Source organism: Paraburkholderia sp. RL17-383-BIF-A (genome assembly GCF_046028015.1).
GTDB lineage: Bacteria > Pseudomonadota > Gammaproteobacteria > Burkholderiales > Burkholderiaceae > Paraburkholderia.
This window is the reverse complement of sequence record NZ_JARESR010000018.1, coordinates 1-115,343: the sequence shown is the minus strand read 5'-3', so window position 1 is coordinate 115,343 and position 115,343 is coordinate 1. Positions and strand designations below refer to the sequence as shown.

General features: G+C 63.6%; 91 protein-coding genes (1 of these 91 running past the window's edge). 32 read left to right on the top strand and 59 right to left on the bottom strand.

The window, feature by feature from the left end; translation table 11 throughout:
• Both P0D71_RS21075 and P0D71_RS21070 read left to right on the top strand, forming a co-directional pair.
• On the top strand, nt 1-184 hold the end of the coding sequence (locus tag P0D71_RS21075) for a DUF445 domain-containing protein (RefSeq protein ID WP_408481921.1). It extends 1,097 nt beyond the left edge of the window; only the last 184 of its 1,281 coding nucleotides appear in the window; the start codon falls outside the window, past its left edge; the stop codon is at nt 182-184.
• Nucleotides 185-321: 137 nt separating this feature from the next.
• Nucleotides 322-2,280, top strand: a complete 1,959-nt coding sequence (locus tag P0D71_RS21070; protein ID WP_408297619.1) for an AI-2E family transporter — start codon at nt 322-324, stop codon at nt 2,278-2,280.
• A gap of 151 nt (nt 2,281-2,431) precedes the next feature.
• Here P0D71_RS21070 and P0D71_RS21065 read toward each other — a convergent pair whose 3' ends face one another.
• The 4 genes from P0D71_RS21065 to P0D71_RS21050 all read right to left on the bottom strand — a co-directional run bounded on the left by P0D71_RS21065 (nt 2,432) and on the right by P0D71_RS21050 (nt 9,785).
• Nucleotides 2,432-3,892 carry an efflux transporter outer membrane subunit gene (locus P0D71_RS21065; protein ID WP_408481919.1) on the bottom strand — a complete coding sequence of 487 codons (1,461 nt, stop codon included), beginning with the start codon at nt 3,890-3,892 and terminating at the stop codon, nt 2,432-2,434.
• A gap of 1 nt (nt 3,893) precedes the next feature.
• A complete protein-coding gene (locus P0D71_RS21060; protein ID WP_408481917.1) occupies nt 3,894-7,124 on the bottom strand; it encodes an efflux RND transporter permease subunit in 3,231 nt (1,076 codons plus the stop codon).
• Between the two features lie 60 nt (nt 7,125-7,184).
• Nucleotides 7,185-8,438 carry an efflux RND transporter periplasmic adaptor subunit gene (locus P0D71_RS21055; RefSeq protein ID WP_408481915.1) on the bottom strand — a complete coding sequence of 418 codons (1,254 nt, stop codon included), beginning with the start codon at nt 8,436-8,438 and terminating at the stop codon, nt 7,185-7,187.
• Between the two features lie 183 nt (nt 8,439-8,621).
• Nucleotides 8,622-9,785, bottom strand: a complete 1,164-nt coding sequence (locus P0D71_RS21050; RefSeq protein WP_408481913.1) for a porin — start codon at nt 9,783-9,785, stop codon at nt 8,622-8,624.
• 468 nt (nt 9,786-10,253) lie between these two features.
• Between P0D71_RS21050 and P0D71_RS21045 the strand changes: the two genes are divergently transcribed.
• From P0D71_RS21045 to P0D71_RS21035, 3 genes are all read left to right on the top strand, one after another.
• Entirely contained in the window at nt 10,254-11,189 is a 936-nt protein-coding gene (locus P0D71_RS21045; protein WP_408481911.1) for a LysR family transcriptional regulator, read from the top strand.
• A 187-nt stretch (nt 11,190-11,376) separates the two neighbouring features.
• Nucleotides 11,377-13,122, top strand: coding sequence for an FAD-dependent oxidoreductase (locus P0D71_RS21040; RefSeq protein ID WP_408481909.1), 1,746 nt, complete (start codon nt 11,377-11,379; stop codon nt 13,120-13,122).
• Between the two features lie 18 nt (nt 13,123-13,140).
• Entirely contained in the window at nt 13,141-13,332 is a 192-nt protein-coding gene (locus P0D71_RS21035; RefSeq protein ID WP_091808128.1) for a hypothetical protein, read from the top strand.
• Nucleotides 13,333-13,446: 114 nt separating this feature from the next.
• On the opposite strand, the gene P0D71_RS21030 is transcribed toward P0D71_RS21035, so the two are convergent.
• From P0D71_RS21030 to P0D71_RS21020, 3 genes are read right to left on the bottom strand one after another with little or no spacing between them, the layout of a single operon-like run.
• Nucleotides 13,447-14,430 (bottom strand): 2-dehydropantoate 2-reductase, encoded by a 984-nt coding sequence (locus P0D71_RS21030; RefSeq protein WP_408481907.1) that lies wholly within the window; start codon nt 14,428-14,430, stop codon nt 13,447-13,449.
• 4 nt (nt 14,431-14,434) lie between these two features.
• Nucleotides 14,435-15,226: a class II aldolase/adducin family protein gene (locus tag P0D71_RS21025; protein WP_408481905.1), complete on the bottom strand. Its 792-nt coding sequence runs from the start codon at nt 15,224-15,226 to the stop codon at nt 14,435-14,437.
• 44 nt (nt 15,227-15,270) lie between these two features.
• Nucleotides 15,271-16,470 carry an amino acid aminotransferase gene (locus P0D71_RS21020; protein WP_408481904.1) on the bottom strand — a complete coding sequence of 400 codons (1,200 nt, stop codon included), beginning with the start codon at nt 16,468-16,470 and terminating at the stop codon, nt 15,271-15,273.
• 256 nt (nt 16,471-16,726) lie between these two features.
• Here P0D71_RS21020 and P0D71_RS21015 point away from each other — a divergent pair, with 256 nt between their 5' ends.
• Nucleotides 16,727-17,668 carry a LysR family transcriptional regulator gene (locus tag P0D71_RS21015; RefSeq protein WP_408346148.1) on the top strand — a complete coding sequence of 314 codons (942 nt, stop codon included), beginning with the start codon at nt 16,727-16,729 and terminating at the stop codon, nt 17,666-17,668.
• A gap of 37 nt (nt 17,669-17,705) precedes the next feature.
• Here the strand turns inward: P0D71_RS21015 and P0D71_RS21010 are convergent, their stop codons facing one another.
• The 5 genes from P0D71_RS21010 to P0D71_RS20990 all read right to left on the bottom strand — a co-directional run bounded on the left by P0D71_RS21010 (nt 17,706) and on the right by P0D71_RS20990 (nt 24,874).
• Nucleotides 17,706-18,524, bottom strand: a complete 819-nt coding sequence (locus P0D71_RS21010) for a helix-turn-helix transcriptional regulator (protein ID WP_408481902.1) — start codon at nt 18,522-18,524, stop codon at nt 17,706-17,708.
• 102 nt (nt 18,525-18,626) lie between these two features.
• Entirely contained in the window at nt 18,627-19,754 is a 1,128-nt protein-coding gene (locus tag P0D71_RS21005; protein WP_091808113.1) for a hybrid sensor histidine kinase/response regulator, read from the bottom strand.
• Complete coding sequence (locus tag P0D71_RS21000; protein WP_408481900.1) at nt 19,751-20,389, bottom strand: chemotaxis protein CheB; 639 nt, start codon at nt 20,387-20,389, stop codon at nt 19,751-19,753. The genes P0D71_RS21005 and P0D71_RS21000 overlap by 4 nt, the downstream gene beginning before the upstream one ends.
• A 10-nt stretch (nt 20,390-20,399) precedes the next feature.
• On the bottom strand, nt 20,400-21,245 hold the full coding sequence (locus P0D71_RS20995) for a CheR family methyltransferase (RefSeq protein ID WP_091808107.1): 846 nt from the start codon (nt 21,243-21,245) through the stop codon (nt 20,400-20,402).
• Nucleotides 21,246-21,289: 44 nt separating this feature from the next.
• Nucleotides 21,290-24,874, bottom strand: a complete 3,585-nt coding sequence (locus P0D71_RS20990; RefSeq protein ID WP_408481899.1) for a response regulator — start codon at nt 24,872-24,874, stop codon at nt 21,290-21,292.
• Between the two features lie 264 nt (nt 24,875-25,138).
• On the opposite strand from P0D71_RS20990, the gene treF reads away from it, so the two are divergent.
• Nucleotides 25,139-26,953 carry an alpha,alpha-trehalase TreF gene (treF, locus tag P0D71_RS20985; RefSeq protein WP_408481898.1) on the top strand — a complete coding sequence of 605 codons (1,815 nt, stop codon included), beginning with the start codon at nt 25,139-25,141 and terminating at the stop codon, nt 26,951-26,953.
• Nucleotides 26,954-27,012: 59 nt separating this feature from the next.
• On the opposite strand, the gene katE is transcribed toward treF, so the two are convergent.
• From katE to P0D71_RS20970, 3 genes are all read right to left on the bottom strand, one after another.
• A complete protein-coding gene (gene katE / locus P0D71_RS20980) occupies nt 27,013-29,136 on the bottom strand; it encodes a catalase HPII (protein WP_408481896.1) in 2,124 nt (707 codons plus the stop codon).
• Between the two features lie 279 nt (nt 29,137-29,415).
• Nucleotides 29,416-30,312, bottom strand: a complete 897-nt coding sequence (locus P0D71_RS20975) for a MipA/OmpV family protein (RefSeq protein ID WP_091808097.1) — start codon at nt 30,310-30,312, stop codon at nt 29,416-29,418.
• Between the two features lie 332 nt (nt 30,313-30,644).
• Nucleotides 30,645-31,175 carry an Lrp/AsnC family transcriptional regulator gene (locus P0D71_RS20970; protein WP_408481894.1) on the bottom strand — a complete coding sequence of 177 codons (531 nt, stop codon included), beginning with the start codon at nt 31,173-31,175 and terminating at the stop codon, nt 30,645-30,647.
• Between the two features lie 162 nt (nt 31,176-31,337).
• Between P0D71_RS20970 and P0D71_RS20965 the strand changes: the two genes are divergently transcribed.
• Nucleotides 31,338-32,354, top strand: a complete 1,017-nt coding sequence (locus P0D71_RS20965) for a 1-aminocyclopropane-1-carboxylate deaminase (RefSeq protein ID WP_408481892.1) — start codon at nt 31,338-31,340, stop codon at nt 32,352-32,354.
• 123 nt (nt 32,355-32,477) lie between these two features.
• On the opposite strand, the gene P0D71_RS20960 is transcribed toward P0D71_RS20965, so the two are convergent.
• Nucleotides 32,478-33,368 carry a LysR family transcriptional regulator gene (locus P0D71_RS20960; protein WP_091808092.1) on the bottom strand — a complete coding sequence of 297 codons (891 nt, stop codon included), beginning with the start codon at nt 33,366-33,368 and terminating at the stop codon, nt 32,478-32,480.
• Between the two features lie 130 nt (nt 33,369-33,498).
• On the opposite strand from P0D71_RS20960, the gene P0D71_RS20955 reads away from it, so the two are divergent.
• Both P0D71_RS20955 and P0D71_RS20950 read left to right on the top strand, forming a co-directional pair.
• Nucleotides 33,499-34,224, top strand: coding sequence for a pirin family protein (locus P0D71_RS20955; protein WP_091808090.1), 726 nt, complete (start codon nt 33,499-33,501; stop codon nt 34,222-34,224).
• Between the two features lie 125 nt (nt 34,225-34,349).
• Complete coding sequence (locus P0D71_RS20950) at nt 34,350-34,763, top strand: DoxX family protein (protein WP_408186240.1); 414 nt, start codon at nt 34,350-34,352, stop codon at nt 34,761-34,763.
• An 84-nt stretch (nt 34,764-34,847) separates the two neighbouring features.
• Here the strand turns inward: P0D71_RS20950 and P0D71_RS20945 are convergent, their stop codons facing one another.
• From P0D71_RS20945 to prpR, 4 genes are all read right to left on the bottom strand, one after another.
• Nucleotides 34,848-36,002 carry an alkane 1-monooxygenase gene (locus P0D71_RS20945; protein WP_408481890.1) on the bottom strand — a complete coding sequence of 385 codons (1,155 nt, stop codon included), beginning with the start codon at nt 36,000-36,002 and terminating at the stop codon, nt 34,848-34,850.
• A gap of 365 nt (nt 36,003-36,367) precedes the next feature.
• Nucleotides 36,368-37,960 (bottom strand): alkyl hydroperoxide reductase subunit F, encoded by a 1,593-nt coding sequence (gene ahpF / locus P0D71_RS20940; RefSeq protein WP_408481888.1) that lies wholly within the window; start codon nt 37,958-37,960, stop codon nt 36,368-36,370.
• Between the two features lie 152 nt (nt 37,961-38,112).
• Entirely contained in the window at nt 38,113-38,676 is a 564-nt protein-coding gene (gene ahpC / locus P0D71_RS20935; RefSeq protein WP_408186236.1) for an alkyl hydroperoxide reductase subunit C, read from the bottom strand.
• A 126-nt stretch (nt 38,677-38,802) separates the two neighbouring features.
• Nucleotides 38,803-40,836 (bottom strand): propionate catabolism operon regulatory protein PrpR, encoded by a 2,034-nt coding sequence (gene prpR, locus P0D71_RS20930; RefSeq protein WP_408481886.1) that lies wholly within the window; start codon nt 40,834-40,836, stop codon nt 38,803-38,805.
• A gap of 159 nt (nt 40,837-40,995) precedes the next feature.
• Here prpR and P0D71_RS20925 point away from each other — a divergent pair, with 159 nt between their 5' ends.
• The 3 genes from P0D71_RS20925 (at nt 40,996) to P0D71_RS20915 (ending at nt 44,146) form a co-directional block, all read left to right on the top strand.
• Entirely contained in the window at nt 40,996-41,877 is an 882-nt protein-coding gene (locus tag P0D71_RS20925; protein WP_408297580.1) for an isocitrate lyase/PEP mutase family protein, read from the top strand.
• Between the two features lie 357 nt (nt 41,878-42,234).
• Nucleotides 42,235-43,674 (top strand): MFS transporter, encoded by a 1,440-nt coding sequence (locus P0D71_RS20920; protein WP_408481885.1) that lies wholly within the window; start codon nt 42,235-42,237, stop codon nt 43,672-43,674.
• 37 nt (nt 43,675-43,711) lie between these two features.
• Entirely contained in the window at nt 43,712-44,146 is a 435-nt protein-coding gene (locus P0D71_RS20915) for a GNAT family N-acetyltransferase (RefSeq protein ID WP_408186232.1), read from the top strand.
• A 90-nt stretch (nt 44,147-44,236) separates the two neighbouring features.
• Here the strand turns inward: P0D71_RS20915 and P0D71_RS20910 are convergent, their stop codons facing one another.
• The gene (locus tag P0D71_RS20910) at nt 44,237-45,115 is read right to left on the bottom strand and encodes a 2OG-Fe(II) oxygenase (protein WP_408481884.1); all 879 of its coding nucleotides are present in this window, start codon (nt 45,113-45,115) and stop codon (nt 44,237-44,239) included.
• Nucleotides 45,116-45,207: 92 nt separating this feature from the next.
• Nucleotides 45,208-45,687 carry a nuclear transport factor 2 family protein gene (locus P0D71_RS20905; protein ID WP_091809265.1) on the bottom strand — a complete coding sequence of 160 codons (480 nt, stop codon included), beginning with the start codon at nt 45,685-45,687 and terminating at the stop codon, nt 45,208-45,210.
• Between the two features lie 402 nt (nt 45,688-46,089).
• Here P0D71_RS20905 and P0D71_RS20900 point away from each other — a divergent pair, with 402 nt between their 5' ends.
• Both P0D71_RS20900 and P0D71_RS20895 read left to right on the top strand, forming a co-directional pair.
• Nucleotides 46,090-46,686: a hypothetical protein gene (locus tag P0D71_RS20900; RefSeq protein ID WP_408481882.1), complete on the top strand. Its 597-nt coding sequence runs from the start codon at nt 46,090-46,092 to the stop codon at nt 46,684-46,686.
• A 148-nt stretch (nt 46,687-46,834) separates the two neighbouring features.
• Nucleotides 46,835-48,178: a DUF2325 domain-containing protein gene (locus P0D71_RS20895; protein ID WP_408481880.1), complete on the top strand. Its 1,344-nt coding sequence runs from the start codon at nt 46,835-46,837 to the stop codon at nt 48,176-48,178.
• A gap of 23 nt (nt 48,179-48,201) precedes the next feature.
• On the opposite strand, the gene P0D71_RS20890 is transcribed toward P0D71_RS20895, so the two are convergent.
• A complete protein-coding gene (locus P0D71_RS20890; protein ID WP_286162198.1) occupies nt 48,202-48,603 on the bottom strand; it encodes a winged helix-turn-helix domain-containing protein in 402 nt (133 codons plus the stop codon).
• Nucleotides 48,604-48,808: 205 nt separating this feature from the next.
• Here P0D71_RS20890 and P0D71_RS20885 point away from each other — a divergent pair, with 205 nt between their 5' ends.
• Nucleotides 48,809-49,699, top strand: coding sequence for an extracellular solute-binding protein (locus tag P0D71_RS20885; protein WP_408481879.1), 891 nt, complete (start codon nt 48,809-48,811; stop codon nt 49,697-49,699).
• A gap of 5 nt (nt 49,700-49,704) precedes the next feature.
• Nucleotides 49,705-51,567 (top strand): ABC transporter ATP-binding protein/permease, encoded by a 1,863-nt coding sequence (locus P0D71_RS20880; RefSeq protein ID WP_408481877.1) that lies wholly within the window; start codon nt 49,705-49,707, stop codon nt 51,565-51,567.
• Here the strand turns inward: P0D71_RS20880 and P0D71_RS20875 are convergent.
• The 3 genes from P0D71_RS20875 to P0D71_RS20865 form a co-directional block, all read right to left on the bottom strand.
• On the bottom strand, nt 51,549-52,991 hold the full coding sequence (locus P0D71_RS20875; protein WP_408481962.1) for a nicotinate phosphoribosyltransferase: 1,443 nt from the start codon (nt 52,989-52,991) through the stop codon (nt 51,549-51,551). The genes P0D71_RS20880 and P0D71_RS20875 overlap by 19 nt on opposite strands.
• 153 nt (nt 52,992-53,144) lie before the next feature.
• The gene (locus tag P0D71_RS20870) at nt 53,145-54,347 is read right to left on the bottom strand and encodes a CpaE/TadZ family protein (protein ID WP_091808063.1); all 1,203 of its coding nucleotides are present in this window, start codon (nt 54,345-54,347) and stop codon (nt 53,145-53,147) included.
• Between the two features lie 67 nt (nt 54,348-54,414).
• Nucleotides 54,415-54,699, bottom strand: a complete 285-nt coding sequence (locus P0D71_RS20865; protein WP_408481875.1) for a hypothetical protein — start codon at nt 54,697-54,699, stop codon at nt 54,415-54,417.
• Nucleotides 54,700-56,049: 1,350 nt separating this feature from the next.
• Between P0D71_RS20865 and P0D71_RS20860 the strand changes: the two genes are divergently transcribed.
• The 4 genes from P0D71_RS20860 to P0D71_RS20845 all read left to right on the top strand — a co-directional run bounded on the left by P0D71_RS20860 (nt 56,050) and on the right by P0D71_RS20845 (nt 62,895).
• The gene (locus tag P0D71_RS20860; RefSeq protein WP_408481873.1) at nt 56,050-57,486 is read left to right on the top strand and encodes a sigma 54-interacting transcriptional regulator; all 1,437 of its coding nucleotides are present in this window, start codon (nt 56,050-56,052) and stop codon (nt 57,484-57,486) included.
• Nucleotides 57,487-57,669: 183 nt separating this feature from the next.
• Entirely contained in the window at nt 57,670-59,463 is a 1,794-nt protein-coding gene (locus tag P0D71_RS20855; protein WP_408481871.1) for an MFS transporter, read from the top strand.
• Nucleotides 59,464-59,625: 162 nt separating this feature from the next.
• On the top strand, nt 59,626-59,979 hold the full coding sequence (locus P0D71_RS20850; protein WP_408481870.1) for an NIPSNAP family protein: 354 nt from the start codon (nt 59,626-59,628) through the stop codon (nt 59,977-59,979).
• A gap of 261 nt (nt 59,980-60,240) precedes the next feature.
• Nucleotides 60,241-62,895, top strand: coding sequence for a mechanosensitive ion channel family protein (locus P0D71_RS20845; protein ID WP_408481868.1), 2,655 nt, complete (start codon nt 60,241-60,243; stop codon nt 62,893-62,895).
• A 291-nt stretch (nt 62,896-63,186) separates the two neighbouring features.
• Here the strand turns inward: P0D71_RS20845 and P0D71_RS20840 are convergent, their stop codons facing one another.
• The 13 genes from P0D71_RS20840 to P0D71_RS20780 all read right to left on the bottom strand — a co-directional run bounded on the left by P0D71_RS20840 (nt 63,187) and on the right by P0D71_RS20780 (nt 80,833).
• Complete coding sequence (locus tag P0D71_RS20840; protein WP_408481867.1) at nt 63,187-65,451, bottom strand: ATP-dependent DNA helicase; 2,265 nt, start codon at nt 65,449-65,451, stop codon at nt 63,187-63,189.
• Nucleotides 65,448-67,394 (bottom strand): VRR-NUC domain-containing protein, encoded by a 1,947-nt coding sequence (locus P0D71_RS20835; protein ID WP_408481866.1) that lies wholly within the window; start codon nt 67,392-67,394, stop codon nt 65,448-65,450. Before P0D71_RS20835 ends, P0D71_RS20840 begins: the two co-directional genes overlap by 4 nt.
• A gap of 83 nt (nt 67,395-67,477) precedes the next feature.
• A complete protein-coding gene (locus P0D71_RS20830; RefSeq protein ID WP_408481865.1) occupies nt 67,478-68,365 on the bottom strand; it encodes an MBL fold metallo-hydrolase in 888 nt (295 codons plus the stop codon).
• Nucleotides 68,366-68,551: 186 nt separating this feature from the next.
• Nucleotides 68,552-69,967, bottom strand: a complete 1,416-nt coding sequence (locus P0D71_RS20825) for an MFS transporter (protein WP_408481864.1) — start codon at nt 69,965-69,967, stop codon at nt 68,552-68,554.
• A 58-nt stretch (nt 69,968-70,025) separates the two neighbouring features.
• Complete coding sequence (locus P0D71_RS20820) at nt 70,026-71,039, bottom strand: succinylglutamate desuccinylase/aspartoacylase family protein (protein WP_408481862.1); 1,014 nt, start codon at nt 71,037-71,039, stop codon at nt 70,026-70,028.
• Nucleotides 71,040-71,194: 155 nt separating this feature from the next.
• On the bottom strand, nt 71,195-72,079 hold the full coding sequence (locus P0D71_RS20815; protein ID WP_408481861.1) for a LysR family transcriptional regulator: 885 nt from the start codon (nt 72,077-72,079) through the stop codon (nt 71,195-71,197).
• Nucleotides 72,080-72,153: 74 nt separating this feature from the next.
• Complete coding sequence (locus P0D71_RS20810) at nt 72,154-72,741, bottom strand: LutC/YkgG family protein (protein WP_408186397.1); 588 nt, start codon at nt 72,739-72,741, stop codon at nt 72,154-72,156.
• Nucleotides 72,728-74,122, bottom strand: a complete 1,395-nt coding sequence (locus P0D71_RS20805; RefSeq protein WP_408481859.1) for a lactate utilization protein B — start codon at nt 74,120-74,122, stop codon at nt 72,728-72,730. Before P0D71_RS20805 ends, P0D71_RS20810 begins: the two co-directional genes overlap by 14 nt.
• A complete protein-coding gene (locus P0D71_RS20800; RefSeq protein ID WP_408481857.1) occupies nt 74,119-74,862 on the bottom strand; it encodes a (Fe-S)-binding protein in 744 nt (247 codons plus the stop codon). Before P0D71_RS20800 ends, P0D71_RS20805 begins: the two co-directional genes overlap by 4 nt.
• Before the next feature lie 261 nt (nt 74,863-75,123).
• Entirely contained in the window at nt 75,124-75,870 is a 747-nt protein-coding gene (locus tag P0D71_RS20795; RefSeq protein ID WP_408481856.1) for a FadR/GntR family transcriptional regulator, read from the bottom strand.
• A 181-nt stretch (nt 75,871-76,051) separates the two neighbouring features.
• Nucleotides 76,052-77,851, bottom strand: a complete 1,800-nt coding sequence (locus P0D71_RS20790) for a S10 family peptidase (protein ID WP_408481855.1) — start codon at nt 77,849-77,851, stop codon at nt 76,052-76,054.
• 187 nt (nt 77,852-78,038) lie between these two features.
• On the bottom strand, nt 78,039-79,217 hold the full coding sequence (locus P0D71_RS20785) for a pyridoxal phosphate-dependent aminotransferase (protein WP_408481853.1): 1,179 nt from the start codon (nt 79,215-79,217) through the stop codon (nt 78,039-78,041).
• A 134-nt stretch (nt 79,218-79,351) separates the two neighbouring features.
• The gene (locus P0D71_RS20780) at nt 79,352-80,833 is read right to left on the bottom strand and encodes an RNA polymerase factor sigma-54 (RefSeq protein WP_408481851.1); all 1,482 of its coding nucleotides are present in this window, start codon (nt 80,831-80,833) and stop codon (nt 79,352-79,354) included.
• Between the two features lie 499 nt (nt 80,834-81,332).
• Here P0D71_RS20780 and P0D71_RS20775 point away from each other — a divergent pair, with 499 nt between their 5' ends.
• Nucleotides 81,333-81,671 carry a BON domain-containing protein gene (locus tag P0D71_RS20775; RefSeq protein ID WP_091808029.1) on the top strand — a complete coding sequence of 113 codons (339 nt, stop codon included), beginning with the start codon at nt 81,333-81,335 and terminating at the stop codon, nt 81,669-81,671.
• A 238-nt stretch (nt 81,672-81,909) separates the two neighbouring features.
• Here the strand turns inward: P0D71_RS20775 and P0D71_RS20770 are convergent, their stop codons facing one another.
• From P0D71_RS20770 to P0D71_RS20745, 6 genes are all read right to left on the bottom strand, one after another.
• Nucleotides 81,910-82,362 (bottom strand): PA2169 family four-helix-bundle protein, encoded by a 453-nt coding sequence (locus tag P0D71_RS20770; protein WP_091808027.1) that lies wholly within the window; start codon nt 82,360-82,362, stop codon nt 81,910-81,912.
• 790 nt (nt 82,363-83,152) lie between these two features.
• Nucleotides 83,153-83,734: a glycine zipper domain-containing protein gene (locus P0D71_RS20765; RefSeq protein WP_408481849.1), complete on the bottom strand. Its 582-nt coding sequence runs from the start codon at nt 83,732-83,734 to the stop codon at nt 83,153-83,155.
• Between the two features lie 94 nt (nt 83,735-83,828).
• Nucleotides 83,829-84,173, bottom strand: coding sequence for a DUF1488 family protein (locus P0D71_RS20760; RefSeq protein ID WP_091808019.1), 345 nt, complete (start codon nt 84,171-84,173; stop codon nt 83,829-83,831).
• Complete coding sequence (locus P0D71_RS20755; RefSeq protein ID WP_091808017.1) at nt 84,170-84,733, bottom strand: DUF4142 domain-containing protein; 564 nt, start codon at nt 84,731-84,733, stop codon at nt 84,170-84,172. The genes P0D71_RS20760 and P0D71_RS20755 overlap by 4 nt, the downstream gene beginning before the upstream one ends.
• A gap of 93 nt (nt 84,734-84,826) precedes the next feature.
• A complete protein-coding gene (locus P0D71_RS20750; RefSeq protein WP_408481847.1) occupies nt 84,827-85,378 on the bottom strand; it encodes a type 1 glutamine amidotransferase domain-containing protein in 552 nt (183 codons plus the stop codon).
• A 170-nt stretch (nt 85,379-85,548) separates the two neighbouring features.
• Nucleotides 85,549-85,890 carry a chemotaxis protein gene (locus tag P0D71_RS20745; RefSeq protein WP_408186405.1) on the bottom strand — a complete coding sequence of 114 codons (342 nt, stop codon included), beginning with the start codon at nt 85,888-85,890 and terminating at the stop codon, nt 85,549-85,551.
• 234 nt (nt 85,891-86,124) lie between these two features.
• Between P0D71_RS20745 and P0D71_RS20740 the strand changes: the two genes are divergently transcribed.
• The 5 genes from P0D71_RS20740 (at nt 86,125) to P0D71_RS20720 (ending at nt 90,767) form a co-directional block, all read left to right on the top strand.
• Nucleotides 86,125-87,327: a DNA topoisomerase IB gene (locus P0D71_RS20740; protein ID WP_408481845.1), complete on the top strand. Its 1,203-nt coding sequence runs from the start codon at nt 86,125-86,127 to the stop codon at nt 87,325-87,327.
• Between the two features lie 261 nt (nt 87,328-87,588).
• The gene (locus P0D71_RS20735) at nt 87,589-88,116 is read left to right on the top strand and encodes a PRC-barrel domain-containing protein (RefSeq protein ID WP_408481843.1); all 528 of its coding nucleotides are present in this window, start codon (nt 87,589-87,591) and stop codon (nt 88,114-88,116) included.
• Between the two features lie 164 nt (nt 88,117-88,280).
• On the top strand, nt 88,281-88,667 hold the full coding sequence (locus P0D71_RS20730) for a DUF3175 domain-containing protein (RefSeq protein ID WP_408297533.1): 387 nt from the start codon (nt 88,281-88,283) through the stop codon (nt 88,665-88,667).
• A gap of 78 nt (nt 88,668-88,745) precedes the next feature.
• Nucleotides 88,746-90,065, top strand: coding sequence for a cation:proton antiporter (locus P0D71_RS20725; protein ID WP_091809255.1), 1,320 nt, complete (start codon nt 88,746-88,748; stop codon nt 90,063-90,065).
• Between the two features lie 132 nt (nt 90,066-90,197).
• Entirely contained in the window at nt 90,198-90,767 is a 570-nt protein-coding gene (locus P0D71_RS20720) for an FUSC family protein (RefSeq protein ID WP_408186409.1), read from the top strand.
• On the opposite strand, the gene P0D71_RS20715 is transcribed toward P0D71_RS20720, so the two are convergent.
• Entirely contained in the window at nt 90,768-91,730 is a 963-nt protein-coding gene (locus P0D71_RS20715) for a cupin domain-containing protein (protein ID WP_408481842.1), read from the bottom strand. It lies immediately after the preceding gene.
• A 115-nt stretch (nt 91,731-91,845) separates the two neighbouring features.
• Between P0D71_RS20715 and P0D71_RS20710 the strand changes: the two genes are divergently transcribed.
• Complete coding sequence (locus P0D71_RS20710) at nt 91,846-92,202, top strand: carboxymuconolactone decarboxylase family protein (RefSeq protein ID WP_408481841.1); 357 nt, start codon at nt 91,846-91,848, stop codon at nt 92,200-92,202.
• A 234-nt stretch (nt 92,203-92,436) separates the two neighbouring features.
• Here P0D71_RS20710 and P0D71_RS20705 read toward each other — a convergent pair whose 3' ends face one another.
• Nucleotides 92,437-93,486: an aldo/keto reductase gene (locus P0D71_RS20705; RefSeq protein WP_408481839.1), complete on the bottom strand. Its 1,050-nt coding sequence runs from the start codon at nt 93,484-93,486 to the stop codon at nt 92,437-92,439.
• A 308-nt stretch (nt 93,487-93,794) separates the two neighbouring features.
• On the opposite strand from P0D71_RS20705, the gene P0D71_RS20700 reads away from it, so the two are divergent.
• The gene (locus tag P0D71_RS20700) at nt 93,795-98,372 is read left to right on the top strand and encodes a DEAD/DEAH box helicase (RefSeq protein ID WP_408481837.1); all 4,578 of its coding nucleotides are present in this window, start codon (nt 93,795-93,797) and stop codon (nt 98,370-98,372) included.
• A gap of 206 nt (nt 98,373-98,578) precedes the next feature.
• Complete coding sequence (gene pdeR, locus P0D71_RS20695; RefSeq protein ID WP_091808001.1) at nt 98,579-100,582, top strand: cyclic di-GMP phosphodiesterase; 2,004 nt, start codon at nt 98,579-98,581, stop codon at nt 100,580-100,582.
• 77 nt (nt 100,583-100,659) lie between these two features.
• Here the strand turns inward: pdeR and P0D71_RS20690 are convergent, their stop codons facing one another.
• Complete coding sequence (locus tag P0D71_RS20690; RefSeq protein ID WP_091807999.1) at nt 100,660-101,547, bottom strand: crotonase/enoyl-CoA hydratase family protein; 888 nt, start codon at nt 101,545-101,547, stop codon at nt 100,660-100,662.
• A gap of 514 nt (nt 101,548-102,061) precedes the next feature.
• On the bottom strand, nt 102,062-103,525 hold the full coding sequence (locus P0D71_RS20685) for a M20 family metallopeptidase (protein WP_408346292.1): 1,464 nt from the start codon (nt 103,523-103,525) through the stop codon (nt 102,062-102,064).
• A 217-nt stretch (nt 103,526-103,742) separates the two neighbouring features.
• On the opposite strand from P0D71_RS20685, the gene P0D71_RS20680 reads away from it, so the two are divergent.
• On the top strand, nt 103,743-104,051 hold the full coding sequence (locus tag P0D71_RS20680; protein ID WP_091807994.1) for a superinfection immunity protein: 309 nt from the start codon (nt 103,743-103,745) through the stop codon (nt 104,049-104,051).
• A gap of 99 nt (nt 104,052-104,150) precedes the next feature.
• On the opposite strand, the gene P0D71_RS20675 is transcribed toward P0D71_RS20680, so the two are convergent.
• The 4 genes from P0D71_RS20675 to P0D71_RS20660 all read right to left on the bottom strand — a co-directional run bounded on the left by P0D71_RS20675 (nt 104,151) and on the right by P0D71_RS20660 (nt 107,707).
• On the bottom strand, nt 104,151-104,423 hold the full coding sequence (locus P0D71_RS20675; protein ID WP_091807992.1) for a YodC family protein: 273 nt from the start codon (nt 104,421-104,423) through the stop codon (nt 104,151-104,153).
• A gap of 492 nt (nt 104,424-104,915) precedes the next feature.
• Nucleotides 104,916-106,451 carry an MFS transporter gene (locus tag P0D71_RS20670; protein ID WP_408481836.1) on the bottom strand — a complete coding sequence of 512 codons (1,536 nt, stop codon included), beginning with the start codon at nt 106,449-106,451 and terminating at the stop codon, nt 104,916-104,918.
• A gap of 31 nt (nt 106,452-106,482) precedes the next feature.
• Complete coding sequence (locus tag P0D71_RS20665; RefSeq protein ID WP_408481834.1) at nt 106,483-107,133, bottom strand: TetR/AcrR family transcriptional regulator; 651 nt, start codon at nt 107,131-107,133, stop codon at nt 106,483-106,485.
• Nucleotides 107,134-107,281: 148 nt separating this feature from the next.
• Complete coding sequence (locus tag P0D71_RS20660; RefSeq protein WP_011492126.1) at nt 107,282-107,707, bottom strand: OsmC family protein; 426 nt, start codon at nt 107,705-107,707, stop codon at nt 107,282-107,284.
• 349 nt (nt 107,708-108,056) lie between these two features.
• Between P0D71_RS20660 and P0D71_RS20655 the strand changes: the two genes are divergently transcribed.
• Complete coding sequence (locus P0D71_RS20655; protein ID WP_408481832.1) at nt 108,057-108,362, top strand: DUF4148 domain-containing protein; 306 nt, start codon at nt 108,057-108,059, stop codon at nt 108,360-108,362.
• Nucleotides 108,363-108,498: 136 nt separating this feature from the next.
• On the opposite strand, the gene P0D71_RS20650 is transcribed toward P0D71_RS20655, so the two are convergent.
• The 6 genes from P0D71_RS20650 to P0D71_RS20625 all read right to left on the bottom strand — a co-directional run.
• Nucleotides 108,499-109,053 (bottom strand): carboxymuconolactone decarboxylase family protein, encoded by a 555-nt coding sequence (locus P0D71_RS20650; RefSeq protein ID WP_408481960.1) that lies wholly within the window; start codon nt 109,051-109,053, stop codon nt 108,499-108,501.
• Nucleotides 109,054-109,087: 34 nt separating this feature from the next.
• Complete coding sequence (locus P0D71_RS20645; protein ID WP_408481831.1) at nt 109,088-110,416, bottom strand: aspartate aminotransferase family protein; 1,329 nt, start codon at nt 110,414-110,416, stop codon at nt 109,088-109,090.
• Between the two features lie 33 nt (nt 110,417-110,449).
• Nucleotides 110,450-111,517 (bottom strand): C45 family autoproteolytic acyltransferase/hydrolase, encoded by a 1,068-nt coding sequence (locus P0D71_RS20640; RefSeq protein ID WP_408481829.1) that lies wholly within the window; start codon nt 111,515-111,517, stop codon nt 110,450-110,452.
• Between the two features lie 123 nt (nt 111,518-111,640).
• Nucleotides 111,641-112,495, bottom strand: coding sequence for a MurR/RpiR family transcriptional regulator (locus P0D71_RS20635; RefSeq protein ID WP_091807979.1), 855 nt, complete (start codon nt 112,493-112,495; stop codon nt 111,641-111,643).
• A 128-nt stretch (nt 112,496-112,623) separates the two neighbouring features.
• Nucleotides 112,624-114,897, bottom strand: coding sequence for an amylo-alpha-1,6-glucosidase (locus P0D71_RS20630; RefSeq protein WP_408481828.1), 2,274 nt, complete (start codon nt 114,895-114,897; stop codon nt 112,624-112,626).
• Nucleotides 114,898-115,117: 220 nt separating this feature from the next.
• Nucleotides 115,118-115,343 (bottom strand): citrate/2-methylcitrate synthase (locus tag P0D71_RS20625; RefSeq protein WP_408481826.1); only part of this gene is annotated, 226 nt, incomplete at its 5' end.

The window sequence follows — 115,343 nt, the reverse complement described above, 5'->3', positions numbered from 1 at the left end:
GCGGCATATCAGCGATACGGTCAAGAACTGGGACTCGCGCGACATGTCACGGCAGATCGAACTGAACATCGGAAAGGATCTGCAATACATACGGATTAACGGGACGATTGTCGGCGGCTTTATCGGCCTGCTGCTGTATGGGAGCTCGCAACTGTTCGAGCTGCTGCGCCTGCACTTGCGATAGGCGATAGACCCGTGCGGCGTCAAAGCGCCTACAATCCAGGCATATGACTTGCTCCAGCGCATTGCCCGGACGCCATCAGTTTGTCCGCGAGCGATCAGCATAAGAACAACAGCGCTTCTGAATCGGAACGTGTGCTCATGAAAATCTCGTTACCGCCAAATGGGCGGCCGAACCGCGTTTACCCGCCGGGCACGCCCAGCCTGCATGGCCTCGCTTCGGTGATCACCGGCGTGGTGGTGGTGTGCGGGCTGTACTTCGGCCGCGCGGTGTTGATCCCGATTACGCTGTCTGTGCTGCTCAGCTTCCTGCTCGCGCCGCTCGTGCAAATGTTGCGGCGTCTGCACATGGGGCAATTGCCCTCCATTTTCATTGCCGTGCTATTCGCATTGGCGAGCCTGCTCGCGGTCGGCGCGCTGATCGGCGCGCAGCTGGTGCAACTCGCGGGCGACTTGCCGCAGTATCAGGTGGCGATCGAGCAGAAGATTGAAACGGTTCAGGAAAAGACCGTCGGCCGCGCCGATTCGCTGATGAGCCGCGCCGCCGTCGCACTGCAGCGTGTGGCACCTTCCAAACCGAACCCGCCGCGCCCCACCGGACGCGCGGCGCGCAACGCGCCCGCCGTGCCGCAGCCGGTGGAAGTGCATGAGCCTGCGCCCACGCCGATGCAGCTCGCGCAACGCGCGTTGTCGCCGGCCATCGCGCCGATCGAGACGACCTTCATCGTGCTGGTCGTGACGATATTTATCCTGCTGCAGCGCGAGGATCTGCGCGACCGTTTGATCAGCCTGTTCGGTTCGCGCGATCTTCACCGTACCACGACCGCGATCAACGACGCCGCCGTGCGCCTAAGCCGCTACTTCGTCGCGCAACTGGGCGTGAACCTCAGCGCGGGCGGGGTGATCGCCATTGGGCTCGCGATTATCGGCGTGCCGGGTGCGCTCCTGTTCGGTGTAATCGCAGCCTTGCTGCGCTTCGTGCCGTATATCGGCATCTGGATCGCCGCGATTCTCGCGGTCTTCCTTGCTGCCGCGATTCAGCCGCAATGGACCATGGCGGTCTATACGCTGATTCTGTTCATCGTGGTCGACCTGGTGGCCGGGCAGATCGCCGAGCCTCTGCTGTACGGCCACCGCTCCGGGCTGTCGCCGCTCGCGGTGGTGGTCGCGGCGATTTTCTGGAGCTGGCTGTGGGGGCCGATCGGCCTCGTCCTGTCGACCCCGCTCACGTTGTGCGTGGTCACGATGGGGCGCTACGCGGACCGGCTGAACTTCCTCACGGTGCTGCTCGGCGATCAGCCCGCGCTCACACCCGCGCAGAACTTCTATCAGCGACTGCTCGCGGACGATCCGCACGAGGCCATCGTGCAGGCGGAGCGGTTGCTGCGCGAGATGTCGCTGATCGACTACTACGACACAGTCGTGCTCGAAGGCCTCAAGCTCGCCCGCAATGATGCGATGCGCGGCGTGCTGATGCCGGACCAGTTGCAGCGCGTCAACGACGCGCTGGTGGACATCGTCGAAAACCTGGAGATCGCGGACGGCTTGCCGGACCGCCTCGCGCGCACCGAAGCCGCCGACGCCGCGAGCGCGCTGCACGCGTCGGCCTCGGCTTCGGCCGATCTTTCCGAGCGGCACGGCAGCCCTGTTTCGGCCCATCCGCCAATGCCCCGCGCAGCCGAAAAAACGTCCGTGCTATGCGTGCCCGGTCGCGGTTCATTCGACGAAGTGACAACCGCGATCGCCGTGCAATTGCTCGGCCGCCAGAATCTCGCGCCGATGATGGCCACGCACTCGGGCTACCGGAGCGCGCGCGCCGACGAGCCGAGTTTCAAGGATGCGTCGGTCATCTGCATCGTCTCGCTCGACGCGCCGGAATCGCCGCCGTACTTGCGCAATATGCTGCGACGCACGCGGGAATGGCGCCCTCGCGCGACGCTCGTGCTCGGCGTGGGCGGCGCACCGGAGGGCGGCCCCGAGTCGGGCGCGACCGGCGCTTCGCACGCGGCGCCCACCTTCCGCGCGATGATCGAGGAATGCCTCGCGGCGTCCACCTTGCAGCATGCGCGCCACCCTTTGCACGTGGGCGGAGCGGATTGATCGCACGCCGGCAACCACGCGCGCGACCAGCGCGGCCGCGCGGGTACGCGTGCGCGCAAGCCTTAGCTCGTGATCCGACCGCGGACCTGCCCGGCCAGTCTGCACGTTGTACCCCGCCACCTGCTAGCCACGAACCCGAATCGCTCGACGACTATCTTGTGTCGCCTTGTAGAGCCGCTCGGTCCCGCTCCAATCCGGCAAGCGTGTCAGCGCCCCAACCGCCGCCAAGCGCCTTGTAAAGCGTGACAAGAGAGGTGTACTCATTGCTGCGCGTCTGCGCATAAGCCAGTTGCGCGCTGAACAGACTTCGCTCGGCATCGAGAACTTCCATATAGCTCGTGTAGCCGCCTTCATAGCGTTGTCGCGCGAGTCTTGCATAGGCACTCAGCGCGTCCACCTGGCGAGATTGCGCGCTCAGCCTTTCACGTGACTTCTCGACGCCGAGAAGCGCGTCGCTGACCTCCTGGAATGCGGACTGAACAGCCTTCTGGTACGCATACAGCGCCTGTTGCTGACGCGCGTTGGCCTGCTCGACCTGCCCGGCAATGCTGCCGGCGGAGAAAATCGGCTGGGTCAGTGCGCCTGCAAACGCCCACGTGTTCGCCGGTCCGCTAAAGAGCCTGCTCAACTGCGTACTCGACGAGCCCAGCAGCCCCGTGAGCGAAATCTGCGGAAAATAAAGCGCGCGCGCGGCGCCGATCAACGCGTTGGCGGAAATCAGGTTTTGCTCGGCCTGCAACACGTCCGGACGGCGCTCGAGCAGCGCGGATGGCAAGCCTGCCGGCACGTTGGGAGACTGGAGTTCATCGAGCGTACGGCCGCGAAGAATCGGACCGGGGTTGCGGCCGAGCAATACCGAAAGCGCGTCTTCCTGTTGCCCGATCTGCGCCTCGATGGCGGGAATGTCCGCCAGCGACGCCTCGTATTCCGACTGACTCTGGGCCAGTTCGACCTGCGAAATCTGCCCACCGTTGAAGCGCAGTTCGAACACTTTCACCGAACTCTCGCGGCTCGCCGCGGTTGCCTTTGCAATCTCGAGTTGCTGATCCAGGCTGCGCAGATTGACGTAGGACGTGGCAACCGACGCCACCAGCGTGAGCATGGTGGCCCGTTGACCTTCCTCGCTAGCGAGCAGATTCGCGCGCGCGGCTTCGGTCTGACGCCGCACACGGCCGAAAACGTCGATCTCCCATGAGATGGGCAACGTGGCATTGAACGAGTTGTAGGCCGAGCCAAGGCCCGCCGGCAACGAGGCTTGCGCAAGCGGCGAGACATGCTGGCGACCGGCGTTGAAACCGGCGCTGATCTGCGGAAACAGTTGCGAGCGCGTGGTGACGAATTGACCGCGAAATTCGTCGACGCGGGCGGCTGCGATTTTCAGGTCCTTGTTCTGCGCGAGCGCCGTGGCAATGAGTTCGTTCAGCACTGGATCGTTGAACTGCACCCACCACGCCGTATCGACGATTTGCGCCTGCGCGCCATCCGAAAAGCGGAAGGTGGCCGGCGTGGCGATTGACGGCCGCGCATAGTCGGGGCCCATCACGCACCCGCTCAGAAACAGGCAAAGCCCGAGTGCCGACACCCAGGAAACATTTGAACCGGCTGGACGCATGTCAATGACCCCGCTTTGTGCCGGGGTCCATACCGGTCGATCCGTTAGCCAATGAGGGCGAATCGGCCAGGCTCCCTTCACCTTGCCTCTCCGGCACCGCGCCTGCGTTCTTTTTGCCGGCGCGCCGCTCGTTCACCGATTCGAGCAGGAAGAAGAACATTGGAATAAAGAACACGGCGACGCCGGTCGCCCCCAACATGCCGCCGATCACCCCGGTGCCGATGGAATGCCGGCTGTTTTGCGACGCGCCGGTCGCGATAGCAAGCGGAACGCAGCCGAGAATGAAGGCGAACGACGTCATGACGATCGGCCGCAGCCGATCGCGGGCGGCGGTCACCGCGGCATCGAACGCCGATGCGCCTTGGGCGCGATTCAGCACTGCAAATTCGAAAATGAGGATCGCATTTTTCGCCGCGAGTGCGACGAGCATGGTGAGACCGATCTGGAAGTAGACGTCGTTGTTCAAGCCTCTTATCAGGATGGCCAGCAAAGCGCCGAACAGAGCGAACGGCACCGCCATCAGAACGCCGACGGGCAAGCTCCAGCGTTCGTATTGCGCGGCCAGAATCAGGAACACCATCACCAGACCGAACACGAAAACGAGGCCCGACGTGCTGCCTGACTGGCGGGCCTCATAGGCTTCGCCGCTCCACCCCACGCCATATCCCGCGGGCATCGTTCGCGCAAGCTCCTCCAGCACGGCGATCACCTCGCCGGAGCTGTGGCCCGGTGCTGCATTGGCGGTGATCAGCACGGCGGGGAAATCGTTGAAGCGCGTCATCAGGGACGGTCCGGTCACGTACCGATACATCACGACCGATTTGAGCGGGACCATCGTGCCCGTGGCGCTGCGCACGAATACCTGCTCGAGATCCGCGGGCTTCAACCGGTATGAGGGCTCCGCCTGGAGAATGACCTGCCACAGACGGCTCGACTGATTGAACTGCGAAACGTACAGCGAGCCGAACAGGGTCTGCATCGTGCTGTACACCTCGTCGATCGGCACGCCGAGTGTGGCCGCCCTGTCGCGATCCACATCGACACGCAACTGCTGCGATGAGGCGTTGAAGGTCGACGTGACGCCCGCCAGTTCGGGGCGCGCCCTCGCCTTCGCGACAAAATCCTGCACGACCTGCGCGAGTTGCGCCGTAGTCCCGTCGCTTTTGCTCTGAATCCACATTTCGGTGCCGCCCGTCGTGCCGAGCCCGGGAATCGACGGCGGGTTGACCGGCACGACGATACCTTCCTTGATGCGCGACAGCGCCCGGTAAGCGCCGAGCAGCAACGCACGCGCATTCTGCGTGCGAATGTTCGCCCATGCATACCGCTCGTCGAAATCCTTCAGTCCGACAAAGAATGTCGAAGCGTTATTCATTGTCTGATTGTCGAGCAGGCTGTAACCATCGACCACGGTGACGCTGCCCACCCCGGGTTGCTTCGCAAAGTAGTCGGTCACGCGCGACGACACCCGCCCGGTGCGATCGAGACTCGCCGAATCGGGCATGATGACCGCGCCGAGCAGGTAGCCCTGATCTTCAGGCGGCAGGAAAGCGTGCGGAATGGAGCGCATCATCGTGACGGCGAGCAGGAGCATGCCGGCGAATAGCAGCAGCGCAACGCCAAAGCGTCTGATGGTGAGCGACACGGCGCGGCCATAGCCCGCCGTGACCTGAGCGAATGCGTTATCGAACCACCTGAAAAAACGATGTTTTGCATGCGCTTGCGGTTTCAGCAGCACCGCCGCGAGCGCTGGCGACAATGTCAGGGCCACGACGCCGGAAAGGACCACGGAAATCGCAATGGTGATGGCAAACTGCTTGTACATCTGCCCGGTAATGCCGCCCAGAAATGCAACCGGCACGAATACCGCGCACATGACCAGCACGATCGTGACGACCGGGCCCGATACTTCATCCATGGCTCGCTTGGCCGCCGCGTTCGGCGAGAGGCCGGACTCGCGCATGTTGCGCTCGACGTTCTCGATCACGACGATCGCATCGTCCACCACGATGCCGATTGCCAGCACCATGCCGAACATGGTCAGCATGTTGATCGAGAAACCCAGAGCGGCCATGCCCATGAACGTCCCAAGGATCGAGACCGGCACCGCCAGCACCGGAATCAGCGTGGCGCGAAAGCTCTGCAAGAACATGAATACGACGATCACCACCAGCACGACGGCTTCAAAGAAAGTCTTCACCACGTCCGCAATCGAGGCACGCGTGAAGTCGGTGGTATCCATTGCGATGTTGTAGTCGATACCCTCCGGGAACGACCGTTTCATCTCAGCCAGCGTTGCGCGCACCTGCTTCGATACATCCAGCGCATTGGCGCCAGGCTGTTGATAGATCGCGATCACCGTAGCGGGCTTGCCCTGGAACCGGCTGCGTATCGAATAGTCTTTCTGCCCGAGTTCGGCCCGGCCGACGTCTTTCAAACGGACGATCGCCGCGCCGTTGCTCGACGCGCGAATAATGATGTTGTCGAATTCGGCGGGGTTGGCGAGGCGCCCGCTCGTCGTCACCGCGAACGACTGTTCCACCGGCAGGCCCGTCGGCGCCTGGCCGAGACGCCCGACTGCGAACTGCTGATTCTGGTTCGCCACCGCGTTTTGCACGTCGGTAGCCGTAATACCGAGCTGCGCCATGCGATCCGGGCGCAACCAGATACGCATCGCGTAGTCGGGTGTGCCGAAGATGCTGGCCTGGTTCGCGCCCGGAATGCGCTTGAGCGCATCGAGCACATACACGTTCGCGTAGTTGGCGACGTAAGTCGAATCGAAGCGGTGATCGGGCGAGTACACCGCGATGACCATCATGAACGCGGACGATTTCTTCTGCACCTGCACGCCCTGCGATTGCACGGACTGCGGCAATTGCGGCAACGCGAGGTTGACGCGGTTCTGCACGTCCACCTGAGCCAGATCCGGATTGGTGCCGTTGCGGAAGAACGCGTTGATCGTCAAACTGCCGGTCGACGAACTCGACGAGGTCATGTAGATCATGTTGTCCGCACCGTTGACCTGCTGCTCGATAGGCGCGGCAACGTTGTTCGCCACCACGTCGGCACTGGCGCCCGGGTAGCTGGCGGTAATCGTGATTTGCGGCGGCGTGATGTCCGGGTACTGGGCGACGGGCAAGGCAAACATGGCCAACAGGCCGCCAAGCGCGATGACGATGGAGATGACCGACGCAAAGATCGGCCTGTCGATACAGTAATGGGAGAGCTTCATCCGGTTTGCCGCCTGGAGCGCGGAGTTAGTCCGCAGAGTTAACGCGGAGTTAACGCGGGATTAACGCGCGGAGTTTTGTTCGGATTGCTGTTGCGCAACGGGCGGCATGACTTTGGCGCGATGCTCCACGGAAGAAGCATTCCCCGTTATGCTGATCGCCGCATTGGGTGACAACCGTAGCGCCCCGTCCACAACGACTCTGTCGCCAGCGCGCAAGCCGTCGTTGATAAAGCAGTCATCGCCCTGCCATTCGCCCATCTCGACGAACCGTTGGCGGGGTTTGTTGTCTTTGTCGACCGTCCATACGAAATGGCTTTTTACGCCCTGCTGCACGGCCCGCTGGGGAAGCAGAACGGCATTCGGCCGCACGGCGCCGGACACCCTCGCGCGCACGAACTGGCCGGGACGCAACGCACCTTTTTCATTGGCGAATACGGCTCGTACGAGGAACGTGCCTGTTTGCGCACTGAACACGGGATTGGCAAAGTCGATACGCCCGCGCGCGGGAAACGTCGAACCGTCAGCCAGCAACAGCGTGATCTCGAACTGGTCGTTAGCGGGAAAGCGCAACTGGCCTTTTGAAATCTGGTCGCGATACCGCAGCATCTCGTTCTCCGAGATGCTGAATTCGACCCACATCGGATCCATCTGGTAGACGTACGTCAACAGGCCAGACTGGGCCGGCGTGACATAGCTGCCTTCCTGCTGTCTTGCATAACTCGACAAGCCGGCGAGCGGCGACTTGATCGTGGTGTAGCCGAGGTTCAATCGCGCGGTCTCAACCTGCCCTTTCGCGGCGATGACCGCGGCCGCGGCCTCGCGCTCGCTGCCGGTCGCATCATCGAGATCCTTCTTGCTCAAGGCGTTCTGCGCGGCGAGAGGCACGACGCGCGCGAGATTCGCCTTCGCGACACCGAGCCGTGCCTGCTGCTGGGCCAGCGCGCCCTGTGCCGATTGCAACGCGGCCTCGAATGGCTTGGGATCCATCAGAAAGAGCGTCTGCCCCTGACGGACCATCTCGCCTTCGGTGTAGGCTCGCTTGTCGAGAAAACCATCCACGCGGGCGCGAATTTCCACGGCGCGCGAGCTTTGGGTCTGGGCAACAAACTCGAAGTCCACCGGCGTATCGCGTGGCGCCACGGTCGTGACCGTTACGTCGACCGGCTGGGAGGCTTCGGGAGCGGCGGGCTTGCCGCAGGCGGTGAGTAAAGCGAACAGACCCAACATAAGCGCCGGCCGTCCCCGCGTCTCACCGAGCAGGCGTTTCGGTGCGTTCAACGAGCGAATCAGGCAGCGCAACAGCAAAACTGGCATGAACGGTCCGTGAAAAATAGTTCAACAGCCGGGCATGCGCGCCAAAGCAATTGATTGCGTGTGACCGCGCCGCAAGGCGCGGCCGTTAGTTGTGCGCGAATCAATTGCGCTGCCTGGAAACCGCTCACACCCCGAAAGACATGGTCGGTCGCATCAGCCCGGCAAACGGAAACAGCAGTCAGATCAGAACCGGTGACGGATGCCCGTGGTCACGAGAAACTGATTGCTCGCCGTGGACGGCGCCGAGGTGCCGTTGATCTGCACGGTGTTCAGGCCGCGACCGTTGTTCGCGCCAAGCTGCGTGACCGCTTCCGCATAGACGTCAGTACGCCTGGACAGCGAGTAGTCAGCCTGCAGTCCGAACTGATTCCAGTGGGCCGCGCCGGTTTTCGTGTCGCTAGTGCCCGGCGCCGCGCGCAATGCCTGCGTGTAGGTGTAGGCGGCGCCCAGACCCAGTTCCGGCGTCAGGTTGTAGCGTGCATTGACCTCGTAGTTGTTATAGCGAACCGAGATATCCGAAAACTTGTCCTGGAAGCGGCTTTGCGTAAATACGGTGCCGAGAATGACCGGACCGAATGCGTAGCTTCCGCCGAGACCCCAGGTGCGTTGATTCTGAACGCCGCTGATGGCGGACGCCGCGAAGGTGCCGCCACTGACCGCGCCATTGCTCTGGTTCAGGTCCATGCCCTGGTACTGGAGATAGGCCGCACCCAGTTGCAAGCCACCGTTGCGGTAACCCGCGCCGACGCTGTACGCCCGGTTGTCGGCGAAGCCCGCATTGTTCGAGAAGCCGTACAGGCCACTCATTGAGAAGCCGCCGTAGTTCGCGCTCTGGAACTTGACCGAGTTGTTGACGCTAATCGAGGAGTTGGCGTTGTCGTTGTCGCCCGGATGCGCGAAATACGTGCCGCCCCAGCTGCCGGCCGCCGTGAGCGGTGCAAGATAATCGACTACGGAGTCGTACTGGCGGCCAAACGAAACCGTGCCGTAATCGTTGGACAGGCCGACGTACGCCTGACGGTTGAACAGCTTGTTGGACACCGCCTGGTTGCCGTTGGCAATGTTGAAGCCGCTTTCCAGGTTGAAGACCGTTTTCAGTCCGCCACCCAGATCTTCGACACCGCGCAGGCCCCAGCGGCTCGGCTGGATGTTGCCGCCGGTCATGCCGAACATGGCCTTGCCATTCGTGACGCGCCCGTCGGACGTGACGGTGGAATCCTTGCTGACTTCGTTGCTCACGTACGTCAGACCGGCATCGACAATGCCGTAAAGCGTAACGCTGCTCTGGGCGTGCGCCGCGCACGCAAAAGTGGCGGATACGGCGGTCGCAGTAATGATTTTTTTCATTTGGAATACCTTGGCTTTTTATCTTAAAACTAAGTTGCCGACATAAGAACAAACCTGCCGCAACCAGGATGCACCCATCTCCAATTCATTTGAATTCGCATTGAAGACAGATTCTGCGTGCGATTTGAATTTTAGACGCCCGCCTTTGACGCAACCGCGCAAAACTATGCAAAAGTATTTTCAACTTATATTTGAGATATTCTTGCGAAGGACGGGCGAGGCCCACGCAGCGCAGGATGCGCATCGCTCATGCCCATTGCCGCTCGATACGACGCCAGGATTGACCGTTGCTGAAGCCCAACAAAACAAAACCCCGTCTTTTTTTGAGAACGAAATACCGATACCGTAAATCAAAATTAATTCACATTTAACCCGCCTATAAATCGCAGGCCGGGAGACCATTGATTATCTGTTAAAAACTAATATCTCAATTTTTCCGCACCTATCCGTTACAGCGTTGGTGATATCATGAATCAGCTTCAGGCAATGCGCGTATTTATCAACATCGCAGAAACCATGTCATTCGGACAGGCCGCGGCCAATCTCGGCATTTCGAATGCCATGGCCACGCGTTACCTCGAGCAACTCGAAGCTCACCTCAACACACGACTCGTCAATCGCAATACCCGCAGCCTCTCCCTGACCGAAGAGGGAGAGATCTACTCGAAGGGCTGCCGCAACGTTCTCGATGAAATCGAGGAGATCGAAACGGTTGCGATACGCGGCACGATCGAGCCGTCCGGCACCTTGCGAATCGCTGCCGGCGCGTCGTTCTCACTGTCCAGCCTGACACCCCTGCTACAGGAGTATCTATTGCAGTATCCGAACGTCAGACTCTCGGTCACGCTGCTGCATCAGCACGTCGATTTTGTGAAGGAGGGCTTCGACGTCGGCATCGTGCTGCCCAAGCAGATCAGCGGCACCACGTTGATTAAACGCTCGTTGCTGAGTGTCCGTCCCATTGCCGTCGCGTCCCCCAGCTATCTCGCCGTGAAAGGCGTGCCGTCGCGGCCGGCGGATCTGACCTCCCACACCTTTCTCGCCCTCAGCGCCGCCTCGCATGACGGCAACTGGATCTTCGTTTCGCCGGATCGGCGCGAGAAACGCGTCACGCTCGACGCCGCGCTCGTGGTGAACAACGCCTTGATGCTGCGGCAAGCCGCGCTTGCGGGCATGGGGATCGCGGTCTTGCCTGAGAACCATGTGCTGACCGATTTGCGCAACGGCACACTCATGCAGGTGCTGACAGACTTCCGTATCACGAATGCCGACAAGGAGTTAGCGCTGGTGTATGCGGATCGCCGTCACATTTCCGCAAAAACCCGCTCATTCGTCGACTTTTCGGTCGAGTGGTTTCGTACCAACGCGGACCGTTTGACCTCCATGCCGACCGCTACCAAGTAGTGCGGCGCGCCGCCCTTCGTCCGGCCTTTCCGAGCAGGCGGCGCGGCCGCGCCATCCATGTCCGTACCCAAAATGAGGACAGCGCCGCATGCGCCCTCCTTCATACTTCGTTATCGATTCGCACCGCCTGTGAAGAGCTAACCGGCCCCGGCGGGCAATCCCGGCAGCGAAGATTCAGGAGACGCCCATGAACCGCCCCTTCAAACCCTATCCGTTTTCGCCCCGTCGTCACGAGGGCGTAGTGCCGCCGCTGGTCGACGGGCGCGACCCGCTCAGGCGGCCCGTGGCAATCGTCGGCGGCGGCCCGGTCGGCATGACGCTGGCGCTCGCGCTGGCTCGCCAGGGCGTGCGCTCGGTACTGATCGAAGCCGACGACAGCGTGTGCACCGGCAGCCGCGCGATCTGCATTTCGCGGCGCAGTCTGGAAATTTTCAAGCGCCTCGGCGTCGTACAAGGCTTCCTGCAAAAAGGCTTGCCGTGGGCCGGCGGCCGCAGCTTCTATCGCGACACCGAAGTGTTTCGCTTCGCCATGCATCATGACGACGAACAATCGCTGCCGCCCATGATCAATATCGCGCAATACCAGATCGAACAGTTGTTGCTCGACGAGGTGGAGCGGCATGCCGACCTGATCGATATGCGTTGGCAGACTCGCGTGACCGGGATCGAGCAGGACCCGGCGCAAGACGGCCGCGGCGAGCCGGACCGTACGGCGGGCGCGACGCTCACGCTGCGCACCGGCGACACCGCGTGGCAGATGCACGCCGACTGGGTGGCCGCCTGCGACGGCGGCCGCAGCACGATTCGCGAGGCACTCGGCCTCAAGCTCACCGGCACCACGTACGAAGGCCGCTATGTGATCGTGGATATCGAGCTAAACAGCAAGCGCGCTACCGAGCGCCTCGCCTATTTCGATCCGCCGTCCAACCCCGGTTCGACGGTGCTGGTCCATAAGCAGCCTGACAACGTCTGGCGTATCGATTACCAGCTCCGCGACGACGAAGACCCAGAAGCCGCCGTCCTGCCCGAGAACGTCTTGCCGCGCGTGCAGAGCGTGCTCGACGCGATGAGCGAGACGGGCGAGTGGTCGCCGATCTGGATCACCGTCTACAAAGCGAACGCGTTGACGCTCGAACGCTACCGGCACGGCTCGGTGCTGTTCGCGGGCGATGCCGCCCATCTCGTACCGATTTTCGGCGTGCGCGGCGCCAATTCCGGTATCGACGACGCGGACAACCTCGGCTGGAAGCTGGCCTGCGTGGTGAACGGCGTGGCTTCGCCGCGGCTCCTCGACAGCTACAGCGTGGAGCGCGTCTTCGCGGCGCGTGAAAACCTGAGCTACGGCATGAAGAGTACGGAGTTCATGGCGCCGCCGTCATTCGCCTTCAATCTGATGCGCGAGGCCGTGCTCGGACTCGCCGAGCGGCACGCCGCCGTGCGTCCGCTGATCAATCCGCGGCAGACGCATGCCATCGCTTATACACAGTCGCCGCTCAACGAGGCCGCCGCGGACGCCGCCGGCTCGTTCAGCCGAGGCCCGGCGCCCGGCACCGTGTTGCCGGAATGCCGGCTCAAACGACTGGACGGCGGCGCGAGCGTCGATATCCATCTCACGGATCTGCTCGAGCCTTGCTTCACCGCGCTGCGCTTCGGCGCGAATGCCGATTCTGTGCAAGAGCATGCGTGGCAGGAATTGCAAGGCACGCTGGCCGAAAAAGGGATTCCGTTCAAAGCCATCACGCTGGCTAAGGACGAAACCGCACAGGCCGCCAACCCGACGATGCTCGATCACACCGGCCGCCTGCACGACATGCTCGACGCCACGCCCGGCACGGTCTATCTGATCCGGCCCGACGGCCATGTACTCGCCCGCTGGCGCAACGGCAGCGCGGCGGCCACGCAGCGCGCCATCAGCGCAGCGCTGACGATCTGATTCACGGAGACTCACATCATGACGGACAGCGACCTCGACCTGGTCTACACGACGCTGTGCAAAACCCTCACTAACGAAGGCGAAGCTCAAGCGCCGTTATATCTGGCGCGCCTCGCGATGCTGTGCCTCACCGAACTCGACGACCCGCAGCGGGCGTTGTCGTTGATCGAAGCGGCACGGCTGCCGGCTTCGACCGCGGTGACCGCATAAAGCGAGAAAAAAGCCGCCGCGCCCGGTATGGGCGCGGCGGCTTTCCTTCTGCCTTTCCGTCAGGCAGATATCACCGTGCGGCACAGCGCGTGCGGCTCATCCTTCATGCGGGTGTCACTGCTTCGGATACAACCCCAGCGTGCTCGCATGCAGACGCGCGAGGCCGAGCAACGCATCCGTGTTCGGCGTGGCAACGCCTGTCAGTTGCCCCAGTTCACGCACCGCCGCCACAAGCGCGTCGAGTTCGACCGCTTTACCCGCCTGCACGTCCTGCAGCATCGAGGTTTTCATCGCGCCGAGTTTGAGCGTGACCTCGTGACGGTCCGCCGGCTCCTGTTCGATCGGAATACCGAAGCGCGCGCCGATCTCCTTGGCCTCCAGCATGATGCTCGTCACGAAGTTGCGCGCCAGTTCGTCGCTGAGAATCCGGTCGGTGGTCGCGCCGGTGATGGCGCTGATCGGATTCATCGTCATGTTGCCCCACAGCTTGTACCAGACGTCGCGCTGAATCTGCGCCGACATCGTCGCCTTGAAGCCGGCCGCCGCGAGCGTAGCCGTGAGCGACGCGACGCGCTCGCTCGCCTGCCCTGACGCCTCGCCAATAATCAACCCGTTGCCCTGATGATGACGGATCACGCCCGGCGCTTCGACGAGGCAACTGGCATGCACCACGCAGCCCACCGTTTGTGCGGTCGGAATCGCGGCCGCGATCGCACCGTCGGGATCGATCGACTTCAGGCGCTTGCCGGCGAAGTCGCGCCCGAGCCCGTCGCAGAACCACCACGGCACCCCGTTCATCGCGGTCAGCACGATGGTCTGCGCGCCGAGCAGCGGCGCAATCTGCCCGGCCACAGACGCCATGGCCGGCCCCTTGACGGCGACCACGACGAGGTCCTGCACACCGAGATCCGCGGGATTGTCGCTCGCCTTCACCTTCACAGCATGCGTCACGCCGCCTTCGATCAGACGCAGGCCGTGCTCGCGCAGCGCGGCCAGCGTCTCGCCGCGCGCCACCACGCTCACGTCATGGCCGGGCTGCGCGAGCTTCACTCCCATCCAGCCGCCGATCGCGCCTGCGCCGTAGATAGCTACTTTCATCGTTTCAATCCTTGTAACTGGCGTCGATGCGGTCCACTCGCCGCACCAGCGCATCGAACACATCCTGCCCCGCGCCGTGACGCGGATCGAACTGCAGCGCGTCGCGCGAACAGCGAATCGCGACGTCCTCCGGCACCGGCCGCGCCCGGCCCATCGCAAACGTCGCCATCTGGATTTCGCAGGCGCGGTTCAGCGTCCACAGAATCGCGAAAGTCTGCGGCAACGTGTGGCCCCACGCAAGCAGGCCATGATTGCGCAGGATCACCGCCTGCCGGTTGCCGATATGTTCGAGCAGCCGCGGGCCTTCTTCCGCATGCACGGTGATGCCCTCGAAGTCGTGATACGCAATGCGGTCGTGCAATTGTGCGCTGTAGAAATTGGTTTGCTGCAAACCGTCTTCCAGACAGGCCACGGCGACGCCCGCCGTGGTGTGCGTATGCATGACGCAGTGCGCATCCGGCAAGCCTTCGTGAATCGCCGCATGCACGACGAACCCGGCCGGATTCACCGGATATGGCGAGTGGTCGAGCACGCGTCCGCGTGCATCGATCTTCACGAGGTTGCTCGCCGTCACTTCGCTATAGTGCAGCCCGAACGGATTGATCAGGAACTGGCGTTCGCCACCGCTCACACTGGCGGGAACGCGCAACGTGATGTGGTTGTAGATCATCTCGGTCCAGCCGAGCAGGTCAAAAATGCGATAGCACGCCGCGAGCTGCACGCGCGCCTGCCATTCGTCCGGATGCATCGCGTGGGCCTTCGGCGCGCTCGGCGCCCGGATGTCGAGAGTGGTCATGTGCAGCTCCATTGTTATCGTTCTATTGATCGAAAGTATTGCGCTTATGCGCCCGACACCACGGCCGCGATCGACGACGCCACATAATCCACGTTGCGTGCGTTCAGTCCGGCCACGCACATGCGCCCGGAGCGCAGCACGTACACCGCGTATTCGCTGCGCAGGCGCTCCACCTGGCTTTCGCTCAAGCCGGTGTAGGTGAACATGCCGCGCTGCGCGAGGTAGCGCGCGCGCATGACTTCATCCACACGGCCGGCGAGGCCGGCGTGGATCGTGCCGCGCATGGCGAGAATCCGCTCGCGCATGGCGGCGAGTTCCGCTTCCCATGAAGCACGCAACGACGCATCGGCCAGCACGTTGGCGACGAGCCGCGCGCCGTGCGTGGGCGGATTGCTGTAGTTCGCGCGCACCGTCGACATCAATTGACCGAGCACGCGGCCAGCCTCTTCCGCGCTCTTGCAGACTACGCTCAACGCGCCGACGCGCTCGCCATACAGCGAAAAGTTCTTCGAGAACGAATTCGCGGCGATCAGCGCAACGCCCGCGTCGGCCAGCAGGCGCACGCAGGCGGCGTCTTCTTCCAGACCCGCGCCGAAACCCTGGTAAGCCATATCCACGAAGGCGATCAGCTTGCGGCGCTGCAGAACCGGCACCAGTTCCGCCCATTGCGCCGGACTCAGATCGACACCGGTCGGGTTATGGCAGCAGGCGTGCAGCAGCACCACGCTCTGTTCCGGCAAGCGGCTGATCGTGTCGATCATGTCGGCGAAACGCAATCCGCCGGTGAGTTCGTCGTAGTACGGATAGGTGTTGACCGTCAGCCCCGCGCCTTCGAATACCACGCGATGGTTTTCCCAGCTCGGGTCGCTGATCCAGATCTGCGAGCCCGGGAAATAGCGCTTCAGGAAATCGGCGCCGACCTTCAATGCGCCCGATCCGCCGATGGTTTGCAACGTGGCGATCCGCCCCGCCGCGCGCGCCTCGCTGTTCGTGCCGAATACCAGCGCCTGGGCCGCATCGCGATAGAGCGGCAGGCCGGCCATCGGCAGATACGAGCGCGGGCCGATCGAGTCGAGCAGCGCGGTTTCGGCCCGGCGCACGGCGTCCATGACCGGCAGCTTGCCGGCGTCGTCGAAATAGATGCCGATGCTCAGATTGACCTTGTTCGACCGGGGGTCGAGTTGAAAGTCTTCATTCAGGCTCAGGATCGGATCGCCTGGATAAGCGGGAATATGGTCGAACATGGTGATTCCTTGAATAGGGCCTCGTGGCGGCCTCGGTTTGGCGCAGTGGCGTACCGCACTGCACTGCACGGCGCATCCCGGTTTGTGCAGCGGCTTGCGTCCCGACTTGCGCGGCGGCTTTGCTCACGACACGGCGAGACGGAAGTCTAAGCGGGTTTGGCTGAGTGCGTCGATTGGGACAAGTCTCCGCGAACCGCACGCGGTACACAATCAATCGATTTTTCACGATTCGTTAGTTTTTCTTTAGAATCGCCTGATGCCACTCACGCGCGTCACCATCCGCCAGTTCGAAGCCTTTCTCGCCATCGTCGATTTGCATAGCATCGGCGCGGCGGCGGAACGGCTCGGGCTGACTTCTTCGGCGGTCAGCCAGTTGCTGGGCGACCTCGAAACGGAACTCGGCTTCCGGCTCTTCGACCGGACCACACGGCGCGTGAATCTGTCGAGCGCGGGCCAGGATTTTCTGTCGTCGGCGGAATCGGTGTTGCGCCATGTGCGCGCCGCCGCGCAATCCGCCGACGATATCCGCAACCGCGCCGCCGGCATCGTGCGGATCGGTGCGCCCCTGGTGCTGGCGGCGACCGCGCTGCCCGCCGCCATCGCCGACTACGCACGCGACAAACCGAAGGTCGTGGTCCGCATTTGCGACACCGTGGTCGAGCAACTGGTAGAGCGCGTGGAAAGCGGCGACGTGGACCTCGCAATCGGCCCCGACCGTCAAAGCGGCGCGCGCGTGCGTTGCGATCCGGCGTTCGCGAGCCCCTGGGTGATGTGGTGCGCGCCGAGCCATCCGTTGAGCGCGCGCCGCCGCGTGCAGTGGCCGCATTTGCGCGGCGTGCCGATCATCGCCACCGGCCGCGACCACGAACGCGCAGTCGGGCAGATGCTGGCCAACCTGCCGGTGGAGGCGCGCATCATTCCCGTAGATGTCGTAGACAATGTGACCACGGCGTTCGGCCTTGCCGCGCAGGGGCTGGCCGTCACGCTCGCGCCCGCCTACGTTGCGCCATTGGCGCGCAGCTTCGGGCTGGTCATGAAGCGCATTGTCGATCCGGAAACGATCCGCGAAGTGTGCGTGTATCGTTCCACCGAGCGCGCGCTGTCGCCGCCCGCCGACGGCTTCGCGGATTTCATCATGCCGTGGTTGAAACGCTGGGATCGCGAGACACAGGCCGACGCGCGATCAAGGCGCGTATGACGCGCAGCAGCAGCGGCAGCAGCGACAGCCCGTCGGCTCAGGCCCGCTCGGGCACCATGCACAACGCGAACAGCTGGCGTTGGCTCGATATCCCGAGGGGCGCGTAGGCGCGCTTCTGGTAGGTGATCACACTGGCAGGCTTGACGCCCATACGTTGTGCGATTTCAACGGCGCTCGCGCCTTCGAGCGTGCCGCGCAGCACGTCGAGTTCGCGCGGCGTGAGTGCGGGGCAAGCGCGCCTGACACGCGCCAGCATCGCCGCGGCCGAACCCTGCTGATGCTGCCCATTCAACGCGTAATGGCTCTTGGCCGCGTGCGCGAACAGAGGCGCGAGACTCTCCACGCGCTCCAGTTCACCTGGCTGAAACACGCCATAGGCACGGTCGCGGTACAGGTTGATCGACAGCCAGACGCTTTCCATGGGCTGCACGAGCAACGATAACCGGTCGGACACATTCGGCTGCGCGTAGCAGGCGGCGCGATAGGCCTCGTTTTCGATCTCGTCGCTATGCTGCTGGTGCAACACCAGTGCGTCGCGAGCCTGTTTTTCATGCGACCGGCCGATGATCGCGCGGTTACCGTCGAGTGCATAGAAATGCGTGGCATAGCGATCCGCGATGTCGCGCAGAAAACGGCCGCCGCGATGATCGGCCGCGGAAACCGTGCGCGGCCGCGCGTCGAATTCGTAAGCGAAGATGGTGCACTGCGAAACCGGCAGCGTATCGCCGACCGTTTTCAGTATGCTGGCGGCCAACGCGTCGGCATCCGCATGCGAAATCGACATGACGAGTTCAGTCGCACGCGAGGTGCTGATCTGTTCGCTGCGGTGCGGTGGAGAAATGCGCCAGGAACGCATGATGGATACGGGTTGCCGTGCTGGGTTCGGTCCTGCAAGCGTAGCACAGCGCCACGCGCGAGCCATCTTTCACTGCCGGTTCAGCACCCCTGATGAGCGCGCTCACTTGCGCGTAAACGACCCGCGTTGGAACGTGACCATTCTCGGCAACTCGATCGTGAAGACCGTGCCCGTGGCTTCGTCTGAATGCACACTGACGTTGCCGCCGTGCATGCGGGCGATCTCCTGCACGATATGAAGGCCGAGCCCCAGCCCTTCACGCGAACGTGCGCCGCTATTGTTCGGCCCGAACGCCTTGAACAGGTGCGGAAACACCTCGGGCGGAATGGTCCCGCGATTGGCGACCTTCAGGCGCACTGAATCGACCGCTTCGCCATCCACTTCGACACCGATATCGCCGCCCGGCACGCCGTGATGCAGCGCATTGCTCACCAGATTCGACACGGCCTGCCAGACGAGGTCGGTGTCCCACGCGCCCGCGGTATTGCCGCGGCTCGCGAACACGATCCGCTTGCCGTTCTCCCGCGACGCGAACTCGTCGATCACCGAGCGGCACAGCGTCGCCAACTCGATCGAGCGCGGCTGCAACGGCAGGCGCCCGCCCTGCAAACGGGCCAGATTGAGCAACTGGTCGACCATGCGCGCCATGCGCAGCGAACTGTTCTTCACGCGCGCGGCGACAGTTGCCGATTGTTCGTCGGCGGCCGTGCGCATCAGGTATTCCGCCGACGCCAGCACGGCACCGAGCGGCGTGCGCAAATCGTGACTCAGCACCGCCATCAGCATCTCGTTGGCTTCCAGCATTTGCCGCGTGGTGACGAGCTGCGCGGCCAGTTGCCGTTTCTGCTGTTCGAGTTGCACGAACACGTCGACCTTCGATTGCAGAATGCGCGGATCGAACGGCTTGTACAGGAAATCGACCGCGCCGGCCTCATAACCGCGGAAGGTGCGCGAAGCATCCTGGGCAGTCGCCGTCAGAAAGATGATCGGCACGTGCGAGGTTCGCGGGCTGCCGCGCATCAGCGCGGCCAGTTCGAAGCCGTTCATGCCGGGCATGTTGACGTCGAGAATCGCCAGCGCGACTTCGTGCTTGAGCAGCAGGTCGAGCGCCGCCGTGCCCGAATCGGCCACCAGCACGGCCAGATCCGGCCGCGCCAGCAAGGCCTCGAGCGCCGTGATGTTGTGGACGATGTCGTCGACGATGAGAATGTTCACGGGTGAATTCGTCATGGCATCGGGTCAAGAGAGGCCGGCAATGCGGCAAGCCGCCGGGCCATGGTTTCAGGAGTGTAAATAAATTGCGCCGCGCCGCGCTCAATCGCGGCACGCGGCATTTCGGGGGAGCCGGCGGTGTCCGGCGCCTGCACCCAGGTGGCGCCGCCCAGCGCACGCACCCGCTTCAGGCCTTGCGCGCCGTCGTCGTTGGCGCCGGACAGCAGGATCGCCAGCAGGCGCTCGCCATACACGGCGGCGGCCGACTCGAACAGCACGTCGATCGAGGGGCGCGAAAAGCGCACGGCGGCGTCGGTGGAGAGCGCGACAGTGCGGTCCACTTCCACCAGCATGTGATAGCCCGGCGGTGCAATATGCACGCGGCCCGCCATGATGCGTTCGCCCGCATCGGGCTCGAGCACCGGCAAAGCACAGCGGTGCGCGAACGCGCCCACCAGATAGCTGGGTGAATCAGGCGGCAGGTGCGTGACGATCATGACGGCCGCGGCAAAGTCCACGGGCAGCGCGCCGAGCAGCACGTTCAGCACTTCGATGCCGCCCGCCGAGGCGCCGATCACGACGAGCTCGCAACCGCGTGCCGCTTCGGCACGCGGTTGAGGGTCGGCAGCAGGTTGAACAGATGAGCGTGGCATGGTGAGCGTGCTAGCGCTTCTGATAAATGCGTTCGCTCGGGCGGAACTCGTCGAACGCTTCGTAATGACGGGAAAAACGCAGGCTTTCCTTGCTGCCCAAACCCAGAAAACCACGCCGCACGAGCGCGTTCTCGAACAGACCCAGCGCGCGATCCTGCAAACCACGATCGAAATAGATCAACACGTTGCGGCACGATACCAGATGCGCTTCGAGGAAAACTTCGTCGGTGGAGAGGCTGTGGTCGGCGAACACCACGCGCTCTTTCAGCGAACCGGCAAAGCGCGCGCCGCCATACGCGGCGTGATAGTAGTCGGACAGCGAACGCTTGCCGCCCGCCGCCAGATAGTTCTGCGTGAAGCCCTGAATCCGGTCGAGCGCGTAGATGCCGGACTCGGCGCGCGCCAGCGCGTCCGGACTGATGTCGGTCGCGTAGAACAGTGTGCGCTCGGTCAGACCCTCCTCGTCGAAGAGGATTTTCAGCGACCAGAGTTCCTCCCCCGTGCTGCATCCCGCTACCCACACCTTGATCGACGGATAGGTGCGCAGACGCGGCAGAACATGTTCGCGCAACGCGAGGAAATACGCCGGATCGCGAAACATGTCGCTCACCTGTACCGTGAGGTACTGGAACAGCCGCGAGAACTCGTCGCCGTTGCGCATGATGCGGTCCTGCAACTGCGACAGCGTCTTGAGCCCGAACTCGTCGAGCGCCTGGGACAGGCGGCGCCGCAGCGACGACATCGCATAGTGGCGAAAGTCGTGCTGATACTTGAGATAAATCGCCTCCAGCAGCAGTTTCAACTCGATGTCGAAATCGCTGATGCGTTGCGGCGCGTCAAATTCGGACTGACTCATTGGCACTCGCTCATGCGTACTCGCTCACGTGTTCCCTTCCCCTGCTAGCGTTGCCGCAACCACACGCGGCACAGCGCGACCAGCTTGTCCACGTCGATCGGCTTGGAAACGTAGTCGTCCGCGCCGGCTTCGAGGCAGCGGGTGCGGTCGTTCGCCATCGCCTTCGCGGTCAGCGCGATGATCGGCAGATGAGCGAACCGCGGATTGCGGCGAATCTCGCCCATCGCGGTCAAACCGTCCATCTCCGGCATCATGATATCCATCAGGATCAGATGTACTTCGGGACCGTTTTCCAGCGCTTCGAGCGCTTCGCGGCCGTTGCGCGCAATCTGCAGTTTCGCACCGAGCGGCTCCAGCACGTGCGAGAGCGCAAAAATATTGCGCACGTCGTCTTCGGCCAGCAGGATCGTGCGGCCCTCGAACGCATTATCGCGCTGACGTACCGTGCGCAGCATGCGCTGCTGCTCGGGCGCGAGCGACGACTCGACGCTGTGCAGAAACAGCGTGACTTCGTCGAGCAGCCGTTCCGGCGACTTCGCCCCCTTGATGATGATCGATTTCGAATAGCGGCGCAGGCGGTGCTCTTCTTCGTCGGAGAGCATGCGGCCGGTATACACGATGACGGGCAGCGAAACATGCGCGGTGTTCGTTGCGAGCCGTTCGAGCAGGTCGTAGCCGGTGCCGTCGGGCAGCGCGAGATCGGTCACCACGCAGTCGAACGAGACCTTTGCCAGATACTCCAACGCTTCCGCCAAGGTTGCGACCGCAACGATCTCGGTGTTATCGCTTTGCAGGAGCGCGCGGATGCTTTCGCGCATCGGCGCGTCGTCCTCGATCACGAGCACGCGTTTGAGGCGCTGCTGCAAGCGCGCTTCGAGGCGGCGGATCGCGGCTTCCATCGTGCTGCGCGCGGTCGGCTTCAGCGTATAGCCGATGGCGCCGAGGTGAAGCGCCTTGTCGGCGTGATCGGTGGCGGAGACGATATGGATCGGAATGTGCCGCGTGAGCGGGTCGTTCTTCAGCCACTCCAGCACGGTCAGGCCGGAGCGGTCCGGCAGGCCGACATCGAGCAGCACGGCCGCCGGGCGCATGTCGCGCACCAGTGTCAGGCCGCTCGCGGCGTCGCTCGCGTGGACGAAATCGAAGTCGAGTTCATGCGTCAGCTCGCGCAGGATTTCGGCGAACGCGAGATCGTCTTCCACGGCCACGATCAGACGGCCCGCACGCGTGCGGTTGTCACGGTCGTCGGCAATCGGGCGAATCGGCGTTTCGAGCGTAGTGCCCGTGCCGTGACCGCCAGTGTGGACGTTCATGAGGCCATTGGCGGGCGTGATCACCGTGGGCGGACTGCCGACCGAAGACGTCCGGGACAGCAGCGGTTCTACCGCCGATCCGGCCGCGGCCTGGGAACCGGCCGGCGCCACGGCCGGTGCGAACACCGGCGCCGGATTGTGCGCGCCTGAGTTCGTGTTCAGGGCGGCTTCCGCATCGATCGGCAGCCACAGCGTGAACACGCTGCCCTTGCCGATCTCGCTCGCAACGGTAATGCGGCCGCCCAGCAAGCGCGAAAACTCACGCGAAATCGACAGGCCCAGACCGCTGCCGCCGTATTGACGGCTGGTCGAGCCGTCCGCCTGCTGGAACGCTTCGAAGATCATGTCCAGCTTGTCGGGCGCAATGCCGATGCCGGAGTCGCGCACGTCGATCCGCAGCATGCCGCCTTCAGCGGGTGCAACCGAGAGCGCCACCTCGCCGCGTTCGGTGAACTTCACCGCGTTCGAGAGCAGGTTGCGCAGAATCTGCGTGACGCGCTGGCCGTCCGTGATGAACGTATCCGGCGTGCCCGGCAAGCGGTCGAAGGTGAGCTGCAAATGCTTGGCGCCGGCCATTGGCTTGAACATTTCCTCGAGCGCCTGAAGGGTCGCGTCGATCGATACCGTTTCGAGTTCGACCGTGACCTGCCCGGCTTCGACCTTGGAAAGATCCAGAATGTCGTTGATCAGCACCAGCAGGTCGCTATTGGAAGCGTGAATCGTCTCCGCGTAGCGCACCTGTTCTTCGGTCAGATTGCCGGTGCGGTTCTGCTGCAGCAGCTTGGCGAGAATCAGCGAACTGTTCAACGGCGTGCGCAGTTCGTGCGACATGTTGGCGAGGAATTCGGACTTGTAGCGGCTCGACTGTTCGAGGCGCGCCGCGTTGGCCGCGAGGTCGTCCTGCGCGCGCAGCAGATCGGACTTTTGCCGCTCGAGACGCTGCGCGTATTCTTCCAGTTGCACGTTGGTCTGTTCGAGTTCGGCCTGCTGCGCTTCCAGCCGCGTTTGCGACTCCATCAGCGCGCGGCCGCGTTCTTCGAGCCCTTCATTGGAGACGCGCAACTCTTCCTGCTGCACCTGCAATTCTTCGTTCAGCTGCTGCGTTTCGGCCAGCGCGTCCTGCAACCGCTCGCGATACAGCGCCGCTTCGACAAAGTCGCCCATGCTGTTCGCGATCAGTTCCATGAACTCCTGGTCGCGCACAGTCAGCTCGCGCACAAAGCCCAGTTCGACGACGCCGTTGACATCGCCGTCGTTTTCGATCGGCATGATGAGCAGATTCTTCGGCACGCTCTTGCCGGTGGCCGACACCACTTGCACGTAATTGGCCGGCACATCGCGCAAGACCAGCGTACGGCGCGCCGAGGCCGCCTGCCCGATCAGCGTCTCGCCTTCTTCGAAATTGCGCGCCGCGGCCTGCTCGCTTTCACGGCTAAACCCATAAGTCGCGATGCGGCGCAGCGTGCCATGCCGTTTGTCGCGCACGTAGAGCGCGGCGACGACGGCGTCGAGATACTGTGCGAGGAAGTCGAGCATCGCGCGGCCCACCAGCGGCGAGGTAGTCTGACCGACGACCTTTTCGGCGAGCAGACGCTGCCCCGAGCGCAACCACACCTGCTCCTGCAGCATCTCCGTCTGGTCGGCCTGCTGCCGCAGCGCGCTGTCATAGGTGGACGACAGGCTCATCAGTTCGCGCCGCCCGATCCACGCGAGCAGACCGCTCACGCTCAGGCTGAAGAGCAGAAACACGCTCACCAGCGTGGTGGTGACGCGGCGCGTCGCTTCCGCGCGTTCCTGGCGCAGGCGCAATTCGACATCCAGAAAATCGCCGAATTCGCGGCGCGTTTCATCGAATTCGATCTTGCCACGGCCGCTCGCCACGGCACTTTCGAAATCCTGATTACGCCGGCGCGCGTCGATCATCTGTTCGGCGAAGTTACTCCAGCGTTGCTGAATCGCCGCGATCTGCTTGAGTTTTTCGACTTGGGGCGGGTTGTCGGAGACCAGTTCCTGCAGGGCCTCTATCTGAGTCTTGAATCGCGGGCCGCCTTCTTCATACGGCGTGAGGAAACTCTCGTCGCCCGTGATCAGGAAGCCGCGCATCGAGGATTCGCGATCGACCGCGAGGCGCAGCATTTCATTGGCCTGGCCGATCACGCGCTCGGAGTGCTCGGCCCAGTTCATGGTCGAAACCAGATACGCGATCAGTCCGACGAAGACCGCCATGGTCACCAGGCCGACACCCAGGGGCAACGCAATATTGCGGCGAATGATGCTGCGAAAACGATTCTGGTCGACGGCCTGAGATGCGGTCATTTTTTCTGTCTTCGGCTGGGCGAATCGTGGCGATTCGGAATATTTTTCGGGTATATCGGGTGATTCATTTTGTCGCGCTACGACGGGCGTAATCATACAGGATGGGTGTTTGTTTTGAGATGCCCGAATGCGGTTTTAGGCTTACTGGGCGGGGCTGTTGCCGGCCGACGCAACTTTGCGCGACACACGCGGGTCAATCATGCGAGGAATGCAATTTCGCCCCGTTCGATCATTCGATCGCCGCCCACTTTGATCTGGTAGCCGATGCCTTCTCACGCCTTCATCGCACTTTCCCGCAACCCGTTGCGCACCCTGCTCGCCGCCGCGCTCGTATGGCATGCGTCGGCGAGCGGCGTGGCGCAGGCAGCCACTGCGCCTGCTGCACACGACGGCATCGTGGCCGCCGCCGTGCACGTCGAGCCGCCCACGCAAGCGTCGCCCGTCGTACCGATTCCACCGTCGGAGCAATACCCCACGCTCTATCGCGATGTGCAGCTCGCGCATCTATTTCCCGACAGCAAAACTTTCGCGGACATGGTGCCGCTTGCATCGCCTGCTGAGATCGCCGCCGCATACGCCACCGCGAAGCAACAGCGCAACTTCAGCCTCGCCGATTTCGTGAAGCACACCTTCACGTTGCCCACGCGCACGGCGAAAGCGTATGTCTCCGATCCCGATCAGGACGTGGTCGGCCATATCGATACGCTCTGGAATGTGCTGCGCCGCGAGCCCGATGCGACCGCGAGCCCGTGGTCCTCGCTGCTGCCGCTGCCGTATGCGTATATCGTGCCGGGCGACCGCTTCGATGAGATCTACTACTGGGACTCGTACTTCATCATGCTCGGCCTCGAACAGAGCGGCCAGCATGCGCTGGTGGTCGACGAACTGAAGAACTTTGCGACCTTGATCGACCGCTACGGCCATATTCCGAACGGCAATCGCACCTACTATCTGAGCCGCTCGCAACCGCCGTTTTTCGCGCAGATGGTGCGCCTCGTGGCCGAAAAAGACGGCGACGCCGTCTATGCGCAATATCTGCCCGAATTGCAGCGCGAATACGCGTACTGGATGGACGGCAGCGAAGGCCTCGCCGCCGGTCACGCAAACCGGCATGTGGTGCGCCTGCCCAACGGCACGCTGCTCAACCGCTATTGGGACGAACGCGCGACGCCGCGCGACGAGTCATATCGCGAAGACGTCCTGACCGCGCAGCAGACTCCGCAACGCGATGCCGCCGATCTGTGGCGCAATCTGCGCGCGGGCGGCGAAACCGGCTGGGATTTCAGCTCGCGCTGGTTCGCCGACGGCAAGACGCTCGCCACCGTGGACGTGACCTCTCTCGTGCCCGTCGATCTGAATTGCCTGCTCGCCGATCTCGAGCGCACGCTGGCGAAGGCCTATCGCCTGCGCGGCGACATCACGCATGCGGAAAATATGGAGCAGCGCGCCGCCACCCGCGCCGACGCGATTCGCCGCGTGTTGTGGGACCCGCAGTTGCAGGCATTCGGCGACTACGACTTCGTGCATCACACGCTGACGCACAGGCTCACCGCCGCGACGGTGTATCCGTTATATACGGGCATAGCCAGCCGTCAGCAGGCGAAGAGCGTCGCCGCCACGTTGCAGCGCGAATTGCTGCGCCCCGGCGGTCTCGCCACTACACAGGTGGCGAGCGGCCAGCAATGGGATGCGCCGAACGGCTGGGCGCCGTTGCAATATCTGGCCGTGATCGGCCTGCGGCGCTACAGCGAACCGGCGCTCGCGCAAACCATTGCGACGCGCTGGATCAGAACCAATGTGTCGTACTACCAGCACACGGGCAAGCTCGTCGAGAAATACGATATCGATGCGGCCACACCCGGCGTCTCAGCAGGCGGCGGCGAGTATCCGTTGCAGGACGGCTTCGGCTGGACCAATGGCGTGCTGCGCGCGCTGCTCGTGCTGTATCCGCAAGCGGTGCAGGCCTCGCGTCCCGGCGATATTCCCGAAGGGCCGGCGGGTGTGTCGGCGGCCGCCTCTGCTGCTGCCGCCGCGCCGAAGAATACGCACCGGCTGAATGGCGCGCGAGTCGCGCCATAGCATGAAAAAAGCCCTGGCCGGTTCGCACTGGCCAGGGATTCGCACGACTCGCGAGACGCTTACGCCGGCACGGTTTCAGCCTGCTGCGCACGTGACCACACACGATGCTGGCCGGCCGCCTCGATGAAGGCCTTCAGCACGTCGGCGGCCTGTTTGTCATCGCCGGTAGCGACGCCGTCGGCATTGTCCGGCAGGTGCGCGGCGGCGAGCACATCGCGCCCCGCGCCGATCGCCGCAATCGCCTTCAGATGCTTGAACGCCTCGAGCACGAAATGCCGCGCATCGCCCGATTGCGCGAGCGTCTTCGCACCCTGGTCGCCACCTACCACGATGACCGCGTCGAACATGATCGACGGCAATCCGGCAATCGTGGCGTCCGGGGCCATGCCGTCGATCGCGGCAAGCGTGGGCGCGATCAACATGGGCGCCGCGCCCTCGCCTTGCAGCGCCTGCTGAAGCTTCCTGATGGCGGCGCCGTCGGAGCCGGGCGCGGCCAGCAACGCAATCTTGCGGGTCTTGATGCCCGGCTTCACCCGGTTGAGCAGGCTCAGCGCCGGTGAGTCCTTGGGACCGGACAGCTTCGCCGTGCCCTTTTTCGGCGCCGGCAAACCCAACCCGGCGGCCACCTGCGCTGCGAGTCCCGCGTCGAAGTTGGCGAGAATTTCGTTGACCACGCGCGCGCGAATCTCGGGTTTCGTCACCTTGCCGAGTTCGAATTGATAAGCCGCGGCGATATGGTCTTTCTCCGGCTGGGACATGCTGTTGTAGAACAGCGCAGCCTGCGAAAAATGATCGGCGAATGATTCGCTGCGCACGCGAATCTTGGTGCCTTCCACGCGCTCCTGATAACTTTCGAAGCCGCCGTCCGACGGCGCCGGATCGGTTTCCTTCGGCCAACCGCCGCTCAGCGAATTCGGCTCATACGAGGCCTGACCGACATTGATCGTCTGGCGGTGCATGGCGTCACGCTGATTGTTGTTGAACGGGCACACAGGCCGGTTGATCGGAATCTCATGGAAGTTCGGGCCACCCAGACGGCTGATCTGCGTATCCGTGTACGAGAACAAACGCCCTTGCAAAAGCGGATCGTTCGAAAAGTCGATACCCGGTACGACATGGCCCGGATGGAACGCGACCTGTTCGGTCTCGGCAAAGAAGTTGTCGGGATTGCGGTTGAGCGTCATCTTGCCGATGATCTTGACCGGCACCAGTTCTTCGGGAATCAGCTTGGTCGGATCGAGCAGGTCGAAATCGAACTTGTGTTCGTCCGCTTCTTCGATAATCTGCACGCCGAGTTCGAACTCCGGGAAGTCGCCTCGTTCGATCGACTCCCACAGATCACGCCGATGAAAATCCGGGTCCTTGCCCGCCAGCTTCTGCGCTTCGTCCCACAGCAGCGAGTACGAGCCCAGCACCGGACGCCAGTGAAATTTGACGAAGCGGCCCTTGCCTTGCGCATTCACGAAACGAAACGTGTGAATCCCGAAGCCTTCCATGGTGCGCAGGCTGCGCGGGATTGCGCGGTCCGACATGGTCCACAGCACCATGTGCGCGGATTCGGGCACCAGCGAGACGAAGTCCCAGAAGGTGTCGTGTGCGGAACCGCCAGTGGGCATTTCGTTCGGCGCTTCCGGTTTCACCGCATGCACGAAGTCGGGAAACTTGATGGCGTCCTGAATGAAGAACACCGGCATGTTGTTGCCGACCAGATCGTAATTGCCTTCCTGCGTGTAGAACTTCACGGCGAAGCCGCGCACGTCGCGCACCGTATCGGCGGAGCCGCGCGGGCCCTGTACCGTGGAAAAACGCACATAAACCGGCGTTTGTGCAGCAGGGTCCTGCAGGAACGCGGCCTTGGTGTATTCCCGCATCGACTCATAGACCTGAAATACACCGTGCGCCGCCGAGCCGCGCGCGTGCACGATACGCTCAGGAATACGCTCATGGTCGAAGTGCGTGATCTTCTCACGCATGATGAAATCTTCCAGCAGCGAAGGGCCGCGCGGTCCCGCGCGCAGGGTGTTCTGGTTGTCGGAGATTTTGACGCCCTGATTGGTTCTCAGCGCTTCGCCTTCCGGACTGACTCGAAACTGTTCGAGATCCTTCGATTTCGCATCCGATTGCGGACCATTCGCCTGCGCGCTCTTCGCTGCGGGCTTCTGTGCGTTCGTTTTTCCTGCCATGAGAATCTGCTCCTTGCGTTCGGGGCGTGCCGGCGGGGGGAATCCGGTCTGACGCATTGGAGTGAGGCAGCAAGTGGTGTACCCGCGGGTAGGCACGCGGGCGGCGCGATTGTTAATGCCGATTGCTGTAGAGATTGCTGATGTCGTGGCGTTTGCCTATGCGGTGGCGATTACCTATGCCGTGGCAATTGCCTATACCGTGGCGATTGCCCATTGCCAATAGTTAGCGCTGCAGCGCGCCGCATTTGGGCGCCGCAGCTCAGCCCTGAACGCCCATTATCAGAAGCGGTAGTTGATGGAAATATCGGCTACGCCGTTGGCTTTGCGATGCGTCACCGGACTATTGCCCGCACTGCCCACCAGTTGTTCGAATGCGCCGTCCGCAGTGGCGAACCAGTGCTTGTCGAACAGCCACACCGCGCTAATGCCGAAGCCCACCGATTTGAAACCCGCGCTCGCGTGATATTGCGAAAACTGCGAATGCGCCGCCTGACTCTGATTCACGCCGAACCAGCTATTCATGTAGGTCGAGTCCGCGAGGGTGACATTTGGACCTGCGAACCAGAAGAACTGCTTGGTGCTGCCCGGCATCGGCATATAAGCGCCGAAATCTCCGGTCCAGCCATTCGAACCGCCGAAATAGCGTCTGACGTCGGCACGCAGCACCAGCGGGAAATCCTTCGAAACCACATATTCGCCGGCCAGTTTGATACCTGGGGCGGGATTGATGTTACCGAGGCCGTTCAGTTCCTGCGGGTCGTCATGGCCGCGCCGTCCGAGATCGTAGACGGCCGCAAGGCTGGCGCGCCAGTTCGGTCCCTGCGCGAAGTTCACGCCGAAACCCTCGCCGCTCGATAAGAAGAACAGATCCTTGTAGCGCACGTCGACACTTGGACCGGCCATCAGGTGATACCGGTCGGAGCCCTCGTAGCGCGGCTGGAACGACGTTGCCATGCCGAGCCGCACCTGCCAGTCCGGAATATTCGGCTGCCACATCTTCTGTAGCGGAATGCCGACCGAATATTGCCATTCGCCGAGCGGCGAAGGTGTCTGTGCCGAAACCGAACCCGGTAGCGCGGCGACACCGCCAATGGTCGCGGCGACGAGTGACGTTGCCGCAATGCCTGCCTGTTTATTGCGGAGCCTGCCGCCCCGCTTCTTATGGTTCTTGAACACCAGAGTTCTCCGATCTCGCGACTCGCGAGGATGGTTATGTTTTCGCCCACGGTCCGCAATGGATTAAAAAGCCGTGGGCGGCCGCCGCCTTGCTACGTGCGGCATGTAACTTTTTCAGCGAACGCCACCCGCTACCCGGCAAAACACACGACTCGCACGCGGCCGACACACCGTCAATCAGGCATTTGTCTAAGCAGACCGGTCCGAAAGATTTGCCGATGGACGCACCATTGCAAAATGCGGGCCCAGCCCGTAGAAGGCGGGTTCGGATCAGGGATGACGAAGATCGGATGCGCGCGGGCAGGCGCGCGCGCCGGGGGATCGAAGCACGATCACAACGGAAATTTCGTGGTCGAGAGAATTTCCTTGAGCACCATGAACGAGCGGATTTGCCGGACTCCCGGCAGATAGAGCAACTGCTCCGCGTGCAGGCGGTTGAAGCTGTCGCTGTCACGCGTGCGGATGGTCATGAAATAGTCGAACTCGCCGGTCACGACGTGGCACTCCATGCATCCGGTCACTTTCTGCGCCGCCTTCTCGAACTCGGCAAACGAATCCGGCGTGGAGCGATCCAGCACCACGCCGATGATCACCAGCATTCCCGCCCCCGCCGCCTTCGGGTCGATCAGCGCGACGACCGCGCGGATCAATCCGGATTCCTTGAGTCGCTCGACACGCCGCAAGCACGCCGGTGCGCTCAGCTTGACCTTAGCCGCCAGCGCCACGTTTGAAATCGACGCGTCGATCTGCAGTTGCCGCACGATCGCGCGATCGATGCGGTCGAGCGATTGCAGCAGATCGGGTTGAACGGCGGCAGCGGCAATGCCCCCGTCGCGGGTCTTACGAAATTTTATTGCGCTCATATGCCATTGGATACCGTCTTTGTTAATCGATTTAAGTGAATCTTGTCCCAAAAGTATGCCGTTGACAATTTTTTTGCAAGCACATTTCCAACGGTTTTACCTACCATTTCTCCAACGCGACGAGATGCCGTTCGCGTCAAACTTACCCGCCAAGGAGAGGCCATGAACCTGCAACGTTTCCCTCGTTACCCGCTCACTTTCGGGCCGACGCCGATCCAACCGCTGGCGCGTCTGAGCAAGCACCTCGGCGGCAAAGTGCATCTGTATGCGAAACGTGAAGACTGCAACAGCGGCCTCGCATTTGGTGGCAACAAGACGCGCAAGCTCGAATATCTGATCCCTGAAGCGCTTGCTCAGGGTTGCGACACGCTCGTGTCGATCGGCGGAATTCAGTCGAACCAGACGCGCCAGGTGGCGGCCGTGGCGGCGCACCTGGGCATGAAGTGCGTGCTGGTCCAGGAGAACTGGGTCAACTATTCGGACGCGGTCTACGACCGGGTCGGCAACATCCAGATGTCGCGCATTCTCGGCGCCGACGTGCGGCTCGTGCCCGATGGCTTCGACATCGGTTTTCGCAAGAGCTGGGAAGACGCACTAGAAAGCGTGCGGGCCGCCGGCGGCAAACCGTATGCGATTCCGGCCGGCTGTTCGGACCATCCGCTCGGTGGCCTCGGCTTCGTCGGCTTCGCGGAGGAGGTGCGCGAGCAGGAAGCCGAATTGGGCTTCAAGTTCGACTACATCGTAGTGTGCTCCGTGACCGGCAGCACGCAGGCCGGCATGGTCGTGGGCTTCGCCGCTGACGAGCGCGCCGCTCGCGTGATCGGCATGGACGCTTCGGCAAAGCCCGCGCAAACGCGCGAGCAGATCACAAGAATCGCCAGACAGACCGCGGAAAAAGTCGGTTTGGAGCGCGATATCACGAGCGCGGACGTGGTGCTCGACGAGCGCTTCGCGGGTCCGGAATACGGGCTGCCGAATGAAGGCACGCTGGAAGCGATCCGCCTGTGTGCACGCACGGAAGGCATGCTGACCGATCCCGTCTACGAAGGCAAATCGATGCACGGCATGATCGAGATGGTGCGTAACGGCGAGTTTCCGGAAGGGTCGCGCGTGCTGTACGCGCACCTGGGCGGCGTGCCGGCGTTGAACGGCTATAGCTTTATTTTCCGCGACGGTTAAACGCCGGGACGGGCGGCGGCAATGACACGCTGCGGCAGGCTCCCGTCAAGCGGGTCGCCGCGTCAATCGTACGGCTGAACCGGATTGCCGCCCGCATGGAATCCTCGCGCGGCACCCACGGCTTTACGCCATCAAACGCGCCTTCAAATGCTCCCTCAAGAATTCCGCGAACGCCCGGATCGTGAGGGAGCTTTGTCTGTGCTGCGGATAAACGGCGTAGACGCTCGTCGCGGTGGGCAGAAAATCTTCGAGCACCGGCACGAGCTGACCGCTCCTTAGCGCGTCTGCGACGATAAAGTCAGGAAGCCGAACAATCCCCAAACCCGCAACGGCCGCATCGCGCACCAGCTCGCCATTGTTGGCGCGCAATGGACCGTGCACTTCGACGCCCTTCGTCACGCCATCGACGACGAACTCCCAACTCACCGCCCCGCCGTGGCCATACAAGAGGCACGAATGACGCGTCAGGTCGCCTGGCACCACAGGCGCACCCCGGCGCCGCACGTAGCCGGGACTGCAGCACGCCACCACCCTGATGTCCACGAGCTTCTGCGCGATCAGCGTGGAATCGGGCAAGGTGCCGATCCGGATCGCCATGTCAAAGCCCTCGCCCACGACGTCGACGGTACGGTCGCTCAAGTCCATCTCGATGTGCACGTCGCCGTGTTCCCGCAGGAAGGTCGCGACGAGCGGCGACAGATGCGCCATGCCGAACGACATCGGCGCGCTCACGCGTAACAGCCCGCGCGGCCCGGCGCGCCGCAGCGACATGGCCTGCTCCGCGTCTTCAACCTCGCCGAGAATGCGTTTGGCGCGTTCGTAAAACTCCTGTCCCAGATCGGTCACCGCCAGCTTGCGCGTATTGCGGATCAGCAATTGCACGCCCAGCGTCTCTTCCAACCCCATTACCCGCCGGCTGACGAACTGCTTTGACAGCGACAGCCGGTTCGCGGCCGCCGTGAAGCTTCGGGCGTCGACCGTGGCGACGAAAATCCGCATGTCGTCGAGCTGCATTGAATTGTCCACTCCATAGTGACAGTGTTTCCGCTTTAAGCTCGATTATAGCCATCCGGATTGACCTACACTGTCGTTCATGGATCGCGGACAAACATCTGGCCGGATCGCACAACTCAGGAGAAAAAAGATGCTTGAAATCAGACACGCCAATCAACGCGGCCGCGCGGAGCACGGCTGGCTTAGTTCGCGTCACACATTTTCCTTCGCGAACTATCATGATCCGAAGCAGAATGGCTTCTCCGACCTGCTCGTCATCAACGACGACCGCGTCGCGCCGGCACAAGGTTTCGGCAAGCATCCGCACCGCGACATGGAAATCTTCTCGTATGTGCTGGAAGGCGCCTTGGAGCACAAGGACACGATGGGCACCGGCTCGGTGATCGTGCCTGGCGACATTCAGTTGATGAGCGCAGGAACCGGCGTCGCGCACAGCGAGTACAACCATTCGAAGAGCGAGCCGGTGCACTTCCTGCAAATCTGGATCGCGCCGGGGCAAAAGGGTACGGCGCCGCGTTATCAGCAGCGCCACTTCGGTGCCGACCAGAAGCGCGGTGTCTTGCGCCTCGTGCTCTCGCCGGATGGCGCGAACGACTCGCTGGTGCTGCAACAGGACGCCCGGGTCTATGCCGGTCTCTTCGACGGCGAAGAAACTGCACGGCTCGAACTGGCCAGCAATCGTTATGCGTATGTTCACGTGGCGCGCGGCAGCGTGAGCGTGAACGGCGTCGAGTTCAAGGCAGGCGACGGTGCGCGTGTGCGCGGCGAAGAAGCGCTAACCTTCACGCAAGGGCATGACGCGGAAGTGTTGGTGTTCGACCTGCGCGACATCGAAATGTCGGAGTTGTGGGCCTAAGCGGCTTGCGTGACTTGACTGGCCTCGCGGCCTGAAGGCCTGAAGGCCCGAGGGTCCAGAATCTGGGCGGGACTCGCCGGAAAACACTGGCGGGCCCCACTCTTCCTATCCTGTGAGAGAAAATCATGCGCTATACGCTATTGGAAAATCAGAAAGACGCGGTCATTCTCGTCGCCCGCATTCTGTTGATGGTGCTGTTCATCATGTTCGGCTGGTCGAAGCTGACCGGCTTTGCCGGCACCGTCGCTTATATGACTTCGAGCGGCGCACCGGTGCCCGAGTTGTCGGCGGTGATCGCCGTGGTGATGGAGTTGGTGGTGGGCATTGCGCTGCTGGTCGGTTTCTTCACCAGGCCGCTTGCCCTGTTGCTGGCGGTGTATACGCTCGGCACCGCGATCATCGGCCACCATTACTGGAATATGACTGGTGAGGTGCAGTACGACAATATGATTCACTTCTACAAGAACATCAGCATTATCGGCGGACTGCTGTTGTTGTGCGTGACAGGCGCAGGGAAGTACTCGATCGACCGGCGTTGAATCCGCACGCCGCTGCACAGCACACTGACAAAAAGCCGCGCGGTTGACCCCGAGCGGCTTTTTGTTTGTATCAACCCGTCAGCGCTAGCCCGCAAACTGCGCGAGGACGCGCTCGCGAATGGCCGGGCGGATATTCGACTGCGCCATGTCGCCTCGATAGTGCGCGACCACGCGTGGATTCATGACGCGAAACCAGAGTGGCGGCACGTAGGCGAGCATGATCATCGTGGCGTAGCCGGAAGGCAATTGCGGCGCCCCGTCGAAATGACGCAGCGCCTGAAACGACCGCGTCGGATTCGCATGATGATCGGCGTGACGTTGCAATTGATACAGAAACAGATTGGTCACGATGCGATTGCTGTTCCACGAGTGCTGCGGCTGGCAACGCTCGTAACGGCCGTTCGCAAGCTGCTTGCGGCCGAGTCCGTAGTGCTCCAGATAATTGACCACTTCGAGCAGCGACGCACCATACACCGCCTGAATCAGCAGGAACGGAAGCACCGTTTTGCCGAATAGCACGATCATCGCCCCCCACGGCACCATGGTCATGGCCCATGAATGCAGGACTTCGTTGCGCCACGTCCACGGCGACTTGCCAAGACGCGCGAGGCGCTGTTTTTCGAGCCGCCACGCGGACGCGATGCTGCCCGACACCGTGCGCGGCAGAAAGGCCCAGAACGATTCGCCGTAGCGCGCGCTGGCGGGATCGGGCGGCGTGGCCACCCGCACATGATGCCCACGATTGTGTTCGACGAAAAAGTGTCCATAAGCGACCGGCGCCAGCGTGATTTTGGCGAGCCATCGCTCGAAGCGATCCGTCTTGTGGCCGAGTTCGTGCGCCGTGTTGATCGACACGCCGGTCGCCGCGCCGAGCGAGAGCGCGAAGCCCAGGTAGTCGTACCATTTCAGCGCATGTGTACCCACGATCCACAGCGCGCCGAAAAACGACATGTACTCGATGAACGTGGCGAGATAAACGACACGGCGGTAATAGCGCTCTTTTTCGAGTGTGGGGACAATCTCCTCGGGCGGATTACTGGCATCGTCGCCGATCAGATAGTCGAGTACCGGAATGATGCCGAACACGAAAATCGGCCCGAACCACCAGAAGATGTGCCAACCGGTGTGCAGCGCCAGACTTGCGGCGTGCAGCGGCAAGGTGATGGTGAGCGCGCCGAGCAGCCACCAATAGCGCTTGCCGTCGACCCACCGCGCGGACGCCGCTTGCGATGTTGCCATTGTCTCCCTCCTTGTTTTATGTCGCCCGGTGTCCACGCGTGGCGGCAAGGCGCACGCACGGGTCGGCGGGACTTTTCCCGACTCCCAGATTTATATGGCCTGGCGAGCGGGATAGCCAAGGAATTACGCCAGGTGGGAGTCTCCAAACATAAGGGGCGCTGAAGAGGCGTGTGGAGTGTGGATCGAGCGGGGGAATGAAACGGGTGTTTGGGAAGCGGCTCGCCTCGCGCAAGGCGGCTTGACCGTTGTCGGGCGAATCCATATAAGGCGGCCGTTGGGTTTTTTAGGCACGCAACAGCCCTGTACGGCAACCTCAAACAAAAACGGCGGCCCGAAGGCCGCCGTCCACTTTCCCTACCACTAACTCAAGCTGCTACTTCGGCCTCAACCTCACTAGCCACTTCCACTTCTTCGCTATTGCGGATCAGGTAATCGAATGCCGAGAGCGATGCCTTTGCGCCCTCGCCCACGGCGATCACGATCTGCTTGAACGGCACCGTGGTCACGTCGCCCGCGGCGAACACGCCCGGCACTGAGGTTGCGCCGCGTGCATCGACAACGATCTCGCCGTGCTTCGACAACTCCACCGTGCCTTTGAGCCATTCGGTATTCGGCACGAGACCGATCTGTACGAACACGCCTTCCAGTTCGACCTGCTTCACTTCGCCCGAACGCAGATCCTTATAGACCAGACCGTTGACCTTCTTGCCGTCGCCGGTGATTTCCGTGGTCTGTGCCTGCGTGACAATGGTCACGTTCGCGAGACTGCGCAACTTGCGTTGCAGCACTTCGTCGGCACGCAACGTGGCGCCGAACTCGAACAGCGTCACTTCACGCACGATACCCGCGAGGTCGATTGCCGCTTCGACGCCCGAATTGCCGCCACCGATCACCGCAACACGCTTGCCCTTGAACAGCGGACCATCGCAGTGCGGGCAGTACGCCACGCCATGATTGCGGTACTCGCGCTCGCCCGGCACGTTGATTTCGCGCCAACGCGCGCCGGTTGCCAGAATGATCGTCTTCGCCTTCAGCACCGCGCCATTCGCGAGACGCACTTCGTTGATGCGGCCGGGGATCAGCGCTTCAGCGCGCTGCACGTCCATGATGTCGACTTCGTAACTCTTCACGTGCTGTTCGAGCGCCGTGGCGAACTTCGGCCCTTCGGTTTCCGTCACGGAGACGAAGTTTTCAATAGCCAGCGTATCCAGCACCTGGCCGCCGAAGCGCTCCGCCACCACGCCCGTCGCAATACCCTTGCGCGCCGAGTAGATGGCCGCAGCCGCGCCCGCGGGCCCGCCGCCGACGATCAGCGTGTCGAACACCGGCTTCTTTTCCAGTTCCTTCGCGGCACGCGCACCGGCGTTGGTGTCGAGCTTCGCGAGAATTTCCTTCACGCCGCTGCGCCCCTGGCCGAACACTTCGCCGTTCATGAACATGGTCGGTACCGCCATGATCTGGCGCGCTTCGACTTCGTTCTGGAACAGGGCGCCGTCGATCGCCACGTGGCGGATGCGCGGGTTGATCAGCGCCATCACGTTCAGTGCCTGGACGACTTCCGGGCAGTTCTGGCATGACAGCGAAAAATACGTTTCGAATTGATAGTCCCCGTCGAGATTGCGGATCTGTTCGATCACGGCGTCTTCGAGTTTGACCGGATGGCCGCCGACCTGCAACAGCGCGAGGACGAGCGACGTGAATTCATGCCCCATGGGAATACCGGCGAAACGGATGCCCGTTTCCGTGCCCGGCTCGCCGATCGAAAACGACGGCTTGCGTTCGGTGTCGCCACGACGCTCGATCACGGTGACGCGTTCCGACAACGTCGCGATATCGTTCAGCAATGCCAGCAGCTCTTGCGATTTTGTGCTGTCGTCGACCGATGCGACGATCTCGATAGGCCTGCTAACCTTTTCGAGGTACGTTTTCAACTGAGTCTTGAGATTGGCATCAAGCATGGCTATTCGATTCCGTGACGATGGGTGTTGGGTTCCCGGCGCCGCACGCATCCGGATAGGACAGGTGCGGTCCGGGGACGCGCGAACCACTGTAAGAAGCGGTCCGCACGATGAGGCGCCGCGAGGCGCCCGGTAACACTGGTCCTGAGACCTTAGATCTTGCCGATCAGGTCGAGCGACGGGGTCAGCGTTTCTGCGCCCGGCGTCCACTTGGCGGGGCACACTTCACCCGGGTGAGCCGCGACGTATTGCGCAGCTTGCACCTTGCGCAGCAGTTCGCCGGCGTCACGGCCAATGCCGTTGTCGTGCACTTCGCTCAGCTTGATCTCGCCTTCCGGGTTGATCACGAACGTGCCGCGCAGTGCCAGGCCTTCTTCTTCGATCAGCACGTCGAATGCGCGCGAGATCGCGAGCGTCGGGTCAGCCAGCATCGGGTACTTGATCTTCTGGATCGTGTCCGACGTGTCGTGCCATGCCTTGTGCGTGAAGTGCGTATCGGTCGACACGCTGTAGATTTCCACGCCGAGCTTCTGGAATTCGGCGTAGCGATCGGCCAGGTCACCCAGTTCGGTCGGGCAAACAAACGTGAAGTCGGCCGGGTAGAAAACGAAAACCGACCACTTGCCCTTCAGGCTTTCTTCAGTGACGGTCACGAAATCGCCGTTGTGATAAGCCTGTGCCTTGAACGGTTTGACTTGACTATTGATGATCGGCATTTTGCTGAGTCCTCTTTCTGAGTGGTTGGAAAGTGGAGTCAGTATGTCAGACGGCGCTTAATAGGTAAAGCGGATTGTTTTAATGATGACGATAGTCTGACGCTATCTATCAACTCTCGCGGGCTATCACGCCGTGGATTGGTCTTTCATGAGCCGCCAGAGGGTCGTGCGGCCGATTCCTAACGCCCGGCTTGCCGCTGCGCGGTTGCCGCCAGCCTTTTCGAGAGCGTCCAGAACGTCCTCGCGGGTCGGGCTCGAGCGGGCCGGGGCGGCTTCGGCGGTGGCGTTCGAGCCATTCGGGCCGCTTATGCCTGAGCCGCTGATGCTCGCTTTGCCGGCCGTCGCCTGCTCCATGCGTTCGAATTCCGGAAACACCGCCGGCCAATCCTCACCGGCTTCGCCGGCAGCGCCGCCAGGATAGATCGCGGCGCGCGTCAGCAGATTTTCCAGCTCCCGGACGTTGCCGGGCCACGCGTAGCGGGCGAACAGGGGCGCGAGAAACGCCAGCACCCGCTCCACCGCGGCCTCCGACAACCCATATTGGAGCGCGCTGCGGCTTAACAAGTGCCGCGCCAGTTGCAGGACGTCTTCACGCCGTTCGCGCAGCGGCGGCAATTCTATCTGAAGCAGATTCAGACGAAAATACAAATCCGCGCGAAATGCGCCCTGCTCGACCAGCGCATGCAGGTCGCGGTGCGTGGCGGCGATGACCCGCACGTCGACCGGCGTGGCGCGTCCCGAACCGAGCTTCATCACCTCGCGCTCCTGCAGAACCCGCAGCAGACGGCTTTGCAGCGCCGCCGGCATCTCACCGATTTCGTCGAGGAAAATCGTCCCGGTATGGGCGATTTCGAACAGGCCCGGCTTGCCGCCGCGCCGCGCGCCGGTAAACGCGCCTTCCTCATGGCCGAACAGTTCGCTCTCGATCAGCCCTTCGGGCAGCGCCGCGCAATTGAACGCGACGAACGGATTGCCGCGCCGCCGGCTCGCATTATGGATGCCCTGCGCGACCAGTTCCTTGCCGGTTCCGCTTTCGCCGGTGAGGAGCACGGTTGCGTCGTGCGCCGCGCCTGCGCGCGCGAGCCGCCGCACACGGCCGAGCGCCGCCGAGTCGCCGATCAGATCGTCCAGTTGATGCCGCGCCACCAGATGTTTCGGCCGCTGGCTGGTGCGCAGCGAGCGGTCGATCCGCTGCGCGACCAGCGCGTCCTGCAGCGTCACCACGGAACCGGAGCGCACGCCCTGCTCGACGATCGGCACGCAATTGACGATCAGCGAGCGAGCGCCGATCTGCTCGATACGCTCCTCGATGGGATGGTCATGGTCGAGCGTCTCGCGCAACAGCGGCCCGACGGCGCGCTCCACTTGCGCGGACACGTCCCGCTCGCGGTCGATGCCGAGCAGATCGAGCATGGCCGGGTTGACGGCCTCGACCTGGCCGGCATCGTCGAAAGCGGCGACGCCGTCGCGCAGATGCGCGACGATCGTATTCAGGCGCACGCGTTTCGATTCCTTCTGACGGCTCACGCGCGCCAGTTCCACGGAGCGCTCGAACGCTTCCTCGACCGCGCCCAGCGAATACAGGAACACGCTCGCGAGGCCGGCCTGCTGGGCTAAATCGCAGGCCATGCCGGGTCCGATGATGACGCTGCAGCCTTCGGCGGCAAGGTTGTCGACCGCGAGCCGCACTTCGTCGATCGAACGGTAGGCGCGCTGTTTCAGGCCGACTTTCAACCACGCGCTCAGGTCGGCCAGTTCGTGCGAGATCGTTTCGTGCAGGACGAGGCCGATCTGCGCGTTGGGCCAGCTGGTCGTGGCGCGGGTGATCGCGCTCAGCGCGTCGAAGCCGTTCACCTTGACCATCACCACCGGCACATTCAGGTTATCGCGCAGGTACGCGCCGTTCGAGCCGGCGGCCAGCACGACGTCCACCGAACCCGCGTCGACGTAAGCCTGCAAGGCGGTGACGGCGGCGCCGTAGCCTTCCCGAACCGAAAAGAATTTCGCGCGCCCGGCATAGCGCGGCGCAACGGTCTCGCAAAGCGACTGCAACCGGCTGATACTCACCAATGCAACGCCTGGGCGGCCCGGATCGGCCTTCGCGAGGGACGACGGGAAAGTGGACACGGCAGCGCTCCGTACTTTTCTGAAACGTTCCATGAAACGTTCCACGGAACACGGGCTCTATTGTGCCACCAACCGTCACGCCTCGGCTTTCCAGCTAACCTGTTGATTGTTCGAACCAAATCGCCGAGACGACGAAATGGCACGCTTCCTGCAAAACTACGCCCTGCCTTTTCCTTCTGGAGACACACTGTCATGAGCACTTCCGCCACCCGCCGCGCCGCCTTCCGCGCCAAAGTCAACCAACGCCAGGGCCTGCTCGTGCCTGGCGCCTTCAACGCGATGAGCGCGCGCGTGATCGAGGACGCCGGTTTCGAGGCGATCTACATTACGGGCGCGGGGGTCACCAATATGTCGCTCGGCCTGCCCGACCTCGGTTTCATCGGCCTTGCCGAAGTGGCCGAACACACGGCGCGAATTCGCGACGCGGTTGCGCTGCCGCTGATCGTCGACGCCGACACCGGCTTCGGCAACGCGCTGAACGTGCGCCAGACGGTGCGCGTGCTCGAGCGTAGCGGCGCCGACGTGATCCAGTTCGAAGACCAGATCATGCCGAAGAAATGCGGCCACTTCGCCGGCAAGGAAGTGGTGAGCGCGAGCGAGATGGTCGGCAAGATTCGCGCAGCCGTGGATGCCCGCGAAGACGGCAATCTGCAGATCATGGCGCGCACGGACGCGGCCGCGGTCCACGGTATCGAGGACGCAATCGAGCGCGGCCATCGTTTCATCGAAGCCGGCGCCGACATTCTGTTTATCGAAGCGACCGAATCGCTCGCCGACATCGAGCGTCTGCCGGGTCTGTTCGACAAGCCGCAACTGATCAATATCGTGATTGGCGGCAAGACGCCGGTGCAATCGCGCGAGGCGCTCGCCAAGCTCGGCTACGGCATCGTGCTGTACGCGAATGCGGCGCTGCAAGGCGCGGTGCTCGGCATGCAGCGCGCGCTCGGCACGCTGAAGAGCAATGGCCGCCTCGACGAGGACGCCACGCTCGTCGCGCCGTTTAGCGAACGTCAGCGGCTCGTCAACAAGCCGCTGTATGACAAGCTGGACCGCGAGTACGCCGCGAAAGACTGAGCGGTTTATAGAAAGCAGTGTTTCCGGTAGAGGGGCGCAGGCCGGCTTGCAGGCATGCCCCGTGCGCCGCCTGCGTGATGCGCGGCGACCGTCCTCACCTTCGGTGTGGCGCCATTTATTGCGTTAGGATTCAGGGCTGGCGCTCGCGTGCCATCCAGGATGGTTTCGCGGGCGCGTCAAACGCGGCTGCGCGCGCGTCGCTCGTCCGCCTCACGCGGATGCCGGAAACACGTTTTCGAAAGGTAGTCGCAAGAACATGAAGGCCAAACCATCGCGCCCAACGCACCGGCGCGCTCACCGCATCGACGCCCACCGGCGTTCGCACGACACGGCACGCAGCGCGGCGGAGACAGCGCAATGAGCGGCACGGATACGCGCAACGCGCATGTCGGCTGGCTGCCCTATATCGTCGCCGCCACCTTCTTCATGGAGTACCTCGACACCACCGTGATCGCCACTGCGCTGCCGCAGATGGCGCACTCGTTCGGCGTGGGTCCCAACAGTCTCAGCCTCGGCATGACGGCCTACATGCTGGCGCTGGCGATCTTCATTCCGGCAAGCGGCTGGGTCGCCGACCGCTGCGGCTCACGCACGGTGTTCTTCAGCGCGATCGGCATATTCACCGTAGCCTCCGTGTTGTGCGGTCTCTCGCAGAACGTCGTGGAGTTCACCGCCGCGCGTCTGCTGCAAGGCATGGGCGGCGCGATGATGGTGCCGGTGGGCCGCCTGATCGTGGTCCGCAGCACCGAAAAAAGCCGCATGATGCAGGCGATTTCCACCATTACATGGCCGGCAATTGCAGCTCCCGTGGTCGGGCCGCCGATCGGCGGCTTCATCACCACCTACGCGTCGTGGCGCTGGATTTTCCTGCTCAACGTGCCATTCGGCCTCGCGGCCATGGCGATCGCGCTCGTGCTGGTGCCGAACCTGCGCGGCACCGAACGCAAGCCGCTCGACGTGGTCGGCCTGCTCCTGAGCGGCGCAACGCTGACAGCGATTCTCTATGGCGCGGAACTGGCGAGCCAGCCCGGCGAGAATCCGTGGGTCGCCGGCGCGATCATCCTCGGTGGCCTGCTGATGGGCGTGGTGGCGTTCCAGCACGCGAAACGTCATCCCCATCCGCTCGTCGATGTCTCGACGCTGAAGATCCCGACCTTCTCCGTGACCGTCGTGACGGGGTCGTTCACGCGCATCGGCATCGGCGCGGTGCCTTATCTGATGCCGCTGCTCTTCCAGGTCGGCTTTGGCTTGTCGGCGTTCAAGTCGGGGCTGTTGCTGCTCGCGAGCGCGCTCGGCAATCTCGGCATGAAGGCGCTGACCACGCGCATCCTGCAGCGTTACGGTTTCCGCATGGTGTCGATCGTCGACGTGACGGTGGCCGGTGTGTTCATCATCGCGTGCGGGTTGCTGACGCCGAACGTGCCGCTCGTGCTGGTGCTGTTCGTCGTATTCGTCTACGGCGTGGCGCGTTCGATGCAGTTCTCGACACTCGCCACGCTGGCCTACGCCGACGTCGCCCAACCGCAGATGAGCGCGGCCAGCACGCTATGGAGCGCGGCGGCGCAGATGACGATCGGCCTCGGCATCGCGTTCGGCGCCGTGTCGTTGCGCGCGGCAGCCTTCTTCAACGGCGAGACCACCGGCCGCCTGTTCACACTCGACGATTTTCGCCTCGCGTTCCTGTTCGCGGGCGTGGTGACACTGGTATCCGTGACCGGTTACATGGGTCTCGCGCGCAATGCCGCCCAGAGCATAGGCGGCGGGTCGCGCGGCAGCGAGGATCCGGCGAAAGGTTGACGGCGGCACGCTTCGACAAAACAGGCGGAGAGACACAGTGCACACACACGAGTTGACGATTTCGAGCAACAAGGCCGATCTCGAGATGGAAACGGTCTACACGTTCCTGTCGCAGGAAACCGCGTGGGCCAAGGGCATGCCGCGCGAGACGTTCGAGCGGGCTGTCGCGGGCTCGCTATGTTTCGGCGGCTATATCGAAGGCCGGCAGATCGCGTTCGCGCGCCTGATTACGGACGAAGCGACCTTCGCGTATCTGTGCGATGTCTTCGTGTTGCCGGCCTATCGCGGCAAGGGATATGCGTCCGCATTGATGAAGCACGTATTCGCGAGCCCCTCGCTCCAGGCTTTGCGGAGAATCATGCTGGTGACGACGGACGCGCATCACGTCTACGAGCCGCATGGCTTCCGGGCACCGGCGAATCCGGAGCGTTATATGGAGTTGCATAACCCCGACGTCTACAAGACAGCTTGAACACGGCGCGGGCGAACCACACCACAACGAATCAGGCCGGCGAGCAAATCCGCTAGCGCCGCTCAGGCGGCTGCGCGGAGTGCGCGTGCGCTAGCCGTAAGCACGTTCGCGCATCCACTTCGTCATGATCCATTTGTCGCCGGCGAGCACCGGCGCGCCGCCGTGCAAGGTCAACGGATCGAGTTGACGCTGGCCGTTCATATAGCGGAAATACACCGCGCCGCCCTGCTGTGCCGCGACCGACATGCCCGCTTCCGGGAAGATCGTTTCGCCGCCGTCGGGTACGTCGTTCAGATAGATCACCAGCGTGGCCACGCGCTGGCCGCCTTGCGCGGTATGCACCGCGCTGCCGGGTTGATCCGGCGGAAAGTAGTCGAAATGTGGGCGGTATTCGCCGGTCGTGCCGTAATGCAGAATCTGCAGCCCTTCGCCATTTTCGACCGGCCAGTTCATCAGACTCGAAATGCGCCGGTCCATCCGCTCGATAAACGAATCTTCGCCGCGCTGATACCAGATGCCTTCGCTGGTGCGGTTGCGGATCACGTCTTCCTTGCCGGTGTCCGGATTCACAGTGGTGGACCGTTTCAGCCGATGCCGCGAGCGTTCGATCATCTCGGCGCACTCATCCGGCGACAGCACGTCGCCGAACACGATCACCTGTGGCCGCTCGCAGCGCATCAGCACGCGCACGTCACGATCGTACGCCCGGATCACGTTGCCGCGCGCAACGGGCGGATCGTCGTACCGGTACGTTTGCGGCGCGGCCTTGGCTAGCGCCGCCTCGGTCGCGGCGGCCGCGGCAAAGGCGGGATTGGCCGGGTTCAGACCGAAGGTTTTGTGCACGGCGAGACGCGCGGCCTCGGTGGCAAAACTGGCCTGCACCATGGCGTCGATCATCGAATCCGGACTGCAGCCGCGCGCCACGTTGCTGCTCAGCCACTCTTCCCATGCGGCATCCACTACTGGCATAACGTTCCTCGTTCGTCCGCTTGAAGAAATACAGCATCACGTGGCTGAATGATAGCAAGCGCGCCGCCCTCGGCCTGAAGGCGACGCGCGGCTCACGCGCGCCGTTGCCGCCGCCGGTAAAGGTCGAGCCCCTTTCTCGCCTGGGCGCGGATGGCGCGCTGCACGAGCGGCGACCAGCCGAGCAGCGTTCCCTTGAGGCCCAATGCCTGACGGGTCCAGCTCCACAAATCGAAGCTGTCGCGATGTTCGACGATACGGCCGTCGCGGAACACGAACCGGGCGTCGATGCGGTTGACCACCGCACGACCCGTCTGACTGAAGAGGTAACTGGCCACCCAGTGCGCACGGCCGTGACGGTCGTCCGCTTCGACGCCTTCGAACGTCAGCGAGAAGTCTTGCGCGCGCGCCACCAGCATGCGCCACATATCGCGCGCTTCGTCGCCGTGCAACTCACCGAACGCCGGGTCGCTGAAGACGACGTCGTCGGCATAACAGGCCACCATGGTTTCGGCGTCGCGTTGCTGGAACGCCGTGTAGAAACGCTGGATCAGTTCGGTGTTGGGATGGCTCATTGTTTTGACGTTTTGCGTTGCCCGGTCGTGAATGCGATCCGGAAAGCGGCCCGGCGAAAATTCGGCGACGGACACGCAGCACACGATATCGGAAAACCGGGCCCACGTGGGCGGCCCGGCACGCCTATTAGTTCGACGCCACGCTGCGCGGCAGAGCGCGGTGCCGAACAGAGGGCGGCTGGCGAGAACAGGCGGACCGGAGTTGGGGTCGCGCGATTCGCCGATCGCGATTCAAATCTGGCGTAATGCATCGGGAAACGGCGTCTATTCAACACACCTTTTGCTTTTCGTTATATCCTGCCGAATATCACGGTAGGCTTCGTGGTGCGTGGCGGCGTGTCTTTCATCGCGCCTCCCCGCCGCGCGCGACGAAGCAAAACAAGCAAGCAGGAGTCAGTAGCGGTGCGCAGCCGATCCATTTCATCCGCCCCGGCAGGACGCCTCGGGCGCTTGCCGAACGAGCTTTCGTCGACCATCGTGGCGGTGAAGTCGGCGTCCGAGCGCGGTCGCGCCGAGTCGATCCGCGATGTCGTCGACGCTTACCGGCGCCTCTACGGCAGCGTGCAGCGCTTCGTGCTTATGCTGACCGACGAGCAGTGGAATTTCGCCTCGGTCGGCACGTCCGGCTCGCACTCGTTGAACCAGTTGCTATCGGTCCTCGCCGAGCAGGCGAAAGCCGCGGCGTTCGTGCGTCTGCGCGATCTGAAAGCGACGATCGAAGAAGCACGCTGCGCCGAACAGTTGCGCGACGCGATCTTTTCCGACACGTTCAGCAACGACCTCGCGGCGCTACGCAAGGTGGTCGCCGAACTCGAACGGCTCGATGCGGCCTTCGTGGGCCTGTGCGTCGCGCATGTGCTCGACCAGCACGCATGGGCGGCGGGCGAACTGGCTCCGGCAGCCGGCAAACGCGCCGCAGCCCCAGGCACGACAGACGCCACGGTGGACCGACGCAAGTTGCGCGCCGCCGAACCCGCCCTCTCCCGCTCGAACGACTGATTCGCAACTGCCACAGATGAACGCTTTCTCTCGCCCACCGCTATATCTTTCTGAATATATCGGTACCCACGCTCGCGCAGCGAAAGTGCGCGACGCGCTCTGCACGCACTTTCAATCCGCCTGACACCAAACCGGATTCGAGATTCCCATGCACACGCCCCCGTTTCGCCTCGCCCAGCCCACGCGTCTGAAACTCTCCGGCGACGAGCTTGCCGTGACCGGCATGCGCGGCACCGATCCGTGCTGCACGCCCGGCAAGGTGTCGCTCCCGAATACCAAACGGCGCGCGCGCCTCGGCGAACTCGACAGCCATCTGCATTGTTCGATCATCGGCACGTGTCTCGGCACGCACGAATTGCGCAAGCTGGTGCCCAAATTCACGGGACTCGATCGCCACGACGCGAGCGATCTGGAGATTCATCACGCGGCGGTCCAACTCGCGATCGAAGGCGGTGCGGCCGCCAAAGCGCTCCACAAGCTGCTCGACGACCACTATGCCGGCGCGATCCGCCGCTTCGACAAGGCCACGAACGACGCGGACCTGCTCGATCGCTGGGATGAAGCGCTGAAAAGCGGCGACATCCCACCGGCCTATTGGGCGTTGATGACGCATCCCTGTGCAACCATGCCCGTGCGCCAGAAGGCGTTCGGCGACTTGCACATGCTGTCGCATCTGGTGGGCGCCGCCAATCGCGCGGACATTCGCAGGCTGGTCGCGCTCGAAGAGGAAAACGCCGCCTTGAGAGACAAAATCGAACGGCAGCAGCGCCGCATGCAGGAACTCAGCCTGCAACACGACGCGTCGCTTGCCGCGCTCGATGAACAGATCGCCCGGCTCACAGCACGGACACCCCGTCAGATACCAGCCGACACCGCGGGTCTCGAAGCCGAGATACACCGGCTACGCGACAAACTGGTCGATGCCGATCAGCGTGTCGCGCTGCATACGAACCGTCGCGAGGCTGCGGAACAACGGGTGCTCCAGGAACAGGACGCGGCGCTTGCGCTACGCAAACGCTATGATCAAACGCTGACGCTGCTCAAGCTGGTCCAGAGCGAATGCGACGCCCTCGAGCACGCGACCGCCAACGCAGCGAGTGGACCGGGCGCGCGCGCGGCGAGCCTCGACAGCGTACGCGGCAAACGGATCGTGTATGTGGGCGGAAGGCCAGGCTCCAACGCCGCGCTCAAGCGGCTGGTGGAAGCGGCCGGCGGCGATCTGGTCGTGCACGACGGCGGCGTGGAAGACCGCAAAGGCCTGCTTGCCGCGGCATTGCCGGGAGCGGATCTTGTGGTGTTTCCGGTTGACTGCGTCGATCACGATTCGATGAATACGCTCAAACGCGTGTGCGAGCGCCACCAGATCGACTATCGCCCGCTACGTACGGCGAGCGTGGCGAGCTTTGTCGAATTGATGGGCCGCCTGAACCCCGAGAATCTCGCGCGACTCGCCAATCCGCCGTCTTCGGCTTTTTGCCTGCGACACGGCTAGCAACGCCTGAAAGACTCAACCGTTCAGGAGCGGATCAACCGGGTCAGCTCGGCAATCTGTTTCGCGCAACTTCGCTGCGCCTCGACTTCGACGTCGCGATACAGGCGAATGATGGTTTCGCCAACGGAAGTCAGCGTGCAGCCGCCGCCGCTTTGCCCGCCCTGCTCCGAATGCGTGGCAGGCGACTTGAGCGAACGGTTCAGCTCGTCGATCAGGAGCCACGCGCGCCGGTACGACATACCGAGACTGCGCGCCGCCGCCGAGATCGAGCCGAATTCGCGCACGGCTTCGAGCAGGTCGACTTTGCCCGGCCCGAGAGCGACCGCGTCTGCGCTGCGAATGCGCATTCTGAAGCGCACTTCGGGGCGCGCCTTCGCGGCTTTTTTTGCCGCGGGTGCGGATTTGGTTTTGGGGGTGTCGGCCATGCGCGAAAGCATACACGAACCGCCTGGTGCTGCCACCTGGCCGGATAGCCGTCAGCGGAGGCCTGGGAAACAGTGTCCGTAGTCTTCACAATCCGGACAACCCGGCGACGATGCCGTTCAAACGAGGCAATCAGTGGGGGCTGCAAGCCATACAACGTGCCGACGTCGTAATATAGCGCTCTTAATAAAGTTTCAGGGTCGTCGCATGATTCGCAAGCTGTTCGCTTCTCTCGTTGCTCCACTCGTGGCTGTCACCGGCATCGTGGCCGCGACGCCCGCGTTGGCGCAGGACAACACGGTCAACGTGCTGTACGCCGGCTCGCTCGTCAATCTGATGGAGCGCAGCATCGGCCCGGCATTCGAGAAGGCCACCGGCCAGCATTTCCGCGGCTACGCAGCGGGCTCGAACAAGATCGCCAATGAGATCAAGGGCAAGCTGCGTCGCGGCGACGTGTTTATCAGCGCGAGCCCCAAGGTGAATGACAGTCTGATGGGCGCGGCGAACGGCGATCACGTTACGTGGTATGTGAACTTCGCCGAATCGCCGTTGATGATCGGCTATAACCCGCAGAGCCGGTTCGCCGCGCAGTTCAAGACCAAACGCTGGGACCAGGTGCTGCAGGAGCCGGGCATCCGCATCGGCCGGACCGATCCGAAGCTCGACCCCAAAGGCGCATTCACCGTCGAGATGATGAACAGGGCGGCCGAGCTCTACCATCAGCCGGACCTCGTGCAAAAGACGCTTGGCGCAGCGGAGAACCCGGAGCAGGTCTTGCCTGAGGAAACGCTGGTTGGCCGCCTGCAATCCGGCCAGCTCGACGCCGGCTTTTTCTATTCCACCGAAACATCCGACCTGAAGATTCCGGCGCTCCGCCCGGCGCCCGAATTGCAGGCCAAGGCCAGCTACACGCTGACGATTCTCAGCGACGCGCCGAACCGTGAAGGCGCGAGCAGCTTCGCCGACTTCCTGTTGAGCGCAACAGGACGCGAGTTGCTGAAGCAGCATGGCGTGGACGTCATCAAACCGACCGTGAGCGGCAACCTGCAGGCCATGCCGCCCTCGCTGCAAGCCGTGATCGACGCCGCCACGCGGTAAGCGCGGTGAAACGCACCGCTGCGCGTCCGTTACTATGGCTGGCCGCGCTGCTGGCCATCTATCTGTGCGCTCCGTTTATCGCGAGTGTGCCGCAGCTCGGCGCGGCGGATTGGGCAAACGTCGACTGGCGCGCCACGTGGTCCGCAGTCGGTGTTTCGGCCGCGAGCGCGAGCGTGGCCTCGCTCGCGATTTTGCTGGGCGGCGTGCCGCTCGGCTATTTTCTGGCGCGCTCGAATTCGCGCAAGGTGGCGCTGCTCGGTTTTTTCGTGCAGTTGCCGCTGGCGTTGCCGCCGCTCACCAGCGGCGTGCTGCTGCTGTTTCTGCTCGGCCCGTATAGCTGGGTCGGTCAATTGACTCACGGCATGCTGACCGATTCGTTCGCAGGCATCGTGCTCGCGGAAGTTTTCGTCGCCGCGCCGTTCCTGATCATCGCCGCCAAATCCGCGTTCGCCGCCGTCGATCCGGTACTCGACGACGTGGCCGCGACACTTGGCCATCACGCCGCCAGCCGATTTTTCCGGGTCATGTTGCCGGTGGCCTGGCCGGCGATTCGCGCGGGACTCGCGCTCGCGTGGCTGCGCGCGTTCGGCGAATTCGGCGCGACCGTGATGGTCGCCTATCACCCGTATTCGCTGCCGGTCTATACATATGTCGTATTCGGCGGCCAGGGCCTTCCGGCGATGATGCCCTTGCTGCTGCCCACGCTTGGCATCGCGATCGTCTGCGCGGCATTGTCGATTTACAGCCTTCGGCAGAAGCGCGCACTCCCACAGACCGAAAATGGCGACGACGCGCTCGAACCCGGCACGGACCTGACCGCGAGCCGCGCCGACACCACGGACCTGCGCCTCGCCTTCCATTTGCGGCGCCGCCTCGGCGCGTTCGATCTCGACATTGCATGGACGCCGCTCACGCGGCGTCTTGCGATCATCGGGCCGTCCGGCTCTGGCAAGTCACTGGCGCTGCGGCTGATTGCGGGGCTCGAGTCCAACGCGTCGAGCAACGTGATGCTCGGCACGACGCAATTGGACACGCTGCCGCCCGAGCGTCGGCAGATCGGTTATATGCCGCAAGACTACGGCCTGTTTCCGCATATGACGGTAGCGCGGCAACTGGCCTTCCCCGTCGATGCCGATCCCGCCAGCGCGCGTTACTGGCTCGATCATCTCGGTCTCGCGCAACTGGTCGCGCGCCTGCCGCATCAATTGTCGTTCGGCCAGCGCCAGCGGGTCGCGCTTGCGCGCGCGCTGACCCGGCATAGCGAACTGCTGCTGTTCGACGAGCCGTTCGCCGCGCTGGATACGCCGCGGCGGCGCCGCTTGCAGCAATCGTTGCGCGCCTTGCAGCGCGAGATCGCGGCGGTGACGATCATCGTCACGCACGATCCGGATGAAGCCGCTTTGCTGGCTGACGAAGTGCTGGTCGTCGAACAGGGCCGCGTGTTGCAAGCGGGTCCGATCGACGCCGTGTTCGAGCGGCCGGCGTCGATGCGGGTGGCCGCCCTGCTCGGCTTGCACAACGTCGGCGAAGGGGTGATGAGCGCATCGGCACACGTGGAGATCGCTCCGGGCTTCGTAATCGGCACGGGTGACAGCGGGCTCGCGCTCGACGCCGGCGAGCGGGTCATGTGGCGCGTGTCGTCGCACGCCATTCACGTGACGGACGCCGGCATGCATGCCGGTGTGATCGACGCGGTCGAATTGCGGCGCGGTGAGCGTTATGTCCGCGTGAATATTGCCGGCGTCCGGTTCGACATGGCCAATGAAGATACCCGCCTGCGCGAAGGCGCGCCATGCAGGGTCGACTTCCGCGCTTCAGGCGTTGCGGTCTGGCAAGCGAGCGGCTCGCGTCAGGCTTCGTGCGCGTGAGCCCGGCTCCTGATCTCGGCCAGCGACATGTCGATCAGCAACTTGCCGGAATCGAACACCGTCACCAGCGCCTCTTCCCAATCGCCCTCGACCGTGCCTTCGTTCCACTCAATGGGTAGCGTCGCGGTTCGATACTCGCCGGTATGGCGATTCACCAGCAGGGTGAGCCGCCCTTTCATCGAACGCTTTCCAGCGTCCGTGACCGGGTCCTTGAGCACGTCGTGCCACTCATCGCCTAAACGGATCGCGGAGCATTTCATCGCGAAGCGCTGCGTGTCGCGGTTGATCTGCTGCAACAGCGCGCCGCCCATGCCGAACACGATGTTGTCCGCCGCGAAACCGGCTTCGTCGATGGCGGCGAGGATCGCTTCGATCGAGTCGGGATTCACGCCGTCGCCCTGAATCACGCGCACGTTGCCGAGCACGCGCCGGCCTTTGCCGTTCACCGACGAACCGAACGACGCCTCCAGGGCCTGCATGGTTTGCAGGACGATCGTGCGCGGATCGCCGGAGTCGGGCCGGATCACGAGCATGCCACCGGAGTCGAGCACCGTCTGCTTCAATTCCGTACCCCAGGCATGCAACGCGGCGAACAGATCGTAGGAATCGGACACCACCGAAACGATCGCGCCCGGCTTGCCGAACTGCGCGATCATGTTGCGAAACGCATCGGTCTCCCGTTCGCGTCCCCATGAGGTGATCGTGCTGTGCTCTGCCGCCGGCACGGAAAACGCCGCCATCGCCTCGTTGTAGTAGTGGTTCGCCGCGACCACGCCGAGCACGGTATCCGAGCCCATGAAACTGACGAGGTGCGCCGCGCCGCCAATCGCCGCCGACTCCGCGCTCGACACCCCGCGCGCGCCGAAGTCGTGCAGCTTGAACGGCAATTGCGTGAGGTCGTCACTGCTCCTGAGCAGATAGTCGCGGATCGTTTTACGTAGATGCCAGCTTTGCGTCGCCACCGTAATCGGATACCACACGCGCAGCAGCATGGTTTCCAGATACGAAGCCAGCCAGAACACTTGCGGATCGTCGCACTCGACCGTGACGAGCACGTTGTGCGTCGGCACGACCGAGCCTTCCGGCACCGCGCGAATGCGCACCGGCAGATAGCCGCCGTAGTGTTCGACGATGTGGCGCCAGCCGGCTTCGTTGAACGGCTCGCCGTGCGTCGTGAAGAATGCCTTGGCCTGATCGATCATGGCCGGTGTGACCGGGCGGCACAAGTACTCCTTGATCAGCATCTGCAGACCGAAGAACAGCGTGCGGTCGTAGCGCCCGCCGCGCGATTCGATGTACGAGAACATCGCCGACGCTTCGGGCGGATATTGCAGGAAATGCGACGCCTTGTACGAATCCGTGTTGAGAATCGGATTGGACAGGATCGACGCGATATCGTTGAGACCGTTGAACTCGTTTTGCATGGTCGATGCGGCGCTCACGGTGGCGCTCTCGAGAGTGATCGGGCGGATCGGGCGGGCCGGACTTTCACCCGGTGCGTCCTTCCACTCAGGATCATGCCACGCGCGTGCGAATTCCCTGCTAACACGTAGCAGATCGCGCTTGACCCGTGGAGTTCAATGCCCCGGCTTGAGCTGCGGCGGCGTATTCGGCCGCGACGCGAACAGCCGGCCGAGCACGCCTTTGCGGCGCTCGGCGCTGGACGGCCAGAGCATGTCCGCCAGCAGGCTGATGCCTTGCGCGAGCGTACTGTCTTTAGCCGACGTCACCAGCGGCACGCCGCGGCTGAGCGCCTCGTTGGCCTGTTTTTCGTCGCGCGGAAGCTGATGCGCCACCTTTGCGCCGAGCGTCTGTTCGAGCTTCGGCAGGTTGATCTGGGCATTCTTGTCGTATTGATTCACCACGACCCGCACCTTGCTCGCCGGATAACCCAGTTCCCTGAAAATATCGAGCATGCGGCGCCCGCCGTGCAGGTACAGCAGGTTCTGGCGCACCACCATGCAGATCACATCGCTGTGGTCGAGCGCATGGATCGTGAGCGGATTGAGGCTCTGGCCAATGTCGATCAACACCGCGTCGTAACGCTCGCGCACCAGTGCGAGAATCCGCGCCAACTGGGCCGGCAGCAGTTCGGCGGCCTTGAGCGGATCGCCTGCGCCCGCCAGCACATCGAGATTTGCGTGGACATGCATCACGCATGATTCGAGCAGCGCGGCGTCGAGGCGCTCCACTTGGGAGCAGAGATCGGCAAGCGTGGTGGGCGGCGGTTTGTCGGCCATGAGCAGGCTGGCGTCGCCGAATTGCTGACTCAGGTCGATCAGCAGCACACGCCGGTTGCTCAGCGCGGCGAGCGAATAGGCGAGATTGACGGCAATCAGCGTCGTGCCGCTGCCGCCTTTGCTCGAAGCCAGCGAGACGACACGTCCGGCGCGGCGTCCGCTCGCGTTTTTTCGCGCCTCGACCTGGATCAGGATGGTGGTGAGCTCGTCGGCGTCGAGCGGCCACGACAGGACGTGCCGCACGCCGACACGCATCGCCACGCCCAGCAATGCCGTGGATGGCGCCGGCGTCATCAGCACGCAATGCAGCGCCGGCGTGCAGGCAAGCGCCTCCTCGATGCCGTCCAGGTCACGCGCGCTCAGATCGACATCGTCGACGATCAGCAGCTCGGCGCTGCGGACCGCACGGGCGTGCGCGCGCACCTGCCGGGCCGAACCGTGAGCGGTGCGCAGCCGGTAAGCCACGCCGCTTGCCTCGAGACGCGCGACGATTTGCGGCGCGCGCTCCATGCTGGATGAAATCAGGAAGATGTCGATCATGCCGGCTCTCCGCCGCTCAGCCGCCGTCCGGTTGCCGTGGCCACCGCGACAACGGTCTATGTTCTGATTATTCGTCGGAATCCGAGGGGCGAATGTCCGCCCCGCGATCGTGGTATCGGTCCGGAGATGCCGGCATCTCATACATCGCGTCGCGCAACGCCTCGCGCTGGATCTCCGCCTGCGCCTTACGCTTGATTGCTTCGGCAATGACCAGCGTCAGCAGATCGGCCGGCGGCGCGGCGAACACGGCGCGCGGCGCGGCCAGGTGGCGTTGATAAGTGGCGCCGGCCGAACGCGCGGTGCCTTCATGCGCCGGTTGTGCCGCGCCGGCGCGCTTGAAATGTATGGTCATGACAACCCCCGAAAAATATGTCTTATTTCAAGGCCGTGTCCAGGTGAGCCGTGTCCGCGAACTCGCGGACACGGCGCCCGGTCCACCTCGTAACCTGCGCCTCTCTATGGAGACTCTGGCCGTTCCTCCCCGCCTCGTCGCGCCCGGTTGGTCCTTGACCGCGCGCTGCCCCGTCGCTGCTATTTCGCTGTTGTATGCGCCGCGGTTGTATATGCCGCTGTTGTGTACGCTCTTGTTTGCGCTGTTCCGTGTATCGCTTTTCAACCTTCCGGCGGCGATATCTGTTGTTTTGCGAGGTCGACGTTTTACTTCCTCCGCTCGCGGATGACCGGTCAGGTGTACCGATCATTCGCCCCGCTCTTCTTCTGACATCCGTTTTTTTAGTGGCCCCGCCGCCCTTCGTAGGACGCATTGGCTTCCCCGGCCGCGCCTACGAAGTCTCCATGCTTGCCGCCGGCTTTTTTTTATCTGGTTTCCCCGCCATATGGACCGGGCGGCAACGCATTCCCTGTGAAGTGCTTATTGCAACGGCTATGCCAGGCACCTTCAAACCCTTAAGCCACCGTGAGTTTCGCTGTGGCGCACTGTTGGTGGGCACCCTTCACGGCACGCATTGATTCGAATCCGACACGTGCTTATCGCGGCCGCCGCGCGCTCCGGTATGGATGTACCGACCCGTCTGCTTGCGCGGCGCTCCCATATCCCGCATGGGACCGCGGGCCGCGTCGCATTCCGGTCAAATGTGCCGTTCCTTCGGAACCCTATCGGTACGCAAAGCAGGCTGCCCGATGTGTCGCAGGCATGAGACACGCTTAATCTCGAACGACGGTGCGATTCCTCATCCGTGGCAAAGCGAATTGCAACGCTGTGTTGGACTCCGCGCATAGGAGCCCTTGACCACCGGTTTTTGAACGGTCAGGACGAGTGAGATGATGCAAAAAACCTTTCTTACTTCAGACTTGTTTGTATGGCGCTGGAAAGCGGTTTCGCTTATCGTTAAGCCCATGCGCCGCTAGAGCGCTTGTACCAGGCCAACGAGGTAAGAAACAGCTGGTGTAATTCGGGGAAGAGATCATCTGGCGGTTACAACGGTGAACACTGTTGCGCCGCCCGTCCGGTGTGTAGCAAATCGCGGCTCGCGCCGCCTGCTCCATGCCCCCGAAATTGCCACTACCGTGAATCCGTCACCGCCCGGCTGCGGACAGCAGAATCCCTCGGCGGCGGGGCGCAATCCCTAACCGGACCCGCGCAAACGGACCGGTTAGCTCAGTTGGCCGGAAGCCGGCATCCTGCCGGTCTGTCGAGTACGTCGCAGAGCAGTCCTGAGAGCAGCATCGAACCGGGGGTAACATGAATACGACTTGCACGCCTGTCGACACGGAACGCACCGTTCTTTACGTGTCGAATTCGCCGGACCAGAAACTCGCCGCTTTCCTGGCGGCTTCCGGCTGGCAAGCGGTGCATGCCAAGAGCACGGCCGTCGCCGAACGCATGATCGAGCGCGGCAATATCAAAGTCGGCCTCGTCGAACTGCCGCTCGACTGCACATCCCAACATCTGTCTGCGCTCGCGTCCTGCATGCGGCGCGTCGAAACCAACTGGGTCGCCCAGATCGCGCCGGGGCAGGCGGAAAACGAACTGGTCAGCCGTTTCATTCTCGATTACTGCTTCGATTTCGTGACGCGCCCGTGGCTGAACGAGCGGCTCGTGTTCGCGCTGGGCCACGCGCATGGCCTGTCGAGCCTGCGGCATGTGGAAGTCGCGCCGGAGCCGTCGCTCGGCCGCCACGGCATGGTCGGACAATGCGAGGCCATGCAGCAGTTGTACCGGCGCATCGACAAATGCGGCGTGACCGACGCACCGGTGTTCGTCGCCGGCGAGTCGGGCACCGGCAAAGAGCTGACCGCCCGGGCGATTCATGAACGCTCACCCCGCGCCGGCCGCACCTTCGTCGCGATCAATTGCGCGGCGATTCCGCCGAGCCTGCTGCAAGCCGAATTGTTCGGCCACGAACGCGGCGCCTTTACCGGCGCGCTCCAGCGCAAGATCGGCCGGATCGAGAGCGCTCATGAAGGCACCCTCTTTCTCGATGAAATCGGCGATATGCCGCATGAATGCCAGGCGGTCCTGTTGCGTTTCCTGCAGGAAGGCACGATCGAACGGCTGGGCGGCAATGGCCCGATCAACGTCGATGTCCGGGTCATTTCGGCGACTCACGTCGATCTGGACAAAGCAGTCGAAGACGGGCGCTTCCGCTCCGACCTGTATCACCGTCTATGCGTGCTGCGGCTCGTCGAACCGCCGTTGCGCGAGCGCGGCGGCGACATCAAGCTGCTCGCCAACTATGCACTCAGCATGTACAAGCAGGACGGAGCGCGCAAACTGCGCGGGCTGTCGAGCGACGCGATCGTCGCCATGTCGAACTATCCGTGGCCGGGCAATGTGCGCGAACTGATCAATTGCGTGCGCCGCGCCGTGGTGATGAGCGAGGGCCGCTTCATCACGGCCAGCGATCTGGGCTTGCCGGAAGCCGAAAATGGCCCGGCCGTGACGCTGGCGGAGATCCGCAGCAAGGCCGAGAAAGACGCCATCGAGCACGCTCTGCAACGGCATGGCTACAAGCTGTCCGAAGCCGCGGCCGAACTCGGCATTTCACGAGCCACGTTGTACCGGCTGATGCACGCCAACCGGTTGCACCAGGACGTGGCGACCGGGCGCGCCGCGAATGCGGGCGGCGGCGCGGATGCCGACGGCGAGCCGGAGCGGAGGGCGCCTTCGCTGGTGTGAGCGTGTGAGATCCGGCCGCCTGGCTTCTGCGCTGGGCGTGCTTCGCTCTGTTCTGCGGGACCGAGTCGCGCCTCGCCGCGCGCCATGACCCGATCGGCGTGAAATCGCGCGGCAGCCTCCGCTCCTTTCGCCGACACGCCGGCATTGCTATGCTGAAGGCCGTTCATCCATCCGGGAGCGAACTTGGCCGACCAGCACGCACCGGCGCTCGAGCGCCGAACCTCGTCCGTCCTGCCGGCTCAGGCCAGCCCGTGCGATGCGCTCGTCATCCGCACACAAGCGCTTAGTCTCGTCCACCCTTGCCGGCGGAAAAAACTCGCGCTGGCCGCGACCATTCTCGGCTCGAGCATGGCCTTCATCGACGGTTCCGTGGTCAATGTCGCGTTGCCGTCCATCCAGAGCGAACTGCACGCCAGCGTGGCGGCGATCCAGTGGGTCGTGGACGCCTATCTGCTGTTTCTCGGCGCGCTGGTGCTGGTGGGCGGTTCGCTCGGCGACAAGCTCGGACGGCGCACCGTGTTCATCGCGGGAATCGGCCTCTTCACGCTGGCGTCGATCGGCTGCGGCCTCGCGCCAAGCGCCGCCGCCCTGATCGCCGCGCGCGCCGTGCAAGGCATGGGCGCGGCGCTGCTGGTGCCGAGCAGCCTCGCCATCATCGGCGCGGTGTTCGACGACAAGGCGCGCGGCCAGGCGATCGGCACCTGGGCCGGCGTCGGCGCCATCACCTCGGCGCTCGGACCGGTGGCGGGCGGCTGGCTCGTGGATGCGTTTTCGTGGCGGGCCATTTTCTTCCTGAACGTGCCGATTGCCTGCGCGACCGTCGCGCTGGCGGTCATCGCCGTGCCGAACAGCCGGCAAGACGATGAAGATCCGCCCGTACGCGCGTCCGCCGATGCCGCCTCCCTCTCCCACCCCGCCTCCAGCCGCGCCGAACACGTATCGGCCCGGCTCGACTGGCCGGGCGCGGCTACGGCCACCGCCGGGCTCGCCGCCTTGACCTACGGCCTGACCCTCGCTTCGGCGCGCGGCTTTGGCGACCGCTGGGTGCTGGCGTCGATACTCGGCGGCCTGCTGGTGCTGATCGCTTTCGTCGCGCTCGAAGCGAGAAGCCGCAATCCGATGGTGCCGCTCGACGTGTTTCGTTCGCGCGACTTCGTCGGCGCCAATCTCGTCACGCTGCTGGTCTACTTCGGGTTGGGCGGCGCGCTGTTCTTCCTGCCGTTCACGCTGATCCGCGCCTATGGTTACAGCGCGACCCAGGCGGGCGCGGCGTTGTTGCCAGTGCCGGTGACCATTGGCTTGCTGTCGCGGTTTACCGGCGGCCTGACGAGCCGCTTTGGCGCGCGGGCGTTGCTGAGCACGGGACCGGCCGTCGCCGCGGCCGGCTTCGCGATGCTCGCGTTGCCGTGGGTGCGCGGCGAGTACTGGCGCGGCTTTCTTCCCGGGCTGGCCGTGCTTGGACTCGGCATGACCATCACCGTAGCGCCGCTCACGACAACGGTGATGACCTCGGTGTCCGCCGCGCGCACGGGCGTGGCGTCGGGCATCAACAACGCGGTGGCGCGGGTGGCGAGCCTGCTGGCGATCGCGGTGCTGGGCATCGTGTTCGTGTGGTCGCACGATGCGGCGCTCGAGGCGCAACTCGACGCACTGCATGTGCCGCAGGCGGCGCGCGCGGCAACGAGCCTGGCGCGAGTGGGGATAGGTGCGGACGCTGCGTCGCCGGCCGCTGGGGACGGTACGCCGGACGGAAAGTCGGACGGGGCACGGGCAGCAGGGACACAGAAGCAAGCCGAAGCCGCTCGCGATGCGGCCCAGAGCCAGCAGGAATCGGCACGAGTTCAACCGGATCTGGCTCGTGCCCAGGCAGACGCGCTCGGCGCGGCATTACGCGCGGTGGCACTGGTGTCGGCGTTGTGCGCGCTGGCCGGCGCGGCGCTGGCGGCTTTGACGATCAGCCCGCAACGACGGCTTTAGAGGCGCAGCGCCTGATTCAGGGCGCATACAAGGCACACACACGGCACACGCACGGCCAGCCATCCATAGTTCAGCCCGCACTGAAACATCGCCGCACGGCGCCCTCCATACTGCGGTCATGGTGCTTCAAACCACGATCCTCGACCAACCGGGAGCTTGCACATGGCGATAACCTGCTTCATCCGCTATCAGATCGATCCCTTCCAGCGCGATGCCTTCGACGAATACGCCCGCAACTGGGGCCGCATTATTCCGCGTTGCGGCGGCCATCTGGTCGGCTACTTCCTGCCGCACGAAGGCACCAACGACATTGCATGGGGCTTGATCGCATTCGAGAGCCTCGCGGCCTACGAAGCATATCGGGCGAGATTGCGCGCCGATTCCGAGGCACGCGATAATTTCAGGCTGGCCCAAACGAAGCGCTTTATCCTGCGCGAAGAGCGGACTTTCACGGAAGTCGTGGCGGGCACCTTGGGCGTGCCGCCGGTCTACACGGCGGCAGTTGACGCTGCGTGATTGCAATCACGCAGCGCTTTACGGCGAGGGGGGAATGCCCGAGCACCGCGGCCGGGATGCAGGAGGTCGGCGCTGCCTGACAGGCCGGTTTTTTGCTAGCCCAAGGTGCCATCGCGACGGCCTTTCGGAATTTCCTGCATCCTATGCGACGGCTGTCCGAGGAACTTGTGAGACCGGACCCATGTCGGTTCTTGGTCACGCAGCCGATCCCATCCGTCGATATCGGCACAGCCATCCGCATCCGTCCCCCGCTTTCACCTTATGCGCAAACTACTCCAAGCCTGGTTTTTCGTTCTTCTCACGCTCGGCGCTTCACCGGTCTTTGCCGCGGCAGCCTCCGCCGCACCCGCCTCGTCAGCGTCCAGTCCTGGGGTGACGCTGACGCCCGAACAGGCTCGTCAGGCGCTCGCCGTCCTCAATGACCCCAAGCGCCGCGCGCAGGTTGCCGATACGTTGCAGGCGATCGCCGCCGCCGGCGCGTTGAGCGCGCCGCCCGCTTCGGCACCTACGGCCGCGTCGGCACCCGCTGCGGCAAGCGGCGCCGCCGCCCTCGTGCCGGCGGCATTCAAGTCGAACGGACTTGCCTCGCAACTGGCACGTCAGGGCGCGCATTGGGCCGTCCGCTTCGGCACGTCGGTACGCAGTTCGGTCGGCGCGCTGCTCGATGTCGCCTCGGTGCGCGCCTGGTGGCAGTGGCAATCGACCAACCCGCACGCACGCGCCGTCCTGGGCCAGGTCGCCTGGTCGCTGCTGGCCGCGCTGATCCCCGCGCTCGGACTCGAATGGCTCGCGCGCCGCCTGTTGCGCCGCGCTTACAAGGCGCTGGCGGCGCGCCGTGAACTGGGCGACGCAGACGACGCTCCGCAAGCCGACCTGCCGGTGGACGTTGCGCCCCAACCCGCCGACGCGCCGAACGCCGCGCCGCCGCTGCCCGTTTCGCCGCCCTCGCCGGTGACGGCAGCGCAAGCGAAAGCGGCCGCCGTGCCGGCTGGCACATCCGCGGCCACCGCGGCCAACGGCAAGCTCACGGAAGCCAAAGGCAAGCAGAACGCCAAACATCACTGGACGCTGCTGCAACGCCTGCCGCGCGCGCTCCTCACTCTGGCGCTGCGGCTGTTGCCGCTCGTGGTGTTCGTCAGCGCGGCAAGCGCGCTGATGTCGATCTTCGCCGATGACGGCTCGCCGCAAGACCGCGCGCTCGATTCGTTGATCGATATCTACGTGCTGTGCCGCGTGATCGTGATCGTCGGCGGGTTCTTCCTGCAACCGGCCGCGCCGCGTCTGCGCCTGCTGCGTATGAGTGATGCGTGGGCCGACTTCGTGCAGCGCTGGATCGTGCGGATCGTCAGCGTGGTGGGCGCCGGTTCGGCAATCGCGGAGATTGCCGTGTCGCTCGGTCTGAACGACGCGGCGCATCTCGCGCTGATGAAAGTGGTCGCGCTCGCCGGCCACATCATGGTCTCGATCCTGCTGCTGCAATGCGCGGCGCCGGTCGGCGAACTGATCCGCAAGGGCGTTGCCGCACGCAAATCGCTGGAGATGGCCGGCAACGTCTTCGCCGAAGTCTGGGCCTGGTTCGCGGTATTCGTCGTGATGGCGCTGTGGTTCATCTGGGCGCTCGACGTGCAGAACGGCTATCAGACGCTGCTCCATCTCGGCGGCATTTCGCTCGCGGTGCTGGTGGGCGCGCGGGTCGTGTCGATCGTGCTGTTCGGCGCGCTGGCCCGGCTCTTCCATGTGCAGGACGACACGGCCAGGTCGCTCGTGCATCAGCATGCGTATCGCTATTACCCGCTGGTGCGCCGCCTGGTGGCGTGGATCATCGGCATCGTGACCGCGCTTGCGCTGTTGCAGGTATGGGGCGTGCACGTGGGCGAACTGTTTCGCGCCGGCACGATCGGGCACCGGCTCGCGTCGGCGATTATCACGATCGGCGTGGCGGCCGTCGTCGCGCTGTTGGTGTGGGAAAGCGTGAACGTGTCGGTCGAACAGCGGCTGGACCGCTGGACCACGAGCGGCGATCTCGTGCGCGCCGCACGCTTGCGCACCCTGCTGCCGATGCTGCGCAGCGCGCTCTTCTGCGCCATCGCGCTGGTGGTGGTGCTCACCGGCCTGAGCGAACTCGGCGTGAATATCGGGCCGCTGCTGGCGGGCGCCAGCATCTTCGGCGTGGCGCTCGGATTCGGCTCGCAGAAGCTGGTGCAGGATTTCATCACGGGCATTTTCCTGTTGATGGAAAACGCGATGCAGGTGGGCGACTGGGTCACGCTCGCGGGCGTGTCGGGCACCGTCGAATATCTGTCGATCCGCACGGTGCGGCTGCGCGGCGGCGACGGCTCGCTCTACACCGTGCCGTTCAGTTCGGTGTCGACGGTGAACAACACCAACCGGGGTATCGGCAACGCCGCGGTGAAGGTCAATATCGTGTTCGGCCAGGATGTGGATCTCGCCATTGGCACGCTGAAGGAAATCGGCGCCGCCTTGCGCGAGGACGACAATTTCAAGGACGGCATCCTGTCGGACTTCAGCTTCTGGGGCGTCGATGCGCTGGACGGCTCGGCCATTACGCTAGCCGGCCAGATTCAGTGCCGCGACAGCGCGCGCTGGGGCGTGCAGCGCGAATTCAACCGCCGCATTCTCGACCAGTTCCGCGAACGCGGCATCGCGATCGCGAACCCGCAGCGCAATCTGTTGACGTGGGATCCGGAAAGCGTGCCGGCGAAGATCGACGCTGACGAAACGCTCGACACGGCACGCAGCGAAGTCGCCAGGGACGAACCGCGCGCCGACGCGCCGTCTTCGGCCGCGGCCCAGCAAGCCGACGCGCCGGTGGAGGACCAGTTGCCCGTCGACCCTAAGCCGGCCGGCGGCCCAGGGACGCCAGCCAATCCTGGTTCAAGCTCTCCGCATGAGTGAAGTGGAGGCCGTGGCCGGCGGCTTCGTAGGCACGTAGCGAAGGGCCGGGTATCAGCGGTGTAGCGAAGCGCCGGGTATCAGCGGTGCGGTGAGCCGGCCGTTGAGTTCGAGGGGCGCTGCGGTGAGCCGACCGTTAAGTTCGACCGGCGCCGATGCATCACAGTCCCCACGCCACATCGTTGCTGCCACAAGCGTGAATCGTGACGCCATGCCGCCACGGCGCCGGCGGCGCTACGCAGGCCGATTGCCAGGAGGCAAAAAGGCGCACCCAAAAAACTGCCATCTCGGGCGCTATTGCACGTCCCACCAGCGCGGCAGCAACCGCTTCACTTCAGGCCGCCGATACCGGTCGTCGATCAGATGCACCACGCCCTGGTCCTGCTCCGTGCGAATCACGCGCCCGGCCGCCTGCACCACCTTCTGCAACCCGGGGTACAGATACATGTAGTCGTATCCGTTGCCGAACTTCGCTTCCATCGTGCGGCGCATCTGCTCGTTGATCTCGTTCATCTGCGGCAAACCGAGGGTGGCGATGAACGCGCCGATCAACTGCTCCCCGACCAGATCGACGCCTTCCGAAAACGCGCCGCCAAGCACCGCGAAGCCCACGCCTTCGTTCATGGTCCGAAAGCGCGCCAGAAATGCGTCGCGCGCCGCTTCGTCCATGCCGGGTTCCTGCGCCCACACCGGCAAGCCGGGATGCCGCTCGCGCATCAACGCGACCACGCGCTGCAAATACTCGAAGCTGCTCAGAAAGCCCAGATAATTGCCCGGCTGCGCCGCATATTGCTTCGCAATCAGATCGACGATCGGGATGAGTGAGCGCTCGCGGTCGCGCCAGCGCGTCGACACGTTGCCGGCCACGCGCACCTGCAACTGCTCCGCGCGAAACGGCCCTTCGACATCGAGCCATTGGGTCGCTTCGGGCAGCCCCAGCGTGTCGCGATAAAAATGATGCGGATTGAGCGTGCCGGAGAACATCACCGTACTGCGCGCGGCCGCGTAGCGCGGCGCGAGAAACGGCGCCGGGATCACGTTGCGCACGCAAAGCGTGGCACTGCTCTTGTCGCGCGGCGCATAACGATCCGTGGCGAGCGTGATGTCGAAAATCGAATGCTCGCCGAACTGCTCGGCGAGCGCGACGAAATGCATGGTGTCGAAGAAAAACCGCAGCGCTGCTTCGTCGATGGAAAGCGGCGCTTCCGCCAGTTGATCCGTGACGGCGCCGATCAGATTTTGCGCGGCGGAGAGCAGTTTGCCAGGGACTTCCGTGTAGACCTGATAGCTCGCACTCTGCGCGCGCTTGACGGCGCTCCACTCACGCTGCAGCCGTTCAAGCGGCTTGCGCAATGTGGCCGGCGCGGTTTTGCGCGCGAGCCGGAATGCCGCCTGATCGAGCGACGCGGTGTACATGCGGCGGGCACGGTCGAGCAGATTGTGCGCCTCGTCCACCAGCACGCCCACGCGCCACTGGTTGATCTGCGTGAGCGCGTACAGCATGGCGCTGCTGTCGTAGTAGTAGTTGTAGTCGCCGACCACCACGTCGGCCCAGCGCGCGAGTTCCTGCGCCAGATAGTACGGACAGATTTCGTGCGCGAGTGCCGCATCGCGCACCGCCGCGCGCGTGAGGCGCAAGCCTGCCAGCGCCGTGCTGCGGGCTGCGTCGAGCCGGTCGTAGAAGCCGCGCGCGAGCGGACACGAATCGCCGTTGCAGGCTTTGTCGGGATGCTCGCAGGCCTTGTCGCGCGCGACGAGTTCGAGGGTTCTCAACGGCAAGTGCCCGGCGCCGCGATGGAGCGTTTCGATCGCGTCCAGCGCGAGCGCGCGGCCTGGCGTCTTGGCGGTCAGAAAAAACACCCGGTCGATCTGGTCCGACGCACACGCCTTGAGTAGCGGAAAGATCGTTGCAAGCGTCTTGCCGATGCCGGTGGGCGCCTGCGCCATCAAAGGCTTGCCGTCGCGTGCCGAGCGATAAACCGACACCGCCAGCTCGCGCTGGCCGCTGCGAAACTGCCCGTGTGGAAACTGCAACGCATTGAGCGCGGCATTGCGTGCGGCCCGATGCGCCTCTTCCTGCACGACCCAATCGAGAAAACGCTCGCATTGCTCGACGAAGAAAATCTCCAGATCGCGCGCGGTATGCGTTTGCGTCAGCAGCACCTCCTTCTGAGTGCCGATGTCGAAGTACACCAGCGCCACCGTCAGCCCGGCGAGCCCGCGCGCGCGGCAAAGCAAATGACCGTAGACGAGCGCCTGCGCCCAATGCAGGGTGCGGTGATTGGCGGGCATGCGTTCGAGGTCGCCGCGATGCGTCTTGATCTCTTCCAGCCGGTTCGCCGCCGGGTCGTAGCCGTCCGCGCGACCGCGCACGGTCAGGCCGCGATGCGTAGCGGTCAGCGTGATTTCGGTTTCGTAGCCACTTGCGCGCCGCCCGGCAACCGTCACGTGGCCCGCCATTCCTTCGAGCGAGGTCGGCGCCGGTGTAAAGCGCAGGTCCAGATCGCCGCGCCTCGCGGTGAACTCGCACATTGCCCGCACGGCGACGACGTACGTCATGCGGCGGCCTCGGTTTTGGTGTGGCGGCTGGCTTCGACGTTGACGGTGGTGCTGGCGTTGCCGGTGATTTCGGCGGTGGCCTCGGTGGAGACCGCGGCGGCCATTGCGACGGTGATCTCGGCGGTGACCGCAGTGGAAACTCCGGTGGCGATCTCCGTGGCAGCCTCGCGATTGACCTCGGCCGCGACCTCTGCGGCCACCCCCGCAGTGCCTGCAGCCGCGTCAGTCTGTACTGCGACGACTTCATCGGCCCAGCGCACGTCGAGCACGCGCACCGGCATGCCGTGCTGCGCGCAGTACGCGAGCCAGCGGATCTGGTTGTCCTGCAAGCGGTCGCCGGGGCCCTTTACTTCGATCAACTCGTAGCGTCGCTCGTCCGGCCAGAAGCGGATCAGATCAGGCAACCCGGAACGATTGCCGCGAATATCTCCCAGCAAGCGCTCGAACCACAGTTTCAGATGCGCGGCGGGCAGACAATCGAGCGCCAGCGCGACGAGTTCCGGCGAGAGCAGCCCCCAGAACACGAACGGCGATTGCAGCCCCGCCTTGCTGTGCAGATGCCGCCAGATCGTCTCGCGATAAACGCCGCTGTCGAGTTGCGCGAGACACGCGGCGAACTGTTCCGCGCGGCGCGCATGGAAATCCGGCGCGTGCAGATCGGCCGGACCGCGCTGGAACGGATGAAAGAACGCGCCAGGCAGCGCCGCAAAGACCGGCTCCCAACACAGCAACCCGAACAGCGAATTGATCAGGGCGTTCTCGACGTAGTGGACCGGCGCGGCCTCGCACGTCAAATGATCGCGGACGACATATTCGACCGCCATTGGCGCCGCGGGCTGCGGCAGCACCAGCGTGCCGCGCTCGACCGGACGCGCCGCACTCGTGCGCGCAACCGGCACGCCGCGCTTGCGCTGCAAACGCGGCAGCATGCGCGCAATGCGTTGCGCTTCCTCTTCGCTCTCGGGTGCCTGGGCGGCTTGCGAGAGCAACGCGTAGGCATCGTCGAAACGCTCGCTGCGTTCGAGCACGCGCATGCGCCGATGGCGTGCGCCCGGCCAGCCGCAACGCTCATAAACGGCGAGCGCGGCCGTCCAGTTCTGCCGACGCTCGCACAGGTGGCCAATGCGGAACAGCAGTTTCGCGCGCCGCGTTTCAAGCCAGGGATTCGAGGTTTCGATTTCGCCGACGGCCGCGACGAGTTCTTCGATAACGGCTGCATCCGCGTCGCCGCCCGGCAGGCATTCGAGCGCTTCGCGGCACGCGTGCAAGGCGAGATAGACGTCGACGTCCGCGCGCTGCTGGAACGCACGCGACGAAGGCGCGAACGCCACCTTCTCGTACTGGAACACACCGAGGTCGGCCAGCACGAACTCCGACCACTCCTGCTGCAAATTGCCGAAGAACATCAGACGCAGACGCTCGCAAAGCGGCGCGATTGCAACGTGAAGCACGCAATCCGCAGCTTGAGCGTGCCAAGCGGAGAGCGGGCGCGCCGCGGCGCTTTCCTCGTCGCGCTCGCCACGGTAAAACGGGCGCAGGGTTTCCAGCAATTCCGGTTTGCGCAAGCTCCTCGCGCCGGGAATCAACGCAATGGTGTCCGCGAAAACTTCCATTAGCCCGGCACGCGTGGTGAGCGCGAACAGATCGTCGAGCGTCAGGCCCGGCTCGGTGTCGACCCAGCCGAGCGCGGCGATCGGCGCCGCTGCCTGCAATGGGCAACCGATCTCTTCGTAAGACAGGCGGCTCGCGCGGAACAGCGTGCCTTTACGCATCAGCATGCGAACCAGCAGCGCGCGCGAAGTCTGCGGCAACGCGGCGAACTCACGCAGAAACGCGTGCTCCTGCGCGTCGAACAGGTCGTCGTAGCGCTGCGCGAGCCAGGCGAGGGCGCGCTCGAAGTTCAGCAGATAGTAGAGAGCGTAGGGAGAGGCAGGTGTTGCCACGGGACTTTCACGAAACCTGTATGTTTATACAGTGATGATAGCAAAATCCGTGAAGGCGCCGTCCAGATTGGCTCAATACAACGTCAGGATGCGGCGTGAACGTACTGCCATTCGAATCCGTCCCTGCCCCTTCTCACGCGCCCCGCCGATGTCTGCGGAAAATGCGCGGTGAAGAGCGTCGCATCGTGATCGGCCGCATAGTTGAGCAGCCAGTGCCGCGAGTTTCGCGCCGGCGCCGCATCGAGGCAGAACGTCGAGTTCCATTCGGGACGGTAGACCTGGACGGGGTTGTGCATCACATCGCCGGTGAAGATCGCTTCCTCGCCGCGCGAGCGGATCGAAATCGACATATGACCGGCGCTATGCCCGGGCGTCGGATGAAACACAATGCCCTCGCGCCACGCGCCGCCCTCGGCGGGAATCGTCGCGGCCTGCCCGGATTCGATCACCGGCACGACGCTGTCCTCGAAAACCATGCGGCGGCTATCCCCCGCTGGAGTCGCGAAGAAATCCTGCTCCGCTTGCGGGAACACGTATGTCGCATTCGGGAAGGTCGGCTGCCACCGGCCGTCGATCCACTGCGTATTCCAGCCCACGTGGTCCGCATGCAAATGCGTGAGCAGCACCTCGTCCACCTCCGCCGGCAAGACGCCCACCTCGACGAGGCGCTCCAGATACGGGTTGTTCAGTCGATGAAACAGCTTGCTGAACGGCCGCTCCTTGAAATTGCCGATACCGGTGTCGATCAGCACGGTCAGGCCGTCCATCTGCACGACCCAGGTGTGCACGCTCAGTTTCACCTCGTTGCGTTCGAGGTCGAGACTCTCCGCCGACACACGCCGGCTCAATTCTTCCGCCGCGGAGGATGCCCAGTCTGGATAAAGCACCGCCGGCGCTAACGGAAAACAGGTTTCGCTGACGCGGGTAATGCGTGCATCCCCTACGCGGTGCGTAAGAACCTCGGTCGGCATGGTGTGACTCCGTGAAAGTGCGGCGGCAGCAACCTGAGCGCTTATGTAGCGCTTACGTAGCGCTTAAGTAGCGGTTACGTGGCGCTGCAGCGGCCAATGGCTTCACTATCGCAAATCTAGCGCATGCCGGCCAATGCCGTTTTCTGCGCATCGCGATGCTTTGCAGGCATCGCCATGAAAACAACGTCACGAGAACGTTCTCGCCGGCGTGCGGCGTGCCGCCGCGCCGTACAGCAGCGCGCTGAACGCGGCCGCCATGCCGCCCACGCAAGCCAGTGCCACACCCAAACCCGCGCTGTGCCCGCCAAGCCGCTCGTTGATGAAGCCGACCGCGAACGGTCCCAGCCCGCCACTGATCGCATTGGTCAGAAACACCAGCAACGCGATCGAGCGTCCGCGCATGCGATTCGGAATCGCGATCTGGATCGGCACAGGCGCCAACGCCATCGCCACACTCGCCGCGAACGCGCACGCGCCATACAGCACCACGGCGACGTGCGCGTCGCCAACGAGCGGCATCGCAATAGCGGCCGGCACCAGCAACGCAGCCGCCAACCCGGACAACGCCAGCACTTTGCGCACCGCCGCGGCATCGCTGACGCGGCCGGCGAGCAAACCCGCACTCACCACCCCGAGGATGCCGCCGAACATGTAGGCCGGCGCCGCCATCTGTCCGACGGCACGCGGCGTCAGATGAAAATGACGGATCAGCAGCGTCGGAAACCATGCCGCATGCGAGTAGAACAGCGTGATCAGCGCGACATACGCGCCGAAGTACGGCAAGCAGAAGCGGTTCTTCACGAACAGTTCGCGCAGCACGTCTTTCAGCGGCGGCGTACTGTCGTGAGCGGCTTTGTCCGCGAAGACTTGCGCAGAAGCCTTTGCAGTCGAAACGACGTCGTGCGTGGCCGACCCTTCGGCTGTTGTATGAAGCGTGGAGGACAAGCCGCGCCGTTGTGGTTCCCGCACCGATAACGCGACGATTGCCGCCAGTGCCAGCCCCGGCAAGCCGACCGCGACGAACACGGCCTGCCAACCGTTTAAACCGATACCCGCGAGCCACGCGGCGCCCGCGCCATGTTCGAGCGCACCGAGCAGCATGCCGCCGCCGAACAAGGCCACGCCTCCGCCGATATACGGTCCCAGCATGAACACGCTGCTTGCCCGCGTGACTTTGCGCGGCGGATACAGATCGCTGAAAATCGACAGCGCCGCCGGACTCAAGCCCGCTTCCGCAATCGCCGTCCCCGCACGCGCGGCCAGCAGTTCGGCAAAGTTGTGCGCGAAACCGCACAACGCGGTGGAGACGGCCCAGATCGCCACGCAAACCGCGATCAGACGCACGCGATTGGAACGGTCGATCAGCCGCGCAATGAACACGCCCGCCGTCGCGTAACACAGAGTGAACGAAAACCCTTGCAGCAAGCCGATTTGCGTATCGGTGAGCGCCAGCGTTTCCTTGATCGGTTGCACGAGAATGCTCACGATCTGGCGGTCGAGATACGAAAACGCAAAGCAGACAAAGAACAGAACGACAACGTAAGTGTGCCCACGACGCGTGTCGGCGTCGTTCGAATCGGACACGGTGGTGACTGCATTCATGGCGAATCTCCGGCTGGGCACTGCGAAGAAATGGCTTGCTTCCCTTCGACGAAGCGCGTCACTGCCAATGCGCATCCGCAGCCAGCACGGCGAGACAGTCGCCCGCTTCGACGCGCGCAAACGAACGCTTGCATACCACCACGCCGTTGCCGGCAAAGCGGAGTTCCTGTGGTGCGCTCCACGGCGCATACGGATCGAATACCCGCGCGGCCAACTGGTCCTTCTCGACCCGGTCGCCGAGCGCGAACACGGGTTCGGCCACGCCCGCCCGCGAGGCGAACACATAGTGCCGCGCGCCATCCACTTTCAACCAGCGCGTGTCGTGTCGCGGCGCGGGAGGATTATCGTCAGGCGTGACACCGAGCGTGTGCAGCACGCGCCGCAAACCATCCTCGACGATCGCTACGCCATCGGCATTACAGGCCGCATAGCCACCGAATTCACCGCACAGGAACAGCTTGCCGTGCCGCTCGACGGCCGCGCCATACGTGCGGTCCTCGCCGAGCAGATCCATGAGCATGGTGTGCGGCGCGGCGAATGCCTGGACGAGCCGGCGGTATTCGGCGCGACGCGACGGGTCCCCGGGCGGCGCCGCGAGCAACGCCGGCAGATGATCGAACGAAGCACCGCCCGCGTGCAGATCGATCACCACGTCGGCACGCGGAAATAGTTCGGTATCCGCATAATGCGCGATCATCTCGGTGAGGTTGCCGTTGCGTGCGCCCGGAAAAACGCGGTTCAGATTGCCGCGATCGATCGGCGAGGTGCGCGAGCCGTTGATGAACGCCGGGAAATTCAGCGCCGGCACGACGATCAGGCGGCCCTTGACCGTCATCGACGGCATGCGCTGAACCAGCTTCATCAGTGCGACGGGACCTTCGTATTCATCGCCGTGATTGCCGCCCGTCAGCAGCACCGTGGGACCGTCACCGCCGTTGAGCACGGTAATCGGCACCGGAATGTGGCCGTATGCGGAGCGGTCGTGCGAATACGGCACGCGTAACGTGCCGTTCTGCAGGCCGGGGCGTTCGTAGTCGATGTCGGTGGAAATCAGCGATGGTGTGGACGGCATGGTTGTCTCCCGATAAGAAAGTAAGCCGGAATACCGTCGTTGGACGACGGCGCGAGGCCATGCAATCAATATCGTCGAGGCAAAAAACCAGCGCCAATGCCGATTTTTAGGGAAGCCGATGCTTTAAAGGCATCGGGGTACGGCGCGTCCGGACGTTACCGTTGCGCCTTGAGCAAGGCGATGAATTGCGCGAGCGCGGGATTGCGGTGCTGCTCGTGACACGCGAAATGCAGCGGCAGCGCGATCGACAGATCGGCCAGGTTGAGGAATTGCACCAGCGCCGGCGGCCGGTCGCGATTGGCCGAGTTGACGATCGCCGCGCCCACGCCGGCGGACACCAGCGAGAGAATCGCGGCTTCCGTCGAAACTTCCTGCACGACGTCGAGCGTCAAACCGGCGCGCTCGCATGCGCCAATCAAGCGGTCGTAGTAAGCGGGATAAACATGCCGTGGAAACGTGATGAAGGGTTTGCCGGCCAGCTGCGCCGCGCGCACCGACTTGCGGCGGCCGAACGACCACGCGGCCGGCGCCGCCAGCACCACGCCGTTTTCGAGCAACGGCAAACTGGTGATCTGCTCGGGCAACGCGCCGAAGTGATAGACGAAACCGCCGTCGAGCGTGCCCTGAGTGATCGCGTCCAGTTGCTCCGGCGTGTTCATCGGCGTGAGTTCGATGCCGACTTGCGGCGCCGCCTGCTGGAACGCTTGCAGCGCGTTCGGCACAAGCCCGCCCCAAACCGCGTTTTCAACGAAGCCGATCCGCACGTGTCCGGACACGCCCGCCGCGATTCGTTGCGCGACACGCGCCGCCGACTCGACCTGCTGCAGAATGCCGCGCGCTTCACGCAGATAGGCTTCGCCTGCCAGCGTCAGCTTCAGGCCGCGCGGCGTGCGCTCGAACAGCGCGACACCCAACGTTTCTTCGAGATCCTGGATTTGCCGGGAAATCGCCGGCTGGGTGACGTGGAGCTGCTCGGATGCGCCGCGCACGCTCGCGTGCTCGGCAACGGCGACGAAGTATCGGAGATGCCGGAGTTCCATGTCAGCAGAATGGGTGGCTTATCGAATGGGATGCCGGCATTGTGCCATTCGATCACGCCGCGGCGTTGGCGTTTTTACTCCGCCGCCAGCCACACCACCGTCAACGAACGCACGCCTTGCGCGCCGCGAATCAGCACGCCTTCGATATCCGCCGTCGCCGAAGGTCCGGTGACGAGCGCCGCATAACGGGCAGCGCGGAAATCATCGCGCCGGTATACGTCCTGCAAGCCGTCGAGCAGTTGCGCCGGGTCGAGCAGCACGACCAGATGCTGCACGATGTAGCCGAGCGCGTTGACCACATACTCGCGTTCGCTAAACCATACCGAGCCGGTTTCGGCGACGCCGAAGCGAGCCCGCACCACGCCGACGTCGATGTCCTGCAGCGAAGCAGGTTCCGTGTCGGCGGTGAGCGTGCGCGTGCCCTGCACTTCCTGGGTTGCCGAGGCGATGGATGCCTCGGCACCGAACCGCTCGCGAATCAGGCCGCCCACGTCGCTCGCCGTCGTGCCGTCGACGCACACGCCGCCCATGGCCTGCAGCGCCGCCGTAAAGCGCGCGCGCAGATCGCCACCCACGGGGTTGAACAGCGGCACGTCGGGCCGCGGCCGCGCCGCCGGCTGCGCCTGCCGCACCTTTGCCAGAAAAGCGTCACGCGTTGTCATGGTCAGTTCCACGATTCTTCTTGTACCAGGCGTGGAAGGTCAGCTTCGGCGCCTCCGGCAACTCGCGTTGCTTGCCCCAGATATTGAGCGGGTTGTACAACACGAAATTCGGCAAGCGCCGCAGCGCGCTGCTCATCGACGACACCGTCGCGCGATACAAGGTCGGACTCGCGAGCAGCCGCCCTGCCATCTTCAACACTTCCTGCTTCACGAACGGCACTTCGTGATGCTCGGCGATCACCGTGCGCCATTTGTAGATCTGCTCGTGAATATTGATCTTCACCGGGCACACGTTGGTGCAACTGCCATTGAGCGTCGAGGCGAACGGCAAGGCGCTGTAACGCTTCAGATCGAAGGTCGGATTGATGATCGCGCCGATCGGCCCAGAGTACGTGCCGCCATACGACAGCCCGCCGCTGCGCCGGTAAACCGGACACGTATTCATGCAGGCGCCGCAGCGAATGCATTTGAGCGAATACCAGAAGTCTTCCATCGCGAGCCGCTCCGAGCGGCCGTGATCGACGAGGATGAAATGCATCTCCGTGCCCGGACGCGGCGCGCGGAAATGCGATGTGTACTGCGTGATCGGCGAGCCGAGCGCGCTGCGCGACAGCATGCGGACAAACACGCCGAGGTCCGACACCTTCGGAATCAGCTTCTCGATACCGATCGACGCGATATGCAACGGCGGCACGTTTGCAGAGAGGTCCGCATTGCCTTCGTTCGTGCACACCACCACCGTGCCGGTCTCCGCCACCGCGAAATTGCAGCCGGTCATGCCGGCCGTTTTCTCGCGCACGAAGTACGGCCGCGTGTTCATCCGCTGGCTTTCGGCGAGATAGTGGATATCGCTGTTCTTCGGATCGGTGCCGATGGTGCGGCCGAACAGCTCGGCCACGTCGGCGCGCAATTTGTGGACCGCCGGCACCACCATATGGCTCGGATCCTGATGATCGAGCTGCTGGATCCGTTCGCCCAGATCCGTTTCCATCACCGTGATGCCGCGCGGCTCCAGGTACTCGCGCATCTTGCATTCGTCGGTGAGCATCGACTTGCTTTTAACGAGCGTGGTCATGCCACGCTCCGACATGATCCGGTGCACGAGCGCGTTGTGCTCTTCTGCGGTAGAGGCCCAATGCACTGTTACGCCGTTCGCCTCGGCGGCCGCCGCGAACTGTTCGAGATACGTGGACAGATTGGAGAGCGTGTGTTCCTTGATACCCGATGCCAGTTCGCGCATCGTCTCCCACTCGGCAATGCCGTGCGCCTGCGCATCGCGCTTCTCGCGCAAATCCCACAGGCGTTTGTCGTGAAACGCAACGTGCTCTGTCTTGCTGATGAAAGCGCCCGCCGCTTTCGCGTGATCGATCCGGTTGCTCATGCGCGTGCTCCGTTGAGGACCTGCGCGATATGAATGAAGCGCGCGTCGGCTTTCATGCGTTCCGCGCAGCCCTGCTGGTGCATCAGGCACGACATGTCGCCCGAGACGATGTACTCGGCGCCCGCGTTCAGATGATCGCGCACCTTGTCCTGTCCCATACGTACCGACACCGGCTCTTCCGTGACGGAGAACGTGCCGCCGAAACCGCAGCATTCGTCGGGCCGCGCCGGCTTGACGAACTCGATGCCCTTCACGCCTTCGAGCAGGGTGCGCGGCTTCGAAAACAGCGTGCCCGCCACTTCCGAAATCGATGCTTCCTTCAGATGCCGCAAGGCGCTGCAGCTATTGTGCAGACCCACGCGATGCGGAAACTCGGCCCACGGAAATTCACGTGCGCCGACCACGTCGTGCAGAAACTCGACGAGTTCGTAGGCGTTCGCGCGGACCTTTTTCACTTCGTCGGTCTGCTCTAGCGCCGTTAGATGCTCGCGCACGTGATGAATGCAGCTCGCCGACGGCCCGACGATGTAGTCGTAGCCGGCGAAGTTGCGCGCGAACACACGCTCGGCGCCGGCTGCCTCGGCATGCGCGCCGCTATTGGCCATCGGCTGGCCGCAGCAGGTCTGCTCCTGCGGATAGTCGACCTCGATACCGAAACGTTCGAGCAGTTCGAGCGTGGCGATCCCCACTTCGGGATAAAACGCGTCGATGAAGCAGGGGATAAACAGGGCGACTTTCATAAGCTCATTGAAAAGAAAAGCGGCAGCCGGCGAGTTATCTACTCTACTGCGGAATCGTGGCGGCGCACGAGTAAGTCGTCGCGACAGTTTGCGCGGCAAGGAGGCCGACCAGCGGAGATTACGGCGCTTTTGTAAGACTGGTATGGTTGGTCTGACCAAGAATATAAGGAAGTTGACCGAGGGTGTCAATCGCAGGACAAAGGAGGCGCACGCTGCGGCCCGGTCGGGCTCGCCGCGCGGGGCATTCAGGCACTCAGGCAATCACGCAATCGTACTCGACGAAGGCTTGGCCGCGTCTTCCTTGTACATCTCGCGCACATAGGCCAGATGACGCTCAGCCGCCTTGCGGGCCTTCTGCGCGTCGCGCGACATGACGGCGTCGTAGATGGCCTGGTGCTGGCTCATCAACTGTTTTTCCATCGCATCGTCGTAATCGATCAGCCGATGGTATTGGCGCATGCCCTCGCGAATCAGCGTATGGATGCCGTGCATCACGTGCGCGAGCGCGATGTTGTGCGTGGAGTCGGCAATCGCGAGGTGAAACGCGGCGTCGAGTTCGGCAAGGTTCACACGGTCCTGCGACAGCGAGCCGGCCTTCAATGCCTCGAACGCCGCGCTGATCTTTTTCAGGTCGGCGGCCGTGGCGCGTTGCGCGGCATACACCGTCGAAATCGATTCGAGCCCCTGGCGCAGCTCCAGAATATCGGCACTGGTTCGCGGATTTTGCAGCAGCAACTCGGCAAGCGGCTTGGAGATGATCGGCGCCGTCACGTCGACCACCGTAAAACCGCCCCGCCCCGAGGTTTCGATGTAGCCGTCCGCTTCCAGCCTGATCAGCGCTTCCCGCAACGAAGGTCGCGACACGCCGAGCTGCGTGGCGAGGTCGCGTTCGGCCGGCAGCCGGTCGCCGGGCATTAGCGTGCCGTCCGAAATCAGTTGCTTGATCTGGTCGGACACCACGTCGGACAGACGTTTGCGCGTGAAGGACTGGATCGGGAGGAATGGCATAGGCAGCGATGAGTGAAGCCGGTTGATCAGGCGGATTTTCAGGCGGTGGACAACCGCCTGGGCGCGGTTCGATGCAAGGATTGAAGCACCGCGCGGCGTCGAACGGATTATACCGTTCAACGGCGCAGGCCAATCGCGGGCGAAAGACGCGCCGGCCGCGTCCCGAGGGTTGCCGCGAAACTCAGCGCGCTCCCGCCGCATAGAAACTCGCCAGATCACGTTTGAGCGTATGCAACGCCGCGTCGTCGAGGTAGATCATGTGGCCGGTCGGATAGTAGGCGATTCGCACGTTGGCGCGCAGCGGCCCGTCCACGCCCAGATGCGCGAGCGCGTATTCGGTTGCGTAAAACGGTGTGGCCAGATCGAAATAGCCGTTCAGCGACATCACACGCAACTGGGGATTTTGCCGCATCGCTTCGGCCAGATCGCCCGCCGCATAGGGCACCGGCAAATGTTCACCCCACCATTCGCGATGCTTCCAGTCCCATTGCGTCAGCGCTTCGTCGTTGAAGACGCGGTAACGGTCGGCCGGCGTAAAGTGCAGGTCCTGAGCGAAATGCTGGTGCAGGGCCGCGTCGAAGGCACTCGACACGCTGCTCACCGAAGCATCGTAATCGGGACGCTCGGACACGCTGTCGAAGTCGATTCCTTCGAAGCGCGCGTCGTACCGGCCGACGCTGCGCGCCTCGTCGCGCAGCAGTTCTGTGCGATAACGCGACGGATAAAGACGCAGGCGGCTACGCTTCACATAGGCGGCGTCGAGCCCCGTGAACTGCGCGACACGCGCGGCGATCGCATCGCGCTCGGCGTCGGGCAGCGCGTCGCCTTGCGCGAGCGCTTGCGCATACGGCCCGCGCGCGAACGTACGGGCTTCGTCGAGAAAGGCCGGCAGACTGGCCGGCTTCGGCACGATCTTGTCGTGATACCACGCAATGGCCGCGAAGCTCGGCAGATAGCTTTCGCTCCTGAAGTCGGCGCCCGCCGAGAATGCGGCGGAATCGAGCACGGACGACATCAGGATCACGCCATTGAGCGCGATATTGTCCTGCCCCAACTGATACGCCAGCATCGCGGCGCGCGCGGTGCCATACGATTCGCCGAGCAGATATTTCGGCGAATTCCAGCGCTGGTTTACCGTCAGGTATCGGTCGATGAATTGCGAAAACGCGTCCAGGTCTTTATCCACGCCCCAGAAGTCTTTGCCCGTGCCGTGGCCGACCACCCTCGACAGACCGGCGCCGACCGCATCGATAAATACCAGGTCGGTGGTGTCGAGCAGGCTGTCGGGATTGTCGGCGAGCGTGTACGGCGCGGGTGGCGTGATGGCGGGACTCGCGGTACGCGCGCGCTTCGGCCCGAACGAGCCGATCATCAGAAATACGCTGCCGGCGCCCGGTCCGCCGTTGAAGAGAAACGTGACCGGCCGCGTTGCCGGTGTTTTGCTGGCGACGGTGTAGGCGACATAGAACACGCTCGCGTTGGCCTGTCCGGTCTTGTCGCGCAGTAGCAGATTGCCGGCGGTGGCCGTGTAGTCGATCTTGCGGCCGTCGAGCCGGATGGAATGCTGCGTCACCGACGCGGTTTCCGGCGGCACGGGAATCGGCGCCGACTCCGCTTTCGCATTGCGCTGCGCCGTACTGGCCGACACGTCGCTCTGAGTCGTTTCAATCGCGCGTGGCTGGCGAGTGGCGCGCACCGCGCCCGCATGCGAATCGCCGACCGGTTGGGCGTTCGGCTCGCCGCGTTGTTTCGGCTTGCCGCTCACAACGCGCGGCGAGTTCGGCGAGTCCTGTGCGCCTGGCGCGGACGCCGCGGTTTCCGCGCTCGCGGCCGCATCCGGTGATGCGTCCGGTTCAGCCGCCGCACACACCGTGCTGAATGCGGCGAGCATGACGAGCACGAGCGCCATCGCCACGAGAGCGGCCGCCATCGACCCTGCCATGAGGGATCGGCGTAACGAGAGGGTGAAGCGAAGGCCCATGGGGTTCCCGACAGTGAGTCGATATGCGCCGGCGTCCGGAATGTCCTAGCTTAAGACGAAGTCGGCGCTCGATTTTTGACGCGGCCTTTGGCGGCGTCAATCGAAAACTGCCGAGGACACCCATTCCTCCCAAGACGCATCGCTTCGTTACGTGATTCGAAAAGCAACCGAAACGCTGTAGAAAGGCTCAACGGACCGGCAATGTGCGGACGAAAGCGGCAATCCGCTCGCAGGCATCGATCAAGCACGCTTCGTCGACAACGAAGCCCAGCCGCACGAAACCATTCGCGGTCTCTCCGAAGGCGCTCGCGTCGAGCACCGACACGCCTTGCGCGTGAAACAGCTGCCAGGTGAAGTCGACCGTATCGAGGCCGGTGCCGCTCACGTCGACCATCATGAACATGCCGGCTTCGGGCAACACGCAGCGCAAACCCGGCACGCGCTGTAAGCGCTCGAACACCACGTCGCGCCGGCGGCGATAAATCTCCCGCATCTCGGCGGCGATCCGCGCTTTGTTCTGCAAGGCCGTCAACGCCGCCTGCTGGATGAATCCGGGCAAGCCATACAGCATGGCGAGGGCGAGCCGCCCCATATGCTCGATCAGTTCCGCCGGCCCGATCGCCCAGCCTACGCGCCAGCCGGCCATGGCATGCGATTTCGACAGACTGCCGAGCGTCACGGTGCGCTCGGCCATGCCGGGCAGCGCCGCAATACTCACGTGTTCCCGCTCGAAAGTCAGCTCGGCGTAGACCTCGTCGGACAGCACCCACAGATCATGCCGGCACGCGAGCCGCGCGATCCGTTCGAGATCGGCGCGCGGCATCACCACGCCGGTCGGATTGCACGGCGTGGCGAAGAAGATGGCTTTGGTGCGCGACGTGACGGCCGCCTCGAGCGCGTCGCAATCGACATGAAATGCCCGCGCCCGATCGACCGGCACCGTGACGAGCGTGGCGCCGGCCGCGCGCACGCAGGCCTCGTAGGTCAGATACATGGGCTCGGGGACGATCACCTCGTCGCCCGCTTCCAGCAGGCACAGCGATGCCGCGAACACGCCGTTCTGCGCACCCGCGGTCAGGATCACATTGGCGGCGCTCACGGCGCAGCCGGTTATGCGCGCGTGTTCTTCGGCAATCGCCGCGCGCACCGGTTCACGTCCGGATACAGCGCTGTAGTGCGTATCGCCGCCGCGCAAGGCCTCGACCGCGCGCTCGACGATCGGCGCCGGCGTCGCGAAATCCGGGTCGCCAACGCTCAGGACGATAACGTCCTCACCATTGGCCGCCGCCTGTTGTGCGACCCGGTGAATTTCCCACGCGGACGTGCGCCTGCCCTGCAAACGCTCGACCAGATTCGAGTACTTCATTACCCTGCCCCGTTGCCCATGGACTCGCCAATGTAAAGGGGCACGCATGAAACGTCCAGATACGAAAAAACGCCACGCGAAGCCTTGGCCTCGCGTGGCGCTTCAACCCAACCCCTTACGGCGGGGCGTGGCGCTCAAACCTGGCGGCGCAATTCCGCCGGAGGCACCTTCATCAGATGCCGGTATTTGGCCACTGTGCGGCGCGCGACCAGCACGCCCTGATCCGCGAGCATCTTGGCGAGCGTCACATCCGAAAGCGGATCACGGGTGTTTTCCGCGGCGATCATTTCCTTGAGCAACGCACGCACGGCGGCGGCGGAACAGGTGCCACCGCTTTCGGTGCCGAGTTCGCGAGGGAAGAAATGCTTGAACTCGAAAATGCCGCGCGGCGTGGCCATATATTTGTTGCCCGTGGCCCGCGAGATGGTGGATTCGTGCAGTCCGAGTTCATCGGCGACATCGCGCAAAACCATGGGCTTGAGTGCGATTTCGCCGTACTGGAAGAAGGCCTTCTGATGCGCGACGATGCATTCCGCCACGCGTTGAATCGTATCGAAACGTTGTTGCGCGTTACGGATCAGCCAGCGCGCTTCCTGCAGTTGCTGTGCGAGCGGCGAGCGGCTTGCACCGGCCGATTGCGCGAACAGCTCTGCGTACATGCGATGGATCCGCGCGCGCGGCTGCACGGCCGGATTGATCGCCACGACCCATTTGTTGCGCACCTGGCGCACGATCACATCCGGCACCACGTAGTTGTCTTCGGTGCGGCCGTAGGAGTTGCCCGGCTTCGGATCGAGCTTGCGCACCAGAGCGCAGGCAATGCGCAGTTCTTCCGCGCTGCAGCCGATCTGCTTCTGCAGTTCAGCCTGTTCGCGGCGAGCGAGCCGTTCCAGATGATGCTCGACGATTTGCCGAGCCACTTCGCGCCCCGGCGTATCGGCCGGCAACGCATTCACCTGCAGCGACAGGCATTCCGACAGCGTGCGGGCGCCGAGGCCGGGACGGTCGAGCGATTGCACGAGACGCAGCGCTACCAGCAACTCGTCTTCGGTCAATTCAGGTTCGAGATCGACGCTGTCGGCGAGATCGGAGAGTTCCTGGCGCAAATAGCCGTCGTCGTCGAGCGCCTCGATAATGAAACGGGCCACCGCGCGGTCACGGTCATCGAGCCGATAGAGGCGCAGCGAGTCGTGCAACTGTTCGCGCAAGGTCGGCTGGGAACGGGCCCACTCGGCCGGATCGCTGCTGTCTGAATCGCCGTTCTGACGCGTCGAACTGCGGCTGCTGTAATCGCCGGAAAAGTCGCCAGGCATGTCGTCCTGGCCCGCGCTTTCCAGCGTGTCGTTGCCACCTGACTCGGACGACAGCGAATCGGGCTCGGCGCTGGCTACGGTGTCCGTGGCAGGCAGCGCGCCCGAGTCTTCGCCTGACGCGGTCGTGGCGAGCGCAACGTCTTCGGTATCCGACGAGTCGTATTCGAGGAACGGGTTCGTGTCGAGCGCCGTGCGCAACTCCTGCTGGAATTCCAGAGACGACAACTGCAACAGACGCACCGATTGCTGAAGACGCGGCGTGAGTGCGAGAGACTGCCTTGTGCGTAGTTCAATTGAAGGCATTGTAGTGAGGTCCCGTTAATAGCCGAAAATGGTCAGTAGCCTCCTTAGAGCAACTGTCGTACCAGCTCGCGCAACATCCTGTTTTTTCAACGCTTTGCATTTTCAGGCCCGCCAATTGCGCAGGCGGCCGGACGCCATTTTTACAAGCCCCCGGCAAATTCCGGTTCCTGCTTGCGCAGCGCGTTCAAGGCCGCTCCAGCCCTTAATTGCGCTCTATTCTTCAGCCTAAAGCCGCGTGCCATAACGGATTTCCTTCACTGCCCGCCTTCGCTCAGGCTGCCGGGCACAACGCTTGCGAATGAGCACTATGTGGACGGACGACGGTCTGTGCACGCGAACGCAGCAGCGAATTCGCATGCACAGACTGTCGCCCAGTGTCGATAACGGGCCCTGACGGAACCGTAGCGGCAACGACCCCACGCGTGTCATCGGCGGTTTCGGCCGCGATCGACCGCAGGCAACAAGACCGCAATTTTCATCAACACCCGAAGGAGAAACCATGAAGACAATCCAATTTCTGAAGACCGCAGGTAGCATTGCTTGTATCGCATTCGCACTGAACGCTACGGCGCAGACCAGCGCGTCGGCTCCGTCGGCTTCGTCCGAAACCATCGGCGAACATGTCGACGACGGCACCATCACCACCAAGGCCAAGGCTGACCTGCTGGCCGCGAAGAACGTCAAGTCGACACACATTCACGTGAAGACGCGCAAGGGCGTGGTGTGGCTCACGGGTTCGGTGCCTTCGTCTGACGACAAGGCGGCAGCCGAGGAAGTCGTCAAGGCCGTGAAGGGTGTATCGAGCGTCAAGAACCATCTGAAGATCGCCGCTGAGTAAGAGCGAACGATCTGCACGGGAAGCGCTGGCTTCGGTTAGCGCCTCCCGTTGATCAAGCAGAAGGAAAGACAAAAGCCGTCCGATAATGCGACGGCTTTTTTGCGGGCATACGGTTCTTGTTGCGAGCCGAACTTTTACGGCGACCGGCGGCGGCTCAACCTCACCTGCCGAACTATTGAGCTACTGAGCCGCCGCAAAAAACCAGCGCCGTTTCCAGCGCCAGTTCGTTCACCCAGATTTAACGCCGTGCAGCTGCGTATTGATCGCGCAGATCACGCACGCGATCATGGTTCTGCAATACGCCCTGATACTGCCGCTCGACCAGCGCACGCACATCCGCCGGCAATTCCTTTTCCAGCGCGTCGTGGTAGCGCTTCTTCGCGACGTCCTCGCCCTTCTCACATTCGGCCAGAATGTCGTGATCGCTGCGATCGGTCACTGCCGACTTCACGTCGACCCAGCCGCGATGCAGCGCGCCGCTCATGCTGCCGCCCGTTTCGGGTTTGCCGCCGAGCGCCTGAACCGCATCCTGCAACTCACGCGCGCCACGCGTGCAGTCTTCGGCGCGCGAAAGAAACAGCGTTTTCAGTTGAGCATCGTGAGCGTCTTCTGCTGCCTTGCGAAAGCCCTTCTCGCCATCCTTCGACGTTTCGACCAGATCGTTCAGCACGGAAACAACGTTCGTAGCCATTCAATACCTCCAAGGGTTTCGTTAGTCATGAATCCGCCACGGGACACGTCACACTATTGCCGGCGCTCGCAATCCCGCTGCGGGGTTCGTTGAACTATCCGCATGATGCGTGCCCGGCGCACATCGCAGCGGATGGCCCTGGCGACACGTCGGCTAACACGTCCAATCTTGCCAATCCGCGTAGATTATTCCCGCCCCACTACTACGCGGAGCACCGCAAAGCCGCGCCCGGCGTGCTTTCGGCCAATGGCACGGTGGTTGCTTAATAAGCTCGCCCGCAGCATGCCGTGCAGCGCAATGACCCACTGCAAGACGTGCCGATGAATTGAAAACAATGGGCAGGCAACAACGACAGGGAGCATCCACCATGAAGATCAGGAGCACGGAATGTCTGGTCGCCGTCGCGATCATCACCTCGGCGACCGTGATGCAGATTCGCGAACATATGCAACCGCGTGAAGCGGCATCCCCGAGCGCGCAAGTCGCGTCGCCCTCGTGCGGGGCGACGCACGATGGCCCCGTGCCAGCCGCTTGCGAGCCGACGAGGGATGACCACCAAACGGACCGCACAACCCGGCGCCCACGCAGCGCTCCGCAAATCTGGGTTTGAGCGGACCTTTGCAGGACGGCTCCGGCCGTCTACGTGCCTGATGGAGTGAACACGACGCCCATAAGAAAACGGTCCGACCTGTGAGTCGGACCGTTTCGCTAAACACCCTTGGCTGAGCACCGCGTCGAACCTCACGTCGGCGGGCCAGACGAAGAGAAGCGTGAACTCAAGCCTCTTTACCTACGCGTGATTTTCCCGAAACTCGTTGAGCGGCACAGGTTTCTTCAAAGGATCGAAGTCCGCCCAACGCCCTTGCTGCCAGCGGCCGCTCGCCCGCTCGATCGCAACGCCGCCAGCTTCGCGCAGCACGCGCGCGGCGTCGAACTGGTTGTCCGGCGACACATGCACCGCGACCAGCACGCCGGAATCACGCGTTTCCTCGTGAAATGGCGATCGGTGGCCAGCCTGGCCGCCCTCGCGCGTGCGTGCCATCGCCCCGACCAGCGAGCCCACGTAAGCGCCGACACCCGCCGCGATCAACGACACGATGACCGGCGCCGAAAACGCCGCGAAGATCGCCACCCCTACCACGGCGCCGGCTACCGCGCCGATGGTGACACCCAGGCCGGCGCCTTTGGGCGCACCTTTCGCGCCGGCGTCCGTACTGGTATCGCCGCCAATCGGATAACGCGCATGCTGTCCGCGCGGATTCACGAAAAACAGCGTGACGTCTTCTTCGACGAACCCTGCATTGAAGAGCTTTTGCGCCGCATCTTCAGCGGCGGGAAAAGTCGTGAAACGTGCTGCGACGATGAGTGACATGAGGCCTCCTTGCATCGTTGAATGGCGATTGCGGACTCAGCCGCCGCGGCTCGCTGCGCCATTCGGCGCGCTCGAGCGGCGACATGCGCGGGCACTATGCCGCGGTGCCGCGATCCGGTTCCATGCCTTCCACTCTGAACAGTCCACTATGCAACACTACGCCTTCTCCGTTGTTCTGGTCGAGCGCTTCCGCGCAGACCGAACGGATGCGGTGACGGCCTTTGTCGAAGGCCGACATGAGCGTTGCTTCGAGCGCGGAATCGGCGCCGAAATGGTCCTCGAGCGCTTCCGCGGTAATCGCGCACACAACCGCTTCGCCGTCCACCCGCGCCAGAAAACGCACGGTCAGATTCGCTCCGTCGAAGTCCGGCTTGTCGTCGGAAAAAGTGATCTGCATAAGGGAATCCTCATAGGCCGGCCGAGGCAGGATCGCGTTCATGACGAACCCTTCATTGCGCCGGCGAGTTGCTGCGCCATCGCGAGATGATGTTGGATGGTCGGCAACGCGTGCATTGCCGCTGCCTTGAGCTGTGAGTCGGTGCCGCTCGTGCTTTCCTGCTGGAACAGGTCGACCGCGCGCTGATGCGCTTCCACGCCAATCTGCTCGACATACGCCTGATCGAACTCCTTGCCCTTGAGCGTCTGCAGTTTGCCCACCAGCGCGGAATCCGCTGAAGGCGTCGCAGTAAAGCCCTTTTTCGACACGAGCGCCGCCATGCCATGCGAGAGTTTTGTGTGATCGGCAATCATCTGCTGGGCGAACTTCTTCACGTGCGGGTCGCTGGAGTTTTTCAGCGCGATTCTGCTGGCAGCGATTTCGGTGGCGTCGGACTTCGAGGCATCCTGAACGAATTGCTGGTCCGCAGGCGAGAGCTTCGTGCCGCTGACGGGCGCCGCACTGGCCGGCGCGTCGCTGGCTTGCGCATAGACCGCGCCGATGGACGCTGCGCTCAAACTTAGCGCGACCGTCATCGCTTGTAGGGGATACCGGAATTTCATGCATTTTCTCCCTGTTCGACGGATACCGCGAAGCGGACCGGGCTGGACGAAGCGCGCCATTCGCTCGATCGGCACGCCTGGCTCGCCACCCGCCTATGCCGCCTTGCGCGCGGACAGCTGCCCAATCAGCGCCCGGTTGAAAGCCGGCAGATCATCAGGCTTGCGGCTGCTGATCAGATTGCCGTCCTCGACCACTTCCTTGTCCACCCACGTACCGCCCGCGTTGCGAATGTCGTCCTGCAGGCTCGGCCAGCTCGTGAGCGTACGTCCCTTGATGATTCCCGCCGACACCGGCAGCCACCCGCCATGGCAGATCACCGCGATCGGTTTCTTCGCGCTGTCGGCTGCCTTGACGAAGGCCTGCGCTTGCGGCAGCACACGGATTGCATCCCCGTTCACCACGCCGCCGGGTAACACCACGGCGTCGTAGTCGTCAGCGCTTGCCTTGTCGAAAGTCAGATCGACCTCGACGGCATCACCCTTGTCCACGTGCTTGAAACCTTGAATCTTGCCGGGCTTGGCGGAAATGACGTGCACCGTTGCACCCGCTTCCGCGAGCGCTCGTTGCGGCTCGATCAATTCGGCCTGTTCGAAACCATCTACCGCGAGTACTGCCACCTTGTAGCCATTCAGCTTGCCAGCCATGCGTGCTCTCCTTCATTCAGTGCCGGGGCCGCGTCTCGCGCGGCTTGTTCCGGTTTATGAGTAGTCAATCAGCAATAGACGTGCCTGTGCGGCGGGCCGCCGCAGGCGCCTTCATTCCAATGCCTTGTGCGTTCAATCCCTGCGCTATCCAACGTTGCCTGCCGATGCCGTCAAAGACCGTGGGGATCGTCGTCGAGGCCGTCATCGTCGTTGGCGAGCGGATCGATGATCCGGTCCGGTTCGATATCGCTATCCGGCACGAGCGTCGAATCGCCGTCCGCCGCGGCACGCTCGCCCGTGCCGGCGCGATCCGTGTCGCTGCCGAGTTCCGAGTCGCCGGTTTCGAGTGCGTGGTTGTCCAGTTCCGAATCCACGTCGAATTCATGACGCTTCGCGCCGGCGACATCGCTGCCGCTATCGGACGAATCACTCGGACCGAGCGCACCTGTCGTGCCGGAGGTTTGTTTGACGACCTGTTGCGGCTCGTCATCGGGATTAAGTGTGCTGCTCATGGCGTTCTCCTTCGTTCGGTTGATCGGTACCCGTAGCGAGTGGGCGCAAGGACCGTTCCGCTGTTTCACGAAGCAACCGCGACCCGGCACGCAAAAGCCCACGCCGCGCGTTAGGCACTGCCTTTGCTTGACGCAGTCATCGGCGCGAAACGCGCCTCCTGCTTGAAACTTCTACCTGCGACGATGGCTGCCACGACCACCCCGATTCAAAGCCGCGCTGAACGTACAGACCGCATGGACGACGAGCGCGCAAAACCACCCGCTGCTGCCGACATGCCGCCGGGCTTGCGCCATGCCGACGACGCGAAACCCGGCATCACGCGCAAGCGCGAGAACGGCGGATTCGCGTACTTCGACGTGGCGGGCAAACGCATCGACGACGAGGACGAAATCAAACGCATCAACGCGCTCGCGATTCCGCCCGCTTATGAAAATGTCTGGATCTGCCCGGACGCGCGTGGGCACATTCAGGCAACCGGCCGCGATGCGCGCGGCCGCAAGCAGTACCGCTATCACCCGCGCTGGCGCGAAACGCGCGACGCCGACAAATACGAACGTATGGCCGAGTTCGGCCGCGCGTTGCCGAAGATTCGCGCGCGAGTCGCGCGCGATCTGAAACTGCCGGGCATGCCGTGCGACAAGGTCGTCGCCGCGATCGTGCAATTGCTCGACACGACGCTGATCCGGATCGGCAGTGTCGAATATGCGCGGGACAATCAGTCATACGGATTGACGACGCTGCGCAAGAAACACGTGAAGATCGAGGCCGGCCGGTTGCGTTTCAAGTTCCGGGGCAAGAGCGGCATTGAACACGACGTGACGGTCAACAATCCACGTATCAAGCGCATCGTGCGGCGTTGCGCTGAATTGCCGGGCCACGACCTGTTTCAGTATCTCGACGACGATGGCGCCCGCCGCACCGTCGGCTCCGCCGACATCAACGATTACTTACGCCGTGCGAGCGGCGCGGACTTCACCGCCAAGGACTATCGCACGTGGGCCGGCAGCGTCTACGCGTTAGCCGCGCTGCGGCGGCTCATCTGCAGCAGCGCGGCGGAAGCGCGCCGGCACGTCGTGGCGACCGTCAAGGACGTGGCCACGCTACTGCGCAATACGCCGGCCGTGTGCAAGCGCTGCTACATCCACCCCGCGGTGATCAGCGCATTCGAAGCAGACGAATTGCAAAATCTCGCGCCGGGTCAAACGCGGCGTGGGCTGAAAGTCGACGAGGTGGCGTTTGCCGCGCTCCTCGCGCACGCCGAAAAACGAGCGGCGAAGCTCGCGCGCCAGGCGGGCGCGAAAGGTCGCAGGGCGCGGGAGTCGGTGGTGACGGAGAGCATCGACACGTCGCTCACGAGTTTGCTGAAAAAGTCGCGAAAGGTGCGCAAGGCAGCGGCAGCGAAGACCGATGCGAAGGCCGGCGTGCAAGCGGCCTGAAGAGCAAGTGCGACGAAGTCTGGCGGCATCGCCGCCTTCGAATGCACATCCGTGCGCGCGCTTCGCCAATCCGGACGAAATAATTTCAAACAAGTCAGCACGCTTTACGCGGTGTTCGAAACGCTCGCAGATGGTTTGCGCAATGCAGACACGCTCTCGAACACAACACGTCTCTGCTGCGCCGCATGTGCCTCTCTCGAAGATCGAAGGAACGCCCGTTGCTCAAGCTTCAACATACCCACCTTGTAGAGGAGTCACATCATGATCAACCAGACACAAACGCAAGCAGGGCTGCGTCAGGGCGAAGGCGCCCGAATCGTCGGCAAAGGCAGCGCGACTGCGGAAGGTCCCGGGCCGGACGTGATGGCCGCTGCCACGCTCGATGGCAATAAGGTGCTCAGCAGCGACGGCGAGGATATCGGCAAAATCAAGGACATCATGCTCGACGTCAATTCGGGGCGCGTCGCGTATGCGGTGCTTTCGAGTGGCGGCTTTCTGGGCATTGGCGACAAGCTGCTCGCCATTCCATGGCATGCATTGACGCTGGATACCGAGCAAAAATGCTTCGTGCTGAACATGACCGCCGAACGCGTGAAAAACGCACCGGGCTTCGACAAGGACCATTGGCCGGCGATGGCCGATCAGACATGGGCCACGTCCGTGCATCAGTACTACGGCAGTGAACCCTACTGGGGCCGCGACCGTTACGATCGACGCGACGACTACGGTGTCGACGACATTCCGCCCGCGTCGTCCGATGCGCCGGAAGCAGGCGGCCTGAAGTTGTAAAGCACGCTCACGGCGGGCGCATGCGGCTATCCGGTCGCCGCGCCCGCGCGGATGCGCCGGCATGCCGCCTCTGCGGCAGCCGGCGCATTTCACTTTGAGCGGGCCGTTGCGAGCCACCAAAGCCGCGCAGAAGCGCGCGCACATGCCGATAAGGAGCCTCTGCCATGGCCACCCGAAAAACCACGAGCAAATCGAAACGCCCCGTCGCGCGCGGCAAGTCAGGACGGCCACCACGCCAGCGGCATGCCCAGGCCCACGCTGCGCATCGCGCGAAAAGCCCCCAGAAGTGGTCGCATCATGTGATGGAAACCAGTGACGCAATGGACATCCAGCACGACATTTTCAAAACCGGCAGCGCGGAGTCGATCGCACAATCGCTCAAGCAGTCGTCCACGCGAAGCCGGCGCCGCAAGGGCACACCGTTCCAGTCGGCCATGTCGATGCTGAACTTCTATATCAATCGCGCGGGCAGGAACCTGCCGAAAGCGCGCCGTGATACCTTGCAACAGGCCAAGCGCAAGCTGCGCGAAGCATTCGGACGCGCGCCATGAAAAAGACGCGTCGGCGCGCGTTTCTTCATCAACCGGTCAAGCATGCAGCACCTGCATGCGAGCCCTCACCGGATGCTCATGCACGAAACTTTGTGGTTTCTGATCGTTGGCGGCGTGCTCGTTTTCATGGGTCTCGCGGCAACGACACTCCGGCGGCTGCCCATCAGCGCCGCCATGTTTTACCTCGCGATCGGCTACGTCCTCGGGCCGCCCGGTATCGGGCTATTGCGTCTGGACATGATCGCGGACGCGCATCTGCTGCGCATTTTCACTGAAGTCGCGCTACTGGTCTCCCTGTTTGCCATTGGCCTGCGCTTGCGGCTAGGCATGCTGGAAAAGCTCTGGACCGTGCCGCTGCGGCTCGGCTTCCTTGCCATGCTGGCGACTATTCCGCTGCTGACGCTCTTCGGCGTGTACGTGCTGCATCTGGGCTGGGGGCCGGCCTTGCTGCTCGCGGCGATACTCGCGCCAACCGACCCGGTGCTCGCCCACGATGTGCAAGTGCACAATCCAGGCGACCTCGATTTGCTGCGCTTCGCGCTCTCGGGCGAAGGCGGTCTGAACGACGGCATCGCACTGCCCTTCGCGCTGCTCGGTCTCGCGCTGTGCGCCGCGCCCTCCGCTGAAGCGGGTGACCTGCTGAACCTGAAGCTCGCGGGCAGCGTTGTGTGGGGCGTGGCGGGGGCGCTCGCCATTGGCGGCGTGCTCGGCTGGGCCACGACGCACGCGGTGGCGTGGCTGCGCACGCGCCACGCGCAGGCGCTCGGGCTCGAAGGTTTCTTCGCGCTCGGCCTGATCGAACTGTGTTTCGGCGTCGCGCAACTCGCGCAAACCTATGGTTTTCTGGCCGTGTTCGCGGCCGGCGTCGCGATGCGCCGCGTCGAACACCGCGCGAGCGGCGGCATGTCGGCTCGCAAGGCGATCGGCACCGTCGATTCCGAAGACGTCGAAGCGACCGCGGCGAATCCAAGCAAAGCGCATGCGTTCATGACGGAGTCGGTGCTCGGTTTCACGATCGAACTCGAACGCATCGCCGAAGTCGCCGTCATGGCAATGGTCGGCAACGTACTCGCCACGATGACCGCACCGCTCTTCACCTGGCAAACCGTTTCGCTCACCGTTGCGCTGTTCGTGCTGGTGCGGCCGGTGTCGGTGGAATTGTCTCTGCTGGGGTCGAGCGCGACGCCGACCCAACGGCGGCTGATGAGCTGGTTCGGCATACGCGGCATCGGCTCGTTTTACTACCTCGCGTACGCGCTTGAAAACGGCAGCGCGGCCAACGTCGCGCCGCTCGTGCCGCTCACGCTCGCCGTGATCGCGGCATCTGTCGTCGTCCATGGCGTCTCGGCGACACCGTTGATGAACTGGTATCACCGGCTGCGCAGTCGTGAAGGCTAGCCACGATCATTGAGCGGCGTGAATTCCCGATGCTTTCCATTGGCATGCGCGGGCGCGCCTGTCTTCACGCGAAGCTAAATTGAATCGCTAGAATACGGGACCTTCATGCCGCAACAAGGCCTCTTACCTTCAATGACCTCACGCGACGATTCAGAACGTACGGCACGGGCGAGCGCCGCCAACTCGCTGTTTGCATTTCTCAAGGCATTGCCGCCCCGCGAGCGTTTGATGGAAGGCAGCTTCATGGCCGTGCAGGCCGTCGCGGGCGCGAGCCTCGCGTTCGCCATCGGCCGTGCGCTGCATACCGAGCAGGCCTTCTGGGCGTGCATCACGGCGATTGCGGTCAGCCAGCATAGCTATATCGACACCCGCAACCTGTCGCGCGATCAATTCATCGGCGCGATGGTCGGCGGCTTGTGCGGACTCGTGGGCACGACGCTCGGCGCCGGTTATTTCGCGGCCTACGCGGCCACGGTCGGCGTGGCGATCATCATGTGCTGGATCCTGAACGTGGGTAGCGCGGCGCGTCTGGGCGGCATTACCGCAACGATCATGCTGCTGGTGCCGGGCATCGGCCCGGCGTGGGACAAAGCCTTGATGCGCCTCGGCGAGGTGACGCTCGGCACGGTCTGCGCACTGCTGGTAGCGTTTCTCATGACGTGGATCGAGCAGCGCTGGTTCGGCAAACCGAACAAGGCCTAGCTAGCCCGGCGTCACATCGTTGTCGTGCGGAGCACGCCGGTAACGTCCGGGCGTCACCCCCACGCTTTGCTGAAACGCCCTGCCGAAGGCTGCCTCCGACTGATAGCCCACCGCCTCGCCGATCTCGGCCGCGCTACGCTGCGTGCGTCGCAGCAGATCGCACGCAATGGTCATACGGATCTGCGTGAGAAAGTCCATCACGGTCATGCCCGCGCGCTCATTGAAATGGCGCGCGTAAGTCGCGCGCGACATGGCCGCGAGGTCACCGAGCTCGGCAATGGTCCACGCCCGCTCGGGAGCGCCCAGCATGCCTTGCACGGAAGCACCGAGACGCGCGTCGGCGAGCAGCGCGAGCACGCCTGAAGTCGAAGCGTTGCGCTCGCCGTGCGCGCGCAACGCCATCGCGAAGAGCGCCTGGCTCAATGCGGTAACGATGGCAAGGGCGCCCGCCTCGCGTCGTTCGGCCTCGGTGCGCATCAGCGCAATCAGCGTTTGCAGCGAGCCCAGCGTTTGCATGCCGCCTAGCGAGACGTGAAACGGATCGGGCAATGCGTTCAGCAACAACGCCGACGACCCCGGCGCGTAAACGAAGCGGCCACACAGAAGATCGATGTCGGCAGGCACCTGCGCATCATTGCTGCCATCGTTGCGGCCGTCGTTGCGCCGCACGGGCAACATGCCGTCATGGCCGAGCGTCAATGGCGCGGTGGCCGCCAGCCGCTTCACGTCGCGCACACGATGCGCCGCGCCACGCGGAAACAGCATGAAGTCGCCCGCGCTCAGGGCGTGCTGCGCGCCGTCGGCGGTTTCGACGATGCACGCGCCGTCCAGCACGAGGTGAAACGGCGCAATGCCCGCTTCCATCGGATCGTGATCAATGTCGAAGGCGCCCAAGAGCTGGCAACGCAGATCGAGACTGGCTTGGGGCCGCGCCAGGTCGATCAGTCGGCTAAGCGTATCCATGAGACGATCGCGCTAAAAGTTGAGCGAATCGAGTATTCAGGATATCGCGGCGCAGCGCAATACTTGTCTCACGACGCCGGCACCCGCCGACGCGCAGCAGACAAGGAGCATTGCCATGTTGAACTGGATCGAATACCGCAAAGAACTGTTCGGCCGCATCGGCGAAATCGCCAAACTGTCGCCGGATACCGTCAAGGCGTATCAGGCGATGTCGAGCGCCGGCCAGAAGAAAGACCTCCTCGGCGCCAAGACGCGCGAACTGATTTCGCTCGCCGTGGCGGTGAGCCTGCGCTGTGACGGTTGTATCACCGTGCACACCGCCGAAGCGCTCAAGCTTGGCGCGACGCGCGACGAAATCGCCGAAGCGCTGGGCGTCGCGGTCGCCATCAATGCGGGCGCCGCGATGGTGTATTCGGCTCGCACGATGGACGCCGCCGCGGCCTATGCGGCGCAAGCAGCGGACGCGGCCTGAGCCGATGCGAGGAGCAGGCGGCGCTCGGGGCATGGGCTGATGCGAGGAGCAGGCCGTACCCCGCCGCCTGGACCGATGCGAGGAGCAGGCTGTACCCCGCCGCCTGGACGATGCAAGGAGCAGGCTGTACCCGCCGCCTGGACCGCCACACGAACTGAGCGGCGGCGCGTGGAGCCACCTGATCTGTCACGCTACATACGGTCCACGCGCGGCCCGCTCCACTTCAGTCCACTGCTACTCCGGATGCCGCGCCTCTTCCAACTGCTTGCGGCGCGGCTCGCCCTGACGTTCCAGCATCCAGCCCGGATATTCTGCGGGCAGCGAGCTGACCTGATCGAGCCGGGCGAGTTCGTCCGCCGTGAGCGAAACGCCGGTCGCCGCAATGTTATCGTCGAGTTGCTCGACCTTTTTCGCGCCGACGATCACAGATGTCACCACGCGCTGATGCAGCAGCCACGCAAGCGCGATCTGCGCCACCGACACCTGCTTCGTCCCAGCGATCTCACGCATCACGTCGATACAGTCGTAGGCGCGCTCGCGGTTGACCGGCGGAAAATCGAAGGTCGTGCGACGGCTGCCCGCTTCGCCCTGCTGCTCGCGTCCGTATTTGCCGCTCAGCAAGCCGCCCGCGAGCGGACTCCACACCATCAGCCCGAGACCCTCGCTGTGCAACATCGGTACGAGTTCACGTTCGAGATCGCGGCCCGCGAGCGTGTAATACGCCTGCAGCGTCTCGAAGCGCGCAAGCCCAAGCCGCTCCGAGATGTCGAGTGCTTTCACGATCTGCCACGCGGCCCAGTTCGATACGCCGACATAGCGCACATGGCCGTGCTGCACGAGCGTGTCGAGTGCACGAACGGTTTCTTCGATCGGCGTGGCCGGGTCGAAGCCGTGGATCTGATACAGGTCGACGTGATCGAGCTGCAAACGCTTCAAACTCGCCTTCACGCCGTCGATGATGTGGTAGCGCGACGCGCCGCGCGCGTTGGGAAACTCGCCCGTCTGGCCAAACACCTTGGTGGCCACCACCACTTTGTCGCGCGGCACCTTGAGGTTCTTTAGCGCCTGGCCCGTGATCTGTTCGGACAGACCTTCTGCGTAGACGTCGGCTGTGTCGATGAAATTGATGCCCGCATCGAGCGCCCGGCCAACCAGCCGCTCCGCGTCGCCCTGCTGCAGATCGCCGATCTGCTTCCACATGCCCTCGCCACCGCCGAAGGTCATCGTGCCCAGACATAGCTCTGAAACAAACACACCGGTACGGCCTAACTGGTTGTATCGCATCGTTGAGACTCCATCATGGATTGGTGGATCGGTGAGGCGTAGAGAGTACTGCAATTAGCAAAATCCGGCAGAGCGTGAAACGCATGCGTGGACGGCAGGTAGCGCGCATGCTTTTGTTTCAAACTCCTTACGATCTAAATGACTGTGCTCCGGGCGTGCCGCTTTACCCGGACAGCAAAAATTGCCGCCGTACCAGCGCTTTAGCGGCAAACTGCGTCGCCGGCAAACAGGGTTGGGCAAAACTCGCGCAAACCTGCCAGACTGGCTGCTGATCCACACACGCGGCGCGCTCCCGCCGCCCTCTGGATATGGCACGCCTCGCCCCCATCTATGCCAGCATGACCTCGGCCACCCCCACCCCTGCCGCTGCCCTGGATGCGGCTCCCGGCACCGCATCGGGTTCCATCGCGACGCCCGCCGTGGAGCGTTCGACGGCCGATGCGCTGGCCGATTTCCATCCCGCGGTCTCGAGCTGGTTCCTCAAGCGCTTTCCCGCCCCGACCGAAGCCCAGGCCGCTGCGTGGCCGCAGATTCGCCGTGGCCGCTCAACGCTGGTGGCCGCGCCGACCGGTTCGGGCAAGACTCTCACCGCCTTCCTGTCCGCGCTCGACGATCTTGTCCAGCAGGGGCTCGCCAACGGCGGCGTACTTCCCGACGAAACGCTGGTGGTGTACGTTTCGCCGCTCAAGGCGCTATCCAACGACATCCGCCTCAATCTGCAGTTGCCGTTGCAAGGCATCGCCGCGGAACTCGAAGCGCGCGGCTTGCCGGCGCTGGACATTCGTACCGCCGTGCGCACCGGCGACACCACGCAGCAGGAACGCAACGCGTTGAAAAAACGCGCGCCGCACATCCTCGTCACCACGCCTGAATCGCTTTACGTGCTGCTCGGTTCGGATTCGGGACGCCGCATGCTCGCGACCGTACGCACAGTGATCGTCGATGAAATTCACGCGCTTGCCGGCGGCAAGCGCGGCAGCCATCTTTCGCTCAGCCTGGAGCGCCTCGACGCGCTGTGCGGGCGGCGTTTGCCGCGCATCGGGCTGTCAGCGACGCAAAAGCCGGTGAGCGCGGTCGCGCGCTTTCTGGTGGGCCGCGGGAGTATCGACAGCGGCATTCGCGCCGATTGCGCGATCGTCGACGTGGGTCATGTCCGGGCGCGCGACCTCGCGCTGGAGATCCCCCCGGTGCCGCTCGAAGCGGTGATGCCCAACGAGGTGTGGGAGCGCGTCTACGATCGTCTCGCCGAACTGGTGGCGATGCACCGCACCACGCTGATCTTCGTCAACACGCGGCGCATGGCCGAGCGCGCCGCGCGTCATCTGACCGAGCGGCTCGGCAAGGACGTGGTCGCCGCGCACCACGGCAGCCTTGCCAAGGAACATCGGTTCGACGCCGAACAGCGCCTGAAACGCGGCGAACTGCGCGTGCTGATCGCCACCGCTTCGCTGGAGCTCGGCATCGATATCGGCGATGTCGATCTGGTCTGCCAGATGGGTTCGCCGCGCGCGATCGCACCGTTCCTGCAACGCGTCGGACGCTCGGGTCATCATGTCGGCGGGATGCCCAAAGGCCGGCTTTTTCCGGCGTCGCGTGACGATCTGATCGAATGCGCCGCGCTGCTCGATTGCGTGCGGCGCGGCGAACTCGACGCGCTGCGTATTCCGCGCGCGCCGCTCGACGTGCTCGCCCAGCAGATCGTCGCGGAAGTGTCGAGCGCCGAATGGAACGAAGACGCGCTGTTCGACATGATGCGGCGCGCCGCACCGTACGCGGATCTGACGCGTGACCAGTACGACGCCGTGCTGCGCATGCTCGTGGAAGGCTATACGAGCCGCAATGGTCCGCGCGGCGCGTACATCCATCGCGACGTGGTGAGCGGCACGCTGCGCGGCCGGCGCGGCGGCAAGCTCGTCGCCGTCACTTCGGGCGGCACGATTCCCGAGAATGCCGACTATGCCGTGGTGCTCGAACCGCAGGCGATCAATATCGGCACCGTGAACGAGGATTTCGCCGTCGAAAGTCTGGCCGGCGACGTGTTTCAGCTCGGCAACGCGTCATACCGGATTCTGCGGATCGAAAGCGGGCGCGTGCGGGTCGAGGACGCGCAGGGACAGCCGCCGAATATTCCTTTCTGGCTCGGCGAAGCACCGGGGCGCAGCGACGAACTGTCGTTCGGCGTCGCACGTTTGCGCGAGCAGATCGGGCGTCTTCTCGAAGGGAAGGATTCGGTGATGCCGGCCGTTTCTGTGAATGAGGGCGGAGCCGACGTTGAAGCCGAAGCTGAGGTTGTATCCGAAGCCGAGGTCGAAGCCGAAGCCGAAGCCGCAACGCTACCCGCCCGCCTCGACCACGCGACCGACTGGCTCATCCACAACCTCGGTCTCGACGAAGCCGCCGCACGCCAGATCGTCGACTATCTCGCCCGCGCGCGCGCCGCGCTCAGCGTGCTGCCCACGCAGAACACGCTAGTCATGGAGCGTTTCTTCGACGAATCCGGCGGCACCCAACTCGTGATCCACGCACCGTTCGGCAGCCGCGTGAACCGCGCGTGGGGCCTCGCGCTGCGCAAGCGGTTATGCCGGACCTTCAACTTCGAATTGCAAGCCGCCGCCACCGAAGACGCGATCGTCCTCTCGCTGACCGGCAGCCATTCCTTCGTGCTCGACGACGTGTGGCGCTATCTGCATTCGAACAGCGCGGAGCATCTGCTGATTCAGGCGCTGCTCGATGCGCCGCTGTTCGGCGTGCGCTGGCGCTGGAACGCGACCACCGCGCTCGGCCTGCCGCGTTACACCGGCGGGCGCAAAACCGCGCCGCAATTGCAGCGCATGCGCAGCGAGGATTTGCTGGCGAACGTGTTCCCCGAGCAGGCGGCGTGTCTGGAGAACGTAGTCGGCGAACGCGAACTGCCGAGTCATCCGTTAGTGGACCAAACCGTCGACGACTGTCTGCACGAAGCAATGGACAGCGAACGCTGGCTCGCGCTGCTGCGCCGTATCGAACAGGGCGACATTCAACTGGTTGCGCGCGACTTGCCGGCGCCCTCGCCGCTCGCGGCCGAAATCCTCAATGCAAAACCCTACGCGTACCTCGACGACGCGCCCATCGAGGAACGCCGCACGCAAGCCGTGCTGAGCCGACGCTGGACGGACCCGTCGAGTGCCAACGATCTTGGCGCGCTGGATGCCGGCGCTATCGAAAGCGTGCGCGACGAAGCATGGCCGCAGGCGCGCAATACCGACGAGATGCATGAAGCGTTGACGGGCCTCGCCTGCATCACCGAGGCCGAAGCGCGTCGTCACGATGGCTGGCCGGCGTGGCTCGCGGCGCTGGCCGAATCCGGCCGCGCCACCCGGCTGTGGATAGCCGACGGCGACGCTGTGTGGCTGCCGGTCGAGCGCCTCACCTGTTTCGAGTCGCTCTATCCGGGCGCCAGCTTTGCGCCCCTGCTCGCCGCGCCGAAAGGCTATAGCGAGAGCTGGACCGCCGAGGACGCCCTGCTCGACGTGCTCCGCGCGCGTCTGACGGGCTTCGGGCCGCTGCCGGTCAGCGCGATTGCCGGGGCGCTGCACTTGCCGGCGGCATCGGTCGAGCAGAGCCTGATGCGCCTCGAAGCCGAAGGCTACGTGATGCGCGGGCGCTTCACGCCGCAAGCGGGCGAAGAAGAATGGTGCGAACGTCACCTCCTTGCGCGCATACACCGTTACACGGTGAAGCGCCTGCGCCGTGAAATCGAGCCGGTGGAACGGCACGACTTCATGCGCTTTCTGTTCGAGTGGCAACACTTGACGCCGGACACGCGCAGCGAAGGACGCGACGCCCTCGCGGCTGTGCTCGACCAACTCGAAGGCTTCCAGGCGGCGGCGGGCGCCTGGGAGGAAGACATTCTGCCCGCACGCGTGAAGGCGTATGCGAATACTTCGCTCGACGAACTATGCCGCGCCGGCAAGATAGTCTGGACCCGACTGACGGAGCGCGCACGCGGCGCCGCCGGGCCGGTCCGCAGCACGCCCATCGTGTTGCTGCCACGCGTGCAAGTGCGCGTGTGGAGCGCGTTGCTCGATCCGTCGAAGCAACCGGAGTTATCGGCCCGCGCGCAAAGCGTGTACGACGCGCTCGTGCAACACGGCGCGATGTTCTTCGACGAACTGCTGGCGGAGGTTCGCGTATTGCGTATGGAACTGGAGAGCGCACTGGGCGAACTGGTGGCCGCGGGTCTCGTGAATTCAGACAGTTTCGCGGGCCTGCGTGCACTGCTCAAGCCGGTGGCCAAACGCAATGCGTTTTCCAGCAACCGGCGCGCGCGCTCGAGCGCGCTGATCGGCGGTATGGACGACGCGGGCCGCTGGGCACTCGTTACCCGTCCCACCGCTGCTGTGGCGTCCGCGACCGCGCCGGAGCAGCGTCGCCGGCAATTGCCGCCGGAAGTCCTGGAGCATGTCGCAATGACGCTATTGCGACGTTACGGCGTGGTGTTCTGGCGACTGCTCGAACGCGAGGCGGATTGGCTGCCGCCATGGCGAGATCTTTTGCGCGTGTTCCAGCGGCTCGAAGCGCGTGGTGTGATTCGCGGCGGGCGTTTTGTGAATGGGCTCGCGGGCGAACAATTTGCCCTGCCTGAAGCGATTCCGGTACTGCGAGAAGTGCGACGGCATGCGAACGATAGTGCTTTTGTGTGCGTCGCAGGCACGGACCCCTTGAATCTCGCGGGCACTTTGCTTGTTGGCGAACGCGTCCCCGCGGTAGCGGGCAACCGGATTCTGTATCGCGACGGTGTCGTGGTAGCCACGCTGGTGGCAGGGGCTTTCTGGTTCGATCCCTTGCTGGAAACGGTTCCCTCCGAGAGGGAACAGGCTCGTGCATGGCTCGCGCGGCGTTTTTGACCGCTGGGCGCGCGTATCGGCGGTCACAATTTCACGACTAATTCAGCGTAAATCAACCCTAAAGACAGCAGGTTTACCAACCGTTAATCTTTCTAAGCCCGAACGCCAGCCGCTTCGCTACAATGGGGACAGTCTTAAGTATGATGAAGACTGTTTGCCGACTCCGCCTTCAAGACGGCCAACGGCACACACCGCCCGGGGATCTCATGAACGACGACCAACACGACCAGGTGCTTTTTGCCCAGTTCGGCACAAGCAGCCCATGCTGGCGTCTGTCGAACGACAGCAACGCGCTCGAACTCACGCCCGTCACCGGCGATGTGCCTGCCAATGTCGCCATTCCTCTGAATCCTCAGCAGGCCTCGCAAATCCGTTGCCTGACCGGCGTGACCTCGCATCTCGTCCTCGACGTTCGGCTGTTCGGCGAGCCGTTGCGCCTGCATCTGGTCGGCAAGAAGCTCACCAGTAACTCCTGGGCCGGCACCGCCTCCGCTTATGACGACACCGAGTCCGTCGCGCGCGATCTGGTCCACGGCCTCTCGTTCGCCGAGCAGGTCGTGTCGGAAGTGAATTCGGTCGTCGTGATCGTCGACCGGCACGGCCGGATACAACGCTTCAACCGGCTCGCGGAGGAACTCACGGGCGTCAAGGAGGAAAACATCATCGGCCGCAACGTGTGGGCGCTGTTCATGTCCACCGAAGACGGCGCGGCCTCCAGTCAGAACATTGCGGGCTTCTTCAATCGCGGCGTGTCGTACGAAGTCGAGCGGCGCGTCAAAACGGTGCATGGCGAACGGCTCTTCCTGTTCCGCAACAAGTTCGTTCACAGCGGCAGCGGCGTCGAAGAACAATTCCTGATCTGCTCGGGCACCGACATCACCGAGGAACGGCTCGCGCAGGAACGCCTCACCGAACTGGCGAATACCGACTCGCTCACCGGCCTCGCGAACCGCAACGCGATCCAGGACAAAATCCGCACCGCCATTGAAGACGCCGCGCCGGGCGAAGAAGTCGGCGTGCTGTTTCTCGACCTCGACAACTTCAAGAAGGTCAACGATCACTACGGCCACGTGTTCGGCGACCGCCTGATTCGCGACGTGTCCACTGCCATCGGCCTCTGCCTGAACGAAGGCGATACGCTTGCGCGCCTGGGTGGCGACGAATTCATCGTGCTCGCGGCCAAGGGCAAGGCGCGCGAACTCGAAGCCACCGCGCAGCGCGTGCTCGAACGCATGCGCACGCCGTTCAGCCTCGGGCTCGTGGAGGTCTACACGGGCTGCTCGATCGGCATCGCGTTGTATCCGGAACACGGCGACAGCCTCGAATCGCTGATCCGTTCCGCCGACACCGCCATGTACGTCGCCAAAGACGAAGGCAAACGCACGCACCGCGTGTTCTCACCGGAAATGAACCGCAAGGTCGCCGAGTATATGTGGCTCGACACCAACTTGCGGCGCGGTCTCGAAGAGGGCCAACTGACTCTGCATTACCAGCCGAAACTGTCGCTCACCACCGGCGTGGTCCAGGGCGCCGAAGCGCTGGTGCGCTGGAATTCTCCCGAGCGTGGGCAAATCATGCCGGCCGAGTTCATCCGTTATGCGGAAGAGTCCGGCTTGATCGGCGTGCTCGGCCGCTGGGTCATGGAAACGGCCGCGAAACAGGCCGCCAAATGGAAAGCCGACGGCTACAACCTGCGTATCGCGATCAACGTGTCGGCGCGGCAACTCGTCGATACGGCGGTGGTCCGCCATTTCACGGAGGCGCTGCAGAACGCGAATCTCGACCCCTGCCTGATCGATCTCGAACTGACCGAAAGCTGCCTGATCGAAGACGAAACGGCTGCGATCGACCTGATCAAGCAGTTCCGCCAACTCGGCGCGCAGGTTCATCTGGACGATTTCGGCACGGGCTATTCGTCGCTGTCGCAGCTCGGCCGTATTCCGCTCGACGTCATCAAGCTCGACCGCAGCTTCGTGCGTTCGATCAACGCCGACACCAAGGCGCAAGCGCTGGTGCGCTCCATGGTGGTCGTCGCGCAGGAGCTGAATTTCAAGGTGGTCGCCGAAGGGATCGAGACCGAGTCGGAAGAATTGTTCATGAAGGGGCTGGGCGTCGACTACGTGCAGGGCTTCCTGTACGGCCAGGCCATGCCGGCGCCTGAATTCGAACGCTGGTTGCAGGATAGACAGAAGCTCAGACTGATCGCCTGAGCCTCCGTGCGCCCCATGGGAACTTCCCTGGGGGAGCCGCCCCCCTTGCGGCTTATTGTGTTTGGCCCCAGGCTCTTTCAGGCGAAATTGGCCGTACTGACCGCCGTCTGGCGCAGGTTCGAGGTCCGCCGGTTCTGCAGCATCACCAGCCGTTCCATGAAGGCCAGATCCTTCTCTTCGATCGTGAAGGCCGCTTCCACCCAATCCTCCGTGATTTCCATCAACTCGGCGCGCGAGAGTTGCAGCACGCGCTGGCGAGCCCGCAGCATCGCCCGGATGCCGTTCATTTTGGGCTTGAGCGTGTCGATGAAGGTACGGGTCGCCATATAGGCTTCGCCCGGCTCGAACAGTTGATCGACCAGACCTTTGCCGTAATGCCATTCTGCCGTATGCGATTCTCCGACGCCGATCAGTTCCTCCGCGAGCCGCATGCCGACTTTGCGCGCCACCAGTGAGTAGCCGCCCATGCCCGGGAACAGATTGAACGCGATCTCCGGGAAGCCCATGCGCGCGTCAGTCTGCGCGAGCAGGAAATGATGCGCGAGCGCGGCCTCGAAGCCCCCACCGAGTGCCGTGCCCTCCACCATCGCAATCGAAATCGCCCCCGTGTCGAACCCCCGCGACGCCGCATGCACGCAATCGACACACGCTCGCGCATACGCCATCAGTGCCTGACGCTTGCCGGTGCGGATCGCGTCCGCGAAGAAGTCCAGATCGCCGCCGACGTTGTACATGGTCGGAATCAACGAGCCGGTGACCCAGAAGTCGATCGGCAATCCCGAGTCCCGTGCCGCCTGCGCGAGTTCCAGAATGTCATGCACCAGGTCGAGATTGAAACAGGGACGCGGCTGCGCCCGCAACATCATCCACATGATGTTGCGGCCTTCTTCGTAGTAAGCGGAAATTTGCGAAAGATTGCCGGCCTCGAGGAACGGACGGCAGGCGTGGTGGTTATGGAGATTCATTTTGAACGGTCCTTTTAAGGTTAAACACTGGTATTGCAATGCGAGCCTAAAGCAGACCGGAATCGGATGGGAGCGGGGTAACCAACAGATGAATGCAAGCCGCGAGCAAAGCCCCGCCAGACGGTGCTCTGCGGGAGGGTGAGGGTTGGGTGGCGGGTTCCGTGAACGCAAACGCTTGCGCACCGATGATGGGCGAAAATGACCCACAAATAGGCGCACGCCGGCTGTCAATTTACCTACGGTCAGGGATTGAATTTCTTGCCGGAGCGGAAAGAAAAAGAAATAGTCTTCGATTAGAAAATGCAATCGAAAATATGACTGGCGAATGCGTGTTTTTTTGGTTTGTGCGCTAACAGACTGAGTATCTGTTTCGCATATTTAAACGCATGCGGCCGCGAGCCCCGCGCAATCCACGAAGTATCTATCGTAGATGCGCGGACCGGCGGCCGTCTTCTTGCGCTCTCATCCGGTTGATGATGGCGCGGGTCGTACCAGGCGCGATGCCTGGCAATGCTCAAGGCGCGGCTGCAATGACCTCGGCGACCGCGGCCGTGAGCTTCTTGCCGTAAGGCACGTGCAGGAATTCATTCGGTCCGTGCGCGTTCGACTTTGGTCCGAGCACGCCGCACACCATGAACTGCGACTTCGGGAAGCCCGCCTTCAGCACGTTCATGAGCGGAATGGTGCCGCCCTGCCCCATGTAGGCGACATCGGCGCCGTAGTGCTGGCGCGACGCGTCGTTGAGCGCCGTGGCAAGCCACGGGGCGAGATCGGGTGCGCTCCAGCCGCTCGCCGCGCCTGCGTCCGGCTTGAAGGTCACCTTGGCGTTGTAGGGCGGATCGAGTTCGAGCAGCGCCTTCAGTTCGGCGACGGCCTTCTCTGCCTCGATCAGCGGCGGCAGGCGCAGCGACAGCTTGAACGCCGTGCGCGGACGCAGCACGTTGCCGGCATCGGCAAGCGCGGGCAGGCCCGCCGCGCCGGTCACGGATAGCGACGGACGCCAGGTCGAATTGAGCAAGGCCTCTTGTGGATTGGTTGTGGTGGGGAGCACCTGACGGCCGTCCTGACCGCACGCCCACGGCAGCTTCTTCCAGACGTCGTCGCCGAGAATCTGCGCGGTGGCTTCCGCCTCACGCAGACGGTCCGCCGGAATCTCGACATGAAAGCCCTTCGGCAGCAGCGTGCCGTTAGCGGAGTCTTCCAGACGGTCGAACAGTTGCCGCATGATGCGGAAGCTCGACGGCGCGATCCCGCCGTAACCGCCCGAGTGAATCCCTTCGTCGAGCACCTGTACTTCGAGATCGCCGGCAACCAGTCCGCGCAACGACGTGGTGAGCCACAGCTGATCGTAATTGCCCGCGCCCGAATCCAGACACACCACGAGCCCGACCTTGCCGAGCCGCTCGCGCAACGCGTCCACATACGGCAGCAGATCGTAGCTACCGGACTCCTCGCAGGTTTCAATCAGACCGACGCAGCGCGGACGCTCAACGCCTTGCGCGTCCAGCGCCGCGAGCGCGGTGATGCTCGCATAGATCGCATAGCCGTCGTCGGCGCCGCCGCGGCCGTAGAGCTTGTCGTTCTCAAGTTTGGGTGTCCACGGTCCGAGGTCGTTGCGCCAGCCGTCGAACTCGGGCTGCTTGTCGAGGTGGCCATACAGCACGATGGTTTCTTCACTGCCGGAACGGGTGGCCGGCGTTTCGAAGAAAATCACCGGCGTGCGGCCGGCCAAGCGGATCACTTCGAGCTTCAGGCCGCGCACGGCCTGCTGTTCGGCCCATTGCGCGGCGTCGGTGATCACGCGCTCCAGATAGCCGTGCTTCACCCAGTCGGGATCGAACGCCGGACTCTTGGCCGGCACCGCGATGTAGTCCGTCAATGCGGGCACGATCTCGTCGTTCCACTTGCGGTCCACGAATTCACGTAGCGCGTCAGGGTTGATGCGTTGAGTTTGTTGGGTTGTGTCGTCCGAGATCATGATGGCGGTCCGTGGCAGGTCTGTTCAGTCGAAACGATCATGATAGTCCTGATGCGGGATCGGCTGAACCCCTCGCCGCGCATCGCGCCTGGTGCACGGCTACAGGCGTCGCTCACGCCGGCTCTTTTACGCGTGAAGCAAGGCGATTGTCGCGGCCTTACGCGAACCATGCAATCGCGCGACAATCGGGCATACGTCGCGTGTGGGGAGGCTGTCCATGAGTGGCAATCTCGTCGTCCAGACCATCGCCGCGGTGCTGGCGTTGGCGCTCTATTTTTTGCCTGCCGTGCTGGCGGACCGGCGCAAGCGCCACGACGTGCTGACGCTGGCGCTCTTCAACGCATGCCTCGGCTGGACTGTGTTCGGCTGGCTGCTCGCGCTGTATTGGTCATTGCAACCGAACCCGCCGAAGAACATCGCAGGCGAGGTGGTGGAGACGCGCAAACTCGTGAGGATGCGAGCTTTTTCGTCCGCGCTGCTGGTGCGCGTGCAACGGCGCAGCATGCGGGACCGCTCTGAGAACTAGATCAGGCGAGGCTGGGCAAGGTGGGAAAGGTCGGCCGAAGCTTCGGCCGACCCGGCCGAGTGATTGGCCAACGCGTCAGGCGGCGTATCAGCCAGCGCGTCAGGCGGCGCGACCCACGCGGCTCCACAGAACGGAGCCGGCGGGAATGGAGCGCGGCTCTGCGCGCACGCTCGCGGGTGCAAACATCTCACGGCGCAGTTCGCCGTGTTCGTCGAACCACTCGCAGATCAGCCAGTTGCCCGGATTGAGCGCTACTGGCCCTGCGTATGTCACCGTCATGCGCGAGCCCCCTTCCTTCAACGTGACGACGTCGCCGACATTGAACTGGGCGGCTGGCGGTGTCTGGAATGCGTCAATGGTGGCGGTTAGCATATTTACCCCCTACGGAACCGTTGAGCGACATTAAATCGTTGCGCCGGATTTCTCGACATTAGGCCTGCTGAAGTAAAACTCTAAAAAGTTTGCCAAGATTAACAATCGAAATTAATCACTGCAAGCGCTTTTTATTGATACCGTTTTCATCGGGAGTGGAATGGCTTCCACTATCGCCCGCCCGTGCGTAAAACCGGGAAAACCCTTCAATGCGCCGCCTGGCCGCCCGTTCATGCGGCACTGCACGATCGCAACTGTTACTGCGGCGTAACGGCTCGGGCAGCAGAAAATGCCCGGACCTTTTGTCATATCTAATGCAGTGGCCAACAATATTCAGGGTTTATTCTGATCCAGCGCAAACGGAATTACCTGTGAACGACTCAGTTACCGGTAAATGCGGGATGCTTAAAATCGTCGTTGTTTAAAAAATTACCTAATAAATTCTGGCAGCCTCTGTTGAAAACGGTTTCAGCCGCCGGATTTTCAAATCCGCTACGCCACGCGCCGCAGCGCGAGCTGCTGATGCCGCACCAACAACACGCTCAATCCGATGCACACGAACATCAGCAATGCGTTGATCGCCAGGCTGATCTGGAACGCATGCGCATAGGCGCCCGGCGCCGCGCGGCCACCAAGCGCGCCGAAGAACGCGCCGCTGATGGCCGCCGTCCCGAACGCCGAGCCGATCTGCAACGTCGACGAGACCACGCCAGAAGCCAGTCCGGCTTTCTCCGGCACGACTTCCAGCAACACGATGCGCATGATCGACGGCAGCAGCAAGCCATGACCGACACCCGCGCACACCAGCCCGCAATAGAACAGCAGATCCGGCGTGGCCGACTGGGTGGCGGACCATCCCGTGATCGTGAAGCCGAGCGTCATCATCGAAAAACCGAGAGTCAGCACATGGCCGCCAATGCGTTTGACCACGGCCGGCGAAGTCAGCGGCCCGACCACGAAACCGATCGCAAACGGCATGATCGCGATGCCCGACGCGAGCGGCGTCCAGTGCAAACCGGTTTGCAGGAAAATCCCGTAGGTCAGGAAAAACGCGCTGTTGCAGTAGAACAGGAACGCGAGCACGAGCCCTAGCGCGAAGGCCCGGTTACGGAACAACTGCAGATCCACCAACGGATGGCCACCGCCGCGCTCGACGCGCCGCTCGGTCAGCACGAAGACTGCAAACGCGGGCACGGCAAGCGCGAACATCATGAAGGTCCACGCCGGCCAGCCCGCTTCGCGGCCGTGCGTCATCGGGTAAATGATCAGCAGCAGCACGGCGGAGAGCAGCGCTACGCCCTTCACGTCGATGCCGGTGCGCGTGGCCGGCTGGTTCTCCGGCACGAACTTCCAGGTGCCGATAAACGCCGCGATGCCGATCGGGATGTTGATCAGAAAGATGATGCGCCAGTCGAGTCCGAACGGGTGATACGTGATCAACGCGCCGCCACCCAACTGGCCGACGATCGACGACAGCCCGAACACGAAACCGTACAGGCTCATCACCTTGGTCTGCTGATGCAGCGGCACGACCGCGCGAATGGTCGCGAGCACTTGCGGCGCCATCACGGCGGCGGCGACGCCTTGGACGATCCGCGAAATCACCAGCATATGCCCGCTGGTCGCGAAGCCGCACAACGCCGAAGCGACCACGAACGCTGCCATGCCCGTCATGAACATGCGGCGCCGGCCGAACAGGTCGCCGAGCCGCCCGCCCGTGATCAACAGCACCGCGTACGCCGACGCGTAGGCGGAGACGACGAGCTGCAATTGCGCGTCGCTGGCGTTCAGGCCGGTGCGAATCGAGGGCAACGCGAGATTGACGATGAAATAATCGAGCGGCGCGAGGAAGGCGCCGACGAACAGCACGGCAAGCGCCAGCCCCTGCCGTTCGAAACGCGGCTCTGCCTTGCCGGCCGATGCCGCCACGCTCGCGGCCACGGTGCCCGGACAGGTCACCGCAGCGGCTGCCGTACCGCCGGATCCGGCCAATGCCGCAGGAGCGGACTTGATGGCTTCGCTATTCATGACTGACCGTTCAAAAAATAGGTAAAAAAATTTAGACGAGCGCGCGCATGGCGACGTCCACTATGCCTGTCAGCGCGTCTTCCTGATGAGCGACCCGCCCGAGCACGCGCAGACCTTGCATCACGCAGAGCAGGAAATCGCCGACGGCTTTTTCGTCGAGCGTGGAGTTGAATGCGCCGCTCGCCTGACCGCGAATCACCGACGCCGCCAGCAGCGTCGCCATGCGGCGCTGAATCGCGGCGACGCGCACGCGCAACTCCTCGTCGCCCGGCTGCATTTCCAGCGTGGTGTTGGTGATGAAGCAGCTGCGCTCGCCGGTCAGCGCGCACGCGACCCGCGCGTAGTGCAGCAAGGCGTTGCGCAGCGCCTCTTCCGGCGGCACCGGCGCGTTGAGCCGATCGGCGAGCCGCGCGACCGAACCATCCGCGTAGTGATCCAGCGCGGCCAGCATGATGCCGTGCTTGTCGCCGAACACGCCGTACAGACTGCCGCGCAACAGGCCGGTGGCCTTGCACAGATCGTCGATCGAGGTGGCGTGGTAGCCGTGATTCCAGAACACCTGACTCGCGCTCGCCAGGACCGTGTCCGTGTCGAACTCGCGCGGCCGGCCCCGAGGACAGACCTCGCCCGCTTTTTTCGCGGACTGCTTTGCGGATTTTTTCGGATCGCCAGTTAGCTTCATGCAACGGATATTATGACCACCCGTTCAAGAAAGCAAGACGAGTTTCCGTAGGTGCGTGCGAGCCAGCGCCGGTACAAACAAAAAGCCGGCGCCGGGTTTGACCCGAGCGCCGGCTTTATTGCTTGAACGGTTGGGGAAAGGCGCGACCTCAGGTTTCGAGTTTCGCGTCCATCGTGATCGTGGCGTTCAGGACTTTGGACACCGGACAACCGGCTTTGGCGTCCGCGGTCGCCTTCTCGAAAGCGGCTTTATCGCCGCCGGGGATTTTCACGGCCACATCCAGATGAACCGCGGTGATCGCGAAACCGCCGCCGTCCTTGTCGAGCGTAACGGTTGCCGTGGTGCCGATGCGCTCAGGCGTGATGCCGGCCTTGCCCAGTTCAGCGGACAGCGCCATCGAGAAACATCCCGCATGCGCAGCCGCAATCAGTTCCTCCGGATTCGTGCCGATGCCGTCCGCGAAACGGGTCGAAAACGAGTATTGGGTCTCCTTGAGGACGCCGCTATCGGTGGAAATCGAGCCCTTGCCGTCTTGCAGGCCGCCTTGCCAGACTGCTGATGCCTTGCGCTTCATCGCTCTCTCCTGTTTGTGCCCTGCTTCGCGCGCTCCACGACCGAATCTGATGCCCGCCGCACGGGTCCCACCCGGATGTTCTGCGGTTTCGGCATCGGTCGCGAGTGCCGCGCGGCGCTGCAGGCGCGGACGGGACCGAACCTCATCATAGGCGCTTCCGTGTGCCAGTGTCGTGACGATGCCGGCAATGGCTCAAAACGGAAGCCGCCCACCAACTATTTCAAAAACCGTAACAATATTTCTTCCGGGGGCCGCTTTTTCACCGACTTTGCAAGAATTAGACTGGTTTCAACGGATCGGCACACGGCATTCAACCGATCTCATCAACAATCGAATCTTGGAGGTCATCATGAAATCGCTTATTTCCGCAGTGGTCATCGCACCCGCGCTCGTCGTTCCGGCTGTTTCCTTCGCCCAGCAGGCGGATGGTCTGACCCGCGCACAAGTGCGCGCTGAACTGGTGACGGCGCAAAAAGCGGGCCTCCTGAATCAGAACGACGTCAACTATCCGAAGACCGTGCCGCAAAGCGGTACGGCAGTGGCTGCGGTTGCGCGAGGTTCGCACGACGTCGGCGGCGTGAAGGCGGTGTCGTCGGATGCAGGCACGCGCGATTCCTTGCAGCAAGGTCTGTTCGCGACCTATCGCGGCCAGTAAGCGGTAAGCCGCGCGGTGCAGCCGCTGGCGGTGGTGTCAGCGTGTGGCAGGTGACAAGCGTGGTTGCAGTCAAGAAGCGCCCCGGTTGCAAAGTTTGCAAGCGGGGCGCTTTGTTTTGCGCGACCCTCTCCCGAGCCTACTCGGCGAACGGCAAACTTTCCTGCCCCACCGCGCGCATGCCGAACACGTTGAGCGTCATCGCCACCAACGCGTAGTAGCCGAGCAGGCCCACCAGGTTGATCACCACTTGATGCCCGAAACGCTCGACCGCCTTCGCATAGGTCGCGTCGCAAACGCGCTTCGTGTCGTACAGTTCGCTCGCGAAGTCGTGAATCAACGCGTCGTCGGACTGGGCGAAATCCGGGCGCCGGCCTTGGCGAATCGCCTCGGCGTCCGTTGCGGACACGCCCGCCTCCAGCGCGATCGGATAGTGGATGTACCACTCCGCCTGCGCTTGCCAGCGCGCCGCGGTCACCAGAATCGCCAGCTCCGAGAGGCGCAACGGCAAACCGGTCCGGTAGCGGCAGAACGCGCCCAGACGCTGAGCCTGCTGGGCCAGCTCCGGGCTATGAATCCAGCCAAGAAACGGTCCGTTCAGATTGCCGCGCGGGCCCGACAGAATTTCGTCGAGCACCGCTTTCTGTTCGGGCGTGGCATCGGACGGGGCGAAGTGAGGCAAACGCTCGGTCATCATCGTTCTCGCAAGTCGTAGTGTGTCGAAGGTCTCAGACAGCGGCCAGCGCGCCGCTAATGGCATCGGTAAGGCGGCTGACGATTTCGTCGATGTCGCGCGCGGTGCAGATAAACGGCGGCGCCAGCAGCACATGATCGCCGATCTTGCCGTCGACCGTGCCGCCCATCGGATACACCATCAGACCGCGCGCAAAGGCTTCGCGCCGGATTGCCGCGTGCAGCTTGAGGCCGGCGTCGAACGGCGTTTTGCTGGCGCGGTCCTTGACCAGTTCCACGCCGACGAACAGCCCTCGTCCGCGCACGTCGCCGATATGCGGATGCTGCGCGTAGTGCTCGCGCAGCCGGCCGCGCAACTGCTCGCCGCGCGCCAGCACGTTGGGCAGCAGTTTGTCCTCCTCGATCACACGTTGCACTTCGAGCGCCGCGGCGCAAGCGGTGGCATGACCGATGTAGGTATGGCCATGCTGAAAGAATCCCGAGCCGCCGACAATCGTCTGGTAAATCCGGTCGCTCACGAGCGTCGCGCCGATCGGCTGATAGCCCGCGCCGAGCCCTTTGGCGATGGTTAGAATGTCCGGCGCCACGCCGTCTTCTTCACAGGCGTACAGATAACCGGTGCGGCCCATGCCCGACATGATCTCGTCGAGAATCAGCAGCACGCCGTAGCGATCGCATACCGCGCGAATCTTGCGGAAATATTCGCGCACCGGCGGCACGGCGCCGGCCGTCGCGCCAACTACCGTTTCCGCGACGAAGGCGGCGACCGTGTCCGCGCCCAACACCAGAATCTTCTGCTCGAGTTCGTCCGCGAGACGTTGCGCGAAGGCCTCTTCCGTTTCGTCGGCGCGTTGCTCGCGATATGCGTAACACGGACTCACGTGATGCGCTTCGATCAGAATCGGCAGGAACGGCTCACGGCGCCACGCATTGCCGCCAATTGCCAGTGCGCCCAACGTATTGCCGTGATAGCTCTGCCGACGCGCGATGAAATGACGCCGCTGCAGTTCACCCCTCTCCACGAAATACTGACGCGCGAGTTTCAGCGCCGCCTCGATCGCCTCCGAACCGCCCGACACGAAGTACACATGTTCGAGCCCTTGCGGCGCGCTTGCCACCAGGCGGTCGGCAAGCGCTTCAGCGGGCTCGGTGGTGAAGAACGACGTGTGCGCATACGGCAATTGCTGCGACTGCCGCTTGATCGCATCGATCACGCGCTGGTTGCTGTGACCGAGACACGACACGGCGGCGCCGCCGGATGCGTCGATATAGCGCTTGCCCGCGGAATCGATGATCTCGATCCCCTCGCCCGCGACGGCGACCGGCAGCGACTGCTTCGGAGAACGATGAAACACGGTGGACATGGTTTTCGGTTTCCTGTTGGTTGCGGCAGCCGGTTAAGCGCCGGGCCGTCCGCATGCCGTGCGGGCGATGAAGCTGTCGAACGCGCACTGCCCTTGCCGGTAGACTTTCATCGACACACCCGCGCTGCCGATTTCGAAGAGCGCGGTGGCAAGCGTGTTTTCCCCGTCGGGATCGTGCGGGTCGTCACGATAGATCGGCAGGCCAGAGGGCGCGCGATCGTGCAATACGTCGAGCAATGCGGCCGGTTGTAACGGGCGCGTGATCGTGGGCAACAATGCATCCACGCGCAGCTGACGTTCGCGCGAAGAATCCGTCACGATCTGCGCTTCGGCGTCGCAACCCGCATGGATCATGTGGTTTGCATGGCCATAAAGACTCGGCACTATCTGGACGGAACAGCGCCGCGCGCTGGCTTCGACGCTGACGAGGCGCGCATCTCCCGCGCAGCCGAGCGTGTGATGAAAGCCGCTCGCGGCCGGCGTGTCGCGCAGCAGGTCGAGCGCTTCGTCGAGCGAGGTGGAATCGAGCACCGCTCGCGCAAGAATCATTCGCGGCACGCCGGCAACGGGGACGCGGATGCGAAGATTGTTGATCGCCTGCACGACACCGGCACGGCTCACGGCGAAGGTGTGTCCCGGCAGCGATCCAGGGTAGTAGAAACTCACGAAGCCCGGCTTGCCGACTGGACGAACCTCGACCAGCGCGCAACGCTCGCGCAGAAACGGATCGCCGTCTTCGTTGTGCGCGATGAAGCGCGTCTCGCCAACGCGCGCCGCCAACGTGGTGCAACCGTCTGGCGCGTTGTGAATCAGTTCGCCGCGGCAGTTCCAGAGGAACACGTCTTCCGCCGACCAACCGAGCCCGGCCGCCATACCTTCCAACTCCGCCAGCAACGCCGGGAATTGGGCGCGCGCCGCTTCGCGCAGTGCCTGCACGAACGGAGCGCCGCGCCAGCGCCGAACTGCGTGCCATGCGCCACTCTGATCCATGTAGTCGGCGAACACCGGCCGCGCGAGTTCGCCCAACCGGTAGCCGATGTCATACGGCTCGCCGCTCACCTGAAAAAGATCCAATCCCCGCGTCGACGCCACCACTCGCATCCATTCAACAATCGGTACGTATTTATACTTCTAAACAACAATTGTTGTCAAACAGATCGGCGCCGATCTGAATGGAGCGATTCTGCTGCGCGCAAAATCTCAACTCGATTCAGACGGAAATGGTCACGGCACGTACGCGCCTTTCGCGTGCAACGACTGCTCGGCGATGGCAAGTTGCTCGACCGCGCCGGCCCCCTCGAGCGCGAGCAGATGCGCGACCAGCGATTCGGCGATCGCGGTCGCTGCCACCAGCGAAGGAAAAAACGAAGGACTTTCGTGCGAGAAGATCAGCACCTTGTCGGCGTTCAAGGCGATGGGAGACACCGCGCTATCGGTAATGGCAATCAGCTTGCTGCCCTTTTCCAGCGCGGCTTCGGCGACGCGCGCGGCTTCCACCGAATAAGGCGCGAAACTGATCACGATGGTCGCGCTATCGCGCTCGACCGTGCGCAACTGCATTTCCAGCGTGCCGGCCTCGCCGTTGAGCAAGGACACCGAGGAACGGAACAGCCGGTATCCGTAGACGAGACCGAACGCTACCGCATAGCACGAGCGGAAACCGGCCACATGCACGTGCGGCGCGCGCCGCAGCAGGCGCGCCGCTTCCACGATCACGCGGCCATTGTGCGCGGCGGTGACTTCGAGGTTGTGTTGTTGCGCGACCAGCAGGTCGCCCGCCAGCGCGTCTTTCGATTTGACGAGCGAACGCGCGCGGCTCGTGAGCGGTTCGGGCCGCGTGCGCACGCGTGCGACGAACAGGTTGCGCAGTTCGTTCCAGCCGGGGAAACCGAGTTGCTGCGACAGACGCACCAGTGAGGCCGGTTGCACCTGCGCCCTTTCGGCCACTTTGCGCATGGACGAGACCGCGACCTCGTCGGGATGGTCGAGCAGGAAACCCGCTCCCATCTGGAACTGCGGACTCAGTTCGGAGAAGCGCGCCCGGATCAGGGCGGCAAGCTGGTCGAAACTGTCTGGCATGCGGATGTACCGGGCGAGCGGTCGATGAGGATGACAACAAATGTTACCACCCGGCACATGGCGGTCAACGAGAGTTGATGGCGCTCAACTCACGCCCAACCCACGCTGAACCCACGCCGAACCCACACTCAAAGCAACGCCACCACCCGCACGTCACCCTGCTCCGCTGACGCCACCACCTTCTCGCCAATCCGGCGGAACGTGATCGACACCGAAGCATCGCCTACCCGCATGTCGCTCACTTCGAGCCAGTCGATGCCTTCGGGCAGCATCGGCTGTTCGATCAGCACTTCGCGGCGCTCGGCGTCGATCGTGATGCCGAGACACGCTTCGAGCATCATGAACGGCGAACCCGCCGCCCACGCTTGCGGCAGACAGGCGACCGGATAGGCGGTGGGCGGCTCGCCGCGCCGCCGTGGGAAGCCGCAGAAAAGCTCAGGCAAACGCATGTCGAAGTTGACCGCGGCCTGGAACAGCGCCTGCAGCAGCCGTACCGCCGCCGCCTTGCCGCCGTAGCGCGACAGGCCGCGCGCGCACAGCGCGTTGTCGTGCGGCCAGACCGAGCCGTTGTGATACGCCATGGGATTGAAGCGCGCCTGGCTCGCCGCCAGCGTGCGCACGCCCCAGCCGGTGTGGAACAACGTGGAGTCGAGCGCGCGCACCACCGATTCACCGCGCTGCCGCGACGGCAACCCGAAGGCCAGCAGGTGGCCGGCATTCGAGGCCATGACACGGCACAGTTCGCCGTGGCCATCGAGCGCAATGCCGTAGAAACCGGCCTCTTCCATCCAGTACTTCTCTTCGACGCACTGACGGATCTTCTTCGCCCGCTCGCCGTAACGCTCCGCCGCATCGTGCAGTCCGCGCGCCTTCGCGAAGCGCGCCATGACGTCAAAGGCGGCGCTCGCATACGCCTGCACCTCGACGAGTGCGATCGGGCCGTCGGGGAAACGGCCGTCGGCGTGAAAGACAGAATCGTGGCTGTCCTTCCAGCCTTGATTCGCCAGACCGCCATCCGACTCGCGCTGATAATCCAGCAGGCCGTAACGGTTCTTGTCGCACACGCCCGCGACCCACTGCGCCGCGCGCTCGAGCGCCGGCCACAATTCGTCGATCAACGCGACGTCGCCGGTGCGCGCCGCATAGGCGCCGGCCAGCACGATGAACAACGGCGTGGTGTCGACGCCCCCGTAGTAGAGCGCGAACGGCACTTCACCGGTGGCGGCCATTTCGCCTTTGCGCATCTCATGCATGATCTTGCCGGGCGCGGCGTCGCGAAACGGCGAGTTCTCACGCGCCTGATGTTCGGCCAGAAAACGCAATACGCCGGCAGCCAACTGCGGCTGCAACCAGAGCGTCTGCAGCGACGTAATGATCGCGTCGCGGCCGAACGGCGTCGAGAACCATGGAATGCCCGCGTACGGATACGGGCCGGTCACGAGGTCCGTGGTCAGCAGGCCGAGATCGGCGAGCGAGCGGTCGATCCATGCATTGAAAAGCGGATTGCTCGAACGCACGCGTGCGGTGGCGCGGCGGCGCTCACGCATGACGAGGTGGGCGTCGACGAGCGCGGCGCGCACGGCAGCGCGGCCGACGCGCGGACGCTCGGCGTCGATTTGCGACAGGTGCGCTTCGCTCAACGCATGGGTGGGCTGCGAGACGCCCGCGCCCGGATTGTCCGCGCGCGCGACCACCTGCACCGCCACCGACAGATAAATCGACACGCACGCCTGCGCCGGCAGCTTGACGGTGTAGTCCGCACGGTCGGCGAAAAGTTTGTCCGGCTCCGGCGAAAAGGCGATCTGCACGTTGCGCGCCACGTCGTCGAGGCCCACGTAGCCGAGCAGCACCTCCCGATTTTCGACGCGTGCCGGTTCGACACGGCCCTGCTTGTCGCGCTTCAGGCCGCGCACTTCGAACATGTCGCGGAAGTCGCTGGCGAACGAGATCGAGAGCGGCACCACGGCGTCGCTCGTGCCGTAGTTGGTGAGTTCGATGGCTTCGTTGAGCACGGTGCCCGACAGCACGCGCACGCGCTCGACGTGGATCACGCCTTCGGGCGTGCTGTCGCCGCCGAGCGGCGGCAGCGGACGGTTGGTCAGATGCGCGGTGAACGAGGTGTTGTCGCTGCTGACGCTGCCCGATAGCAGCGACGGCGCGCGTCCGCCGAAAGTGAGGCGGAGTTGCGAGAGAACACGGGTGTCGTTGACGAACAGGCCGTCGTCATGGCCGGTGATATCGCCGAGCGGATCGTTGACAATGAAGGTGTCGCCCGACTTCAGCACGTGCTGGGTCGCGCTCGCGACGTTGAGGTTTTCCGTGGGGATGAATACGCCGTCCGGCTCGGGTTCGCGGTGGTCGATTCCGCCCGAAAGACCGCCGAGGGCTTCTGGCTGCTGCATCAGTGTCACTCCTATGGGTTCGCTTCTGCGTTCGGTGTCACATTCGGTTGCCACGGGCGCTGCCCGGTCGCTTCCGATTGTAGAGGGTCTGTCCGCGTCAGACGAACTTATCACATGGGAGTTTCAGTTTTTTCAGTGGCACAGGACGTGCAGAGGAAATGGCGCGGCGCTCCTCGTGGGAGCGCCGCGCGAGCGTCAGGCGGGTGGCCGCCGCGACGCTTTAGCGCTTGGCCAGCGGCGTGGCTTCGCGGTTCGTCTCGCCCACGAAGAGCTGACGCGGACGGCCGATCTTCTGCTCAGGATCGGCGATCATTTCGTTCCACTGCGCAATCCAGCCGACCGTACGTGCCATCGCGAAGATACACGTGAACATGGCCGTCGGAATGCCCAGCGCGCGCTGCACGATGCCCGAGTAAAAGTCGACGTTCGGGTACAGCTTGCGCGAT

Bases quoted from the DNA above. Each gene is read 5' to 3' on its own strand.
- P0D71_RS20840 (WP_408481867.1), bottom strand. From the start codon at position 65,451: ATGACGTACGTCGTCGCCGTGCGGGCAATGTGCGAGTTCACCGCGAGG.
- P0D71_RS20805 (WP_408481859.1), bottom strand. From the start codon at position 74,122: ATGAGCAACCGGATCGATCACGCGAAAGCGGCGGGCGCTTTCATCAGC.
- P0D71_RS21060 (WP_408481917.1), bottom strand. From the start codon at position 7,124: ATGAAGCTCTCCCATTACTGTATCGACAGGCCGATCTTTGCGTCGGTC.
- P0D71_RS20650 (WP_408481960.1), bottom strand. From the start codon at position 109,053: ATGACCGAGCGTTTGCCTCACTTCGCCCCGTCCGATGCCACGCCCGAA.
- P0D71_RS20970 (WP_408481894.1), bottom strand. From the start codon at position 31,175: ATGAGCGCAATAAAATTTCGTAAGACCCGCGACGGGGGCATTGCCGCT.
- P0D71_RS20630 (WP_408481828.1), bottom strand. From the start codon at position 114,897: ATGCAGCAGCCAGAAGCCCTCGGCGGTCTTTCGGGCGGAATCGACCAC.
- P0D71_RS20710 (WP_408481841.1), top strand. From the start codon at position 91,846: ATGTTGAACTGGATCGAATACCGCAAAGAACTGTTCGGCCGCATCGGC.
- P0D71_RS20645 (WP_408481831.1), bottom strand. From the start codon at position 110,416: ATGTCCACCGTGTTTCATCGTTCTCCGAAGCAGTCGCTGCCGGTCGCC.
- P0D71_RS20905 (WP_091809265.1), bottom strand. From the start codon at position 45,687: ATGAGCCATCCCAACACCGAACTGATCCAGCGTTTCTACACGGCGTTC.
- P0D71_RS20640 (WP_408481829.1), bottom strand. From the start codon at position 111,517: ATGCGAGTGGTGGCGTCGACGCGGGGATTGGATCTTTTTCAGGTGAGC.
- P0D71_RS20675 (WP_091807992.1), bottom strand. From the start codon at position 104,423: ATGCTAACCGCCACCATTGACGCATTCCAGACACCGCCAGCCGCCCAG.
- P0D71_RS20775 (WP_091808029.1), top strand. From the start codon at position 81,333: ATGAAGACAATCCAATTTCTGAAGACCGCAGGTAGCATTGCTTGTATC.
- P0D71_RS20800 (WP_408481857.1), bottom strand. From the start codon at position 74,862: ATGAAAGTCGCCCTGTTTATCCCCTGCTTCATCGACGCGTTTTATCCC.
- P0D71_RS20850 (WP_408481870.1), top strand. From the start codon at position 59,626: ATGGCGATAACCTGCTTCATCCGCTATCAGATCGATCCCTTCCAGCGC.
- P0D71_RS20815 (WP_408481861.1), bottom strand. From the start codon at position 72,079: ATGGAACTCCGGCATCTCCGATACTTCGTCGCCGTTGCCGAGCACGCG.
- P0D71_RS20895 (WP_408481880.1), top strand. From the start codon at position 46,835: ATGCACACGCCCCCGTTTCGCCTCGCCCAGCCCACGCGTCTGAAACTC.
- P0D71_RS20755 (WP_091808017.1), bottom strand. From the start codon at position 84,733: ATGAAATTCCGGTATCCCCTACAAGCGATGACGGTCGCGCTAAGTTTG.
- P0D71_RS21015 (WP_408346148.1), top strand. From the start codon at position 16,727: ATGCCACTCACGCGCGTCACCATCCGCCAGTTCGAAGCCTTTCTCGCC.
- P0D71_RS20705 (WP_408481839.1), bottom strand. From the start codon at position 93,486: ATGCGATACAACCAGTTAGGCCGTACCGGTGTGTTTGTTTCAGAGCTA.
- P0D71_RS20870 (WP_091808063.1), bottom strand. From the start codon at position 54,347: ATGATCGACATCTTCCTGATTTCATCCAGCATGGAGCGCGCGCCGCAA.
- P0D71_RS20785 (WP_408481853.1), bottom strand. From the start codon at position 79,217: ATGAAGTACTCGAATCTGGTCGAGCGTTTGCAGGGCAGGCGCACGTCC.
- P0D71_RS21020 (WP_408481904.1), bottom strand. From the start codon at position 16,470: ATGTTCGACCATATTCCCGCTTATCCAGGCGATCCGATCCTGAGCCTG.
- P0D71_RS20830 (WP_408481865.1), bottom strand. From the start codon at position 68,365: ATGCCGACCGAGGTTCTTACGCACCGCGTAGGGGATGCACGCATTACC.
- P0D71_RS20925 (WP_408297580.1), top strand. From the start codon at position 40,996: ATGAGCACTTCCGCCACCCGCCGCGCCGCCTTCCGCGCCAAAGTCAAC.
- P0D71_RS20885 (WP_408481879.1), top strand. From the start codon at position 48,809: ATGATTCGCAAGCTGTTCGCTTCTCTCGTTGCTCCACTCGTGGCTGTC.
- P0D71_RS20770 (WP_091808027.1), bottom strand. From the start codon at position 82,362: ATGGCTACGAACGTTGTTTCCGTGCTGAACGATCTGGTCGAAACGTCG.
- P0D71_RS20685 (WP_408346292.1), bottom strand. From the start codon at position 103,525: ATGATCTCGGACGACACAACCCAACAAACTCAACGCATCAACCCTGAC.
- P0D71_RS20750 (WP_408481847.1), bottom strand. From the start codon at position 85,378: ATGGCTGGCAAGCTGAATGGCTACAAGGTGGCAGTACTCGCGGTAGAT.
- P0D71_RS20960 (WP_091808092.1), bottom strand. From the start codon at position 33,368: ATGCAGCTCGACGACATGCGGATTTTCGTCGCCACGGTCGACGCCCGA.
- P0D71_RS20990 (WP_408481899.1), bottom strand. From the start codon at position 24,874: ATGACCGCATCTCAGGCCGTCGACCAGAATCGTTTTCGCAGCATCATT.
- P0D71_RS20795 (WP_408481856.1), bottom strand. From the start codon at position 75,870: ATGCCATTCCTCCCGATCCAGTCCTTCACGCGCAAACGTCTGTCCGAC.
- P0D71_RS20860 (WP_408481873.1), top strand. From the start codon at position 56,050: ATGAATACGACTTGCACGCCTGTCGACACGGAACGCACCGTTCTTTAC.
- P0D71_RS20995 (WP_091808107.1), bottom strand. From the start codon at position 21,245: ATGAGTCAGTCCGAATTTGACGCGCCGCAACGCATCAGCGATTTCGAC.
- P0D71_RS20790 (WP_408481855.1), bottom strand. From the start codon at position 77,851: ATGGGCCTTCGCTTCACCCTCTCGTTACGCCGATCCCTCATGGCAGGG.
- P0D71_RS20765 (WP_408481849.1), bottom strand. From the start codon at position 83,734: ATGTCACTCATCGTCGCAGCACGTTTCACGACTTTTCCCGCCGCTGAA.
- P0D71_RS20945 (WP_408481890.1), bottom strand. From the start codon at position 36,002: ATGGCAACATCGCAAGCGGCGTCCGCGCGGTGGGTCGACGGCAAGCGC.
- pdeR (WP_091808001.1), top strand. From the start codon at position 98,579: ATGAACGACGACCAACACGACCAGGTGCTTTTTGCCCAGTTCGGCACA.
- P0D71_RS21045 (WP_408481911.1), top strand. From the start codon at position 10,254: ATGAATCAGCTTCAGGCAATGCGCGTATTTATCAACATCGCAGAAACC.
- P0D71_RS21035 (WP_091808128.1), top strand. From the start codon at position 13,141: ATGACGGACAGCGACCTCGACCTGGTCTACACGACGCTGTGCAAAACC.
- P0D71_RS20875 (WP_408481962.1), bottom strand. From the start codon at position 52,991: ATGCAAAACGAGTTCAACGGTCTCAACGATATCGCGTCGATCCTGTCC.
- treF (WP_408481898.1), top strand. From the start codon at position 25,139: ATGCCTTCTCACGCCTTCATCGCACTTTCCCGCAACCCGTTGCGCACC.
- P0D71_RS20660 (WP_011492126.1), bottom strand. From the start codon at position 107,707: ATGAAGCGCAAGGCATCAGCAGTCTGGCAAGGCGGCCTGCAAGACGGC.
- P0D71_RS21025 (WP_408481905.1), bottom strand. From the start codon at position 15,226: ATGACCACTCTCGACATCCGGGCGCCGAGCGCGCCGAAGGCCCACGCG.
- P0D71_RS20825 (WP_408481864.1), bottom strand. From the start codon at position 69,967: ATGAATGCAGTCACCACCGTGTCCGATTCGAACGACGCCGACACGCGT.
- P0D71_RS20680 (WP_091807994.1), top strand. From the start codon at position 103,743: ATGAGTGGCAATCTCGTCGTCCAGACCATCGCCGCGGTGCTGGCGTTG.
- P0D71_RS20745 (WP_408186405.1), bottom strand. From the start codon at position 85,890: ATGAGCAGCACACTTAATCCCGATGACGAGCCGCAACAGGTCGTCAAA.
- P0D71_RS20725 (WP_091809255.1), top strand. From the start codon at position 88,746: ATGCACGAAACTTTGTGGTTTCTGATCGTTGGCGGCGTGCTCGTTTTC.
- P0D71_RS20720 (WP_408186409.1), top strand. From the start codon at position 90,198: ATGACCTCACGCGACGATTCAGAACGTACGGCACGGGCGAGCGCCGCC.
- ahpF (WP_408481888.1), bottom strand. From the start codon at position 37,960: ATGCTTGATGCCAATCTCAAGACTCAGTTGAAAACGTACCTCGAAAAG.
- P0D71_RS20950 (WP_408186240.1), top strand. From the start codon at position 34,350: ATGCGCTATACGCTATTGGAAAATCAGAAAGACGCGGTCATTCTCGTC.
- P0D71_RS21050 (WP_408481913.1), bottom strand. From the start codon at position 9,785: ATGAAAAAAATCATTACTGCGACCGCCGTATCCGCCACTTTTGCGTGC.
- P0D71_RS21065 (WP_408481919.1), bottom strand. From the start codon at position 3,892: ATGCGTCCAGCCGGTTCAAATGTTTCCTGGGTGTCGGCACTCGGGCTT.
- prpR (WP_408481886.1), bottom strand. From the start codon at position 40,836: ATGGAACGTTTCAGAAAAGTACGGAGCGCTGCCGTGTCCACTTTCCCG.
- P0D71_RS21010 (WP_408481902.1), bottom strand. From the start codon at position 18,524: ATGCGTTCCTGGCGCATTTCTCCACCGCACCGCAGCGAACAGATCAGC.
- P0D71_RS20655 (WP_408481832.1), top strand. From the start codon at position 108,057: ATGAAATCGCTTATTTCCGCAGTGGTCATCGCACCCGCGCTCGTCGTT.
- P0D71_RS20845 (WP_408481868.1), top strand. From the start codon at position 60,241: ATGCGCAAACTACTCCAAGCCTGGTTTTTCGTTCTTCTCACGCTCGGC.
- P0D71_RS20910 (WP_408481884.1), bottom strand. From the start codon at position 45,115: ATGCCAGTAGTGGATGCCGCATGGGAAGAGTGGCTGAGCAGCAACGTG.
- P0D71_RS20740 (WP_408481845.1), top strand. From the start codon at position 86,125: ATGGACGACGAGCGCGCAAAACCACCCGCTGCTGCCGACATGCCGCCG.
- P0D71_RS21055 (WP_408481915.1), bottom strand. From the start codon at position 8,438: ATGCCAGTTTTGCTGTTGCGCTGCCTGATTCGCTCGTTGAACGCACCG.
- P0D71_RS20920 (WP_408481885.1), top strand. From the start codon at position 42,235: ATGAGCGGCACGGATACGCGCAACGCGCATGTCGGCTGGCTGCCCTAT.
- P0D71_RS20715 (WP_408481842.1), bottom strand. From the start codon at position 91,730: ATGGATACGCTTAGCCGACTGATCGACCTGGCGCGGCCCCAAGCCAGT.
- P0D71_RS20670 (WP_408481836.1), bottom strand. From the start codon at position 106,451: ATGAATAGCGAAGCCATCAAGTCCGCTCCTGCGGCATTGGCCGGATCC.
- P0D71_RS20690 (WP_091807999.1), bottom strand. From the start codon at position 101,547: ATGAATCTCCATAACCACCACGCCTGCCGTCCGTTCCTCGAGGCCGGC.
- P0D71_RS21040 (WP_408481909.1), top strand. From the start codon at position 11,377: ATGAACCGCCCCTTCAAACCCTATCCGTTTTCGCCCCGTCGTCACGAG.
- P0D71_RS20955 (WP_091808090.1), top strand. From the start codon at position 33,499: ATGCTTGAAATCAGACACGCCAATCAACGCGGCCGCGCGGAGCACGGC.
- P0D71_RS21070 (WP_408297619.1), top strand. From the start codon at position 322: ATGAAAATCTCGTTACCGCCAAATGGGCGGCCGAACCGCGTTTACCCG.
- P0D71_RS20665 (WP_408481834.1), bottom strand. From the start codon at position 107,133: ATGAAGCTAACTGGCGATCCGAAAAAATCCGCAAAGCAGTCCGCGAAA.
- P0D71_RS20820 (WP_408481862.1), bottom strand. From the start codon at position 71,039: ATGCCGTCCACACCATCGCTGATTTCCACCGACATCGACTACGAACGC.
- ahpC (WP_408186236.1), bottom strand. From the start codon at position 38,676: ATGCCGATCATCAATAGTCAAGTCAAACCGTTCAAGGCACAGGCTTAT.
- P0D71_RS21030 (WP_408481907.1), bottom strand. From the start codon at position 14,430: ATGAAAGTAGCTATCTACGGCGCAGGCGCGATCGGCGGCTGGATGGGA.
- P0D71_RS20890 (WP_286162198.1), bottom strand. From the start codon at position 48,603: ATGGCCGACACCCCCAAAACCAAATCCGCACCCGCGGCAAAAAAAGCC.
- P0D71_RS20760 (WP_091808019.1), bottom strand. From the start codon at position 84,173: ATGAACGCGATCCTGCCTCGGCCGGCCTATGAGGATTCCCTTATGCAG.
- P0D71_RS20700 (WP_408481837.1), top strand. From the start codon at position 93,795: ATGGCACGCCTCGCCCCCATCTATGCCAGCATGACCTCGGCCACCCCC.
- P0D71_RS20635 (WP_091807979.1), bottom strand. From the start codon at position 112,495: ATGCCAGACAGTTTCGACCAGCTTGCCGCCCTGATCCGGGCGCGCTTC.
- P0D71_RS21005 (WP_091808113.1), bottom strand. From the start codon at position 19,754: ATGACGAATTCACCCGTGAACATTCTCATCGTCGACGACATCGTCCAC.
- P0D71_RS20865 (WP_408481875.1), bottom strand. From the start codon at position 54,699: ATGACCATACATTTCAAGCGCGCCGGCGCGGCACAACCGGCGCATGAA.
- P0D71_RS20735 (WP_408481843.1), top strand. From the start codon at position 87,589: ATGATCAACCAGACACAAACGCAAGCAGGGCTGCGTCAGGGCGAAGGC.
- P0D71_RS20810 (WP_408186397.1), bottom strand. From the start codon at position 72,741: ATGACAACGCGTGACGCTTTTCTGGCAAAGGTGCGGCAGGCGCAGCCG.
- katE (WP_408481896.1), bottom strand. From the start codon at position 29,136: ATGGCAGGAAAAACGAACGCACAGAAGCCCGCAGCGAAGAGCGCGCAG.
- P0D71_RS20730 (WP_408297533.1), top strand. From the start codon at position 88,281: ATGGCCACCCGAAAAACCACGAGCAAATCGAAACGCCCCGTCGCGCGC.
- P0D71_RS20780 (WP_408481851.1), bottom strand. From the start codon at position 80,833: ATGCCTTCAATTGAACTACGCACAAGGCAGTCTCTCGCACTCACGCCG.
- P0D71_RS20965 (WP_408481892.1), top strand. From the start codon at position 31,338: ATGAACCTGCAACGTTTCCCTCGTTACCCGCTCACTTTCGGGCCGACG.
- P0D71_RS21000 (WP_408481900.1), bottom strand. From the start codon at position 20,389: ATGCCACGCTCATCTGTTCAACCTGCTGCCGACCCTCAACCGCGTGCC.